The organism is Hymenobacter sp. HDW8 (assembly GCF_011305775.1).
Lineage (GTDB): Bacteria > Bacteroidota > Bacteroidia > Cytophagales > Hymenobacteraceae > Hymenobacter > Hymenobacter radiodurans.
In genome coordinates this window covers 1,038,086-1,153,428 of the sequence record NZ_CP049907.1, presented here as the reverse complement: position 1 = coordinate 1,153,428, position 115,343 = coordinate 1,038,086, and the positions used below count along the sequence as shown (strand labels likewise).

Sequence of the window (115,343 nt, the reverse complement as noted above, 5' to 3'; positions counted from 1 at the left end):
GCGGGGGGCTTTTTGGTGTTGGACTATACACGGCTTAAACAACAGAACAGGCTTTTCGCATGAAGGCACTAGCTTATGCGTTTTTCCGAGGGAGCTTTTTTACGTACGTAAGTACGGCTTTGCGGAAGGCTTCGGGCTGCTCTACAAAAGGCACGTGGCCGGCTTGTAGCTGCGCTACCTGCTGATTAGGAAAGCGGAACATCTTGTAATGCTCCGGCCCAACGCAATAATCTTTGGTGCCCGTGATAACCAGCACGGGCGCTTTAATTTGGGGCGTGAGGGCGGTGAAATCCTTGCGGTAATCCGGCAGGCTAAAGCCGTAACTACCGAACTCGCCCGTGCCGGGGTTACCCTTGTCGGCTTCGGTTACCTTTTGGTGGCCGGCTTCGGTCTGGTACTGAAGCTTGAACCAGATGTTCTGCTCGCTCAGGACGGGCATGATCATGCCGAATCGCTCATCCAGCGGCTTACTTTCGTCGAGGTAGGGAGCTTTGTCGGGCAAGGTCGCGAAGTTCAGCCCGTTTGTCAGCGTACTTTTCATGGCTTCCTGTATGCTGAGCGTGCTATTCACGAGCACCAAGCCGCGCACGTGCTGCGGGTAGCGCGCCGCATATTCCGTCGCGATGGTGCCGCCAAAAGAGTGGGCCATTATCAGCCAAGTTTCCAAGCCCAGTTGCTGACGCAGTTCTTCCATATCCTGCACCATACGGTCAAGGGAGTAGTTCTTATTCGGGTCGTTGGGGGTGCGGCCGCTGCCCCGCTGATCGTACCAAATCATCTGGAGCTTATCTTCCAGACTTGGGCCCGCCAGCGCTTCCGGCATGCCGCTCCAAGCGCCCGGTCCGCCGTGCACAAACACGCAGGGGATGCCCTGCCCTGAAATTTTGGTGTAAAGCTTTATGCCGTCGCTGGTAGTGATGCTGGGGGTACCATTGGTGAGCGGCTGTGTACGGACCCCGGCGAGCAGGAGCGTAGTGGGCAGCAACAGCGCCCAAAGTAGAAGTGCAAAGGAGTAGCCGTGGCGGAAGAAACGGGTCATAGAAGAAAAGGTGGGTTAGGGAGAGAAAAGGAGTGTCAAACGTAGAGTGCGACTACTGGCCGCGTACAGCAACGTAGGCAGGTAAAGGAGAGCCGCAAGAAGCAATTAGCTAGACACGAAAAGTGCCTGGGGGGCAAATCAGGTTACAAAAATATAAAAAGACTCAGTATTTAACGCACGCCTAATTCTGCCCACAGCTAGGGAAGTTGTGCGCGGTTTTCAAGATTCTCAGGTAGCTAAAAAAGCCCCCACCTGTCATCCTTCGGGCCGCAGGATGATGAAGCGTGTGCAGCCAGGAAAGATGCTAATGCATAACGGGCTACGACGTGACCATTCTTCAATGGTCGCGTTGTAGCCCGTTATGCATTAGCCTGTGAAATGCTCTTTTAAAACGTCTCCGGGTGGAAGGTGAGTACTGGTGCTTTGGCCTGCACCGCTACGCTCTCAGCGGTGCTGCCGCCGTGCAGGAAATGCCAGAGGCCCGTGCGGCCGTGGGAAAGCATCACCACCAAGTCGGCGTGCGACTGCTCGGCGTAGCGCGGCACCCCGATGCTCACTTGGGGGGCATTTACCACGTCGGGCTCGAAGTTGAGAATGTGATGGCGGTCGGCGAAGGCATTAATACGGTCGATGGCGTTGGAATAATCTTCCGCGCGGGTTACTACGTCGAGCAGGTGCAGGGTAGCTTCAGGGAAGGCAGCACACACCTGCTTCAAGCTCTTCACGGCGCGGTCGGCTTCCTGAGAAAAATCGGAGGCAAAAACGATGGAGCGCACCTCGAAATGAGGCGCTGGCAGCTTGACTGTGAGCACTGGGCATGGGGCCAGCCGCACCAGCCGCTCGGCGTGCGAATCCAGCTCGAATAAATGCAGGAACGCCGGCGCGTGAACTTGGGCCCCGATTACGACCAGGTCCATGTGCTGCTCGCGGATAACTTCCAGAATGGCCTCGTCTACGTTGCCGGTGGCCACTTGGTCGTGTACCGTTACTTCGGGGGCAATTCGGGCCATTTCGGCAATCAGCTGCCGCATTCGGTGCTTGGTGCGCTGCAGCAGCTCCACCATAAATACGCCGTGCAGCGAGGCTCCGCTCGATACGCCGCCGGTGGTTACCATACCACTGCCAGCCGACGCATCGACTACGTGCAACAACGTGATCTGCCCATGCGTGCGGTGGGCCAGCTGCATGGCTACCTCGAAGGCGTTGTGTGCTTCGGGGGAGAAGTCGGTAGGTACAAGGATGTTTTGCATGGCAGTAAGGGGTGAATGGTAGGCCGAACCAAGTCCTGCACGCTCCTGCAAGGCTGGTGTAATAATTTACATATTAAACTTTAATAAAACAATATAGAAGCTCAACTTTATGCGCTGTTCATTTGCTCCAGTCATTCACTTAACTAACTGATATCGACATACAAACCAATTAATAACAGCGAAGTAATTCCAGGCAAAAGTCTAGTAGCCTCAGTAGCGGCAAAATCCCGAGCGATACTGCAGAAAATGGTGATCAAGCCGCCGCGACTCTATGATCGTGCTGGGGGCTTTTTGGTGTATAAGTTCAAGCAGTGGTACAAAAAAGCCCCAGCTGCATGGCGGCTGGGGCTTCTTGAATGTGGAAAGAGTGTTACCTGCTTCCGGGCAATATCGTCGCTTGCTGCTTATACGCTCCACAGCTGTAGCCCCAGCCACCCATACGACCCTAATACCGTCGCGATTAGGCCCAAGGCGCCATAAGTGAGCAGCAAATACCAGGCTACCACGCGGCTGCGGAACAGGCGGAAGCGTCGCACCGTCAGAACTAGGCCCCAGAGCGTGAGCACGGCGAAGGCCAGCGGCGCTACGAAGAGCAATACACTTTCAAAACTTATGCGTCCGGCCGCCGCCACATTGCCCCCCAAACTGACCAGGGCCAATACAACTATTATCAGCGCCACGGTGGCCAGTAGCGGCAGCAGGCGCGGCAGCAGCTGAAGGCGTGGCAGTTGCTTGCGCAAGGCGTAAATAATCCAGATCAGTCCTGCAATGCTGGAAGTGGTGGCGAGAAGGATGCTGGCCCAGAATAGTGTAGGCGGCAACCACCACCACATGCCCGCTTTAAGCGCGTAACCCTGGGGTGAAATCAATACCAGTTCACCGTCGCGGTCGCGGGTGAGGGCTACGCTCGGCTGGGTCTGGCCGCTGATGCGGAAGGTGAGCGGGCCAGTAGCCAAGAGCGTATCGGGGGCGCCGATAAGAGGCTTGAGCGTAAGTAGTTGCCCACTTTGCTCCAACGAAATGCCCCCTAGCAGGTGAGTACTGAAGCCAGTTAGGGCATTGCGGGGCGCAGCGCTTTGATAGTGACCTAAATAAGGAGCAATGGCTGCCGCATCAAGGGGAAAGGTAGGCGGTGGGGGTGGAGTGGGGTAATCGCGCAGTAGGAAGTCGCGCACCAGAATGCTGATGGTGGTAAGTGGCTTCGCGCCATTATTAGAAAGTGTATAGCCCATGCCTAGCACTCGGTTGTAGGCAAACATGGAGGTAAACCCTTCAATGCCGCCATTATGCCCCGAAACGGGGCCTTGCCTTTCTGGCTGACGATTATGTTGGCGAGGGCGTAGCCGGTTTGCAGGCCGGCGCGGGCTTCGAGGGGGCTATGCACGGTTTCCATTTCGCGTAGACTGGCGGGCTGGAGTAAGGCCGCACCGCCGGGAGTGCGGAAGTCGCGGAGGAAGAACTGCACCCACTGGGCCATGTCGGTGGCGGAGGCACTCACGGAGCCCGCCGGACCCGCATAAATGGGCAGCGCGGATAGTGGCTGATAGCCGCCATCGGCGTAGGTATAGCCGCGCGCCAGCTTCGGATCCGACGCTGGTCGCAGGGTGGCGGTGGCGTCGGGCATACCCAGGGGGCGGAATACGTTTTTAGCGAGATAATGCTCATACGTTTCCCCACTCAGCTTTTCGAGCAGATAGCCCGCCACCAGATACCCAGGGTTGGAGTACGACATGCGCTCGCCGGGCCGCCACCGGCAGCGCAGCTCTTTACGAAAAACCTGAACTATAGCCGTGCCTCTGGGGTCGGTGGGCGTGGTATTGTAGACGTGGTTGAGATGCATGTCGTCGAAGCCGGCGGTGTGTTCCAGCACATGCACCACGCGCACCGGGTCGGTGGCTTCCCAGGGGTTGTCGATGGGTACTTCGGGGGCAATTTTGCGCAGTTCGTCGTTGAGGCTAAGCTTGCCCTGCTCAATCAGTTGCAGCAACCCCACCACGATAAAGGGCTTGGTAACGGAGCCCACCCGAAACAGCGTGTGCGGCGTCACGGGTTTCTTCTGCGCTACATCGGCCAGGCCCAGCCCACCCGCAAAGAGGACCGAGTCGCGGGTGACGAGCGTGAGCAGCAGCCCCGGAATACGCTCCCGCTGCATGATGCGCTCAATCGAATCGGTCAGCTGGGGAATGGTGGTTATTGGTCGGGCTGGGCGCTGGGCCTGAGCGCAGAGAGAAGGTGCCAGCAGCGTCAGAAATAGCAGAAGTCTTTTCACGATAAGCGCAGAAGGAATAAGTAGGTATATGCGGTGGAAGATAGGTGTTCTGCTATTTATTATGATACGAATAGATATTCCGATAGAGTCTTGTGAATGAGAACGACTTGCTGGGGGGCTTTTTTGAATAATGCACCTCTGCATGATAGACGATTTTGGCAGATGCTCGATAAATTTCAAGCTCGAAAAATGCCCACTACGGCCGTAGCAGACGCAGCGTGGTATCGAGGGGCTGGGTGAGCAGTAGTTGCCGGGCCTGCTGGCGCAGCAGTTCCTGCTGCTCGCGTTGTTCGGCTTTCTTGAATAAGCGCACCTTGTAGGGGCTTTTCGCGGCGGGGCGCCGAAGGTTGATATAAGTAGGGCGGCCCCGCGCGCTCCGAATCAGGCGACCTTGCTGAATCCGCTCCACGCGCTTCTGGTTGTTGCCGAAAAGAACCTGCAACGGATTGAGACTTACATATAAGTTGGCCCGTCCGTCCAGATGGTAATAGCCACTCACTTCCAGGTTGCTCAGGTTGCTGTTCAGGCGCAGGCTGGGAATCAGGATGCGTCCGTCATGGAGCAGAAGCTGAGTGCTGACGGGCTCGAAAAACAAGTGACTGGTGCGCTCCGTTTTCATGAACTTCAACGATTCCGTAAAGAAATCAACGTTTAGCAGCTCCAAGTCGCGAATATCCGTTTTGAGGTAGCCCAGCGTGGTATCGAATACAGGCAGGAAAGTAGAGTCGAGGTCGGTGTGCAGGTCGGCGGCGCAGCGCAGGGTGCCGCGCACGTTATGGCCGTCGAGCAGATTGATGTTCATATCGGTGAGCGTGGTGAAGAGCTCGGGAAGAGCAATTCCTTCCAGCTGCGTTTGAACATGCAGAGGGTGGTGGTTTTGACCCGCATTGGTGAGCATGCGTCCGCGCAGCTTAATTTGCCCCCCAAGGGCATTTAGCGAACATTCTTCCAGTAATGCCTCTCCCTCGCGCAGCCGTGAGACCAGCTTAAATTGCGTGCCGCGCACCGCCGTGTACTGCACTTTGTCGGCCTGCACCCGCACTACGGCGCTCAGAATACCGTTGGAAAGTAGCGACTTATCGCGGGGGCTGCCGTTGGCGGTTGCGGCCGGTCTTTTCCTGCGGCTGCCGTTCTGGGCCGACTGGGGGGCATTTTCTTCCTTCACATCTAGGCCGGCCAGCATTTGCAACAATTGCTGCACATCCAGGGTAGCGTAGCGCAGATCGAGGGTGGCTTTGGCGGCCAGCACGCGGGTGCCTGCTACCTGCACGGTAGCCGTGGCTTTGCCGATGCCGCCGCGCGTAGTGGCGAAATTCAGGTAAGGCATCCGTAGAGAACTGCCCGTTTTTTCTAAGCGCAGCCGCAAGTCCCTGATGTTTTCACCAGCCGACAATTGCATGGCATCAATAGTACAGGTAACGTGCCCGTTGGCAGCCAGCAGCAGCTCCCGCAGCGCCGGACTCGCGGGCTCCTTGGCCGAGCGTTGGGGCGGGCGCGCCGCGTGCCGCACCAGGTTCTGATAGTTGAGCTGGTCATATTTTACCGCCAACTCGAAGCGAATGGGGGCCACCTGCTGACTGGTATCGGAGGGCCAGGAGGCACGGCCGCTGACATCGGCGCCCCACACCTGGCCGCGAATGTTGTGGAGCTGTACCCGGCGGCCATCGTGGCGCACGGTTACGGCCAGACGGTTAACGGTATCAGCAGGCAGCAAAAGCCGGTCGCAGCGCAAGCCCACATTCAAGTGCAACCCCGGCGGAAACATGCTCATATCCAGCTTCCCCGACTTAGCAGGCACGGATGCCGCTGTGCGTGCGGCACTGGGCGCTACTGGCCGCAATAGCTCGCGCAAGCGGTCAATACGGACTTCATCGACGGCGAAATTGCCGGTAATATTGGTGGTTGGGTGCCGCTTGGTCAAATAATCTAGCAAATGGTCCGTGGTGGCAGTGGCCCGAAACCGCATGCCATCCAGCACCCCAGTGGCATTGGTTAAGTGCCAGCGACTATCCTGCAAACCAACTCGCACGTTCACGCCCGAGAAATTTGCCCCCCGATCGAGCAGCACGAAGGAAGCATCGCGCAACGTCACGTTGCCGCGCACCGAAAGGCTGTCGGGGTAGATGGGCTTAGTGCCATCTGATTGAGGCGGGAGCGGTCCTCGCAATTGCAAATCGAGCTCGGCCGTGCCGCGCCGCGCCCGCAACAGATCGGGCGCCACTACGGCTGCCAGCTCGGGCAACTCGGTGCGCCCAATTATCTGCCCGGTCAGAAAAGGACGGGTAAAGTCGCGAATAGTGAGGGATATATCGACCCAGCCCGGCGCGGTATGGATGCGACACTGGGGCAGCGTGAGCGTAGTGGTCTGGAGGTTGTGCCCCGGCCCATTGTCGTAGGTGCCGCTTAGGTCCCAGTTTTTGATGTGCCGCGTGGTGTCGGGCCAGGTGAGCTGCGCATCGCGCAGGGCAAAACGCAGGATATTGCGCGGACGGATGGTAGGTCCGCTCAGCCCTCGAATGGTGTAGCGAATGTAGGCTTTGCTGGGACTAGTGGCGCCTTCCACGATGGGGCGCAAACTTTGCGGCAACGCCAAGCGGAGCACATCGGGTAGGGGCTGGGTGCCCACAAACCGGAAGCTAAGCTGCGTGCCCGGCTGGCCGGGCACCACGGTATGCGTGCCGCTGATCTGGACGGTATCACCATTAAGCGTAGCGCGGGTGCGGTAGATATAGCCCTGGCGCTCCCTGAACTTATAGCGGTAATTAACCCAGGCCTGCATGGGCTCGCGCTCAAACAAGGGCTCCGTGGTGGAGCCCAGCCGGCCAAGCTCGCCATCGAGAGTGCCATCTATGCGCAGCACGCCCTGGTGCATATACGCCTTTAGCCGAGCCTGACGCACATGCGCCGCAAACAAGCCGCCGGTAAAGTCATTACGCGTGACGATACGGAAGTTGTTGATGGTCAACGCATCCAGCTTCAGGTTCATCTTGGGTGCCCGGCCCGGCCCTGGTTGGCGTTTGCCTTTGCGCCCCACACTCCAGCTGCGCCCCAGCGAATCGACCCGCTCGTGCAAGACGGCGTCATTGATTACTAAACGCGTGACGTGCACCTGACCTCGCAGCAGCTCGCGCAACGACAGTCGCATATCGGTGCGGGCGATGCTCAACACCGTCATTGGTTGTTGGTAGGCAGTGTCAGTCAGCCGCAAATGCAGGAGGGAAGCCGTAAGGTGCGGAAAGTCGCGCCAGGGCGAAATCTGAACTTCAAACGGGGCCAGCACCAGGGCAGAGTTTTGCCGGTGCTGCTCGCGTACCCATTGCTCCACGCGTCGCTGCCCGACCCGAGTGCCCACCAACGCAGCCACCAGCCCCAGCCCAATGATTACCAGCAATAACCCCGCAACTAATACGCGCCGAAGCCAGCTCAATTTCATAAATAGGACCGCACCAGTTGCGGCTACACGCCTAATTACGAGTAATTAGGGCTTGCCGTCGAGTTAAGGGTAGCTGGGGTAGAAGTGAAACGCAGGTAAGATAGATAGTCCTTTCCTAAGAACCTCAACCTTTACCAGGCAGATGAGGGTTCGAATCAGTAAGTCTTTTTACCTGAACTCTCGTATTCGGCCGTACTTACTCCTGCTGATTTTCCTTGTATGCCTCCAACCGAGACGACCGCTCACCCTGCTAACATTCAGTATCCCTCGGTGCCGCCCGGCCTGAAACTGCTGCAACTGAAGTTTCGGGTACTATCGGCGCTATCTTCCGAGTGGGCTTTTAAGGCCGCCTGGGAGGTATTTACTACTCCGCGCCGTCTACCACTAAAGACTTGGGAGACGAAGGCGCTGGCCCATGCTACCCAGCATTGGGCTCAGGCGGAAAGTGGCCGAATTGCCTACTATGAGTGGAACGGGAGCGGCAGTCGCACGGTGCTGCTGGTGCATGGCTGGGAGCACCGGGCCAGCTTCTGGGGGCACATGGCCGACGGTCTGGCGAAAGCCGGCTTCCGGATCGTGGCTGTGGATGGACCGGCGCATGGCCTGTCGGACGGGAAGCGGGCTACCTTGGTGAGCTTTGCGGGAGCCGTGCAAGCCGTAGCCGATGCTATCGGACCAGTTCATGCCACGGTAGCACATTCCTTTGGGGCCGCGTGCACTGCGGGCGTGCCGGTGCGGTTCAATCAGGCCATTGGGGGGCAATTACCGCGGCTTGTTTTGATGAGTGCGCCCAGCAGTACCCGTAAGGTAGCCGCCCGCTTCGCCCATCTGCTGCATTTGCCCCCCAGCGTAGTGCAGCGCATGGGGCGCTTCATTGAGGAGCAGTACGGCCGCAGTGCCGAAAGCTTCAGCCTACTCGAAACCGGTCGCCAATTGCCCGTGCAGCGCGCCCTGCTTCTCCACGACCACCTCGACCCCAACGTGCCCTTTGCCGAAGCTGAAGAAATTGCCAGTCACTGGCCCGCCTTGGAATTTCGGCCTACTACCGGCTTGGGCCACAACCGCATCATGCGCGACCCCAACGTGATAAAGCAAGTAGTAGATTTTATTGCTTGATAGATGTTAGGAAATAGTACGTGCTGGATTTTGAATTGGTAGCTTAAACTGAATACTCATGAAGGAACTACAGTTTTGAGCTGAACAATACATAGTGTGTTAGACTTGACTACCCATTAGGTTACTCACTTCCATTTACCTCTAACACCCCAAGCGCATGGTCAACGTAGGACTGTTGGTGCGGCTCGAAGCCAAACCCGGAAAAGAACAAGCAGTAGCCGATTTTTTGCGCAGTGGGCTGCCGCTCGTGCAAGACGAGCCCGAAACCATTAACTGGTACGGTATCCAACTAGGGCCGTCAACTTTCGGTATTTTCGACACTTTCCCCGACGAGGCTGGTCGCAAAGCCCATCTTGGCGGCAAAGTTGCCGCCGCTCTCATGGCTAATGCAGGGGAGTTGCTGGCCACTGACCCAGTCATCGAAATGGTTGATATTCTCGCCTCTAAGTAAATTCTGATAGTAGTTCAGGTTAATCAATAAGTAGAAAAGCCCCCAGACATTAACACTGACGTCTGGGGGCTTTTTCTGGCTGTCATGCAGAGCCCAGCGAAGCATCTCGCGTGTTTGATATCAGTAACCCAGCGTCAGCACGCGAGATGCTTCGCTGGGCTCTGCATGACGGTTGTTTAGTTGCTAAGCTCCTTCAATAGTTTAAGCTTCTTAAACCGTTTCCTGGCCTTCAGCTGCGAGTCCACGCAGCACTTCGCGCAAGCCTTCGGGCTCTTGAATTAAGCGAGCTACGTGCTGCACGTATTCAGCTTCAGCGCGTAAGTAGCGCTTCAGTTGGCGCAGTTCGGCTTCCTGCTTCTTGCCAGTCCCGCTAAGCACTTTAGACGGCCCGTATTTCAACTCGTTCAATTGCTGCTTTAGCTCGATTTGCTGCTGGCGGAGCGCCTGGGTGTAGCGCGTAAGAACGTCGTCATCGGCGTGGTCGGTGGGGCGGATTCGGACAGAAGCTGAAGCAGCGTGTACAGGTCGTTAGCCTCGTAGGCTTCCGTGATGCGCTGCATGAGCGCGGTTTTGTGCTGCTGCGCGTCGGGATTGCGCTCTAAGTCGGGGTGATGGGTGCGGGCGAGCTGGCGGTAGAGCGTTTTTGTGTTGGATAACAGTCGTTGCTCCTCCTCGCGAGCGGCTTTTTCGGCCGCTTCTTGGGCTTTCTGGGCTTTGGTTTTACGTCGGGCGCGGGCCTGCTCGGCTGCTTGTTCGTGCGGGGGCAGCGAAGAATCGAAGCTGACGTCGGCGTCGGCGGAATCTGAGGCAGCACTTCGCGCCTTACCTGACTGGCGCTGGGGGGCATATTTCAGCAATATATCCGCCGCATCTTCTCCAAACCGCTCCTGTAAAGCGCGGGCATTTCCCACAATTACGCCCGTAATCTGCTGCTCCTCGGCCCGACTGAAAAAGTGAATCAACAGAGCGTTTTCCAGCGGGGCAAACAACGTCTGCCGCGCCTCCACCACCGCCCGGGCCGCTGGCCCTACCTGTTGCCAATAGCGGCGCCGGGCGTCGGCCTGCTCCGCCTGCAAGTCGCGCAGGCGTTGGCGTAAGCCTTCTACCTGTTGCACTGCCTCCCGAAATGCCTGTTGAGCAGGATTAATAGCTGTATCCGTTGCCGGAATGGGGTAAGAAGTAGCGGCCGGAAGATCGGAGGGGGAGGAAGTATTCATGGGGCAGCAAAGGTAGCGATGACCATTGCGTTATACGTTCGAGCGCAGCTTTACCTACACTTTTGAGTGTCAGGAGTGCGACCCGATGATAGAAAGCCCAGGCTTGACGCAAATCACGAGTAGTTTTATGAGTAGTGTTGACTCATCGCGAGCTGGTGGGTATTTTCGGCTGCCTCCCTTACATTCTTATCCAACTATCCTCTTACTATTCTATCTATGTTTCTGCAAAAAAATCGAGTTTCACTTTGTTGTCTACTAGCCCTTATGCTGCTGGGCTTCCGGCCCTCGCTCCGGGCGCAAGGACAGGCCATCACGGTGAAAACAGACCTTGGAGTAGAGCTGGTGAATACCCTTATGGTGCAGCTTTCCCCGGAATTTATAAAGGACTCGGTCGCCGACCCGCACCTGTTTCGCAGTACCCGGCTGATGCGCGAAAGCTATACCCACTTTGCGCCATTTCGCACTCATGCCGCTGTGCGTCGTACCCAATGGCTGGCCGACAAAATTGGTACCGGCGTGTATTTGCTACCCTTATTCTATCAGGGATTTCCGCGCCCTCGACGGCACACACCCATCTCGACGCCGTTGCTCGAAGCTATTCACCCGAATCCAGACTCGGCAGTACGCATAGCTGATGCTTATATTCGTTTAGTGGGGCGATTTTATCAGGACTCGCACTTCGCGCAATTTCAGCGCGCCAACCAGGCAGTGTACGAGGTGGCCATCTCGGAAGTGAAGCGCAACCTTCCTTCTCCAACCTTTATACCGACCATGGAGCGTTATTATGGCGCCCAAAAGGCAGCGTATTGTATTATCGTCAATCCATTTTTTAAGTCACAGTGGGGCATGGCTTGGGAAGTAGCAGGTGCCAATGGTCCGGTTGCTACCCAAATTGCGGCGCCTTTCGGCGAACAACTGCGCGTACGCGGAAACTTGTTAAAAGCTGGGTTTGACAACGCCGAAGAAGTACGCAAGCTGTCGGTGCATGAGTTCGGCCACACTTTTGTCAATACCTTAACGGCCCAGCCAGCTTTCGCGGCGGGTATTAAAGCGCAAAGCGCCTTGTTTCAACCCATTCCAGGGCATGGACAATACAGCGACTGGGAAACGTCATTCAACGAGCATTTGGTACGAGCCGGTGAGGTTCGCCTGGCGCTGGCACTTGGCCGGGGCGACGTCAGTGAGAAGCTCCGAGCAGACTACGCGGCTTGGATGTATCTGCCGTTTTTTGAGCAGCAGCTCCGGCGCTATGAGGCGGACCGGCAGCGCTATCCTACCCTAGAATCGTTTTTGCCAGACTTAATTAGTGCCTTACCCACGCTCAATCGATAGTGAGTTCAATTGTCACTGCACTGGCCATTATCTACTTATATCTGCGTGCGACGAGGAAGGCGCTCAAAGACTTACCGAGTCACTCCATACTTCATATGCCACCCGAAACGTATTGCAGTGCGCATCCACGATGTCGCTGATCCGCTCGGAGTAGCCGCCGCCCATACTCACGGCCACGGGCAGGTTCTTCTCCCGGCAAAGCCCCAACACGAACTCATCCCGCTGCCGGCAGCCCTTCTTGGTCAGAGCCAGCTTGCCGAGCTTATCCGTCGCCAGTACATCCACGCCCGCTTGAAAAAACACGAAATCAGGCTGCACTTCGGCAAGCAGACGGGGTAACGTAGCGGTTAGCTGCTGAAGGTATTCCGTATCGGAAGTGCCCAGCGCCAACTCCACATCCAGGTCTGACTTCTCCTTGCGCAGCGGATAATTGGCCCCCGCGTGCATGGAAAAGGTGAATACCCGCGGCTCCTGCTGAAATATGCTGGCCGTGCCGTCGCCTTGGTGCACGTCCAGATCCACCACCAATACTTGCTTTGCTAACCCATGATGCAGCAAGTGGGCCGCGGCGATGGCAATGTCATTAAGCACACAAAAACCCTCACCCCGGTCGGCGAAAGCGTGGTGAGTGCCGCCCGCCAAATTAAGCGCCACGCCGTCAGTTAGGGCCCGCCGCGCAGATTGTAGCGTGCCAGCGCTGCTGCTCAAGGAGCGGCGTACGAGCTGTTCACTTTGGGGCAAACCCAGGCGGCGCACCTCAGCAGGGGAGAGGCGTTGATCGCGCACTTTGTGCCAGTACTCTTGGGTGTGCACGCGCAGGATATCCTCCTCGGCGCACAGGCCAGGGTCGTAAAAGTCGGTCTGGGGGGCAATTCCTTGCCACAGCAGCTGCTCCCGAATCAGCTCATATTTGGCAATCGGAAACCGATGACCGGGGGGCAAATCCAGGGTGTAGCGTTCGGAAGTAGCAAGGCAGGGCATGTAGCAGGGAAAGGGCCGAAACGTACGGCTAACTGTTCGTTACAACGCTAGGCAAAAGAGATTGTTCGCATGCTTCGTTTACAAAATCAAGCATAAAATTTATTTATAAATAGTATAAATTATAAAGTCGTGAATAATAAAAAATGCAGTAGCTTGATTTAAACGCTACTTTTAATAATTGTTAAAAAATAATTTAAAAAATATATTTAATAAGTATTGACTTTAATTGAATAACCTTTCTACCTTTGACTCGTTCAAAACACCAAACACAACAACCCACTTCTTTTACCTGTCATGCGCCGCCATATTAATAAGCTAGATATGCCAAGTTTCTCACTGACCCAACGGGATCAGTTCGGGTTCGGCGCGTACGCAGACAGGTGAAATTCTAACGATAGAATTACCCCAAGCAAAACGCCCGAATCCAGCCAGATTCGGGCGTTTTGCTTTCCTATCATATTATAATTTGCTTACTCTCATGTTGTCACCACGCCCAATTCAGCCCAGCTACTTGCCGCTCTTCAGCGTTGTTGCTCCGTGCCGGCGCGACAACAGCTATCGAACAATAAGCACTAGCCATCCAGACCGAAAACGGAGAGGCTAACCCCGAACTACTCCTCACGGTAGATCGATGAGTTTTAATTTAATTAATTGACTTTGATTAGCTGCTTGAAAAAAGCAGCATGAGAAATTATTGTCTATAATTTCAGTGATAAATTAAATACGATAGGTATTTATTTCGAGATAAATAAAATCAGTCTTTAACCTTTTTTGCAAAACATATCATGTACGAAAGCTTCAGAATCCTGCTCAGTGTGCCCGCCTTCGGGCCTACTTCTTCATCTGATTTTTTAATCGGTAAAATCCCTCGTGCAGGGAATCCTCCCCGATGTCCAACCGTAATAAAACCGTATCCCGCCAAGCGCTGGATACCCAACAAGCCCTAGAAGCTTTATCGCGGCACGCTGATCGACGCAAGTGGTCGGCTAGGCAGCAAATAGACTTTCTTTTTTCTTGTGCTACTATCCAGGAGTTGCACGCCCAGGTTTCGGCCGATTCGCCTTTGGCGCTACGCTACCAACACTGGGTAATGGGCCGCAACGCTACGGACCGACACCGCACCCGCCAAGCCTTGCTAACCTTGGCCAATAAGCGCACCGTTCTGCTGGAGCGCTCGGAAATGGTGCCGGCCCTGGGCGTACTATCCACTTACTACTTAAGCCGGCAACGCGACCTGGCCGACTGGCAACCCCGGACGCGCAACGTGTATCGGCAACTGGAAAGCTTGGTGCGCCACCTCTTCGATGGCTACGGCGACGTACCCGGCTGGGTGCTGGAAGCCTGGGCCACGGGCGAGCTAACCTGCGGCGGCGTCAATTTGGCCGAACTGACCATTCATTTAGGCAACGGTCGGTCGTTGCGCAGCTTCTCTGGTCAGCCCCGGCCCATCACCAAAAAGCTGGAGCACGCTATGCGCCAGGCGCCGGCGGGCTGCACCTATATCGAAGCCTTACGCTATGCTCAGTTGGCGTGTCGGGGGGCGCTGGAGTGGATTGGGCCGGTGCTGCAAACCGCCTGGAGCCGCACGGTAGGTCCCGATGACGACTTCTGGCTGGATCTGGTCGACCTTTTTGCCACTACACCCATGGTCGACCCGCAGCAGTTCGGGCCGGTGTGCGACTGGATTCACCATAAGCGCACCGTGGGCATCGGCGACGAGCCGCCCCAGCCGGGGTTTTCCCTAAAGGGGCGCTCTATGGCTAGTCTACTGGCGCAAACGGAGCAGTGGCACCGAAGCCTGGGCTTGCTGCGGCGTCACGCCGGGCACCTGCTCTCGGCTACCTGGAACCCGCTGCCAGTGAGTGACTTCACCAGTGGCGACGACCAGCGGGTGGTCATTACCCAACTGCGCACCTATGGGCAACTAGTGGATGAGGGCAACGCCTTGCGACACTGCGTGGCTTCCTATCTGCAGTCCTGCCAGAAAGGGCGTTGCAGCATCTTTTCGCTGAGGCTAGATGGCGCCCGCGTCATCACGCTGGAAGTGCAGCACAACCGCACTATTGTGCAGGCAAAAGGCCGCTACAACCGCGCTCTGGCCGATAATGAGCGGTTTTGGGTGACGCGCTGGGCTACCGAAGCTCAGCTCACGCTCTCCAAGCATTTGTAACATTAGCCCATCCAGCACTACCGAACACAGAATAAAAAACACCACCCCACCCAAAAAAGCCTCCCACCATGCGCTTCAACCTTACTCTTCGTAAAGCTACTACTACCAACCACGAGGGCGCCGCAGCCTTCGCTCTCACTCCCCAGTTGGAGTTGTACGCTGCCGTAGCCACTGCCGCCCTCAGCGACCAGTTCTACGAAACCGCCGACACTCGTTTGCTCCGCTTGCGCGATTTAGTGGCCCGCAACGACCCTGAGTTTGTGGCCCGTTTGGCGGTGTACGCCCGCGAGCAGCTGTACCTACGCACCGTGCCCTTGGTGCTCACCGTGGAGCTGGCCCGCCTGCACCGCGGCGACAACCTGGTAAGCCGCTTGGTGGCCCGGGTGGTGCAGCGCGCCGACGAAATCACGGAGTTGCTGGCCTTCTACGCCCAAGCTAACGAACGCGACGGGGTAAAAACCCTCAATCGCCTCTCTAAGCAGCTGCAGAAAGGCTTGGCTCTGGCTTTCAACCGCTTCGACGGCTACCAGCTGGCCAAGTACGACCGCGCCGGTCGGGTACGCCTCCGCGACGCCTTGTTTCTGGTGCACCCCACGCCCCGAAATGCGGAGCAGCAAGTCTTGTTCGACCAGCTCGTGCAGGGCACGTTGCCCACGCCTTACACCTGGGAAACCGAGTTGTCGGCCCTTGGGCAGCAGCACTTTGCTTCGGCATCGGAGCGTAAGGATGCCTTCCGCTCGGCTTGGGAAACGTTAGTTGGAAGCGGTAAGCTGGGCTACATGGCCTTGCTCCGCAACCTGCGCAACATTCTCGAAGCCGACGTGTCGGCGGAGGCGGTGGAGCAGGTATGTGCCCGCCTTACCGACCAAGTGGCGGTAGCGCGCTCCAAGCAGTTGCCTTTCCGCTTCCTAGCCGCCTATCGCGAGGTCCTGATCGTACAGTCGGGCTACGTGGCGGTGGTGTTGGAAGCGCTGGAAACGGCCATTGCCCACAGCGTGGCCAACCTGCGCGGCTTCGACGCCGGTACCCGCGTACTGGTGGCCTGCGACGTGTCGGGCTCGATGCAGCAACCCATATCAGCGCGCAGCAAAGTGCTGCTCTACGACGTGGGCCTGGTGCTCGCCATGTTGTTGCAAAGCCAATGCAGCCACGTAACCACCGGCATGTTCGGTGCTACGTGGAAGCGCATCAGCCTGCCCCGCGGCCGGGTGTTGCAAAACGTGCAGGAGTTCTACCGCCGCGAAGGCGAGGTAGGCTACAGCACTAACGGCTACCTGGTCGTCCGGGACTTGGTGCAGCGCCGCGAAGTGGTGGATAAGGTGATGCTTTTCACCGACGCCCAACTCTGGAACAGCACCGGCGACGGTAACACGCTGGCCCGAGCCTGGAGCGACTACCGCCGTACTGTAGCACCCAACGCCCGCCTGTACCTGTTTGACTTGGCCGGCCACGGCACAACTCCCCTGGAGGTGCGCGCCGACCACGGCGTCGCCCTGATTGCGGGTTGGTCGGATAAAGTGTTCGACGTGCTGCAAGCCCTGGAAAACGACGAGTCGGCCTTGGCTGAAATAGAAAAAATTGATTTGTAAACCTGAGTACCGAGAGGGGAGAAGTGCGCTGGCTGCGGCCACAAAGTGCACGCTTGAAATCTCCCTTCTCACTCTCAGTTTAACCTTTAAACCCAACAGTCGGGGGCCTAAATGCACAGCCAAACGGGCTGGGCCTGCTCCCGACTACTTGGAAACCAACCTACAGGCAAGGTGCCGTAGATGGGCGTTACTTCGTCGGTGAATCAGGCGGCCTTCGGGCTACCTGTCAGGGTTCGAATCCCGCTGGGGGGCTTTTTGCCGCCCAGACACGCCTACCGCTGTTGCCCTTGCCGCTGGGTTTGGTTAGATAAATATCCCGCCGGGTGTCGTTGGGTAGCGTTCCTTCGGGTCGCAGGTTCGAATCCTGCCTTTCGCCTACGCTCCAGGCGGCGAAAGTAGCTCAGTTGGTAGAGCAGAACGGCTTTGGCCGCGCTTCCCATTTTTTACCCCGGTTGGTATACATAAAAGTACCTCGTTGGGTGCCGTAGCCTAGCCTTACTTCGATTCAGATTCGCCGGGTCGGGGGTTCGATTCCCTCTCGTCAGCCTTCGGGCTGATGGTAGCTCAGTTGGTTAGAGCAGGACAGTTGGCTGGGCGCCTTGTTGCCCCAATGAGGAGCCGAGCCGGAAGCGGTGTCGTCGGGTAGTATTCCTTCGTTCTGAAAATACGCAATCGGACTGCCCACTTTTTTACCCGTTTCCGTGCCTCGGCAAATTGGCAATTTTATTTAGTCGGATGCCGTACGTCCGCGTTCCTTCGACCTGTCACGTCGGGTGTTACGCAAGTACCCCACAGACGCGGACGGCCTGTTGCTCCGGCTTTGCCAAACCTTTTTCACTCAATAAAAAAACTCTCATGGCTCAACAATTACGCGGCAACGACCTCCGTCAACTCGGCTTTCCCGAGGGCCGCGCCATCGGTCTCGCGTTAGCGCAATTGCAGCGCAAGCATCTCAAACGACTCTCGCTTACCGCTCAGCTCACGCTCTTAGAGCAAATTCTGACTACTCCCATGGACTTTGTTACGCACCTCGATTGGAGCCACGTGGCAGCCGCGTTGCTCCCACCACCTTCGCGCCATATCGAATTGGTGGCGCGCAAACCCTACGCCCTCTACGGGGCTGAACACATTGAAGCCGGCGCCCTGCACCAAATGGACACGGCCATGAAACTGCCCGTGACGGTAGCGGGTGCCCTCATGCCCGACGCCCACCACGGCTACGGCTTGCCCATTGGCGGCGTGCTGGCCACCGACAACGCCGTGATTCCCTACGCCGTGGGCGTGGACATTGGCTGCCGGATGGCGCTGTCGATCTTCAATTTGCCCCCCAAGCACCTCACCCAGCGGGTGCAGGAGTTGCAAAAACTGCTCTTGGACAACACCCGTTTCGGCAACCGAACTGGCTTTCAGCACGGCAAGAAAATGGGCCACGAGGTACTAGACCGGGAGGAGTTTCGCGACATTCCTTTCCTGCGCAACAAGCAGGCAACGGCCGCCGAGCAAATCGGTACGTCGGGTTCCGGCAACCACTTCGTCGAATTTGGCATCGTGGACATCACGGAGCCTAATAACGAGATGGGCGTACCAGTGGGCCAGTATTTGGGCTTGTTGTCGCACTCCGGCTCACGGGGTTTGGGTGCTGGTGTGGCCAACCATTACACGAAGTTGGCCATGGAAAACTGCCAGCTGCCCTCTGAAGCCAAGCACTTAGCCTGGCTTTCCCTCGACGGGGAATTGGGGCAGGAATACTGGGCGGCCATGAACTTGGCGGGCGCGTACGCCTCGGCCTGCCACGAGCACATTCACCAGCGGATGGCGAAAGCCCTGGGCGAGCGGCCCTTGGCGAAAGTGGAAAACCACCACAACTTCGCGTGGCGCGAAAAGCTAGCCGACGGCCGAGAGGTGATTGTGCACCGCAAGGGCGCCACGCCAGCCGGCAAAGGCGTGCTCGGCATTATTCCCGGCTCGATGACTGCCCCCGGCTTTATCGTGCGCGGCCGGGGCGTGGCCGATTCCTTAGGGTCGGCCTCGCACGGGGCTGGCCGCCTCATGTCGCGCACGCGGGCCAAGCAGGAGCTAAGCGAGTCGGCGGTGCGCCAGCACCTCACCGACCACGGCGTGGTGCTGCAAGGCGGCGGCCTCGACGAAGCGCCCATGGCCTACAAGGACATCCACGCCGTGATGCAAAGCCAGCAAGAGCTAGTGGACGTGCTCGGCTCCTTCACCCCGAAAATCGTGCGCATGGATGGTGCGTAGATGATGTAAAAAGCCCCCCAGAAAATAACTGGGGGCTTTTTTTGTGTGAGTAAGAAGCAAACAGACCGTCATGCAGAACGGAGTGAAGCATCTCGCTCAAGCATTTAGATTAGTAATCTTACGACCGCGAGCGAGATGCTTCGCTTTGCTCTGCATGACAGTCTTACGAACACAAAACCTCTTATATCAACCTCACAAATTAAGCTCAACCATAACCTATAAGCACCGATCAGCGCTACAACTGGGAACCACCCACCTCTCGGCATTATGGCCAAAGCGACCAACAAACTCCACAGCAAGGACCTGCGCCAGATCGGCTTTACCAACGACCAGCACATCAGCCTTGCCCTCGATATCCTCGACCAACGTGAGCTACGCCGACTCGATAAGGGCAGCGCGCAAGCCTTGCTACAGGAAATAAAAAACGACCCGTTCAAGTACCTGCGAGACGAAAACTGGCGGCCACTCGCAGAGCAGCTTGTGCCCCAGCCGTCGCGCGATGTGGCCCTCAATCCAGAAATTAAAGACTACCGCCGTTACGGTGAGGCTTTTATTGAAGATGGCGCCCGCAAGCAGATGGATACGGCCATGCAGCTACCCGTAACCATTGACGGGGCACTCATGCCCGATGCGCACCAGGGCTACGGCCTGCCCATCGGCGGCGTGTTGGCGGTCGATAACGCGGTGATTCCCTACGGTGTGGGAATGGATATAGGCTGCCGCATGGCGCTGTCCATCTTCGACATGCCAGCCAGCTACTTGAACAAGCACAGCCAGGATTTGCGCAAGCTGCTGCTGGAGCACACCAAGTTTGGCAACAAAGAAGTGTTCAAGAAACCCTTCACCGACGACCCCATTTTCGAGCGGCCAGAGTTTCGCGAAATCGGGGTGGTGCGGCAAAAGCGCGATTCGGCAATTTCTCAGATGGGTAGCTCGGGCTCGGGCAACCACTTTGTGGAATTTGGGCTAGTAGATATTACCGATCCGAATAATGAAATGGGCGTACCCATTGGGCAGTACGTCGGCTTACTGTCGCACAGCGGCTCGCGAGGCTTAGGAGCAGCCGTGGCCCAGCATTTCACCAAAGTAGCCATGGAAAAATGCCCCCTGCCGCCGCAGGCGCGGCATTTGGCGTGGCTGGGGCTGGACTCGCAGGAAGGGCAGGAGTACTGGCGCGCCATGAACCTAGCGGGTGACTACGCCTCGGCCTGCCACCACGATATTCACCGCCGCCTCAGCAAAGCCTTAGGTAATAAAGCGCTGGCCCAAGTAGAAAATCACCACAATTTTGCCTGGCGCGAAAAGCTGCCTGATGGCCGTGAAGCCATTGTACACCGCAAGGGCGCCACGCCCGCTGGGAAAGGCGTGCTCGGCGTTATTCCCGGCTCGATGACGGCCCCCGGCTTTATCGTACGTGGCCGTGGGGAGCGGGACTCGCTCCAATCGGCTTCCCATGGTGCCGGGCGCCGCCTCAGTCGCACCCAGGCCAAAGCGCAGATAGGAGAGGGCGACATGCGCCGCCAACTGCGCGACCACGGCATAGAGCTAATCGGCGGCGGCCTCGACGAAGCACCTGCCGCCTACAAAGACATCCACCAGGTAATGGCCCACCAGCGCGACTTGGTAGATGTGCTGGGCACGTTCACGCCTAAAGTAGTACGTATGGATGCGGGCGGCGGTAGAGGGAAAGGGCGGGGAGAGTAGCTAGGGGGCTTTTTTTGTCGTATCACCTATGTGTCAGCAGTATTGACACCAAACAGAAGATACTCCCGTCGATTAAGTGCGCCTACTGCCTCGACCACTTCTTCCTGAAGGCGTCTTCTGCCTTTTTCTGTTCGACTTTAAAAATGTCAACCTTATATTTAGCTAGGATGACACTGTCCATAAATTGGTTATAGCAAATCAATGTCATTTCATCTTCATCAAGAGAACACCCTAGTGAGCGAACAAGCATACCATACTTCTTCCTTAGCGTATCCGGATCAACTGTCGCTCCACCAATGCCCCAAAAGTAATAGCCAATTATACCTCCTTTAATATCGGCCTTAGCTCGGGCTATACCCTTATGGCAAGGGCTTTCTTCCTGCGTGGCAGTTACTTTAGTCTCCGTAGTCCTGCCAGCTGGATTGCTTGGATGCTGATCATTACAGGACCACATAAAAGCTACGCTCAAAAGCAGGACTGAATTTCTGTTAATCAGCATAAGGAGAAAACATTTACCACAAGGTAAGCCTATTCAGCACTCATCAGCTCCTCCGTAGCAACCCCCAACCCAAAAATAGAGTACGGCAGAACTTCGCTTTGTGCGGCCAGCTTTGCGCGTAGCCGTATAAGTATCATTTCGCCAAACCTACATACCGCTATGGCTTCAGCTTCTACAAAACGCTTACACAAGCAAATTGCGCTGGTTACGGGAGGAAGTTCAGGAATTGGAACAGGCGTAGCGGTGGCCCTGGCCGAAGCGGGCGCAACCGTGGTGGTCAACTACCATAGTGATGCTGAAGAGGCGGAGCAGGTAGTGGCACACATCAAGGAAAAAGGCGGCAAGGCCATTGCCATGAAGGCCGATGTGAGCAAAGAGGACCAGGTGCAGGCGATGTTTCGGCAGACGATTGAGCAGTTTGGTACGCTACATATTCTGGTGGCCAACTCCGGTATTCAGCAGGATGCAACGCTGGTCGACATGACCTTGGAGCAATGGCAGAGGGTTATTGACGTGAACCTAACGGGTCAGTTTCTGTGCGCCCGCGAAGCGGCGCGGGAGTTTATCCGGCGCGGCGTGAAGGAAGATATATCTAGGGCCGCCGGCAAGATTATCTGCATGAGCTCGGTACACGAAACCATTCCGTGGGCGGGTCATGTGAACTATGCTGCCTCGAAGGGCGGGCTGATGCTGCTCATGAAAAGTATGGCCCAAGAGCTGGCACCGCACAAAATACGGGTGAACAGCATTGCGCCGGGCGCTATTAAAACGCCCATCAACAACGAGGCTTGGGAAACGCCCGAAGCGGCTCGCAAACTGCTGGAGCTGATTCCCTACGGGCGCATTGGGGAGGTGGAGGATATCGGGCGGGTGGCCGCGTGGCTGGCCTCTGACGAGGCCGATTATGTCCACGGTACCACTATCTACGTGGATGGCGGCATGACCTTGTATCCGGGCTTTGCCGATAACGGGTAGGAAGGTAAAACGCGGTAGCTGACCGAAAAAGGCCGACATTGTAGCCGCCAGGTCCTGCGAAAATGAGCCGCTAGAGCTTGCGTTTTGCCATGCCCAACACTACTTTTTAGCCGGGCAAACAGGCCCGTGCTTCAACACACTTATGACGCAAGAACACCTACGCTTAGCTGAATCAAACGCTCAAAATACCGTCTGGAAGAAGTTTGGACCTTACCTCACCGAACGGCAATGGGGTACCGTGCGCGAAGACTACAGCGCCAACGGCAACGCTTGGGAGTATATCACCCACGAGCTGGCTCGCAGCTATGCCTACCGTTGGGGTGAGGAAGGGCTGGGGGGCATTTCTGACCACCGACAGCGCCTGTGCTTCTCGGTGGCGCTCTGGAATGGGGCCGACCGTATTCTAAAAGAGCGCCTGTTTGGCCTAACCAACGGACAGGGCAACCACGGCGAGGACGTAAAGGAGTATTACTACTACCTCGACAGCACGCCCACGCACTCCTACATGAAGATGCTGTATAAGTATCCGCAGCAGAAATTCCCGTATGAGCTGTTGGTAGAAGAAAATGCCAAGCGCACCCGCGACCAGCCTGAGTATGAGCTGGATGAGACCGGTATCTTCGACGACAACCGGTATTTCGATGTGTATGTGGAGTATGCCAAGGCGGGCATCGATGATATTCTGATTCAGATAACGGTGCACAACCGGGGGGCAAATATGGCCCCCATTATGGTGCTGCCGCAGGTGTGGTTTCGCAATACTTGGGCTTGGGGCCACGACGACTATCGGCCGACGATGAGCACGCCCGCGCCCGGCGTGGTGCAGACCGACCACAAGGTGATGGGGCGCTACCAGTTGTATTGCGACCAGAATCCGCCGCTGCTTTTCTGTGATAACGACACCAACGGCGACAAACTGTATGGTCTGTCGGCGGAGGGCTTATTCTTCAAGGATGGCATCAACGATTATGTCGTTAATGGGAAACTGGATGCCATAAACCCGGCTCATACCGGCACCAAAGCCGCTGCTCAGTACACGCTGCACGTACCCGCCGGCGGCTCCCAAACGGTGTGCCTGCGCCTGAGCCAAGCCGAGCTGGAATCTCCGTTCGCTGATTTCGCCGACATTTTTACGGCCCGTCAGCAGGAATCCGATGAATTTTATGCCCGCATTCAGGAGAAGGTAAAAGACCCGGATGCGCGCAATATTCAGCGTCAGGCCTTTGCGGGAATGCTCTGGAGCAAGCAATTCTACTACTACGACATGGCCCAGTGGATCGATGGGGACCCGAACATGCTGGCTCCGCCCAACCAACGCCGCACTGGCCGCAACAGCAACTGGCGCCACCTGTATAACGACGACATCATCTCGATGCCCGACAAGTGGGAGTACCCGTGGTACGCGGCCTGGGACCTCGCTTTTCACTGTTTGCCCTTAGCCATGGTAGATGCGCAGTTTGCCAAGCACCAGCTGCGCCTGCTCACCCGCGACTGGTACATGCACCCCAACGGCCAGCTGCCGGCCTACGAGTGGAACTTGAGCGACGTGAACCCGCCGGTGCACGCCTGGGCCACCTGGCGCGTGTATCAAATGGATAAAGAACAGAATAACGGCAAGGGGGATACGCACTTCCTGGAGTCGGTATTCCATAAGCTCACCCTCAACTTTACCTGGTGGGTAAACCACAAAGACAAAAGCAACCGCAATATCTTCGAGGGGGGCTTTTTGGGGCTTGATAACATTGGGGTGTTTGACCGCTCGGCCCCGCTGCCTACGGGTGGCACCATCGAGCAGTCGGATGGCACCAGCTGGATGGCCATGTACGCGCTTAATCTTATGCGCATTGCCCTGGAGCTGGCCCAAACCAACCCCGTGTACCAGGATATTGCCAGCAAGTTCTTTGAGCATTTCCTCTACATTGTGGAGGCCATGACCCGAAGCGGCGACGGTGCTTTCAACCTGTGGGACGAGGAGGACGAGTTCTACTACGACGTGCTGCACACCCCCGATAATGTACGCACCAAGCTCAAAGTGCGCTCTATTGTGGGCCTGATTCCGTTGTTTGCGGTGGAAGTGCTCGACGACGAGCTGCTGGCGGCCATGCCCGATTTTACCCGTCGCCTGCGCTGGATGCTGGACAATCGGCCCCAGCTGGCGGAGCTGGTGTCACGGTGGCTGGAGCCCGGCAAAGGCGACCGACACTTACTGTCGTTGCTTCGTAGTCATCGGCTCAAATGTCTGCTGCGGCGCATGCTGGATGAGGCCGAATTTCTGTCGGAATTTGGGGTACGAGCCATGTCGCGCTATCACCTCGCAAAGCCGTATGTGTACCCCACTCCGGAAGCGGAGTTTACCGTGGGCTATGTGCCCGGCGAAGCGGAATCGAGCATGTTTGGGGGCAACTCCAACTGGCGCGGGCCAATCTGGTTTCCGATTAACTACTTGATTATTGAGTCGTTGGAGAAGTTTTATACCTATTACGGCGACTCTCTGAAAGTAGAATACCCCACGGGTTCGGGTGAGTTGCGCAACCTCCGCGATATTGCCGCCGCCCTATCGGAGCGCCTGACCAAGCTTTTCCTGAAAGACGAAAATGGCCGCCGCCCTGCTTTCGGCAACTCCGAGCTGCTCCAAACCGACCCGCACTTCAGGGATAATCTGCTTTTCCACGAATATTTCCACGGCGACGACGGCCACGGCCTGGGTGCCAACCACCAAACCGGTTGGACGGGGCTGGTGGTGCGCCTGCTTCAGCCGCAGTCGTAAGGTGTGTAGGGGGTAGTAGCCGCTCATAAGAAGTAAGGCTAGTCTGCTGTTGCGCATTTTATTTCCTAGTATTGAAACCGCATTCCTCTGTTTCACCTGCCCCCTAAGATGCTTCGTTTCAGTACTGCTGCTTTTTGCTTCGCTAGTGTTATTCTGCTGACTGCCCCCACGGCGCAGGCGCAGCAAAATGCCCCCAGGATTCCATCTTCGTGCGTCAGAACTACCGCAAGCTCGACCGCCTTATTCCGATGCGCGATGGAGTGAAATTGTACACGGTCATCTACGTGCCCACCGACGCGACGAAGAAAAATCGGTACCCGTTTCTGCTGGAGCGCACGCCGTATTCGGCCGCACCGTACGGCGAAACAAACTACCCCACTACCGGCCCTGGCACAAGCCGGGCTCTCTCGCAGGAGAAATACATTTTCGTGTATCAGGATGTGCGCGGACGCTACAAAAGCGAGGGTCAGTTTGAGGAGGTGACGCCCAACGTGCCCGGCAACAAAACCAAGCAAACGGACGAAAGCTCTGATACTTACGATACCATTGAGTGGCTGCTTAAGAACGTGCCCAACAACAACGGTAAGGCCGGTATTACGGGCATTTCGTACCCTGGTTTCTACGCCACAGCCGCTCTCCCCGACGCTCATCCGGCCCTGAAAGCCGTGTCGCCCCAGGCCCCGGTGACAGATGAGTTTATCGGCGACGACGCCCGTCACAACGGCGCGTTTTTTCTGCTCGATAACTTCTCATTTACCAATTATTTCGACGCGCAGCGTACCGGTCCGGTAGAGGAATATAAGCCGTTATTCACTTTCCGACCGAAAGATGCATACCAGTTTTTCCTCGATTTAGGACCGATCAAAAACGCCAATGCGCCGCAGTATTTTAACAACAAAGCCAAGATCTGGAATGAGTATCAGGAGTACGATACGTACGATGCGTACTGGCAGGCACGCAACATCCGAACGGCGCTGAAAAATGTAAAGCCCGCCGTTCTGGTTGTGGGGGCTTTTTTGACGCAGAAGATTTGTTTGGCGCGCTCAATACCTACAAAGCCATTGAGCAGCAAAACCCCCGCAATAACAACCGCCTGGTGATGGGCCCTTGGACCCATGGCGCGTGGTCGCGGGCAGATTGGAGCCAGTTTGGGCCGCTGAGTTTTGGCAGCAACACGGCCAAGTATTTTCAGGAGGACATTGAACTGAAGTTTTTCAACTCCTACCTCAAAGACAAAGGCAACTTCACCCAGGCCGAAGCCACTATATTCAATACCGGCACCAACGAGTGGAAGACGTTTGAGCAGTGGCCACCGGCCGCCACCCAGGCCCAAACGCTATACTTTCAGCCCAATGGAGCACTTGCTTTCTCGGCCGCTGCTGCTGCGGAAAGCTTTGCTGAGTACGTAAGCGACCCCGGCAAGCCGGTGCCCTACACCGATGGTATTTTTGCTCGTCGCAACAACGAATACATGATCGAGGATCAGCGCTTTGCGGCCCGCCGCCCCGATGTGCTGGTCTTCCAAACCGCTCCCCTCACCGAGGATCTTACGCTGGCCGGCCCCCTTACTGCCGACCTATTTGTGACCACCACTGGCACCGATGCCGACTTTGTAGTCAAGCTCATCGACGTGCTCCCCGACACGGCCCGCAATCCTTCACCCAATCCCAAAAACCTTCAGATGGCTGGCTATCAGCGCCTAGTGCGCGCGGAGGTAATCAGGGGACGTTTTCGCAATAGCTTTGAAAAGCCGGAGCCGTTTCAACCAGGTCAGGTGGCAGAAGTGAAATATGAGTTGCCCGGTGTGCTGCACACCTTCAAGAAAGGTCATCGCCTGATGGTGCAGGTGCAAAGCTCCTGGTTTCCGCTCGTCGACCGCAACCCGCAGACCTTCGTGGACATTGATAAGGCTGAGGACAAAGACTTTGTGAAAGCTACGCTGCGCTTGTACCACGATGCCCAACACCCATCGGGCCTGCGGGTGATGAAGCAGCCATAACTAAGCGCCGGTAGCGCCGGTCGGCAAGGCCGATTCCAGTACGCGCACCACATCGCCCACCCGAATTTGCCCCCCACGGATGATGCGAGCCGTAAGGCCGCCGTGGCCGCGCATGGCGTTGTAGCCGCCGGGCCCGAGCTCTTCTTCCATGCGGGAGCAGGGGTGGCACTCACCGGTTATTTCCAGAATAACCTCGTCGCCTAGCTGCACTTGCCGGTTTTTCAGCGCCAGCAGATTCAGGCCGCTGACTACCAGGTTGCGCCGCAATCGGCCCGGCTCCACGGGGCCATCGAGCCCCAAAAAGCCCCCACGGCTGCTAAGTGCTCCTGTTGGATAAGCGTAACCTGGCGTTTGCCGCCGGGCTTGGGGCGGGCGTGGTCGCCGCGCAGGTGAGCGTCCGTCAGTACTTCCACTTCGGGCAGCGATACAAGCGGCTCGCGCCGCACCGGCCGAATACCAATCCACTCGATGCGACCGGTTTGGGGCAAGGTGGAGAGCAAGCGGGCAATAGTCGATTTGTCGTCGCCGAAGAAGGGAAAAGCCATATGAGGATAGAGATGGAAGGAGAAAGGAGAACGTGAAGTTGCTGCTTGCCGGTTTCGCAAAAACCAAGTGACCACTGGCTCAGCACCTTTTTCGGGTGAAGAAGGCTGGCTAATGTATTTTACTATTGCAATACTTAATTTAATTATACCCTTATTGTAAGAGCAGCTGATATATACGATGTACGCATGCAGGCACAGCAATTACAGCAAAACGTAGCCCGAATTCTAGCTCCGGCGGGCATACAGGTAAATGGTTCTCAGCCCTGGGATCTGCAAATTCACAACGACCGGTTTTACCAGCGGGTACTTAGTCAGGGTACGTTGGGGCTGGGCGAGTCGTACATGGATGGGTGGTGGGATTGTGAGCAGATAGATGCGTTTGTCTTTCGGGCACTGCGCGCTGATCTGTACAAAACCGCTCGCCTGGGCTGGAAAAGCATCTTGGAAGTGCTGCTCACGCAGATATTCAACAGACAGGCCAAAGGAAAAGCCGCCCGCAACGCGCAGCGCCACTACGATATCGGCAATAATCTGTACGAGTTGATGCTGGACAAGCGCCTAACGTACAGCTGCGGCTATTGGAAGAATGCCGACAACCTCGATCAGGCGCAGGAAAATAAGCTGGACCTGATCTGCCGCAAACTATACCTCCAGCCCGGCCAACGAGTGCTCGACATCGGCTGTGGCTGGGGCAGCTTCGCCAAGTTTGCCGCCGAACGCTACGGGGTGGAGGTGGTAGGGGTGACGGTAGCCCGCGAGCAGGTAAAGCTAGCGCAGGAGCTGTGCAAAGGCCTACCCATCGAAATACGACTCCAAGACTACCGGGACGTGCGCGAGAAGTTCGACCATGTGGTATCGGTAGGCATGGCCGAGCACGTAGGCCACCGCAACTACCGAACCTACATGCGCACGGCAGCCAACTGCCTCAAGGACGATGGCCTGTTTCTGCTGCACACCATTGGTATGGCCTATTCCCGCACTTCCGCCGATCCGTTTACGAATAAGTATATTTTTCCTAACTGCCTGTTGCCTTCCATTAAACAGCTAGGAGGGGCAATGGAGCACCTTTTCGTACTCGAAGACTGCCATAACTTTAGCGTGTATTATGATAATACGCTGATGGCTTGGTTTCAGAATTTTGACCGCAACTGGGAGCAGCTACGGCCTGAATACGGTGACCGGTTCTATCGGATGTGGAAGTATTATTTACTATCCAGCGCCGCGTCTTTTAGGGCGCGCCACAACCAACTCTGGCAAATGGTGCTCTCCAAGCGGGGCTTGCTGGGAGGCTACGAATCAGTGCGGTAAGTCTGACACGCATTAAAAAAGCCCCCCAGACGACTGCCATAAGCACAAAAAACCCGCTGACAATATTGTCAGCGGGTTTTTTGTGCTTATGGTGATGCCGTTTATTAGCGCACCATCAGACGCTTCGTTACTACACCTTCGGGCGTAGAAAGCTGAAGCATGTAGATGCCTTTCGCCACGTTGGTGAGCGAGAGACGCTGTGTAGCGCCGTCGCGGGCGGAAAGAGTGCGACGTAATACAGGCTGGCCCAGAGCATTAACCAATGTAGCCTCTACCGACTGCTTAATCAGAGCGGCTGGCATATTGATGGAAACCTCACCAGTAGCTGGGTTCGGATACACATCTACCTGTGCGCTCACTTTTTCTGAAGCCTTATTGCTGGATAGTACCGTGCCCGAAATCAGCGCGGATACGCCCGTGATAGGCATGCCAGCGCCAATGACTTCTACCAGTGTTGCAGCACCGCTCGTCAGGTTGACGGTGTAAAGACTGGCGTTGGTGGTTGTGCCAGGGCTAGCCACCAAGAAAGCCTTGTTTTGAGAGGCGGCTGGGGCAGCCGGATCGAAATAAATGTCAAAATCAACGCCGGCAGCTGGGTTTACTGTGATGCCAGAACTGCCTACCGATGCGAACGTACCAGAATTTGGCGCGTCCTGGCGCACAAGCTGATTATTGGCCGCATTGTAGTTGTAAAGGATAGTAGCAGCAGGTGCAGTACCTGGGCCACTATTGGTATAAGCCGCCGATGATATAGCGCCACCAGCCGGATTCAGGTTGGTATCGGTGGCAGTTATGGTTCCATCAACAGGGTTGAGGCGGTAATTGGCATTGTTGGAGCTTACTACCCGGATGCGGTCAACGGTAGGGTTGAAGTCGAAGCCGACGCGAGCCGCAGCATCACCAAGCTCTAAGCGTTGGGCAGCACCAACAGCCGTTAGAGCGGCCGTACCTGGATTTACAGTATAAAGCTGGGCGTTTGCGGTAGGCGCAGCAGCCGTGGCATTATAGCCTAATGCGAATAGCTCGCCGGTAGCAGGCCGGAAATCAAGTCCTACCAGAGTTTGCCCAGCAGCTAAGTTGGTAATAGACGTTGAAGTACGGATAATTCGGGGGGCATTTGAGTCAAAAGAAATCAAGTTGCTCCCGGTCAGCGCGAACATCAATTGGCCCGCGAGGGCAATGGGTGGCGACACTGGATCGACGGCGAACGTTGCGAACGTCAGGTTATTGATTGGTAAACCCGTGCCAATAACGCCTTTTGATGTTGCCGCGCCCGAGCCAACGTTTAACTCATACAGCTGCGTGCTCGTACCGGTACCAGGAGCACCAGACATCAGAACATAGTTTTCGCCTGTTCTGATAGAGTTAATATCCATGCTCACCCCAATCGCAGGGTTGAATGTAAGGCCCGTGGCTGGCCCGGCAGCAGTAATTAAACCCGTATTCGGAGAGGTCTGAATGAATAGCTGCCCGAGCGCATCATCAAATACATACAGCGTGGTGCTGCCCGTACCAATAAAGTTGTTGGTGTAAGCCGCCGCGCCAATAGATGGGGTGCCAGGGTTTAGGCTGCCATCAGGCTGGGTGCCAGCCGCAACAGGGTCGCCATCTACAACGGTGCCATTGATAGGGTTGAGGCGATAGTTCGCTCTGTTCGTGCATACTACCCGAATCCGGTCCACCACTGGATTGAAGTCGAACCCGATGCGGTCAGTGGCAGTGCCAAGTGCCAGCGTCATAGCGGCAGTACCAACGGGCGTCGCAACGCCCGTGGTCGGATTGATAACATACAGACGAGCGTTATCGGCTGTGAGGGTAGCATTGTAGCCCAACCCGAACAATTGGCCTGTGCTCGGACGAGCGTCCATACCCACTAATACTTGGCCAGCAGTCATGCCGGTAATGGCAACTGTAGAGCGTAGAACAGTAGGGGCTGCTTCGTCGAAGGATAATAAGTTGGTAGTGGTGCCCACTACCTGCGTGGCATACATAAGCTGCCCGGTCAGGGGAGGGAGCGTTTGGGCCGTTGCCGGCGCCAGAGCGCTAAGGCATAAACCGAGCGTTGCCCCTACTAACCAAGGAGCACGACGAGCAGCTTTACCGAAGGAAGGGGAGAGTATGGGTAATTGCATTCGACTAAGGGGTTTGAAAATGGAAAGTATACTACCGTTTAAGCTATCTGAAACGCGATGAGGGTCTACAAAGCTAAACTTTTATATAGTTTTTGTTACGTGGAAAATATGGGAAATGGATTGATAAATCCACATATATTTTCATTAGACGTATTTTATCGAAAAAATTGTGATTTTAACAACCAGTGGCTGCTTATATCGTAAACGACTTGTTTTGGCGCTCAGCAAAATTCTGGGTCAGGGGGCTTTTTTAGCATTTTGCTGCTATTGGTTGCCTTCTGCATAGGCATCGGTTAAGGTTGCCAGAGCGCACTGCTACGAGCTGGTTGAGTGAGGCATGGGGAGGGAGCGGTATTCGCGCGCTTGTTTTACGTAAAGTCAACAGTAAATTAACAAGATCGCGCTAACCTGCGGGGCAAGCCTGCGTATTGACATCAGGATGGAAATGGACTGCTGAATTAGTGTTCAAGCACTTGCATCTGTTTTCTTTTTGTTTTCAAATCTCACCTCTCTATGGCAACCAAAACCACTGATAAGAAGCCAGCCGCTACTAAAAAAACCGCAGCGGCAGCACCAAAAAAATCGAACGGCACAGCTGTTAATCAGGGCAAGATTCAACCTGGTAATGTGGAGCAGCCAATTGTAAATCAGCGTGCGGCTGCCATCCAAAAATTTGGCGTTGTATCGCCTCGTATGCCGGTAGGGCTGGACGAGAAAGTGCGTCAGCAAAGCGTTGATATGCTTAACCAACTGCTGGTAGATACGATTACCATTCGTGACCTGTACAAAAAACACCACTGGCAGGTAGTAGGCCCTACTTTCTATCAGCTGCACTTGCTTTATGATAAGCATTATGAGGAGCAAAGCGTATTGGTCGACGCCATTGCCGAACGTATTCAGCTTCTGGGGGGCGTAAGTCTAGCCATGGCTGCTGATATTGCTGAAACGACTCATATTCCGCGGCCACCCCGCGACCGGGAAGAAGCACCTGTGCAGGTATCACGCTTGCTTGAAGCCCACGAAATTATTCTGAAAGAGTGCCACGAGTATGCCAAGAAAGCGGACGAATCGGGTGATGACGGTACTAACGATTTGATTGTTAGTCAGCTGATTCGGACCAACGAGTTGCAAACCTGGTTTGTATCCGAACACGTAGTTGATACGCCGCTGGCTCGTTCGTAGTCCGCGTTCCCAAAGAACGTAAGTTGATGATACGGCGGCCTTTCCAAGGGAGAGGTCGCCGTATTTTTTGTTAGAATGAATGCTTGTTGCTTTGAAAAAAGCCCCCCAATAATTCTAGTGCGCCTTCAATAGTGAAAAAATACCGTTGGGCATTTGCGTAGGGCGTTACGAGTGCCTACTTTTGTACCCACTTCGCCGCCTCAGCGAAGCAGGAAACCTAGGTTTTCAGAGTAAAGCGTTTTGTCAGCCTACTGCGCACGTGGTGAAACTGGTAGACACGCCATCTTGAGGGGGTGGTGCCCTCCGGGTGTGGGAGTTCGAATCTCCCCGCGCGCACAAACAAAAAAGCCCGATCGTAAGTGGTCGGGCTTTTTTGTTGCCCAAGTCAGAAGCTAGTAAGGCTATGGGGCAGCGAGTTACCGAACGCGCAACTATTTGCCCCCCACGCGTTCAAAAGGGTTAGCGGGCACCACCAACACTACTTTTTCCCGCTCTACCAGTACCTGGCCGGGCAAAGCGCCTTTGGGCTTGCGCACAAACTTTTTGGGCGTGACGGTAACCGGACAAAGCGAGTCGTGCTGACGGCGCGAATACCAAGCTGCCAGTTGAGCCGCGCGCTCCACTACCGTGGCTGGCACTACATGGCCCGCCCGGTGGCGAATGACCACATGAGAGCCAGTTACGTCCTTTGCGTGCAGCCAAAGGTCTTCTTTGTGCGCATAGCGCTGGGTGAGCAGGTCGTTATTGGCTGCATTGCGTCCTACCAGAATAGTAAAGCCTTCATCCTCAAATACCTTAAACGGCAGCTCAGGAGCGGCCTTGGCTTTGTTTTCGGGGTGTAAGTCGTGCGTCTTGCGCCAGGTGCGCAGCGTGCGCAAGTCCAAAATGCCCCCCAGTTCTTCCAGCCGCTCTAAGCACCAGAAGGCGTCGGACTCCCGGCGCTCTACCCGCTCTTGTAACTGCCGCGTTTCAATTTGCTGGTTTTTGGCTTTGCGGTAAAGGTTCTGGGCCGTACGCTGGGGCGTTTCGGTCGACTTGAGCTTAATGATTCGGGGCTGATTGTCCTGATAAAAATCCACGACTTCTACCTGTGCGGCGCCGGCCGGAATTTGAGTGAGATGAGCCATAATAAGATCGGCGGTCTGGCGGTAGCTGGCACCGTGCTCCAGCGCATGCAGGCGGGCCCTGGCTTGGCTGGCGCTGCTGGTTGCCTCTTCAGCCCGACGCTCCAGTTGCTGCCTTACCTGTCGCGACTCCGTTTCGTATGCCCGCCGACCCAAAAACATGGGGACAAACGCACGCAACGCGGCAACTGGGTCGGGCGGTAAGGTCTGCTCAATCTCGCCTAAGGGTAGCAAGCTCAGGCGGGTGCGGCCTTCCAGATGAATAATATAGAACTGCTGCGGGTTTTCCAGAAGCGCCACAACCTCCTGGACTCTGCGCTCCTTGTCGGGTTCTGATGCTGAATCGTAGCCATGCGCTCGTAAGTAGCGGGGGGCAAATCGCCAAGCGCCGGATAGCTTTTCAATGGGTCAGCTGATGGGCGGGCCGAGTCAGCAGCAGGTGATAGGGGGGCTAAGTCGGCGTCGGTGGTGTAACGTTGGTGAAACAGCTGAGCAGGCGCATCGGGGGCCGAGCGGAAGATGGCGTTTGGCCGCGGGCCGTAGAGCTTGAAAAGTAGGGAAGCGCCATCAGCAAAGCGCAACGTAAGCACCCGGTCGTGGGGGAAAACGTCGGCCTCCGTCACGGTGCGGCCCAGTAAATCCGGTAGCAAATCAACAGAATTGGTACGGGTACGATGAAAGCTGGTTGGCAGCGCTAAAACCGGGAAAGAAGCGGTTAGCTGAGCTTTAAGCCAAAACTCGGCACTGCCATTCGTCAGGCCAATAACCAACTCATCTTTTTCCTGAGAAAAGCAAGCCGCCACCTGGTAGCCCGAAAGCTGCGCAGTAAGAGCAGGAGCGAGTTGGCGCAGGAAATAGTAATTGTTGTGCACAGATGACGATGATGCTCCCGAAAAAGGAGGTGTAAGTAGTAAAGCACCCCGTTCTATGCGGTGGTGCCGGCGATATACAAAGGGCAGAACTGAAACTGCCTGAGGCTACATCTCTATCTTGAGGCCATCGTAAGCCAGCCGGATAAACTCCGGCAATTCGGCTTCTACGTCGCGGTGGCGACCTAACAGGTGGCTAATATGCGTGAGATAACCGCGCTGGGGGGCTAAATCCGTGAGAATGTCAACCGCTTCGGGTAGTGAGAAATGCGAAATGTGTGGCTCCCGCCGCAGGGCATTCAGCACAATTACTCGCGAACCTCGAATCCGTTCCATCGAGGCCGGCGAGATATAATTGGCATCGGTCAGGTACGTGAAATCACCGATTCGGTAGCCTAGCACCGGGAGCTTGTAGTGTAAAGCCCGGATGGGATGCACCTCAATACCTTCTACCAAAAAGCTGTTATGGTCGTCCAGGATGGGAATCGTTTGCACACGGGGTACACCGGGGTATTTGTAATCGGCAAAAATGTAGGCAAACTCCCGTTTCAGCTGGTCAAGCACTCGCTGCTCAGCATACACGGGCATATCGCGCTGTTGCTTAAAGTTGTAGGAGCGGATGTCGTCCATTCCGGCCGTGTGGTCTTTGTGCTCATGGGTGAAAACCAACGCATCCAGGTGGTCAATGCGCTCCCGCAAAACTTGCTGGCGAAAGTCTGGACCCGAGTCAATGACGATACTTTTGCCCCCCACTGCCACGTGCACCGACACGCGCAGGCGCTTATCACGATAATCCAGGGAGCGACAAACGGCGCAGTGACACCCAATGACGGGTACGCCCTGCGAGGTGCCCGAACCGAGAATGGTAATTTGCATGCCAGAGAAAAATCAGCTGTCGGAAGTGCCGACGAGCTCCAATACAACGGCCAAGATACGGCCTACCTGCTACTCACAGCCGCCACCGCTGTTTTGCTCGTTGTAATTCAGAAATGCCTGGGTTTCTTCCTTAATCTGCTTGCGCGGCAGTCCATCTTTCACACCCAGCGAAATTTTGCGCACCAGAACGCCCACAATTGCTTTGCGGAAGCCCAGCTTACAGGCCATATCAACGCAGAACTCCATCTCGTGGTCATCGACCACGCCATCGGCCAGCATCATATCTACCAAATCGAAGATCTGATCGAAGCGCTCCGAGTCATTATCGGGCAGGAGCATGTTTACGCTGCCTGAATTGGCCACCACACTGCGCACATCAGCCGGGCGCATGCCGTTTTTTTTGCCAATGGCCACGATAAAATTCATTTCTCGCTCGTCAATATGACCATCGGCCTTCGCCAGCGCGGCCAAGTTCACGATATGGCTTTTAATCTTCTTGGCTTGCTCATTTTCAAAAAAACCGAACATACAGAGCGTTGCTTAAGTACAGGGTGGGTAGGATGGGAACGGCACTAACAGTCGTAACGCAGGCTCCGACCAAATGGTAAGGTAGGAGGTTGACCCGAAGGTTCCAATAGCGCCCTTTACGCAGATGGCCAAAAAACAGCCAGCCTTGGGGGGCTTTTTAGAACTCGGCAATTGTCTGCTGCAATATTAGCTTGGATTTGCCACCTTTGCCCCGCCGCTTTAGGCAGCTTTCAATTCTGATTAATGATGAAACGTATTGCAGTTTTTACCAGTGGCGGCGATTCGCCCGGCATGAATGCCTGTATCCGTGCCGTAGTGCGCACGGCCGTGTACCACGGTATTGAAGTGTATGGTATCATGCGCGGCTTTAAGGGCATGATTAAAGGGGAAATCGTGAAGCTTGACTCCGCCTCGGTTTCGAACACCGTGCAGAAAGGCGGCACTCTGCTCAAATCAGCCCGCAGCCAGACTTTTATGACGAAAGAAGGGCGTCAGCAGGCCTTCGACCAACTTTGCAATCATAAAATTGACGGCTTGGTAGCCATCGGCGGCAACGGTACGTTTACCGGGGCCATGCTTTTTGAGCAGGAATTCGGCATCCCGACAGTAGGCGCGCCCGGCACGATTGATAACGACCTTTTCGGTACAGATTATACCATTGGCTACGATACGGCGGTGAATACAGCGCTGGAGGCCATTGATAAAATACGCGACACAGCCGATTCGCACGACCGCTGCTTTTTTATTGAGGTAATGGGCCGCGACTCGGGTTACATCGCCATTCCCTGTGCTATTGGCGGCGGGGCCGAAATCGTGATGATTCCGGAAACGCAGATGTCGACGGAAGCCGTTATTGATACCTTACGCTCTGGTTGGAAGCGCTCGAAAACCTCCTTTATTGTTATTGTAGCGGAGGGCGACGAAGAAAACAACGCCACTACCGTAGCTGCCAAGGTAAAAGAAGCCATTCCTGAACTAGATACTCGCGTGACTATCATTGGCCACGTGCAGCGCGGCGGCTCTCCAACTGCTGCCGACCGCCTCTTAGGCTCCCAGATCGGGATTGCTGCCGTGGAAGGTCTGATGAATGGAATGCATAACGTGATGGCTGGTATCGTAGACCGCAAGCTGGTTTATACACCTTTTCACGATACTATTTACAAGAAAAAGCTTATTAACCAGAGCTTTATGCGAATGGTAGAAATTCTGTCGGTATAGAATCTGAATACCTTTCTTCATCAATTAGAAACGCCCGAAAGGGCGTTTTTTGTGCTCTATACTTTACGAGTGCAGTTATGGTATATATTGCTGATTCTTATTATTTCCTTTCAACTTCGTCCAGCTTCAATCCATACTTATGACTTCTTATTTCCGTGTCTTTTTAGTCTTCATGCTCAGTATAGCTGCTGCTTCAGGCAGCGCGCAGTCAACCGACGCTAGGCGCATAGGTACATTACAATTGGGAGTGGGAACGGCCATGATGGGCACCGGCGATTATAAGATGCTAAAAGCGCATTTGGAATACGAAATGCTTTTTGCAAGACACTTCGGCTCAGGTACACGTTTGGCTGTTGCTGGTGGTAGTAGTGAAGAGCGAATTCAAACGGTATATAATCCGCAGAAACCAGGAAGCCCTGGCGTAAATGTGCCCGTATCGCAGAGCTATCAGACAGCGAATCTGGAACAGGAGTTTTATGTATATCCTTTCGGAAATGATCGACAAGCACGTTTTTTTCTGGGTGGCGGCGGCTACGTAGGTCACTCAAACCGGTATGGCTATCCGCAAAATCACATTGACTTTGCCACCAATGAAACTAGCTTAGACCTCGAACACGAAAAAGGTTTTCATGCTGGTTATATGTTTTCCCTCAACCTTGACCTTCGGCTTGGCCAGACACAAAATTGGTTGATAGGTGGTAAAACCTCGTTTCAGAACGATACGTTTGGCAATTCTCTCCTCACCCTGCAAGTCAAAGTCGGCCGACGCTTTTAAGTCGGCCAACTTATTAGGCTCGCTCATGGGTATGAGCAGCCAATAAAGCCATAATTTCTTCTTCGGCCGCATCGGGGTGCAGCCAATGATACGCCGGGTCGCGGCGTAGCCAGGTGAGCTGGCGCTTGGCGTAGCGGCGGGTGTTGCGCTTAAGCAGGCGCACGGTTTCAGGCCAATCTTGCTTGTCATCCAGAAAATCGAATATCTCCTGATATCCCACCGTTTGCAGCGCATTGTGGTGCCTATGCGCAGTCACTGACTCAACTTCCGCGAGCAGGCCCGATGCCAGCATCTCGTCTACACGCTGATCGATGCGGGCGTATAATTCTTCCCGCTCTCGGGTAAGGGCGATTTTTAGTGAGTCAAACGGGCGCTGGGGGGCATTTTTTTGCGCATGAAAGCTTGAAAATGGCTGACCCGTGCCGCGTGTTACTTCGAGGGCGCGTAGTACTCGTTGCGGATTTTGGCGATCGAGGCGGGCATAGGTAATGGGGTCAGTAGCCAGCAACTCGGCTACCAGCGGCTCTAGGCCGTGCGCAGCGAGTTCCTGCTGCAAGCCTGTCCGCACCTCTGGCTCAATGGGTGGCATCACGTCAAAGCCTTCCGTCACTGCCTGCAGATATAAGCCTGAGCCGCCCGTCAGGATTACAATGGCGTGATCCTGAAATAGTTGTTCTAGTAGTGCCAAACAATCTACCTCAAAGCGGCCCGCATTATATTCTTCCGTAATAGAATGCGAATCAATAAAATAGTGCGGTACGTCCTGCATTTCAGCGGGGGTAGGTTTGGCCGTGCCAATACTTAGCTCCCGAAAAAACTGCCGCGAGTCGGCTGATACTACAACGGTTTCTAGGCGTTGGGCCAATCGAACGCATAACGCCGTTTTGCCAACGGCCGTAGGCCCGGTTACTACCAGCAGTAGCGGGCGCTGGGGGGCTTTTTTTAACGAAGAATCAGGCATGGTCAGGCCGGGATAGGTGCCGGTTGGAGTAAGGTAGCGTAAAGCGCCAGCAGGGTTTGTTCCTCATGCTGCCAATTTAACTCAAGGCGGGCCCGACGGCAGTTGGAAGCTAGTTGATGATAGCGCGCCGGCTCATCGCGAAGCAGCCGATTGATGGCCGTGGCTATGGCGTTGGGCGTTAGCTCCACCACCTCTGCTACATCATACAGGTCATTGAGGCGTCGGTATTCGGGAAAGTCCACAATGAGCTGTGGTACGCCGGCGTGCAGATAATCGAAGAACTTGTTGGCCAGCGAATAGTAGTAGCTCATCCCACGATTTTCGAGCAGCATAATACCCAGCAATGCCTGTCGCGTGATTTGGCGTAGCTCAGCCGGCAATACAAACCCCCGAAATTCAACCTGTCCGCTGGCCAGCAGCCCTAATTTCCGGGCTCGCTCCCGCAGCGAAACGGACAAGTCGCCTTCGCCGCAAATGATCAAGCGCGCCGTCACTTGGGGCATGGCATCAAGCAGTGCCTCCAAGCCGCGGCCCTCATTCAGCACGCCCTGATAGAGAATATACCCGTCGGTGGGTGCTGCGGTAGGAGTGGGGGGCAATTCTGCCGTTTCCAGGCAACTCACGTTGCGTACTACCGCGAACGGTTGGCCGTATTGTTGCACAAACCATTGCGCCAGCGCCGGCCCTACTGTGTATGCTAAGGCAGCCCGGGGTACAATAAATTTTTCTACCAGTTGCCAAATGCGTTTTGTAACCGGACGGCCCACAACCTCAGGTACTTCCGTAAACAATTCATGCGCATCATACACAAATGGCTGGCCACTCAACCTAGCGCGCAGCCACATAGGGAGGGCTGTGTCCAAGTCGATGGCACACCAGACGGCCGCTTGCTGCCGAATTAAATACAAAAACAATTTTAAGTTATATTCTAAATAGAATAACTTGCCTTTTTTAAATACACACCGTAATCGATGCTGCTTGTATGGCTTAGGGCTAAGCGGCTGGGAATCGGGCCATTCGCGCCCAATTAACAGCACTGCGTAGCCATGAACAGCCAAGCTACTGCAAATTCGCTGCATGCGCTGATCATAGTTCAAATCGGTGGTGACCGCAAAGAGCAAAGGACGCATACGAAGGCAGGCACAATACGCTATTTACCAACAAGCGAAATCAGATGGTAAAGCGCGGTTTTTGATATATTTTTGACAAATTTAGAAAGTTAAACCGCGTACTGGCCGGTGGTTTAATTTGAGTTGACCCGCCGGTGCTACCTCTTGCAATGCCTATTCGCGCCTCATCATCGCTTCCCCCTTCCGCGCTTGGAGCCCTTCCGGCTCAGCCGGACTTCTACCGCACCCTATTCGACGACGCGTATGATGGATTATTACTTTACGATGAGCAGGGCCGACTGGTAGACTGCAACCAGACAGCTCTACGCATGCTGGGCACCACGCGGCCGATGTTGTTAGCTTCGGGCCTGATGGCTTTTGCCATGCCTCCCGCCGACGAGCGCCAGGATCATTGGCTTTCGGAGCTGATGCTTCGCGAAGCCGTGTTGCTTACTGCCCGTACCGGTGAAAGGTTCTCAAAGTGGTGGCATGGACGGCGCACCGATCACGTCATGGTGGATGGTTGGGTAACGCTTCATCGCGTGCAGATGCCCGTAGGCCTGCGCGTACAGCTCACCCTACGCGATGTAACCAAAGGGCGCCGCCGCCACGAGGCGGGCGAGCAGCGTCAGCAGGCAGATCGGACTCAACAGCAGTTGCGCGATGTACTCAGCCGAACTGACCTGTCGTATGTGCTGGTGAATCGTGAAGGCGTAATACAGGATGTAAACGACTTCTTTCTCAACTTCACCGAATACTCGCGGGCCGAACTGCTAGGAAAAAACTATTTCGATCTGTTCCCACCTGCCTCCGATCAGGAGTTAAGTCGACAGTCATTCCTGCAAAATATTAAAGAGGAGAGCGTTGCAGATGCCTGCGAGTTTCCGCTGGTAACCAAACTGGGCCAGACGCGACTGGTGCACTGGCATGTGGAGTTTGCCCGCGACTTTGATCAAAACGTTACAGGAGCATTTTTTGTGGGTCGGGACCATACCGACCGCCAAGTTGCTGCCCGCGCCCTGACCGACAACCGCAATCGTCTCCAGGATTTCCTCGACAATGCGCACGATCTGATTCAGAACCTGAGCATTGACAACCGCTTCCTGTTCGTGAATAAGGCCTGGAAAGAAAAACTAGGCTACACCGATGATGATCTTACGCAGCTGACTCTCAATGAGGTAGTGCATCCCTACTACAAAGCGAAGCTGCTCTATCAGTTGCGTAATCTGTATAAGGGTGAGAAGGTGAATAAGCTCGAAACCGTTTTTCTGACCAAAACAGGTAAGCCAGTTCACCTGATTGGGAGCATCTCCTGCTCCTGGCAGGATAATGAGCCGGTTTCGACCCGCGCTATTCTGCATGATATTACGGATCGTATCAAAGCAGAGCGACTCCAGAAAGTATATTATAGTATTGCTAACCTGGCGATTAGCTCTAAAGATTTGAACTCGCTCTATGGGGCGATTCATCGGGAGCTAAGCAAGATTATCGAAACCAATAATTTTTATATTGCCCTCTGCGACGATGCCCGCACCACGCTGCAGTTTGCGTATTTCGTTGATCAGAACTCGCAGGGAAGCAGAGGAATGGGCGCGCGTCCCTTCTCCACGGGCGTCTCGGAATATATTATTCAAACGGGACGGCCGCAGTTTCTGCTGAAGCATGAGCTACACGAGCTGATTGCAGACGGTACCATCACTGCCTTTGGCCTGATGCCGGAGGTAATGCTTTGTTCCCCGCTGAGTATTGGGGAGCGCATCATCGGCGTAATTGCCGTCCAGGATTATCACAAAGCCGACGCCTACGCCACCACCGATATTGAGATTCTGCACTTCATTTCCAACCAGGTAGCCCTGGCCATTGAGCGCAAGCGCAATGAGGAGATGATCAATAAGCAGAACGCGCGTCTGAACGCCATTTTCGAAAGCGGCTCCCACCTGATGTGGTCCGTGGATATGCATTCGCGCCTCACGTCATTCAACCGTAACTACGCCGCTTATTTCCTGCGGCGCAACGGCGTATATCCCGCTCTGAATGTGAACCTCTGGCAGGCTGATATGGCCATGATGGATGAGGAAGCGCACGATATTTTTCAGGAGAACTACAAGAAAGCATTCCAAGGCTTGGCGCAACGATTTGAAGTGCGCCTGCGCGACGCTCGGGGTCAGGATACGTGGCGGGAAATCTACCTCAATCCCATTTACCTCGACGACGGCTCCTTCGAGGAGATTTCGGGCATGGCCCACGATATCACGGCGACGAAGAGCTCGCAGCTGGAGCTGGCGGCTCAGGAAGAGAAATTCCGGGCCATCTTCGAGTCTTTCCAAGACATTTATTATCGTACCGACGACCAAGGGATTATCACGATTGTGAGTCCTTCGGTATACGAGGTATTGGGATATAAGCCGGAGGAAGTGCTGGGTAAGCGCATCGTGGACTATTACGTCAACCCCGTTGACCGTGACCGACTTCTAACGGAAGTGGCTACGAATGGGTCCCTGCGCAACTTTCCTGCTACCCTACGCCATAAAGATGGCCATGGCGTGCCGCTGCTCATTAATGCTCGCGCTGTATCAGGAGCACTTAGTGGGACCGAAGGCATTGCCCGTGACATTACGGAGCTGAAGCAAACCCAGGACAAACTCAGTCACGCCAAGGAGGAAGCTGAAAGTGCGCTGGAGGCTAAAACTCAGTTCCTGGCCAATATGAGCCATGAGCTGCGGACGCCTATGAACGGCATCATCGGTATGATTGATTTGCTGCACCAGACGGTGTCAAGCGAGGAGCAGGAAGACTATGTAGATACACTCCGCAAATCGTCGGATGCACTACTGGCTATCCTAAACGACATCCTAGACCTGTCGAAGATTCAGGCTGGTAAGCTTCAGCTGAGCGAGTCAGGTATTGATCTGCACTACACGCTTGATAAGCTGCATTCGCTGTTCTCCAATCGAGCGGCTCAGAAAGACTTGCAATTTAGCTACCATATAACGCCCCACACGCCGCGCTTCATCCACACCGATGAAACGCGTCTGCTGCAAGTGCTTTCCAACCTGACTTCCAATGCCATTAAGTTTACCTCCCAAGGCTTAGTGAATATTCAAGTATCATCAGTTTCAACTGATGGGGATAATCACACCTTGCGCTTTGCGGTGCAGGACTCGGGCATCGGTATTTCGGCTGAAAATGAGAAACTGCTCTTTACCAACTTCACACAGCTTGATACCACGCCGACTAAGTCATTTGGCGGTACGGGCTTGGGCCTAGCCATCAGCAAGCAACTTGCTGAGCTGCTGGGGGGCGAAATTGGCGTTATTTCCAATGAAGGCGTCGGTAGTACTTTCTGGTTTACGATTCAGTGCAGCGTGGCGCGCAACGAGGACGAGATTCTGCAGGAGCGCATTACGGCCCGCGAGCGAACCCAGGAAGTTTCGCACTTCGAAAATGCCCCCCAAGTGCTACTAGTTGATGATAATCCCATCAACCAGAAGGTAGCCGTGCGCCTGCTCGACCGGTTGGGCTGCAAGATTGACGTGGCAAGCGACGGATTCGAAGCCATCAGCAAAGCCACCGATCCGAAGGCCACTTACGATGTCATCTTCATGGACATTCAGATGCCGGAGATGGATGGCGTGACGGCTATGAACGAAATTCGGCGGCGCCTAGGCAAAAAAACGCCCCCGGTAGTAGCCATGACAGCATATTCCATGAAGGAAGATGCTGAGCGCTTTGTGCAGGAAGGCATGGATGATTACGTGTCGAAGCCTGTCAAGACCCAGGATCTCTATGCGGTGTTGCGGCGCTGGACTACCATCACAATGGAGCCTGCCACCACTCCGCGCCTTATGGGAACTGACACTCCTGTGCAAGAACCCGAACCAGTGCCAGTGCCTGAGCCAGTTGCGGAACCTCTGCCCGAGGAAACCGCTAACAGCATTGATACTGCTGTGCTGGAGCAACTTCGGCAGCTGGGAGGAAGTGAATTTGCTGCACAACTATACAACGACTTTGAGCGCGAGGTGAGCCAACTATTGGAAGAGGCCACGGCATTGGTTAAGGCAAAAGAATACACTTTGATCCTGCCTCATTTACATCAACTCAAAGGCACAGGCTTTACACTAGGCATTAATCAGTTGGCCGAATGCGCTAAGAGTCTGGAACATACCATTAAAGAAGGTAAGTTTACTGGCATTGAGAAGCGTTTTTCCTCCTTGTTGCGTTACTTTAGGGAGTTCGTTGCCACTTACCCTGAATTCACCCAAGCAGTATAAGTCAATCTATATTTCATACTTTCTGTACTTTTCTCTCCACCTCATCTGAACCTAAATCTATTCCATCATGGCCGAGTCCAAAACGATTCTGATTGCGGAGGATAGCTCCGTTATTCTGAACCTGACAAAAAAAATTCTGGAACTGCAGAAATACCACATCCTTTCGGCCAAAAATGGGAATGAGGTCATCAAGCAGATGGAAAGCCAGCCCATCGACTGCGTATTGATGGACATCAACATTCCGGTGAAAGATGGTATGGAATGCACCCGCGAAATTCGCCGCAGCTCGAACCCGCAAGTTGCTCAGGTGCCTATTATTGCCATCACTGGTAATGCAAACAACTACTCTATGGAGCAGTTTCGCGAAGCTGGCATTACCGACTATCTGCCTAAGCCTCTTGACTTTGATGCCTTGGTGCGCGTCGTAAAGCAGTACGTAGGATAAGACCTTACAAGCGTCTATCATCCATACAAAAAAGGACCTTCTTTTGGTAGAACAACTGGCTTTACACGGCTCGTTCTACCGAAAGAAGGTCCTTCCTTTATATGGGTATTCCGCTGAGTCTTAGTGACCGGTTACGTAGTTTATGGCTCGCAAAAGAGCCGCGCAGGCTTCATCAATTTCACCGTCAGTAATGGTGAGTGGTGGAGCGAGGCGAAGAGAGTTGTCACAGAATAAAAACCAGTCAGTCAGTATTCCCTCATGTTCCAGGGCACGGTCGATGATGGGCTTGAGAACATCGTAAGAGTCGAACTCGACGGCCATGAGCAAGCCCTGCCCACGTACATCCCTGATAGCTGGGTGCACAAGCTGATGGCGGAACCGAGCCGCTTTTTCGGCTACACCTGCTAACAGATTTTCTTCCAAAATAACGCGCAACGTAGCCAAAGAAGCCGCGCAGGACACTGGGTGCCCTCCAAAGGTAGTGCAATGACCTAGCACTGGATTGCTGCGAAGGCCTGCCATAATAGACTGGGGGGCAATAAATGCCCCGATAGGCATGCCACCGCCCATCCCTTTGGCGCAAAGCAGAATATCAGGCCATATCCCGAACTGCTCGAATGCCCAAAATGAGCCGGTGCGTCCAAAACCGCACTGAATCTCGTCTAGAATAAGAAGTGTGCCGGTATAGAGGCAGCGCTTCCGTAGGGCTTGTAGATAATTGTTCTCTGGCACTCGTACGCCCGCCTCACCCTGCACTGTCTCGATAATAACGGCTGCCGTACGCTCCGTAATATGCTGCAAGTCAGAGAAATCGTTGAACTCGATGTGGCGGACATCAGGCAGCAGAGGGCGGTAGCTGCGCTTAAATCCTTCGGAGCCGGTGACGGACAATGCGCCGTGAGTGGAGCCGTGGTAAGCACGATGGCAGGAAATAAGCTCCATGCGGCCGGTGTGGCGCTTTGCTAGCTTGAGTGCACCTTCGACCGCTTCGGTGCCCGAATTAGTAAAATAAACAGCATCGAGGTGAGCAGGCAGGGTTTGGGTCAGGGCGTGCGCCAACTCGGCCGGTGGGGCCTGCACCAATTCGCCGTATACCATCAGATGCAAGTATTTATCAAGCTGATGTTGAATAGCCTGAATAACCTTTGGGTGACGATGGCCCACGTTGCTTACGCCAATACCCGAAATCAAATCTAGATAGCGCCGACCATCAGGCCCGTACATGTACACGCCTTCGGCCCGCTCTATTTCCAGCAGTAATGGAGAGTCGGATGTTTGGGCTTGATGCCGCAGAAAGAGTTGGCGAGGGGTAAGCATGCGAGTGAACAAAAGATTCTGGGGGGCAAAAGTAAGCACCTCGGGGTCGGTAGCTAAAGTATTGTCAGCTCTGATGAGCATTTGAACCTCGACGCTTGCAATTTGCCCCCCAGTTCATAACCTATACTCAACAAAAAAGAGGCTGAATGCTCAGCCTCTTTTTTCACTAGTTGCTTGGCGTATGCTTAATTGGAGGTGCCTGGGGTGGTTGCCGGCCTGCCCGACCGCCCGCGAGGGCCGCTGGCCTGACGCTCGGTTTTCATTTCCTTCATCATCACGCGGCCAAACTCGCGCTCGGCCTTGTACAGTTGCGCTACCTGCCGGGCCGAAATCACCTTCTGAAATTTGGCGAAATAATCCTCTGTCATGTTCAGCTCGTTTTTCGACACCGCAATGATCTGCTTGAGGTTGTCGCGGGCCTGATCGTCCGTCATGGTGGGCGTGGCACTGCGGCGGAGCTGATCGTGGGTGCGGCGCAGGTCGCGGCGCTTGGTGCTGTATTCGTTATACAAGGGCCAGAAACGCTGGCCTTGTTCGGGGGTAAGCGCTACTTCGCGGGTGATGTAGGCAATGCGCGCATTTTCAATGCGGGCCTCAATATCGGCGGAGCGGGTGTTTTGGGCACGCAGGGTTGGTAGGGCAATTAGCAGAAATACCAAAGCCAAACCTAAGCGAGATAAGAGGGAATTATTCATAGTGAAGAGAGAGCAAAAGGGAGAAAGGAACGGCTAGTAGTAAGCTTCATCAAGCGTAGGAGGCCCCAGCGCAGCTTCTAATTCTTGTGGCGAGGCTTGCAGAAAATAAGCCATTAGGTTGTCATCAGGTAAAGGCAAGCTGGCCAGGTCCTCGGTTTCCAACTGATTGTTGACGGCCAGATATTCAATTAGGGCGGCATCGGGCACGGCTGCCAACTCAACCGTGGGGGACAAATTTGAGGTTTGCGTAGCGGGCTGGCTTAGGTAGAAGGCCGTCGAAAAGCCCCCAGAACCAGCGCTGAGGCTAAAGCCGTGCGTAGCGGTCGGGAGAGGGTTATCAGCCAGCCCCACGTCACCGACTCAGTGGTGGCTTCGGGCTGCACGCGCGCCATTATTTGGCGCGGCAACTGGTCGAAGTAACCGGCTGGGGGCGAGGCTAGTGGTGGTTGCGGCCGGCGTGGGTGGTCATCGAGCCGAAAAGGAGTTTTCATATGCATTGGATGCGGCTGGGGCCGCGAGGTTTAATCGGCGGAAGATTCTTCGGTAACGTATTGCTCAATCTTTTTCACAGCGTGGTGATAGGAGGCCTTCAGCGCCCCTACCGACGTGCCCGTGACGTCGGCCATCTGCTCGTAGGTCATCTCATCGTAATACTTGAGGTTGAACACCAGCCGTTGTTTGTCGGGGAGGCGAAGGATGGCTTTTTGCAGCTTGCGCTCTATCTCGTCGCCAGCCAGCAGCGGATCGGCTTCAATTTTGGCCGCTAGTTCGGCTCCCACGTCATTCAATGGCAGGAAAAACTTGCGGCGCTTACTTTGCAGAAAGCTCAGGCATTCATTGGTCGCAATCCGGTAAATCCAAGTGTAAAGGGAGGCATCCTGGCGAAAGTTGCCCAGGTGCTTCCACACTTTCACGAAGGTGTCCTGCGTGAGGTCGTCGGCATCATTGTGGTCTACCACCATCTTGCGCACATGCCAGTACACCTTCTGCTGATACTTGCGCACCAACTGATTGAAAGCCAGGTTGCGGCTGGCAGGATCTTGGAATTTGAGGAGGATTTCTTGATCTTCCAAGTAGGAGGGGAGGGATTAGGATCGGCGGTATTTGGCTGGTTAGATAATAGCGATGAAGCAAGGTTTAATTAGGCTATGAAAATTAGACGAATAGCTGGTATATTGGTGATGAAATAATGTTGTACAAAATTTAAAAAAATGGTAGACTATACTCAGATTATAGAATTTTTTATTTCAGTATCATTTATTACAGGTGCAATCATTTTTTTAGCGAAAAAGATTACAGAAAAATATTTAGAATCTAGAATTGAAAAATATAAAAATTCTCTTCAATTAGATACTGAAGCCTTTAAAAATGAGCTGAATTTCAAAACAGAAGCATTCAAGCATGAATTGCAAATATCTTCGACAGAGCATCAAATTAGGTATTCAAAGCTGTACGAAGAAAGGGGAGAGATAATAAAATTAATATATAATTTGCTTTTAGAATTAGAAAACTCTTTATCAGATCTTACAAGTATGTTTCAGGGTCCGGAGTGGAAAGATGATACGGAAAAAGATGATAAAGCAACTGAAAGTATCAAGAAAACGAGAAACGCATTAGAAGTAAACAGAATATTCTTTTCAATTGATTTATGTAGTAAAATAGAATTTCTGTTATCGGATAGTCAAAAGGTTATCCATGAAATGTTTATAGCGAAAAGGCTTGAGCAAAGAAACGAGAGATTCAATAAGAATAGAATGAGCTTGACCGAGGAAGAGTTACTGAAGCCAAGTAAAAAATGGATTGAGTTAAATGAAAAGGTGCAAAGTGAAACAAAGAATGCAAGAATGGATTTAGCTCAAGAATTTAGAAATCTCATAGGTGTATCATGAATTTTAATATTCGACTAAATAAATTTCGAAGCATTGTGGGCTTAATATATTGTTTTTTAGCAAATACTAATGAATGTATCTTTACTAATTATTATTTATAAAAAAAGCCTTTGTTATTTTATATGATTATATTGATTATTGAGTTGCAAGTGAAATAATATTATTTATGACAAATTATTCTATTGTATAGATATTACTTATTCGTAGCGTAAGAAAGCCCTAGTGTCACGTTCGTATTATCATTAAAGCGGCCTTCAATCACTCGGCTTTCATGGGTGTAATTATAGGTGAGGTTCGCAGCTAAGCGACGCGAAAGCTTGAGCGCAATAGTCGTTAAGTTGCTGAAGCGATAATCACCAAAATCGCTGAGGGAAGGCTGATAATAAGTGAGCGCGCTCAGGGTAATGATGCTGCGTGAGTAAGCTACCTTCAGCCGGGCAGAATTGCGGGTCGTAATGCGCTCCGTGCCATCCTGAAAATTGGTCGACTCGCGGATAATAAGATTGCTCACCGATATTTCACGTCCCAGCGAATCGGAGTAAAAGGCCCAGCCCGGCCCAGCTCCCAGTTGCACCCGACGGTCGATGCCGCGTAGGTTGCTGCTCTCGAAGCCACCGATGCCATAAAAGCGGAACCGTCCAAAGCGGTAGTAAGGCGTCGCGTTTAGGAGAAACTCCCTTTCCTTAAGCAGGCGGTCCTGCTTACCATAAATAAAGCTTCCACTCAAGGGCAGCCCTATATGCTCGCCGCGGGTGAAGGTGGCGGTGTGGGCTGTGGAGAGCAAGGTGCGGTTCACGCCCCCCGCGCTGTAAGCACCCGTTAGCTGGCCGGTATATACGATAAGCGTGGTGTCGGGGGCAAATCCTGGGCCTGGACGGAACAAGCGAGCAACACGAAAAGAAGGGTCAAAAAGCGCATAGGATGACAGAAAAATCAATGGCCGGCATTGAGGATGCCCCTTGGTTGGAGGTAAACAAAACAGTCCGACGCCATAGGGACGCCGGACTGTTTCAGTAATTTTTGGTTGAACTCTATTTTTTGCGGGCCATAACCCGTTCTACCGCCGCCACGATGTCATTCTCCATCAGACCGTATTTTTCCATTAGCTGATCGGGAGTGCCGCTCTCGCCAAAGGAGTCGTCGACGGCCACCATCTCCAGGGGAAGCGGCTCTTCACGGGCCAGCAGTTGGGCGATGCTGTCGCCAAGGCCACCGTTCATCTGGTGCTCTTCAGCCGACACTACGCACCGCGTTTTGCGCGCCGATTGCAGAATTGCAGCTGCATCCAGAGGCTTTATAGTGTGAATGTTAATGATTTCGGCATCAATACCTTTTTCGGCCAGAAGCTTACCCGCGAGGATAGCTTTCCAAACCAAGTGACCGGTAGCAAAAATGCTTACATCAGTTCCCTCGTTGAGCATCACGGCTTTACCGATTTCAAACTGCTGGTCGGCGGGGGTAAAGTTGGGCACTACGGGCCGACCGAAGCGTAAATACACCGGGCCTTCATGATCGGCAATGGCGATGGTGGCCGCCTTGGTCTGGTTGAAGTCGCAGGGGTTAATGACGGTCATGTGAGGCAGCATGCGCATCATGCCCAAGTCCTCCAGAATCTGGTGGGTCGCGCCGTCTTCACCGAGCGTAACGCCCGCGTGGGAAGCACAGATTTTTACGTTTTTGCCCGAATAGGCAATGCTCTGCCGAATCTGGTCGTAGACGCGGCCGGTACTGAAGTTTGCGAAGGTGCCCGTAAACGGAATTTTGCCCCCTATAGTCATGCCAGCGGCCATGCTCATCATGTTAGCCTCGGCAATCCCTACCTGGAAAAAGCGCTCGGGAAAATCTTTCTTAAACGCATCCATTTTGAGCGAACCCGTGAGGTCAGCGCACAAGGCTACTACGTTTTCGTTCGTTTTGCCAAGCTCATGCAGGCCGGCGCCAAAGCCTGAGCGCGTGTCTTTGGATTCGGAGTAGGGGAATTCTTTCATTATGAAGTAAGAGGTTGTAGTAACAGAACGAGCAATTCCCTTCCTTTTCAAGAAGGATACTTTTATTTCCCAAACATACTCACCGAAGTCGTCTGTCCGCTGCGGATGGTAAAATTCCGCACATCCGTAAACTGACTGCCGGTGGAGTTTTTGGTACGAAATACCAGGCGGTAGGCACCTGGCTGCATTGTCAGGTTGATTTTGCTGGTGGATTCAGGCAGGTTATAAATCCAGGTTTGCGACTCGTCGTCGTTGAGTTGATAAATACTTCCGTAGCCCGCCAGATCCGTGACAATGTTCAGCGTGCCGGGCGCCGGGTACGTCACCATTGTTTCCTGACCTTGTTTGATCGTGACGCGCCGGATAATGCGCGGCAGCGTAAGCACTTCCACTTCATAATTGCCCCCCAGCAGCTTTTGCCTGCTTCCAAAAGGCAGCGCCACCACTGTGGCCTCCTGGCCCTGCGCCCGCACCACCGCCTGAACCGTGCCGTAGGGATTAGGCGTCATGTTTGGCCCCTGCAAGCGGAGCGTGCCCTGCGGCGTTTTGTAAGTCAGTAAGTTGGCTTGGCCCGGCTTTATTTTCAGGTCGGCTTGGCGCACGGGTGGCACCGTATTAATAATGAGGTCGTAGGACTGAAGCGCATCGATGTCGAGCACATCGGGCTGGCCTTTGGCGTCGCGGTAATGCACGTAGTTGTATTCGGGCTGACCAGTGGCGCTGTTGATGAAGGTCATGTTCACGTTGCTTTCCACGGGCTTGCCATCGGCATCGGTGAGATTTACCCGAACGGTCGTTTTTTGTAGAGTCTGGGTAATAACATTGTCAAGTACTGAGCGAAAGGTCTTTACATCGGCCGCATTATAATACTGGCCGAGACATTCGAGCTGCTTGCCAAACTCTTTTTCGGCCCCGATGCCAATGACAAAGGGCTTCAAAAAGATATGCTTGCGCTGCAAGGCCAATGACGTAGCACACGGGTCGCCCTGGCAGGATTCGAGGCCGTCGGTAATGAGAATGAGCACGTTACGGGCTGTTTTATCAGCCGGAAAGTCGTTGGCCGATTGCAGCAGCGAATACGTGATGGGCGTATTGCCGCGCGGTTGCAGGGTCTGCAACTTGGCTTTAATGGCCTGCGCATTTTTGGAAGCGAAGGCTACTTCTAGGCGGGAATCCTGACAATTATTTTCCTCCCGACTGTACTGATGGCCGTACACGCGCAAACCCAATTCCAGGTTTGGGTAGGTGTTCAGTGAGTCTACCATCTTGGCCAGCAGGCTCTTGGCAACTTCCATGCGCGGCCGGCCTTCCCACACTGCCCCCATGCTACCCGAGGCATCGAGCAAAAACAGGATGCGGGTAGTGCGAGGCTTTGCGGGGGGCAAATTCTGCGCGCACAATGGAGTTGTGAGCAACAAAATGCCCCCCAGCAGTATTCCGCACATGCACCGGAGTTGGCTCATAAGCAGGCGGCTAAGTTGAACGTCATGCAGCACAGCACGAAGCATCTCGGGTGCCTAGTAAGCGTAGTAGCCTCACATCAGCACGCGAGATGCTTCGTGCTGTGCTGCATGACGTTCAATTTTATAAAGCCCAGACTGCAGCTCGGATTTAATAATCTGATGCTTCTTCTACCAAGAGCTGCTGCAAAGCTTTCTCCAATTGTTCATCGTTGGGAGCTACGCCGTGCCACTTGTGCGAGCCCATCATGAAGTCGACCCCTGCGCCCATCTGCGTATCCATCAGCACCATAATGGGTTGTTCCTGACCGAGTAGTTGGCGCGCTTCTTCCAGCGTAGCAATAAGCTTTTCGAGGTCGTTGCCGTCGGTTTCGAGTACGCGCCAGCCAAAAGCTTCAAACTTGGCGCGCAGGCTACCCAGGTTCATAATTTCTTTGGTAGATCCGTCGATCTGCTGACCGTTACGGTCCACGATGGCAACCAGGTTGTCTACCTTGCGGTGCGGCGCGTACAGGGCCGCTTCCCATACTTGGCCTTCGTTCAGTTCGCCGTCGCCCATGAGCACATATACCGTGCGATTGTCTTTATTGAGCTTTTTGGCTTGAGCCGCCCCAACGGCAACGCTCAGTCCTTGGCCCAATGAACCTGAGGCGATGCGCACGCCGGGCAGGCCTTCTTCCGTGGCAGGGTGGCCTTGCAGGCGCGAATTGAGCTTCCGAAACGTAGCTAGCTCACTGACCGGAAAGTAACCCGAACGCGCCAGAACAGAGTAGAATACCGGCGAAATGTGCCCATTTGATAGAAAAAACAAATCCTCATCGTGGCCTTCCATCGAGAAGTCTGGGTTGTGCTTCATGATGCGGAAGTACAGCGCCACCAGCAGATCGGTGCAGCCCAGCGAGCCGCCGGGATGGCCCGAATTCACGGCGTGAACCATGCGTACTATGTCGCGGCGTACCTGCGCGGCAATCTGTTTTAGCTCAGCAATGCTTTTTTCGCGCTGAGCGGGCTGAGTTTCGGTCTGTATGTTGGCGGAACTGGACTGCGACATATAATAGGTTTTGAGAGGAGGTTTGGAGCGAAGATAAGGGGTGAAATTATGCGCCAAGCAGCTGAGCCGCGTGATTATTGGTGTCTACTTTCGTTATTATCTTTTCGATGTTGCCCTGCTCATCTATCAGAAATGTGTGGCGCATGGTGCCCATATACTTGCGGCCGTACATCGATTTCTCCTGCCATACACCGTAGGCTTCCACTATTTTCTTGTCTTCATCTACCAATAGCGGGAAGGGTAGGTCGTATTTGGTGGCAAATTTCTGGTGCGACTTCTCTCCGTCGATGCTTACGCCTAATACCTGAATGCCAGCGGCGCGTAACTCAGCCTGGTTGTCGCGCAGATTGCAGGCTTGGGCCGTGCAGCCTGAGGTGTCGTCCTTAGGGTAGAAGTAAAGCGCGACTTTCTGCCCGCGCAGGTCTTGCAGGCGAATAAGGTTACCGTTTTGGTCGATGGCTTCGAAATCGGGGGCGGGTTCGCCAGGCTGAAGAGACATGGGGGGCAAATATTAGGTTAAGCTGGTTGCGGGTTGGGGTGTGAAGATGAGCTTTTCTGTCGGAAAGCCGGCAGCTTGCGCCACTGCAATTAGTTGCTCACGCACGGGCTGAGCCAGTTGGGGTGTGCGGCTCAGCAGCCACAGATTCTCGCGGCCGGGCTCCCCTACCAGCACGTATTGGTATTCAGGGTCGAGATCTAGAATCCAATAATCGCCTTCGAAGGGCCAGAAAAAGCTAACCTTGAGCTTGGCGTTCGTGGCAGAATCCACTACGCGGGCCACGCCACGCACTATCTCCAGCGAGCCGGTTGGGCTGCCTTTGCGGCAGCTGTTCACCACAGTTACTTTTCCGTCCGGCCGCAGCGCATATTCAGCTGTCACGTGCTGGCAGCCTTTTTCAAAACGAGTAGGAAGGCGGGCGATTTCGTACCAGACCCCCATGTAACGCGCCAAGTCGACGTGCTCAACTACAGCCAGCGGTGCCCGACGACGGTTCCGCGAATACACCAGGCCGGCCGCGGCTACGGTAACAGTGGCGGCGGCAGCAAAAAGAATAGGTCGACGGGTTTTCATAGGTTCGTGTTTGATGAAAAATGTGCTTGGGCATGGCTACTTTTTGCCCCCCAGCGCACGTTTAAATCTTGAATTGCAGAACTTTCTCATTGCCGGCCTGATCGGTTAGGCGTAGCTCAGCTTCGCCGGCCAGAGGTACCGTTTTGTCTTTCGGATCGGTGAATAAGGTAGCGTTTTTGTATTCGTAGCGCAGCATGCGCCACTGCCCGTTCACCAGCAAGCGGTAGCTACTCAGCCCCGAAAGATTATCTCCTACTATGAACGTGAGGCCTGCCGGCGACTTGCGCACCAAGCGCGCCGTAGGAGCAAGCGTATCGGTCAGTATGCGGAAGGAGCCGAACGTTTTCACCGGGAATGTAATCTGTTCACCATCCCATTTGCCCCCCTGATAGATGCGAGCGCCTTTGTAGTTGATCATGTACACGGCCGAGCGGGTTTTGTCGGCCACGGCCACGGGCGGCTTCAGGGTAGCTTGCAGCGGCTTAAATAAAGGCGTGCGCGCATTATGTATTGTCCAGAGTCCTTCTTTGTAACCGTTTTGCAGATACAGGGTATCAAACAGCGTAAGGGGAGAGAAAACCAGATTCTGGACTCCGTTGGCAAAGGACTGCTCCGACGCGGCCGGAATAAGAGCTTTCGGCTCGAAGGCCTTCGTCAGTTGCCCGAAGCGAATAGAATCGGGCAGGCCGGCCCGCAGATCGTAGAGGTATACATTCTCACTTTGCACCGTGTAGCTCGGCACGACCTCGAGGCGGCGGTTGCCGCGCATCAGCGTAATATTTGCCCCCTGGCGGCTGGTATCCGGATCGGTGGCCACTACCTTGAGAATATTGCGGTTGATATCGTAGCGCAAGGCCGGCTTGCGTACGCTGGCATTGCGGGTTTTAAAGTAAGCCGGCTTCTGGCCGCGCAGCACAAACGAGAAGGGCGTGGTATTTCCATACGAGTCGCTCATTCGCACTTCAACCGTGTACAGCGCCCCATCTTCTACCCGCAATTTGCCCTTGTTGCCGTTGGTATTATAGATTGGCAGCGTATTGCCATCATCCACGAAGAGCTTTTCGAAAGTGCGGCCGTTTGTCTGTTGCCACTGATAATCAATGTGCTGCGAAATTTGGCGGGAGTCGCTAAAAGGGACAGCGTCGATAACATGACGATAGTGAGGCTGTCCATTTACACGCACTTCCACCCGTTGCAGGCCATTGCGGTTAGTAGCGAAATCGAAGCGGTCGAAGCCTTGGACAAACAAGCCCACGGTGCCAAAAGCTGTGATGGTATCGGGGTGGGCGTAAGGCGTGCCGGGAGTTGAAGGCGTGGGGGGCTTTTTAGGCGTAAAAACTGCCTTTTCGAAACGTCCTTGCACGCGGGCCTCAATACCGAGGGGCTCTACGGCAAAGGCCTGCAACGTAGGTTCTATGTGGTCCTGAATCTCCGCAAAACCCCCGAAGCGCAACGGATTTAGCTGTCGATCTTCCGCGTCGCGCACCTCCCAGTGCAAGTGCGGGCCACCCGAGCCACCCGTGTTGCCCGACATGGCTACAATATCGCCGCGCTTTACCACGAACTGGTTTGGCGTTGGAAACAGCTCCAGCTCAAATGTTTGTTTGGCGTACTGCTGCTGGCGAAGGAAATCTGCCACCGGCCCTTCGAAAGTGTTGAGGTGACCGTATACCGTCGTTAGCCCGTTGGGGTGAGTGATATACAGCACATTGCCATAACCGAATGCCGATTGCTTTAGCCGCGATATGTAGCCATCGGCGGCGGCGTACACTGGCAAACCAATGCGACCATCGGTTTTAATATCCAAGCCACCATGAAAGTGGTTGGCCCGAATCTCTCCCATGCTGCCCGTCAAAAAGTTAGGCTTGCCTGGCTTAATGGGAAACATGAAATAGTCGGCCGGTACGCTGTCCAGCGGCGTGATGGGCCGGGTGGCCTTGACTTCGGGCGCTGCTTTCGCCGCGCTGCGCGCCGCAACCGGCCCATTGAACGGGGCCGGCCGCAGACTCATAGCCGCCAAGGCGGCCACTCCGGCTACTACAGCTACCCCACTCAGCTTTACTATTTTATTACTGCCTCGAACTTGGTACTGCACAATTTTAAACGCTTTACTTAACAGCAACATCCAACAACTTTTCGTTCTCTATATACCCCTCCAGCCGGTCGCCAATATGCACAGGACCCACGCCGCTGGGCGTGCCAGTAAAAATCAAATCCCCCATTTTTAACGTAATAAAGCGGGATATGTATGCAATCTGGGCGGCAAAATCGTGTAGCATCATGCCGGAGTTCCCCTGCTGCCGAACTTCACCATTAACTTCCAGTCGGAAGTTGATATTGCCCAAATCAGCAAATTCAGTCACGGGCTTAAAGGTGGTAGAAAGCGGCGCTGAGCCATCGAAGCCCTTCGCTAACTCCCACGGCAGGCCTTTCGCTTTGGCTTTGCTTTGCAGGTCGCGGGCCGTGAAATCAATACCTAGCCCGATAGCATCGAAGTAGTTGGAGGCAAACTGAGGCTCGATGTTCTTTCCGTTCTTACAGATGCGCATCACCAACTCAATTTCGTGGTGAATATCCTGCGAGAAATCGGGGTAAAAGAAGGGCTGATTTCGTTGCAATAAAGCTGTATCGGGCTTGGCGAAGATGACAGGCTCGTCGGGCGTTTCATTTTTAAGCTCAGCTATGTGTTCGGCATAATTACGACCGATGCAGAGTATTTTCATTTCTGTATGATGCTTAGTGACTTGAGCTTAGCCTGCCAGCCTGAAGTTTGCCCTCAGTAAAGGCTACTCCCGCAGCCGTAGGCGTGTGCAGCCAAAATTAGGGCTATTTCTGTGGCGTAGGAAATAAATAAGGCTTCACTCACCATTGGAACTACTAAGGCCAAGCGGTTAGCACTAAACATTTACCCTAGGCGCTATCGTATAGGCTGAAGCTACTAAAGCTGGGCTGTAAGGCGGTTTGGCCTTATAAATGCTAAGCTTTGGGAGTTAAGTGCCATTTTATTCCAAAGCAATCTCACTGTCATGTTTAAAAAGTTTCTTGTAGCCAGCTGTCTGTTTGTGGCAGTAGGCTGCTCTACCGTTCCAATTACGGGTCGTCGCCAGCTTAGCTTGGTGTCTGATGCCGAGATAAATACCCTGGCCGCCCAGCAATACCGCGAGGTTATCAGCCAAAGCAAGCTTTCATCTAATTCTACCCAAACGGCCATGGTACGGCGGGTAGGACAGCGCATACAGCAGGCCGTAGAAACATATTTTCGTCAGCAGAATGCGCAGGATCAGCTATCTGGCTATGCTTGGGAGTTTAATCTCATTCAGGACGATGCGCAGCAGAATGCCTGGGCAATGCCGGGGGGCAAAACGGCCGTGTATACCGGTATACTGCCTATTACGCAAGACGAAAATGGCCTTGCCGTAGTAATGGCTCACGAAATAGCGCACGCCGTAGCCAAGCACGGCAGTGAGCGGATGAGTCAGGGTTTGGTGCAGCAGCTCGGCGGTCAGGCCTTGGGTGCTGCCCTTTCAACCAACTCCGCCACCACCCAGCAAGTAGCTTTGCAAGCCTTTGGCGTAGGCTCGCAGTTGGGCCTGCTTCGTTACGGCCGCAACCAAGAGTCGGAAGCTGATCGATTGGGCCTTATATTTATGGCTATGGCGGGCTACAACCCCGATGGAGCCGTTGGTTTCTGGCAGCGCATGGCTGCCCGTGACAATGGAGCGTCGCCGCCTGAGTTCCTCTCCACGCACCCTTCCAACGAAACGCGCATCAGCGATATTCAAAGCCTGTTACCAGAGGCGCGTAAGTATTACAAAGCGCGCTAATCCGCCGCTACTGTCTGTATCAAATGAAATTTGCCCCCCAGTCTTTCGTGCGTCGAGTGTTGCCCTTACTTGTTATGCTGCTGGCTTCGCTGGCAGCCTGTGAAACCAGTAAGCGCGGTATTCCAGAAGTCAATGCTGCGGACGGCACTGATCTAGAACGGCGGCAGTTGGAAGTGAGCAGTAAGCTGGTAGGGCGAGTAATTGAGGGCCAAATAGAGTACGTGGTGCCCCGCGCACAGCTCGCAAATGGCTTCATCCGGCAGTTCAACGACGGTACCGTTGTTGACAAAACCACCATCCGCAAGGTGCAGGGCAGCCCCAAGGACAAGGCTATTTATTATCTGGTGGGCATGGGACTGCGCAATGGTATGTACCGCGCTATGGCTATTCCGCTGGAAACCTCCACCGACAATAGCCTGTACCTGCGCTCCAATGCCGAACGCTATATCGTGACGAGTGTGGGGTGTACGTTCTGTTATTTCTCTTTTGAGAAAAGCCGCATAACCGGTACCGAATGCGAAGAAAACACCGGTGGCAGCCGCTGCGACCTGGAGGTGGAAAGCAACAACAATTTCTTTCCCCGCTAATGAGCCGCAAGTGGATAATTCGTCTCACCCTGACCGCGTTGGCTCTGCTGCTAACCACTGATAAGCGTCCGGAAAAGAAACCCACCAACGACAAATAGAAAAGGGCCGCTACGTAGCGGCCCTTTTTTAGTAACTGGTATTTACTGGCCTCGGGTTACTTGGTCACGGCCTCGGCAAGCATATTCAAATCCAAGCCGTCAAATGTGCCCGACGACATCATCAACAGGTTGGCATCGGTCCAATTCTGCTCGTGCAGGAAAGCGGCGAGGGCCCGGCTGTCGGTAAATACGCGCAGATCAGGGCGCTCAAAGGCGGCTGTTACCTGCTCGGGGGGCAAATCGGGAAGACGCTTATGGGCTAGCACCTGCGGATTGAAGTACACGATGGCCACATCGGGCGCGTCAAAAGTATGGGCGTATTGGGGCAAGAAGGCTGGATTGAGGCTACTGAAGGTATGTAGCTCCAAGCAGGCCACCAACCGCCGGTTCGGAAACTGCTTTTTTAGTGCTGCCGCGGTGGCTTTGAGCTTGGAAGGCGCGTGCGCGAAGTCCTTATAAACTACCGAATCGTGGCCAGCGCGCACTAGTTCCAGGCGGCGCGCGGCGCCTTTAAAGGTGGCCAGCGCCTCAAAAAAATCTTTGCCCTTAATGCCTAGCTGCTTACAGACCTCTTTCGCGGCCGAGATGTTGCGCAGGTTGTGGTCGCCAAATATCTGGATTGGAATCTCGTCGTCTTTCTTGGTAAGCAGAAAAGTCTTGCCGTCGCGCACGACATGCTCGTGCGGTCCGTAGCCGATGTACTTCACGTCTGGGTCAGTGGGCACGCTCACCAGCTGCACCTGCTCGTCGTCGCGGTCGTAAATGAGCACGCCGGCTTTGGGCGTCATTTCGGCGAAAATGCGGAACTGCTCGCGGTAGTCTTCCTCGGTCGGAAAAACGTTGATATGGTCCCAGCTGATACCCGAAATAACCCCGATGTGGTGCTGGTACAAGTGGAACTTCGGCCGCCGGTCAATGGGAGAAGAGAGGTATTCGTCGCCTTCAATTATGATAATTGGCGCGTCGTCCGTTAGCTGCACCATCAAATCAAATCCTTCCAGCTGAGCGCCCACGGCATAGTCAAACTTGCGGCCGTGATGGCGCAACACGTGCAGAATCAGCGAGGTAATACTTGTTTTTCCATGACTGCCCCCAATTACTACCCGCTGTTTATCGCGGGAAGCTTCATAGATGAACTCCGGGAATGAGTAGATCCGAAGCCCAAGCTCCTGAGCGCGCAGCAATTCGGGGTTGTCGGCCCGGGCGTGCATGCCCACAATCACGGCATCGAGGTCAGTGGTTATCTTTTCCGGAAACCAACCCTCGCTGGGGGGCAAAATTCCGGCGGTAGCCAAGCGACCATGAGCGGGCTCAAAAATTTCGTCGTCAGAACCGGTTACCTGAGCGCCGCGACGATGCAGGGCCAGCGCCAGATTATGCATAATGCTTCCCCCGATGGCAATCAGGTGAAGACGGTGGAGCGCGGTGGGCATGGGGGGCATTTCTGAGATATAGAAGCAATGATAAATCGGCGAAAAGCCGGCCGGCAAAGGTACTAGCCCAACTCAGAAGTTGATGCTCAGTGGGTATAGTACTTGGTTCGGGCCGGGATGAACGAGCATCTCAACTGTTACAAAGGCAAATGCCATAATTTTTATCAACATCAGATAGCGAAAAGAAACCGTTTTTCCGTCTGCTAATTATGAAAATCTGCCCCTAGATTTGCACCCCTTTGAGCGTAAAAAACAGCCAGCATCGGGAGCGCAAGCAACAATAAATCCTTCGCGTTGCGAACCAAATCCTTCCAAAGCTGACTACCTTGTACAACACCCAGTGATGAACGACCAGATGAATGAGCGCGTAAAGTTGCAGGCCTCTCGAGGCATCGCCGCCCTGAATGGCCGTCCTGCCGCTTTATCCATGACCGGCCCGGCGGGCAAATTGCCCCCCCAGGCCCGTGAGCTAGAGGCGGCAGTGCTCGGCGCTCTGATGCTCGAAAAAGATGCCCTTACAACGGTTATCGATATCCTGAAGCCTGTAAGCTTCTACGACGATAAACACCAGCGCATTTTTAAGGCTATCCTGAATCTGTTTGATAAGTCGGAGCCCATTGACATCCTCACTGTGGTGCATGAGCTGCGGGAAATGGGGGAGTTGGAACCCGCTGGCGGCCATCACTATGTGGCCAACCTCACCTTCAAGGTTAACTCGGCCGCGAACATTGAGTACCACGCCCGTATCATCACTGAGAATGCCATCAAGCGGGAGCTGATCAATATTGCATCGACCATTCACCGCGACGCTTTCGAAGATACTACCGACGTATTCAACCTACTCGATCAAACTGAGCAAGCCCTGTTTGAGGTTTCGGAATCGAACATCCGCAAGAACTTTGATGATATGCGTAGCCTCATGGGCAAGGCGATCAAAGAACTGGAAGAGAAAAAGAATCAGAAAGACGGCCTAACCGGCGTGCCCAGTGGTTTTGCGGCCCTAGACCGTGTAACCAGCGGTTGGCAACCCTCTGACCTAGTGATTATTGCGGCCCGGCCTGGTATGGGTAAAACGGCGTTTGTGGTTTCCGCTATGCGTAACGCAGCCGTCGATTTTAAGAAGCCAGTTGCTATTTTCTCACTGGAAATGTCGTCTCTGCAGCTCGTTAATCGTCTGATTTCGGCTGAGGCGGAACTGGATTCTGAAAAAATCAAGAAAGGCAACTTGGCGGATTACGAGTGGGCTCAGCTCAACCACAAGATCTCCTCGCTGTCGAGCGCGCCCATTTTTATTGATGACACGCCCGCGCTTAGCATCCGGGAGCTGCGCACTAAATGCCGCCGCCTGAAGGCCCACCACGACATTCAGATGATCATCATCGACTATCTACAGTTGATGAGCGGTAACACCGATGGCGGCAAAGGTGCTGGCAACCGCGAACAGGAAATTGCTTCTATCTCACGGGCACTAAAAGGAATTGCCAAAGAACTGAACGTACCTGTGCTGGCGCTGTCGCAGCTCTCCCGATCAGTAGAAACGCGCGGCGGCGACAAAAAACCGCAGCTCAGCGACCTTCGTGAATCGGGTTCCATCGAGCAGGATGCTGATATGGTTGTCTTCCTCTACCGGCCTGAATACTACAAAATTACGGAGGACGAAATGGGTAATCCCACCCAAGGTACTGGTGAGGTTATTATTGCCAAGCACCGTAACGGCTCCCTCGAAACGGTTCAACTCAAGTTTATCGGCCGTTTCACCAAGTTTGCCGACTTGGATGGCGTAGGCTTTGGTGATGAGGCAGGTAGTTTTAATACCGGCGCTTTCCCTGCCAGTACCTTTGATGAAGATCCTAGCAGCTTTGCACCCAATACCATACGGCTAGGCAGTAAGATTAACGACGGTGCCAGCCCGAAGCCATTCCCAAAAAGCAATTTTGGGAATGACGATCCACCGTTTTAAGTAACGGAGTGCTAAATAAAGCAGCGTCCCCATACCTAGCCTATAGTAGGTTAGGTATGGGGGATGCTGCTTTATGCCTTTGAGTCGAGTTATAACTACATAAAAGAGGCTGCCCCTGAACAGGAACAGCCTCTTTTTAAAAAGTATGCAGGCTGGTGTTAGCGTGTGTACTCAAGTTCAGTGTAAGGCTTGCCGACTTCGGCTACGCTACGCAACTTAAGCGAAGAAGCGGACAGCGAAGTAACCTGGTATTCCTTGGCTTCGCCTAAGTTAAGCGTGAGGCCTTTCTTATCAGCGCTGAGCGCCCAAGTGCCAGGTTTAGCCTCTTTTTTAGACTCCTTATCGCAGATGTTTGCGCCTTCTAACTCCGTCAATTCACCTGTAGCCTCAAAGTGTAGCTTGTTATCCTTGCTGCACTCATCGAGCATCATGAAGATATTGGTGGTCCTAACATCGTTTGGGGTCGGTACGATGCCTTTGTAGGCTACTAGCTGCCAATCGCCGGCCAAGGAAGCATCCGTCGAAGACTGAGCAGTAGCGCGAGGAGTTGGAGATTCTTCTAGCTGCTTTTCGCAAGAGGCAAACAGCATGGTGCCCAACGAGAGGGCTGTAAGCAGACGTACTTTGGTCATGAAAAGATAGAAAGGTGAATAAAAAAGAACGCGTAAAAATAGACCGTATAGCTATGAATTTTAGAGGATGCGCCTAGACGCTAAAAGAGTTGAAAGCAGTTGAATTACCTTGAAGAAGTGTAATTACTGATGTGTCCTGACTACAAATATAGATACCCCTTTTGTATACACCATCAAAAGCAGTCCAAAACGCACCTATAAAATTATGTCAATTGTATTTTGTTAATATTTATTTTGGCTTAGCAGCTTGATAAATAAGAAAGCCCAAAAGAGCTTCACATGCGTGAAGCTCTTTTGGGCTTATATTTACTATATAATAATATTATGATTTAGTCTTGGCCTCAAGTAGCGGGACTACATCTTTATTACCACTAGCCTTCGCGCTGGCCAAAGCTGTGTTTCCGTCTTCATCTTTAGCTTGTAAGTCGGCACCACTGACTAACATCAACTCAATGAGCTCTTTGCTGCCTTTTCCAGCCGCATAATGAAGAGCGGTAGCTTGAAAAGCATCGCGCCAGTTGATTTTTGCTTTGTACTGGAGCAGCGATTTTACAATAGCTACATTATTATTTGTGGCCGCCGCAATCAGATAACTAGTCGGAAAACCAGGAACAATTTCGATAACATGATTGGGATCAGCACCTGCTTTTAACAGGGTTTCAACGGCTGCGGCATTGTTCTTTAAAACCGCTGTATATAACTCCTTGCTTTTATCCTGCGCTGCTGAAACATAAGCTAAGCTCAAAAATAATAAGCAAAAGAAGGTAATCTTTTTCATGCGAAGGGGTGGTAAAGTGAGGTTGATATTGCGTAAAAGTACAATATCAACTTCTTTCTTTCACCACCCCGTAACAACAAATTATAAGAGACAATAATTGTAAATATTACCTCTTACAACAGCCGGTTGTTAAGCAATTGCAGCTAACTGTTTCTGCTTCTTCTTTTTCTCTTTTTTCAATCTGTTGAGCCACAGAATAACGCCGGTAATAGGGAATGTGAACCCCAGCACACACACGATCAAGGCAATTATTTTGGAGGGTAATCCGTAAATGGATCCTGTGTGAACTGGCTTAAAGGTGCGTCGTACCCGCTGTCCAAGGTTACGATCTTCAAAGGCAAGCTTTCCTAAGACCTGACCATTGTACTGATCTAGGTATAGTTCATCATTAGCTGACTCGTGGGGGGCATTTTTCGGCAGCATGGCCACGCGTACCGACTCGGCAGAATCCTTGGGCAACTGAATGCTGAAGTTTTGGGCCGTAGGCATTTGCTGTCTCGCTACGTCGTAGGCCGCGTCATAGGTCAGGCGCGAACCAGCGGCAGCCACTACAGACTTTGGTGGCTCCGGACCCTTCATCTCCGAGTTAGTGAGCGTGAAGATGCCCTTGTTGAACCACTCGAACGACCAAGCCAAACCTGTAAAAGCAAAGACAAATAGGAATAGGGCGCTATAGAAACCAAGTACAATGTGTAGATCATGGTTGAGGCGCTTCCAGCTAGCATCCCACTTGACGGAGAGACGCTGTCGTAGCACCTTGCCTGTAGCGGGCCACCACAACACTACCCCAGTCCCGATAATAAATAGAAAAAATAAGGTGCTTACACCAACAACAAATTTGCCCACCGCGCCGGCTACCATGCCCCGGTGCAGGGCAAACATGGTGTAGAAAAAGGTGTCGCGGTAGACGTATGGGCCGATTACCTGCCCCGAATACGGATTGACAAAGTACTTGGGGCCGCCACCGCCTTCCCCGCCGCCTTTAGGCTTTTCGCCTGCCTTGGCTCCTCCGGCATTACCAGCTGGGCCCGCTTGCGCCGTTGCACCTTCCTTGCCGGGCTTGCCACCCGCCAGGCTTACCTCCACCGTGCGCAGAGGGTCGGCATATACCTTCATGCCCGTTACCTTGGCGTCAGGCACCGAGGCTTGTACCGCCTGGGTTATCTGCTGAAGAGAAAGACGAGGCTGGGTAGCAGGTGCCTCCACAAAATAGCGCTCCGAGTGCCAAGCTTGCTCCAGTTCTTTTTCAAAAACCAGTACGGCCCCAGTGAGGCACAGTATGGCAATGACCAGCCCCGAAGCCAGACTTAAATAGAGGTGAATCGTGCGAAAAAAGACCTTCATGGCAGTAATAAGCTGAAATCCGTTAGCAGGGGGCAAATTTGCAATAATGCCCCGAACAGTGGCTGCTCGGGGCGTAGAATGCCGGCAGTGCTACCTAACTACAATTGGTAAGAAAGGGTGCCAGAGAATTGACGCGGGTTAATAGGGTTGATGCTGTTGTCGTCGTGGGCGTTGTAATTGTAGGCGTCCAGCAGGTTGGAAGCTTTCAGGCGCAGACTTACCCGGTCGAGCGTGTACCCAACAGAGAGGTCAAATAGGGTGTAGGCTTCCAGCGGAATCAGACGGAAGGCATCGTTCTCCACGGTGCGACGGGTGGAGCGCCCCGCCTGCCGCTCCCCAATATAGGTAGCTACGAAGCCTGCGTTCAAGCCTTTCAGGGCCGACTCATTGTCGAAAGTGTAGAACACGCTCGCGTTGGCCGTATGATTCGGGTTGTAGCGCAGCAGGCTGCCAACCTCATAAATGGTGCTCTTGGTGTACTTCGTTTGGTTGTAGCTGTAGCCGGCAATGAAAGACCAGCCTTGGTACGGCTTGCTCAGGATATCCACTTCCACGCCTCGGCTGGTCACTTCACCGGCTAGCTCCTGCGCCGCAGGATAATCCTTGTTGAAGTTGGGCGCGTCGGGCAGCACCGTCTGGGCCAGGTTGCTATTCACAATTTGATAAGCCGTTACGTTGGCCGACAGCAGGCCCTGAAACAGGTCGTTCTTGATACCAACCTCATACTGGTCCAGGGTAGAGGGCTTAAGGGCCGTACCCGTGACATCGAGCCCACTGTTGATGGTGAAGGAGTTGGAGTAGGAGGAGAACAGCGACATCGTCTGGATGGGCTGGTATACGATGCCCAAGCGCGGCGACCACGCCTCGTCGAAGCGACGGGTCTTGGTTGTCACGTCCGTACGATAGGTCAACACGTCGCTAGGCGTTTCCTGGTAGGTCCAACGCAAACCGGCCAACACCTTCAGCTTCTCACTGATGCTCAGCAAGTCCTGGGCATACACGCCGCCGCGCCGGGTGCCGCCGGTGGTGCGCTGGTTGCGGGTCAGGTTGGTAATGTCGGCTCGTACCCGGGGTTGGGCCACCACCCGGTTCGGATCGAAAATGTTGATGGAGTCGTAAGCCGCCGTCACGTACGACACGTTGCGGCTGTTATACTGGTCGCCATCGACGCCCACCAGTAGCGTATGGTTTAGGGAGCCCGTCGCAAATTTGCCTATCAGATCCACCTGACCGAGCATGTAGCCCTCGGTGGCGCTGGTGCGCTGCACGTTACGTAACAGATTACCATTGGCCCGAATACCCGTGGGGCGCGAGGCACTCAGCAAGGCATTGTCATAGTGCTGATAACCAGCGGTGGTGCGCACCTGCCATGCCGAGTTCAAACGGTGGTTAAGAGTGAGGGTAGCGCTTTTTTGGGTCGTCTCGTTGTTGGCCCAGTCCGTGTTCAGGAAGCGGCTGCGTGGCACGTCGGCTATATCATAGTTGATAGCGCCAATGCCGTAATCGGGCGTGCGGTTGTCGTTCAGGTAATCACCCTCAACCAGGATATCCGTTTTCTCGCCCAGCTTTACCAACACCGAAGGATTCACGTAAAAACGCTCGCCTTTCACGCCGTCGCGAAAGCTCTGGGCGTTTTCGTAGCTGGAATTCAGGCGGAAGGCCACATGCTCGCTGTTGTTGATGGCGCCGTACACGTCGAGCGAGGGCTTGTAGAAGTTGTAGCTGCCCACGCGCATCCCAATTTGCCCCCCAGACTGAAATTGGGGCTTTTTGGTTACCAGGTTGATCACGCCACCCGCGGCCACGTTGCCATAAAGGATGGCGGCGCTGCCTTTCAGCACCTCGAACCGCTCCAAGCCACTTATTTCGGGCATCACGCCGTTGTTGTAGCGCACGCCGTTTTTGAAGGTGTTATTGCTGTTGAAGGCGAATCCACGACCGGCAATTTCTTCTTGTGTGCCGCCCGTGGCGCCCATGACGTACACGCCGCTCACGTTTTGCAGCACCTCGCTTACGCGGAGTACCTGCTGCTGTTCCAGCACTTCCTTGTTAATCGTGACAACGCTCTGGGGCAAATCAAGCGGGCGAACGGGCATCTTGCCTACGGTCACGGGCTGCTCGTTCATGGTGCGAGTAGCCGTCACCTTTACTTCCGAAAGCTGCTGGGCGCTCTGGGAAAGCGTGATGGGGGGCAAATTCAGCGTCTGATCCGCTGCCAGGCTCACCTCAATTTCCTGCCGGCCTACGCCCAAGTAGCTGACCACCAAGGTATAGCTGCCCGATGGGAGCGGTAGCCGAAACCGGCCATGGGCGTTGGTGCTGGCGCCCATGGTCGAGTTCTTTACCAGAATTCCCGCCTGCTCTACCGGTTGCCCATCCGCCGTCAGCACCTTGCCGGTTACATAGCTCCGATTCTTCTCCGGTCCGTCCGTGTTGGTTGTTGATACGGGCATGATGGAAGCGGTAAGATCTTGCTGGCTATAACCTGCTAATGGAGCCAGTAGCGTGGTTATCAGGATGATTGGTAGGGAAGAGCAGCGCATATGCTTATTTAGAATGCTTAAAAACAATGCAAAGAAATAGCCTATCTAGAATCGATCCAAACAAATCAGATAAAGTTTTCGATATATTTTTAAGACACTGATTGTCAGGGAACTTATAAAGCCGCCTTCCCAGGAATGAAAAAAGCCTCTGGCTAAACGGCCAGAGGCTTTTCAATTTCTTCGCCTGAAATGGCACTACGCGAGCGTCTGAGCTACGGGGGCCAACTCAAATACTTCAGCCAGCAATTCATACGAGCGGAGTCTATCAGCGAAATCGTACGTAATGGTCACCGCTGTGATTTCCTCTACTCCATACGATGTGGCCAGAGCAGTGAGTTGGGCATGTACTTGGTCAGGGGTGCCACTTACCATGCGTTGCCGGTGATAGGTGAGGCGAGCACGCAACTCAGAAGTGAGCGGATAGTTGCGCACGGTATCGTACGAACCAATGGAGGTCCGGTCGCCGGTTTCGAGCTTCAGCATTTGCAGGGCCAGTGTTTCCGCTAGTTCGGTTGCCTTCGCTTCCGTATCGGCGCACAGTACAAAAAGGGCCACCGTAGCGCGTGGAGCGGCCAGCTCCTCCGACGGCCGGAACCGCTCCTTGTACAGCCGTACCATATCAGGCCCCCGACGGGATTTATGAAATGGGCAAACGAAAAAGAAGCCCCCAGATGAGCCGCGAACAGACCGCTTTGCCCGCTGGAGCTGAGCAGCCACAGCTCCGGCATAGTGGTAGCGAAGGGCGCCGCCTTCACCTTTTCGTGGACGGTATTAGGAACAACCTCATCGCGCAGGAAACCCCGCAGATCCATGAGCTGGTCGACAAAGTCCTCGTCGCGGAAAGTATTCTGAGGGTTAAGCACATGGGCTGTGAGGCGGTCGGTGCCGGGCGCGCGGCCGATGCCTAAGTCAATGCGGCCGGGGTAAAGCGTTTCGAGCAGGCGGAAGTTTTCGGCCACCTTCAGGGCGCTATAATGGGGCAGCATTACGCCACCCGAGCCCAGACGGATGTGCTGCGTTTCGGCCCCTAAGCGTCCAAGAAGTACCTCAGGCGCCGAGCCGGCCAACGTACCGGTGTTATGATGCTCTGACACCCAAAAGCGCGTGTAGCCCAATTGGTCGGTGAGGCGGGCCAGTTGTATCGTTTCTTCAAGCGCCTGGCGTGCCGTGCCGCCCTGCCGAACGGGAGACTGGTCGAGGACGCTGAGACGAAGTGTATTGGTCATGATGTAGAGATGAATAGCAGTTGAATAGTTGCTATAACCCCGCGGCCGTCCCTCGTGTTCAGTTCGCTCCACTGATTGCCTAGCGAGCGGCTACTCGGCGGCCACGGCCACGGGTTGGCTGATGGCGTTGCTCTTGCGCAACGGCAGCTCCGGAATAAATAAAGTCACTACCCAGCCCGCCATTACCAGTAATAAGGTGCAGAGATAAATACGCGAAATAGCATGGGTAAATGCTACCCGAATGGCGGGAGTAGGGCTGCCCGCAACTTGCGCCAAGCCGGGGGGCAAATTAGGGCCTTCCGTGACGCTAACTTCTGTGGCAGCAACTGGCGCAGTAACCGTAGCGGGCAGTGCTTGCGCCAAACTTATGCTGAGTACCGCGCCAAGTCCGGCCGCGGCTACAGCCCCGCCAATCTGCCGGAAAAACTGGCTGGCTGAAGTGGCCTGACCCAACAAACGGGGCTCAATGGCATTCTGTACAGCCAGTGTGTAAAGAGGCATGCTCGGCCCGAGGCCCAGGCCACAGAGCACTACGTAAAACAATACCTCATAATAGGTTACATCAGCAGACATAGTGGCCAGCAGGCTAAGCCCGATCATTAGCACTACGCCGCCGCCCAGCATCCAGCGCTTATAGTGACCAAAGCGCGACACCATTTGGCCCGCCAGCATAGAGCCAGTTACTACCCCCAACGAAAGCGGAATAAGGCTTACGCCGGCCTGCGTAGCAGTGGTGCCCAGCACATTCACCATAAACAGGGGCTCAAAAATAATGATGCTCAAAAAAGCCCCCCCGAGAAGAAACAGCGCCAGATTGGCCGTCCGAAACACTTTATTATCGAAGAGTGAGAAGTCAAGAATGGGGTTGGCGGCGCGGCGGGAACGGACCACGAACAGCGTAAGAGCCGCCAAGGCCAAGGCGAAAAGGCCCAGCGTGGTAAGTGAAGTCCAGCCGTACACGGCTTTATTTAGCTGCAAAGCGATGACCAGTGGGCCCAGGGCCAGCATCAGCAGGATGGCGGCCAGATAGTCGAGGGGTTGCTGCTCACCCCGGGGGCGCAAGGCGGGCATTCGGGATAAAATGAACCATAAGGCCAGCGCGCCCAGCGGGATGTTTACATAAAAAACCAAGCGCCAGCCTTCTACGCCCGGCAGCAATCCGTCGCCGTGGTCGGTTAAAAGGCCCCCCAGAAAGGGCCCCAGCACCGACGATACGCCGAAAGTGGCTCCCACAAAGCCTTGGTATTTGCCGCGCTCGGCGGGCGGAAACAGGTCGGCGATGATAATGAATGCCATAGCAAACAGCCCGGCACCGCCAAGGCCCTGAATAGCTCGGAAGATGATCAGCTGACTCATGCCATCGCCGAGCAGGGGCAGGGTGCCAAATTCGCCAGCCAGCCCGCACAGCGCCGAGCCAAATAAGAACACCAAAATGGCTGTGACCTCAATAGTACGCCGCGAGTACATGTCAGCCAGCTTCCCATATATAGGCACCAGCGCCGTGCTGGCCACCAAATAAGCCGTAGCAACCCACGTGAAACGGTCTAGGCCGTGCAGGTCGCCCACGATGCGCGGCAGGGCCGTGGCCACAATGGTTTGGTCGAGGGAGCCCAGAAAAAGGGCCAGCAGCACACCTGCCAAAGTCAGCACTTTGGTGCGTTGGGTAAGCGAGTCAGTCATATTGCAATAGGTCGGACTGAGTTACGCGGTATTCGTCGCTTAGTTGGAATCAGGAAGAACCCGCTAGCTGATAAGACCAGAATGTAAGTCTTAAAGCGGCCACTGTGCTTACCTGAGAGCGCATTTGGTCGACAAATGTTTGGGAGGAATAAGGAACACCCCTGCGAGCAAACTACCTTCGCCGGCATTACTCAAAAAAGCCCCCAGATGACCCTCACCCTGGCCTTGTTATGTTTATTTGCCTTTCTGGCTGGTTTCGTGGATTCGATGGTGGGCGGCGGCGGCCTGATTCAGCTGCCAGCTATGTTGCTGCTGCTCAAAGGTATACCCGTGCCCGTTATACTTGGAACGGGCAAAGTGTCGTCGTTGGCGGGCACGGCCACGGCTTTGTGGCGCTACTCGGGGCGAGTGCCGATGCCGTGGCGCAGCGTGGGGGCGGCGGCAATTATGGCCGGCTTGTTTTCCTTCGCCGGCGCGCGGGTGGTAAGCCTGCTGCCCAGCGAGTTGCTGCGGCCATTGGTGCTGGGCCTGCTGGTCGTGATTGCCGCGTACACGTTCTGGCGCAAAGATTTTGGGGCCATTCACGCCCCCCGGCTCACGCCCAGCCGCGAAATGATTTATGGCGTGCTGGTAGGCGCGATCTTAGGGTTTTACGACGGCTTTTTTGGGCCGGGCACAGGCAGCTTGCTGCTCTTTGCCTTCGTGGGGTTGTTTGGCTACGACTTTCTTACCGCTTCGGCGTCGGCCAAACTCGTCAATGTGGCCACCAACCTCACCAGCCTGCTGTACTTCGCCTTCACCGACCAGATTCTCTATCATATTGCCCTGCCCATGGCCGCCTGCAATATGCTGGGCTCTACGCTCGGCGCCCGCATGGCGTTAAAAAAAGGTACCGGCTTTGTACGCGTGCTGTTTCTGGTAGTGGTCTGCGGGATAATTCTGAAGCTGGCGTACGATACGTTTGGCTAAACAGCTTAAGTGGTAAAAGGTAGTGGCCCAACTAGTGCCCGAGACGCTGGTTTTAAGCCGGAAATGAAATAGACTTAATCCTAAAAAGCCCCCAGACATATTTCTGGGGGGCTTTTTTGCTTCTCAACAGCTACTTAATCTTGGTTGCTAGGCAGGCCAGGTACCGGGTTGCCTTGGGCGGCACTTGTATTTGGAACGCCCATTTTCTCTTCCCGCTTGCGCTGATAGCGGTTAAACTGGTCTGGTGACAACACCTCTTTCAGCGCTGCCAGTCGCGATTGGCCAATGTCTTCTACAATGCCGTTTAGCTTGCGCAAATCGGTGCGGTAGCGCAGTCGGGCAGTTTCCACGTTGCGCACGCTGGTCAGGTTTATCTGATTCACTTTTACGACCTGCGGGGGCGTAAGACCTAAGGCCTGGCGCATATTATCGGTGAGGGCTTTGGCGCGGGCTTCTACTTTATCGGCAGGAGGCGTAGGGGCCGGCGCGCTCGTTTTCGCGGGCGTGGCCGCTTTGGGTTTGGTAGCGGCTGCGGCGGCTTTGGGCTTGGCGGCGGTTTGAGCCTGCGCAAAGCCAGGAGCCACAATTAGCAGAAGGAAGGCAGCAAAAAAGGAAATCTTCATGTCAAAATAGGTAGGGTGGAGCCAAAAAAGCATCCAGTGCAAAGATGGATCAGAAAGTGAGAGCCTGAAACAAGGTTTTCAGCACGTAAATATGGTGCCAGAAAGGAATAATGGGGTTGTAACGCAGATAGTCATCAATTCATGCCTACAGCAATGAAAAAAAGCCCCCCAGACAGCGCAACCTTTCTTCTGGCATTCCATACTAGAAAGTATGAAGCAGAAAAATCAACCTAAATGGCTGGCGTTGGCTGGCATGGGCGCCGTGGTAGCCGCTGCGGCGCTGTGGTCTAACCGCCGCGGCTCTTACGATTTGGCGGGCCGCGTGGTCCTGATTACGGGGGGCTCGCGCGGGCTGGGTTTGGTGCTGGCCCGTCAGGCCGTAGCCGAAGGCGCCAAAGTGGCTATCTGCGCCCGCGACGCTGAAGAGTTGGAGCGCGCACGCCAGGAGCTGGCCGCTGCCGGCACCGAAGTAGTAGCCTTGCAGCGCGACCTCACCGATCCGGCCGCCGTGCGCTCCCTCATAGCCGAGGTGCAAGAGCAGTTAGGCTTCATTGATGTGCTCATCAACAACGCCGGCATCATCACCGCTGGCCCCCTCGACCACATGGAACTGCGTGAGTACCAGGATTCGATGGATACGCACTTTTGGGCGCCGCTGCACGCTATGCAGGCTGTATTGCCGGCCATGCGCCGTCGGGGAGAGGGACGCATTATTAACATAGCCTCCGTAGGGGGCAAAGTTCCGATTCCGCATTTAGCGCCGTACTGCGCCAGCAAATTTGCGCTGGTGGGCCTCTCCGAAAGCTTCCGGATTGAGCTAAAGCAGCACGGCATTCTGGTAACTACCATTTGCCCCAATTTGCTGCGTACGGGTAGCGCTCGTCATGCCATTGTGAAAGGCAAGCACAAGGAAGAATACGCCACCTTCGTCGTTGCTGACTCTCTGCCGGTGCTGACGCTGGATGCCGAAGCCGCTGCCCGCCGCATCTGGAACGCCTGCCGCCGTGGCGATGCTGAGGTGATTGTAGGGACGCCCGCTAAACTATTGGCTGGCTTGCACGGCCTTATTCCCGGCACCACCACCGACCTTTTGAGCTTAGTCAATCGTGCTTTGCCGGGCGAAAATGGTGAGTTAGGCGACGAGCGGCGTCACGGCTACGAAAGCGAATCGGCAGTGAGCCGCTCCTGGGTAACAACGCTCACGCGCAAGGCTGAAAAGGAGAATAATGAGCTCACAAGCGACAAGTAAAACCTGACTTGCTCACGCTGATTTACTGATAATGCGCCGTTGATAATGATGCTGGGCATCGCTATCAACGGCGCATTATTACTTGGCAAAAGCTTGATCTAGTAGCAGATACCGGGCGCGGTTCTGCTCGGGCTCGGCTCGCGTCGTAACATCAATGCGTAGAATCTGCGTGTTACCGCCCGCTTTAGCCGCTGGCCAGGCAGGCAAGCCACCACCATTCGGGTTGCCCGTTTTGATGAAATTGGCAAAGTAGCTCTGCATCGTTTCCGATACTTTGTAGTCGTCGGGCGTCCAGGCGTACACTTTATTGGTGGCTAGGTTACCGAGGGCGTACTCAATCTCGGCTGAGTGTGAGGCACCGCGCGCGGCGGGCTCGTTCCCCATGGCCGGATTCATGGCTGGGCGGGGGCGGGCATAGAGGTAGCGATACACGGGCTGTCCGCCGGTTTGACCGTGCAAATCGGCCCATTTCCAAGTGCTGTAAGCAATAAAACGGTCGCCGGCTAGGTCGGTGGCTGCTTGCTCTGCTTCCTGCGCGGTGGTGGCCGGATAGAGCTTTAGTACTTCATTAGCGCGCTCACCGTAGATTTTTTGCACCACATTCCGAAAGTTTTCGGGTGTAGCGGGTTCTTTCCCAAGTAGAAAAGGAGCGCTCATTTCCTGCGAATTCCACCCCACGAGCAGCGGCACGCGCGCTTGCTGTCCGGCAGCAAACGTAGCAGTAGGCAGCTGCTTGAAAAAGTAGCCATCGAGGGTAGGAGCGAAGCGCGGCACGCCGGGCTTGCTGGCTGCTTCAAGAAGCTGTTGGGCCGGCAGTGCTCGCAAAGCCGCCAGCGAAGTTGCCCCAAGGCTGGTGGCAAAGGCCACCCCGTTTTTCTCCGCTTCGGCCAAGGGCAACGGCCCAAAGCTGGTGTTCAGCATGGAGCCGCTTTCGCCAATGGCCCTCGCAAACAGACTTTTGGACAACGGTGACGCCATCTGCGCGCTCACCGACATGGAGCCCGCCGACTCGCCGGCAATCGTTACTTTTTTAGGGTCGCCGCCGAAGGCCGCAATATTCTGCTGTACCCAGCGCAGCGCGGCATTCTGGTCCAGAAAGCCATAGTTGCCCGATGCCTTATTAGGTGATTCTTGGGTTAGTTCAGGATGAGCTAAGAAGCCAAAAATGCCCAATCGATAATTCACCGTGACGGTAACTATGCCGCGAAGTGCCATGCTCTCGCCATCGTAGCGCGGTTCTGACCCATCGCCCGCAATAAAGCCGCCGCCGTAGAAATACACTAGCACAGGCAGTTTCACCTGCGCTGATTTGGCCGGCGTCCACACATTCAGATAAAGACAATCTTCACTCACCCCATCGGAGCGAAAATTCATGTCGCTGTAAATGGGCAGTTGCATTGCCTGGGGGCCAAAGTTCTTGGCTTGTCGCGTCCCCGTCCAGTTTTTGACTGGCTGAGGCTCCCGCCACCGCAAGTCGCCGACGGGGGGCGCGGCAAACGGTACCCCCTTGAACTCGCGAATGCCACTCGCTGCCGTAGCTCCTTCCAGCAAGCCATTGGCGGTCTGCACACGGGTGGTAGTAGAGGCTGTGGGGGGCTTTTTTGCCTGACCAAAAGCTATAGGCAAACCGAGAATCATAAAGCACAAAAGGAGCAGTACAGTTTTCATAGATAGCTAGGAGCGTAATGCTTAATTCACAACGAAAGTCATGATGGAATGCGGCTGACTCACGGCCGCCGTAGCCTGGTTCTGTACCCACAGCTGAAAATCCTGCTTTTTGTCGCTGTCATTCATCACCACTACGGCCACCTTACCATCCGGATTCAGGAAAGCTGTTGTGCTCAAATGGTCGCGGTTAGAGGAGCTGGTGATACGTTTCGCGCCGGGGCGAATAAACTTGGAGAAGTGGCCGATGTAGTAGTAGCTATTGGTATACAGGAGCTTACCGCTGCGCGTGTCGCCGATTATGGGGGCGTAGCAGAAGTTCTGCACGTGGTTGGGGCCGCCGGTTTCGTCTAGCAGTACGTTCCAATCTGTCCAGCCAACGGTGCCGTTGTTGAAGTCGTTGATCATGGAATGGCCGTAGCGCTCGCCAAGCGCCCAGTCGCCTACTTTGTCGAAGTTGAATTTCTCAATGCAGCCCTCCGTGAATATCAGGTTCGTGTTCGGATAGGCCTCATGCACATTTTTTAGGTTGTCGAAAAGCATGCCGCTGCCGGTCCAGGTTTCATACCAATGATAGCCAATTCCCCAAACATATTGTGCGGCCTTAGGGTCGTCGAGAATGGTGCTGGCCCGCTGGAAAATCTGGTCACGGTTGTGGTCCCAAGCAATGAGCTTACGGTCGCCGAGGCCGTTTTTCTTCAACGTTGGACCGAGGTAATCACGAACAAAGTCGCGCTCCTCTTCGGCTGTGAAAATGCACGACTCCCACTTCTGCTTAGCCATTGGCTCGTTCTGCACGCTCAGGCCCCAGATCGGAATACCCAGCTGCTCATACGTTTTGATAAACTTAACATAGTAGTCAGCCCAGTTCTGCCGGTACTGAGGAAGCAATTTGCCCCCCTGTAGCATACTGTTGTTGTCCTTCATCCAGGCGGGCGGGCTCCACGGGGTCACGTACATAGTCAATTTGCCCCCCGCCGCTGCTTGCGCCTGCTTGATGAAGGGAATGCGAAACTGCTCGTCGTGCTTTACGCTGAAGGACTTCAGGCTTTCGTCTTTGTCGGCCACATAATTATAAGGTCCGCTGGAAAAATCGGTGCTGTGAATGCTGGTGCGGGCCAGCGTGTAGCCGATGCCCTTTGTTGGGCTGTAATAGGCCTGCAAAAACTCTTGTTGGGCCGCTTTGGGCAACTTAGCGAACGTTTCGGCCGCGGCGTCGGTAAGCGCCCCTCCAATGCCGAGCATCGTCTGAAACGTTTTTGTAGGATCAACAAAGATGCATACCTGGGTTTCCAGGGGCTGCGATTCCGACTTGAATGCTAACGCCTCGCCCGCCGCCATGCGCAGCGGCGTATTCGCTGCCGTGGTAAACACCTGGGCCTTTTTGCCCGCTACAGAATAAGGCTGCGGCTTACCGGTTGCTTTTTGGGCGGTGGCGTTGCTGCCGATAGCTAAGGCAGCCAGCAGCAGACCAGAGAATAATTTGGGGAGCATAATATGAATAAAGATTAGAGTAGATGGCTACGAATGCCAGCCTAAGCCAAAGCGCAGGCTGCCGCAGGTGGGGAAGTTACGGGTAACAATGAGTTTAAAGCGACAATAGGTTTGTGCCAGCTTTTATAAAGCAAATAAAAGCTGGTTATACACTGAGCAAGCAGGAACACAAATTCAGCCTGTGACAGAATAATAAGGCAGTAGGTCAACTAATAACATCCATAAAAAAGGCCCGCCTATATAGGCGGGCCTTTTTTGGGATCAAGACCTAAGTGCTTATCTCGCAATGAGGAAACGGTTGGTCTTGGTTTTGCCATCGGTACTCACCCGATAGAAGTACGTGCCGGAAGGCAGCGTAGCTCCTTTCATGGTTACCGACTGCATCTGTCCAGCAACTGCTTCGCCATCGTACAGGGTCGCAACTTTGGCTCCGATTGCGTTGTACACGTCAACCCGTGCGTGTCCGGTTTTCGCTACCGAGAACGTGATGGTAGCGTCGGACGTGGTTGGGTTTGGATAAACGCCGGTCGTTAGCTCGTCTGCGGAAAAAGCCCCCCGCAGTGCGGTTGCCGTCGTATTGACCGCTAAAGGAGCGCAGGCGAGGTTGTTGTTGTAGGCATCCAGTATTTTGGCATAGCTGAGGGCAGTAGTACGATCGGCACTCGCTGCTTTCAAATAGTCCTTTGTACCATTGAAGCAGTACTTAGCCAGCAAAGCTTCCGCCTTTATTGCCGCATCGGCGGCCGACGCGCAAGGAGCCGTTCCTGACTTAATGTTCAACTGATAAGACATTAAGTGCTTGGCCAGGTTGTAGGCCGCATCACTAGCTTTCTGCTTACCGGTTGCGTCCTGCGTGCTCAGGATTTTCACGGCAGCAGTGCAGTCAGTAAGGGTGAAGCTAGTACACTTCGTGCTACCGGGATTTGACCAGAGCGTGTGGGGCAAATGGTCATCTAGAATGTAGAAGCCGGCCGCTTTACCACCGTTCTTGATGGCGGTCTGTACCTGCTTGCCACCCGTGCATGTGCTCCAGTTTTTCCAGTAGCCGGGTGTGCGGGCAGTGCCTTGTGGGAAGGTGTTATTCACTAGGAATCTGAGCCGCACCATCGCCGTCTCACCATACTTGTTGGTCGGTAACTGGATGTCAGTGTCAGGCCCAAACTCCATGCACAAATTACCCACTGCTTCTCCCTGGTTGTAGTCACCACCAGTGCCATTTGGGTCGTACAATGTCACTGTTTTGAACGTCCCATCTCCGTTGTCAATTTGCCATACTACAGAGAAACCGGACGGCACATTGAGTTCGCACAAGGTGTAGTTCTTATTGGCACTCAACGTTACTCCTGTAAACAACTCGCTGGAGTTGGTAAGGCTGGTTGTTTCAGACTTGATGGGTGCAGTACCAAAACCCTTAGGTCCATTATAGATTTCGAAGGTGTAGCTTTTTGAGCTATTGATCGCTCCGTTCGTTTGTTTGAGCAGCGTAAGTCCACTGCACTCAGCTACATTAACGGTGAGAGTAGCCTCCGTGTCGCAACTCTTGCTATCAGTATCAGCATAAGGGCGCGAAACTGTAGCGGTGAAGATATGGCCGCCGGCTTTCACTAATAAGTTATCGAAAACTGTAATAGCATTCCCACCTGCGTCTCTCCACGTTACGACATCGCCCGCCTGAGCTCCAATGGCTGTATTGTAGCTACTTAGTGCTACCCCCACCATTTCCTTCTCACAGAAATTTGCGCTCGCATTTGTGAGAACAGGAGCACCCAAAATCTTAATGGTGAGAGTAGTAGAGTTGCTGCAGGAGGTGCTGCCCCGAGTAAGGGTAGCTGTGTAGACGTGAGTACCTACTGCTAAGTCGCCAGTAGTTGTGACGACATCAGCGCCTTTTTTCCAGACGACAGCATCACCAGTTACAGCTCCAATGGCACCATTGTAGTCGCTTAGTGTAGTATTGGTTTGCATATCGTTGCAGAAATCCACGCTTTTGGCGGTCAATTCAGGCAACGGTTTGACTGTCAGGGTTCCCTCAGCCTCAGCCGAGCAACCAGTAGTCTTATTGGTTACAACTGCTTTGTATTTATCGCCATCGGCGGCATCAGCTTTGGCAACGAGGTAGCTGCTATTGGTTGCGCCTGTGATGATGTTGCCATTCTTATACCATTGGTAGCTGTACACGCTCGCATCATTCGGCGTGGCCTGGAACGTGGCATCTTCAGCTACACACTTCGCGACATCAGCAACGGCCGCATTTGGTAAGGCGTTTACCTTCAGCGTGCCACTGCTTTCTGCTGAACACGAGGTTAGTATGTTCGTGACAACGCTTTTGTAGACGTCGTTATGCATGGCCGCCGTTACTGCCATCACAGTATAACTGCTGCTGGTCGCTCCTCCGATGATAGTGCCGTTCTTATACCACTGGTAGCTATAGACAGCAGCGTCGTTGGGGGTAGCCTGGAACGTGGCATCCTCACCTACGCACTTCGTTACGTCCGCAACCGAGGCTAGAGGTAAGGCGTTTACCTTCAATGTCCCTTCAGCTTCTGCCGAACAGCCAGTCGTTTTGTTTGTCACGATGGCTTTGTACTTGTCCCCATCTACAGCAGTAGCTTTAGCAACGAGATAACTGCTGCTGGTCGCACCCGTGATAATGCTGCCGTTCTTGTACCACTGATAACTGTAGACTCCAGCGTCATTTGGAGTAGCCTGGAAAGTTGCGTCTTCACCCGCGCAATTAGCTACATCAGCTACTGCTACATTTGGAAGTGAATTTACCTTTAGCGTTCCCTCAGCCTCAGCGGCGCAACCAGTGGTCTTGTTAGTGATTACAGCTTTATACTTGTCGCCATCGGCGGCATCAGCTTTGGCAACGAGGTAGCTGCTATTGGTTGCGCCTGTGATGATGTTGCCATTCTTATACCATTGGTAGCTGTACACGCTCGCATCATTCGGCGTGGCCTGGAACGTGGCATCTTCACCTACACACTTGGCGACATCGGCTACTGCTGCCGCTGGTAGAGAATTCACATTCAGAGTGCCACTGCTTTCTGCTGAACACGAGGTTAGTATGTTCGTGACAACGCTTTTGTAGACGTCGTTATGCATGGCCGCCGTTACTGCCATCACAGTATAACTGCTGCTGGTCGCTCCTCCGATGATAGTGCCGTTCTTATACCACTGGTAGCTATAGACAGCAGCGTCGTTGGGGGTAGCCTGGAACGTGGCATCCTCACCTACGCACTTCGTTACGTCCGCGACTGCGGCCGCTGGCAATGCGTTTACCGACACCGTTATAGGGCAGGTACGACTGCTGAAGCCAGGTTTGCTGATAACTACTGTTAATGTATATGCGCCTGGACCAGTAGCTCTGACATTAACGCTTGAAGTAGTCCCAGCGGAAGTAGTAGTGACGGACGTGACATCTGAGCCATTAACTACTATTACTCCATTACCCGTGATAGACCAGGCATAGCTAGCATCGGTATTATCACTGGTAGCCATGTGCGTAGTTGTAGTGCCAACGCAGACTGGACCTGCTTCTGGTAAGCTGCAGGTAACTGGGCTGATAGCTTCAAGTTTTTGAAATGGTACAGTTTGATTACCAGCACTAATATTACCAACAGCACTACCCGGAGCTATAACGTCGGCGTCCGTGATACTGGCTTGCAGATTGCCAGTCGGGGTGGTTAATGGGTCACTATCGCAACTAATGCGAACATCTATCCTTATAATAACCCTTTCACCCGCCTCCAGATCATTGACCGTAATACTGCCCAGTAACTCACTGCCTTTAGAGTAAATGGGTTTTGTAAAGGTCTCACTTCCGGGAACGAGAGTCGCAGTGCTACCACCGTCATCTTGAATGCCTGCATCTGTACCGCCTGCGCCGTCACCTAGAACATTGCCATAGTTAACTTTGACACCAACAATATCGGAGTGGGCTACACCAGGCGAACCTGTAGCATCAGCTAGAAAAGAGTAGTCTAGCTCAATGGTTTGGGACCCTGTCGCGCCATCAGCAACAACTATTTCTGTAAAGTAGGTGACGATATCCTCGCATTTAAAATCACCACCTTCCAGCGATTCAACGATATCCTTGTCTACACCTACTGTGCGGTCGTCAAAAGAACCGCCACCAGTAAAATGATTGTAGGTTTTTGGGGCTGCTGCTACAAAGTCCAAATTAAAATCTCCGCCGACCCACCACACACCAGCTGGTGTGGAGGCGGTTACCGATGCAGGTAACTTATTAGCTCTTGCAACTGACTTAGGGTTAGAAGCAAATGTATTTGTGGCAAGAAAAAGACTACACAACAGCATAAGTGAAGTCACTACCCTAGCGCAGAGCAAACTGCACGTGTAAGCTAACACAGGCGAATAACACTTCGATATATCGGAGATGTTATACGGTGTGTACTGAAAGGAAAACTTTCCCATAATAGTAAGGTGTGTGAAAAAGAGTAAACCGAACAAAACATCAGGCTCGTTGCTGAGCAACTCACCGAGGCACACCCCTACAGGCGTTGGCCCCGGACACAAGAGCGAATGCACCACTAGCAATCAATAGGGCTAATGGCTAGCACAACGGCGCGCCAGATACTACACCAGATTTGGTGGGCCAGACGCGGGTTTCTCGAATGAATTGCTACTTATAAAGCGAGGGCTAAAAGGCAGAGATGCCTCCAGCACGAAATGTCTCCTAGGACGTGAGTAAGCGTTGGAGGAGACTGACTGAAAGGTGGCTGATACTATCTGTTTAGAATAGTAGCTCACCTTGTTGCGCCTTTTGCTGCTTTACAGGAGTGTAAAAGAGCCTTTCGGAGTTGGCCCTAGTAAAGCTGACCTGCTTATTGTTTTGAGCCTGGTCAGTTACGCGTAATAAAGCAAAAACAAAGGGTGCCTAAAAACCTTACCATTGCCGTCGCAGTAGTAAGAAACTACACTGATAAAATAGCCCTGAATAAAACTAGTGCTTAATAATTAATGAATGTTTTTTTCGATTATTGATCTGGTCAGTACTTGAACTTTATTAATACTCAAGTAATAATCGAAGGCGAGGTGCCGCAAAAAAAACACAACAGTGATCCACATAAAGAAATCACCATACCAGCAAGGGTTAGCTGTTTCGGGAGGTCTTTGCTGATAGAATAATCTAAATTAAACAAATAATAATCTTATACAATAGCAAATCAATTAATAATTAATGATAGAATATTCTTTATATAATGTTCAAAAAATATATAACGATAGTAAGTAAAAACATCTTCGTAATCGATTGATTAAATGCGTTTGCTGTAATCTCCGTTGGTAGCACCATTCAATTACCTTATCCTATTCCTGAGCCTAACGGAGTGACGCTTCCTGATTCAACCATAGTAGGCCTATAATTCAATTTTATTCTGGACTAATACGGCAATCATGTAATAGTTTTTGTGCATAATGGTTGGAACAATAGGTAGAAATTCAGGCGGCCTTATTGAAGATAATATAACAGTACAGTATGTGTTCATACTGTAAGCACGAAAAGCCAGACATAAACGGACTCTAACCGAGAAAAGCCCCCCAGAACCAGTTCTGGGGGGCTTTTCTCGGTTATAATACTTGGCAGAGCGGACATATATACGTCGCTCGCCCGCCCACGTAGCTCTTGTCAATAAGTGTTTTAGGGTGGCGGGGACAAAACTTGTGTTGCTCCGAGGCGGGCGTAGCAGATTCATCCCACTCGCGGGCGTGGATGAGGAAGGAAGCTGGGAAGTGCCGATACGTAGCCTCTTGCTGAATGGCAGTTTGCAGCACTAGCTGAATGGCTGTACTCAGGGCCTTGAATTCCTTGTCAGCTAGCGAGTTGGCGACTCGTTCGGGATGAATCTTGGCCTGAAACAATACCTCATCCACAATCCAGTTGCCTAGTCCCGCCGTGATACGCTGATCGAGTAAGAGGGGCTTGAGAATGGTCTTTTTGCTCCCCATTGCTTGCTTCAGATAGTCAGCACTGACGTCGAGGGCATCTGGGCCGAGCTTCTTTGCTTTCTGGTAAGCCTCCACGCTATCGGCCAGACGAATGCGCCCAAACTTGCGGGGGTCGATGAAGGCCACGCGCAGGCCGTCGGCCAGGTGCAGAGCCACGCGAGTGAAGCGGGGCGCGTCGTGGTCGTCGCGGTAGGCGCCTACATCGCCAGTCATGCCAAAGTGCAGGGCTAGCACGGCGCCATCATTCAGCTCCAGAAAACAGTTTTTGCCAATGCGGCGGGTGGACGTTACCTGCCGGCCGACCACGCGCTGGCGGAGCGTGTCCTCGTCCGTGCCCAGCACATGAGCGTCACGCACTTCGAAGGCAGTAATCGGTTGATGAAGAATAATATCGTCGAGAAACCGGCGGTAGGTTTCTACTTCGGGTAGTTCGGGCAATGAGGTAAGAAGCTTAGGTGGGGTAAAAACCAAAAAATGCCCTTGGGGGCATTTTTCAAAGAATCAGCATCTTATTAACCAACTTTCCCACCGGAAGTTCCGATCAGTAAAGACCAGTTTGGTACTTGCTCTAAATCCGCATGGTGCCTACGGCGACCACTACGGCGGTGCCACCAATCTGTACCATTTCAATCGACTCGTGCGAGCCCCGCACGCTCACTTGCACCGTGCCAGGGCGGTCGAGCCAATGGCCCTGCTCGGCCACAAAGTTGAGCGTATCGAGGTAGCGATAATGCCAAAGATAAGCGGCCATGCCGCCCGTTGCCGAGCCCGTAACGGGGTCTTCGATAGTATCGGGCGGTACACCGAAGTGGCGGGCGAAGGTGTGCCCAGCCTTGGTAGCGCCGCCCAGACAGAAAAGATGAGGACTAAAGAAGTCGCTGGAGGCGCGGTACTTACGGAAAGCCACTGGCTCAGGAGGAGTAGCGCGGCGCAGGGCATCGTGGTTGCGGAGCAGCACCATTAGCTGTGGAGTGCCGGTGCTTACTGTCTGGATGAGGGCGCCGGGATACAGGTCGTCGGGGGTGAGACCAAAGAAGGGCATCACCACTTCTGGCTCGTGCACCGCACCGAAGACCGGGCGGCGCTGAGTCATGACAACGTGCGTCGGCTTTTGCCCCCCAGGCGCCAATACATCAATCTGAATAGGGCCTTCCTGCAATTCCAACTGCAAGGTGGTATGGATGCCGGCCAGCGGCAGACGGCCAGCATAAATCAGAGCCGTGATAGCCGCAATAGTAGGGTGGCCGGCCAGCGGCAATTCCTCCGCAGGCGTGAAATAGCGCAGCCCAAAATCAGCAGTGGCCGAACGACGGACGAATACGGTTTCGGATTGGTTGAACTCGCGAGCAACCTTCTGCATGGTTTCCGGCGAAAGTTCATCCGCATCAAACACCACCGCACACGGGTTGCCGCTCAGCGCTGTTTGGGTAAAGGCATCGACAAGCAAAAAGGGGTAGGAAACGGGCATAGGCGCGGCAGGAACGGAACCTCTAAGGTAGGAAGAGTCGGGGAGTTAGATATAAAAAAAAGCTAATTCCTCGAGAGAGGAATTAGCTTTAGACAAAAACTCAACCAAGACTTAGGAAGGATCGGAAAGGCGGCCTACCTGCTCACCATCGGTATCATAAACGCCACCGTTAGCGCTGACATACAGGCGGCGCTGCTGCCCATCGGTAAGTACATACGGAAACGTGCGGCTGCCGGAGCGCGTCAGGCGGCCCACCACCTGCGCCGAGCGACTGTTGCGCCCCAGGCGCACTACGCTAAGACGGTCAGTTAGATAGTATTGCTCATCGGGGTAGTCGCGGAAGGTAATTTTACCAATTACGCTTACCATGGAGCTAGTCGTTTGCACGGGAGTAGCAGGCGGATTGCGTTGGGTTAGCACCGCCGGCGCAGCAGAGGGCGCAGAAGCATTACGGCTAGCTACAATCTGTCCGTTGGCACGCTGCCAGCCCTCCCCAATAGCCTTGAGGCGGGTAGGACGGCCAGGGTGCGTAGCTGATGCTTGATCATCGGCAATGACGGCCATAGCGGCCTGCGCCTGGGCTAAGCTAGCGCCCATCTTGCGCAGCACAAATCCCGAAAACTCGTCGGCCTCCAGCTCGTCGGTAGGGTTGCTGCCGCCGGCGCGCAAGGTATGACCATTGAGGTGATGACCCATCTCGTGGGCCAGAATGCTGATACCTGCCCAGTCAGTGCGGCCGGCCTGGTTCACAGCCCCCACAAACTGCGGGTTATAGAGCAAATAGCGCTGGCCGTTGTACACCACTGCCGCCGCATTTTGCACTTCGGTAGTGGAGCGCAGCTCAAAGCGCGGCTTCAAACCTACCACATCCGTGATTTCGCGCAGCACATCGCGCTGACCACCGGTACTCGATTGGGCCGTAGCTACGGTACCCGATAAAAAAAGCCCCCAGCAAGCAACAGGCCTGCAAAACGGCGGAAGATGCGGTTGGTTTTCATAGATAAGGCTTGATAAAGTTGACGCTTCACAAAGGCAACTTTCCGGCCAGAGGCACAAAGCAGTCAGCTTGTCAGCGGTTCGAAATCATAACGTTATCTGGGGGCTTTTCGTTTGAAAAACGTAGAAAAAGTAAAATTTAGTTGTCGAGCTATAGAGTAATTAGGTGGAGGTAAACTATAGCACTATAATGAGCCCGTCATGCAGAGGCGGAGCCGAAGCATCTCACTAAACTCGAGAGATGCTTCAGCTCCGCCTCTGCATGACGCGTTAGATTTAGGGACGGGGCGTTACGCTAAAGCTGGTACGCCTTCGGTGGGGGCATTGGTCGTGCGTTCGCCAATTTGCTGGCGCCACATGGCGTAATACAACCCTTTGGTAGCCAGTAGCTCAGCGTGGCGACCTTGCTCGGCAATGCGGCCGCGCTCCAATACATAGATGCGGTCGGCGTGGAGCACAGTGCTGAGGCGGTGGGCAATGAGAATAGTGATGTGCTGGCGCGAACCGGATAACTCCCGCACCGTCTGGCTGATTTCCTCCTCCGTAAGCGAGTCAAGAGAAGAGGTGGCTTCGTCGAAAACCAGTAACGTTGGACGGCGCAACAAAGCCCTGGCAATACTCAAACGCTGCTTTTCGCCCCCCGAGACCTTCACTCCCCCTTCCCCGATGACAGTGTCCAAGCCCTGCGGGGCGCGGGCCAGCAATGAGTCGGCGGCGGCTTGATGTAGTGCGCGGAGACACTCTTCGTCGGTGGCTTGGGGCGCAACAAATAGGAGGTTTTCGCGGATGGTGCCAGCGAATAACTGGGTATCCTGCGTCACAAAACCAATCTGTTCGCGCAACTGGTCGAGGTCGAGCTCATTGCCGGGCAAATCGTTATAAAGAATCTGGCCGCTGGCTGGTGGATACAGACCCACGAGCAGCTTTACTAAAGTCGTTTTGCCCGAACCAGAAGGCCCCACGAACGCAATGGTTTCGCCGAGCTTGGTGTCAAAAGAAATACCATCCAGCGCCGCGTTATTGGCCGACAAATGCTGGAAGCGGACATTGTCAAAACGAAGCGTTTGGATTTGCTCAATGCGCTTCGGATTGCTGGGTTTTACCTCCTTCGGCGTATCCAGAATCTGCTGGTAATTAGCTAATGAAGCCTCGGTTTCGCGGTAGATATTGATGATGTTGCCTAGCTCCTGCAAAGGGCCAAAAATGAAGAAGGAGTAGATGAAGAGCGAGAAGAATTCGCCCACCGTAATGCGCCCGTTGACCACCAGAAACAGCATGAGCAGCAGTATGCCATTGCGCAGCAAATTCACGAACGTACCCTGAATAAATGACAGAGAGCGGATGTAGCGCACCTTCTTCAGCTCCAGCTTCAGAATCTTGTCGGTGGTGGCATTGAGGCGCAAGGTTTCTTGTTGGCCCAGGCCGAGGCTTTTCACCAGTTCAATGTTGCGCAAGCTCTCTGTAGTAGCACCAGCCAAGGCGGTGGTTTCGGCCACAATTGTCTTCTGTAATACCTTGATTTTCTTGCTTAATACGGAGCTGAGAATACCCAGCAACGGTATGGTAAGGAAGTACACCGGCGCGATAACCCAGTACACCGTAATGGCATACACGACCACGAAAATAATGCCTACCAACGAGGTAAAAAGCACATTTACAAAGCTTTGAATAAGCTTCTCCACGTCGGAGCGTACCTTTTGCAGCTTGCCTAGGGTTTCGCCGGAGCGCTGATCTTCGAATACCTGATAAGGCAATTCGAGCGAGTGACGCAGACCGTCGGAATACAGCTGGGCGCCCAAGCGCTGAGTGATGACGTTGACGTAGTAATCCTGGAAGTTTTTGGCAATCCGAGACACCATGGCCACACCCATGGCAGCCAGAATCAGCGTGCCGGCGCCGCGGATGAAGGTGCCCGCGTTGATGTCGTGTAGCTCGCCGCCGGGCTGCACCACGTACTGGTCAATAATTTTGCGAAAAATCCAGGGGTCGAGGAGCGAGAAAATCTGGTTGACGGCTGCCAGAGCCAACGCCAACGCCAACAGGCCTCGGTATTGGCGCAGATAAGAATAAAGTAGGCGCATGGAGGGGGAGAGTTATGGCTGAAAAGCTGCGAGCCTGAGTAGAAGTTTAAGAAAAGCTCGAGCAATACCCAATTTACTCCCAACTTCCTCCCAAAGCCCGCACCAATTGTACCGTATAGCGCAGCTGATTGGCTTGAATTTGAACGCGCTGACGCGCCGCATTCAGCGTAATCCGGTCGGCATCAACTACCTGAAAATAATCGGCGAGGCCGCGGCGGTAGCGTTCCAAGGTGAGGCGCCCGGCTTGTCGGGCGGCGGTGAGGGCGCGCTGCTGAGCGGCGAGCTGAGCAGTGGTTTGCTGCACATCGGCGAGGGCCGTTTCTACTTCCTGAAAAGCCACCAGGGCCGTTTGGCGGTACTCGGCTGCCTGGGCGTCATAACGCGCCTGCGCAATCTGTTGGTTGGCCCGCAAGCGGCCGCCGTTGAACACCGGAATTGATATGCCGCCGCCCAAATAGTAGGTGTAGTTATCCGAAATCTTCGGCAAATCGCGAAGCTCGGCGGCTTGAGGACCGATGAAGCCATTGAGTAGAAGCGTTGGCAGACGGGCTAGGCGGGCAGCATCTACGCGGGCGTCAGTGGCCGCCAGCAGACGCTCGGCCTGAAGCAAGTCGGGACGAGTGGTGAGCAGGGCGGCGGGCACGGAGGCAGGCACCTGGGGGGCATTTAGCGTCCCACGCCGCGGCATTACACTAAACGTGCTGGCCGACTGCCCCGTGATGGTTGCCAAAGCCGCTTCGAGGCCTTTGCGCTGGCGTTGGGCATCGAAAAAGCTGGCCTCGACGGTGGCCAATTCGGTTTCGGCGCGGCGCACGGCTATTTCGTTATCAACGCCGGCCGTGAAGCGGGCATTGGTAAGCGCTAAGCTTTGCCGGCGAGCCAATAAGGTGCTGTCGAGCACGGCCAATTCGGCGTCGAGGCCACGAATACCGAAGTAATACGTGGCGGCATCGGCAGTCAGGCTGAGTTGTACGGTGCGCAACTCGGCTTCGCTGGCTTCCGATTCAGCTTTGGCCGCTTGCACACCCCGGCGCAAACGGCCCCACACATCTACCTCGTAGCTCACATTGAGCGGCACATAGTATTGTGTTTGGGTAATGCCGTTGGCTGTGGGAGCACCCCCAGTTTCGCCCCCCGCAGCAAATGGCAACGGCCGCAAACCCGATAGACGAGTGAGGTAAGCCTGCGGATCAATAGTGACCTCCGGCTGCCGTGTGGACGTAGCGACGCGAATGGCGGCGCGGGCTTCATCCACGCGAGCTACGGCGGCTTTCACGCTAAAATTGCCCCCAGCGTTTGTTCGGCTAGCTTGGTGAGCTCAGGGTCGTTGAACACCGTCCACCAAGCCGGTATGGCGGGCTGCTGCTTTGCGCTCAGTGATGCAGGTGCAGGGGGGGCGGTTGGGGCCGTCGTGCTGGAGCCGTTTTTCCACGCAGGCGGCGCCGACACTTCGGGAGCTTGGTAGCGCGGCGACCGGGCACAGCCCATCAGGCCACTAAGTAGCAACAGCGGTAGGAATAGATAGGGAAAAAGCCTCATGCAGGGTGACGAACGGTGAATCCCAGGCGGGAGGTTACTTTTCTGATTTCTTATCGGCGGGCGTTTCGACGCGGGGCTTATCGGGGTCGTAGGGGCGCTCGGGCGCTTTGGGCTTCGACTGACTTCCCGGTTTTTCGTCCTCTTTCTTGGGCTTACGCGCTTCCACTTGCTGGCCGTCGCGCAGGCTTTCAATGGGATTGACGACTAGCATCTCGCCGCCTTTCAAGCCTTTTATCACTTCAATCTGGTCGCCAAAGTCCCGGCCGGGCACGATGATTTGGTAGCGAATCTTATTGTTTGCCACCACTACCACGCGCGGCTCAATACCACTCGGGACCAGCGCATTGGCGGAGATAACCACGCTGGGCTGGGTGCGCGGCAATTGAAACCGTACTTGGGCAAACATGCCGGGCCGTAGCAGCTTGTCGGTGTTAGGCACCTGTACCTGAGTGAGCAGGGTGCGTGTTTCCTCGTTCAACGCGCCTGCATCGCGAGCCACGCGGCCCGCGAAAGTGCGGTTGGGGTACTCAGGTATCAGAATATCGGTTGTCATGCCCGGCTCAATGCTGGGTACAAAATTCTGCGGAATGTTGACGAAGGCTCGCAGCGTATCCGTCTGCTCAATCTTAAAGAGCTGCGTTCCCTCCGCGTTGCTAGCCGACACCAACGACCCGACTTCCACATTGCGTTGAGTAACGATGCCCCCAAACGGCGCCGTAACCCGCCGAAAACCTTGTTGGGCCAGCAGCCCGTTGAGCACGGCTTGCTGGGCTTCGTATTGAGCGCGGCCTTCATCTAGCTCTTGCTGCGAAATGGCCCCCGGCAGCTCGATGCTGCGCAAGCGCTCGAAGCTAGTACGCGCCAGGTTGAGGCTGGCACGGGCCTGCGCTACTTGTTGGTCCAGCTCAGGCGTGGAGAGCAACGCCAAGAGTTGGCCGCGCTTTACGCGGGCGCCAATGTCTGTGTACCACGTTTTTACGAAGCCATTGGCCCGGGCAAACACGAAAGTCTCACGGTTAGAGCGCGTGTCGGCGGGCAGTTCTACTCGGGTTGTGTCGGGAGCAGCGGCGGCGGGCTCCACAGTCACGATCGTGAGGGCGTTGGCGTCTTTTTCAGCTTCTTCTTTCCGCTTTTTGTCTTTGCTCAAGCGGGGTAGCAAGCCAATCAGCAACAAGGCCGCAAACACAACTCCGATACCCAGCATAATCAGCCAAATACGGCGCTTTTTCTTGCTGGGGGGCTTTTTTTCGTGGTCTTCGTCGGCAGCAGCCTGTGCTTCCTCTTGCTTATCGTTCTTCGACTTGGCTTCCTCTTTTTTGTCCGCTTCCGCGTCAGGGCTTGGTGGCGACGACCTCCTCCAATCCGCGTCGGGCGCGGGCTGGGGGGCTTTTTCATGCGCAAACGTGTCTCCTAGCTCAGCCCGTTGATTGGCATTTTCGGGGCGAGTGTCTTGGTCAGAGTCGGCGGCAGGCTCCTCGGGGCGCGGGTCGTCCTTGGGCGGGTCTTTGTAGTCGTCGGAGCTAGTAGCCATAAGGTGAGTAACGTAGGGTGAAGCGCGGGCTTCGGGTATCGCAAAATGAGTTGAAGTAGCTATGCTTAGGCAGCTACGCGGTCTTGTTCGGCTTCCTTTTCCTCGGCCACTAACTGCTTCTTTTTGAAGTAGCTAAACACCACTGGCACGAAAAACAGCGTGGTGAAGGTGGCCAGGATCAGGCCGCCAATAACGGCCCGGCCCAGGGGGGCATTTTGCTCGCCCCCTTCGCCCAGCGCCAACGACAACGGCAGCAAACCAATGATGGCAGCCAGAGCGGTCATCAGCACCGGGCGCAGACGGGTAACACCCGCATCAATAGCCGCGTCGCGCGGACTCAGGTCAGGTTGGGCCTCGCGCCGTTCGTTGGCAAATGACACCACCAGAATACTGTTGGCCGTGGCAATACCGATACACATAATGGCGCCCATAAGTGAAGGCACGCTGAAGGTAGTTTGGGTCACAAACAGCATCCAGAGCATACCCGAAATAGCGCCTGGCAGGGCCGTAATGATGATAAATGGATCGAGCCAGCTTTGAAAGTTGACCACCATCAGCAAATACAACAGCACAATAGCGCCCGCCAGACCAATGCCCAGACCAGTGAAGGAAGTTTTCATGCTTTCCACCTGACCGCGCAGCTCGATGGTGGTGCCTTTCGGTAGGTTTTTGCTCGTTTCCTCAATGATTTTGCGGATTTCCTTGGCCACGCCACCCAGGTCGCGGCCCTCCACGCTGGCGTAGATATCGACTACGCGCTGAATGTCATAGTCGCTTACCACCGCGTCGGTTTGGTCGCGGCGGGTTTGGGCAAAGCTGCTCAGAAGCTGGGCTTGAGTTTGGGTAAGACTAGTGATGCCGATGGTGCGCACATCATCCAGCGTAGTAAGCTCCCTGGGGGGCGTTTGCACGGCCACCGTGTAGTTCACACCACTCTCCGGATTCAGCCACTGATTGGGGTCGGTTTGGGTGCTGGAACTGAGGTTTACCAGCACGTTGTCGGCAATGTCGGCTTGGCTGAGGCCCGCTCGCTGAGCACGCACCCGATCGACGTCGAGGCGAATCTGGGGGGCTTTTATCTGGAAAATAAATGCATCCACGACGCCCGGAATAGCCGCTATTTTCTGCTGAAGCTGCTTGGCTACTTTCTCGTTAATTTCCATGTCGCGGCCCGTCACCTGCACATCAATGGGAGAGGGCAGGCCGAAGTTCAAGGTCTGATTAACGATGTCGGCGGGCTGAAAAAAGATGGTTAGGTCGGGGTGCTCGCGCTGCACCCGCCGCCTGATTTCGGTGATATAATCCTGCGTTGGTTCGTGGCCTTTTTTCAGCGAAGCCAGGATCTCGCCATCGGCGGAGCTGATAACGGGGTTGTCACTGAGCAGCAGGTTCACCGGAATGCTCGGCAAGCCAATATTAGACAGCACCAATTCCAGCTCTTCGGCCGGAATCACCTCTCGGATGATACCTTCCACCTCCCGAAACCGCCGCTCTGTTTCCTCCAACCGAGTGCCAGTAGGAGCGCGCACATGCATGCGCATCTGGCCAGCATCTACTTTGGGAAAGAAATCTTGCCCAATAAACGGATACAAGCACCCAGACCCAATAAAAAGAACTGTGAAGCCAATTACCACGGTTTTGCGGTGGTCGAGCGCCCAGTTAAGCGCACTCTGGTAAGCTTCACGCACCTTGTCAAACCGCTTTTCGAAGGCCATGTGCACCCGCCAAATCCAGCCTTTCTGCATGGCTTTGGCGCCTTCCTTTTCCTCGGCCGTGAGGGGCTTTTCCTCATCCTCCCCAGCAAGATTAGCGGCTTGTTCCTCATCCACTTGCTGGCGGCGCAGTTGAGCTAATTCCTTCTCGTGCTCACTTACTTTTTTGCCGTTACGCGTAAGGTCGCTGGGTACTTCCTCGGGGCCCTGCTCGTGGTAAATGGGCAATTCCTTGCGCAGCAGCACGCGGGCCAGCGTAGGCAACAGCGTCCGCGACAAGAAGTAGGACACGAACAGGACGAAAATAACCGTCAGCGCTAGCGGCGTGAAAATGTCGGCCGATACGCCTGAAAGGAAGAAAATCGGGACAAACACGATGGCTAATCCAAGAGTAGATACCAAAGCTGGTAGCGCTACTTGCGAGGCGCTATCCAGAATGGATTTTTTCACCCCTTTGCCCATGCCCATATTGCGGTGAATATTCTCAATTTCCACCGTTGCGTCGTCTACCAGGTTGCCAATGGAGAGAGCAATGCCGCTCAACGTCATGATGTTAAGCGTCTGCCCAAAGGCGCGGAGCAACATGATGGTGACCAAGACCGAGAGCGGAATCGAGATGGTAATGATGAGCGTCGACCGCCATGAGCCCAGAAACAGCAGAATCATCAGGCCCGTGAGGGCCGCCGCTACGCAGCCTTCCACGGCCACCCCCGAAATGGACGAGCGCACAAAAAAGGATTGATCAAACAACAGCTTCACATCCAGCCCTTTCGGCGAGGTAGCCACTACATTGGGTAGCTCTTCTTTAATCCCATCGATAACATCGAGCGTGCTGGCCAGTCCGCTTTTAAGAATGGGAATAACTGCCGTGCGCAGCCCGTCTTGGCGCACAATATTGGTTTGGACAGCCGCGCCCTCGTGCACAAATGCCACGTCGCGGATATATATCGTGACGCCGTTTACCTCCTTTACTGGCAAGTCGTTGAGGGTGGCAATCAACTCAGGGCTGCTGTTGAGGCGTACGTCATACTCCCGGTCGCCAATTTTAGCGGTACCGGCGGGCAGAATCACGTTTTGCGTCGTCAATGCATTGACCACATCGTTGCCAGAGAGACCTTTGCCCGCCAAAGCATCCGGCTTCAGATCAACCATGATTTGCTTTGACCGACCACCGTTGGGCACCAGCAAAGACGCCCCTTTTACGACCGCCAAGCCCGGTCGCACAAAGGAGCGGCTGGCGTCGTAGAGGTCGGCTTCGCCCAGGGTTTGGGAGGAAAGACTAGCCTGAGAAATGGGCACGTTGGCCGCCGAGTAGCGAATAATGAGTGGTGGGCCAATACCCTGGGGTAAGCCCCGAATGAGCGTGGCCGTAATAGCCGTGAGCTGGGCCACGCCCGCATCGGGGTCGGTGCCGGGCTGGAAGAACACTTTAATAATGCCAACGCCCTTAATGGCGCGCGACTCCAAGTGCTCGATGTTGTTGACGGTGGTGGTGTACACGCGCTGGTTGACGTTGAGCACGCGCTGGTTCATTTCCTCGGCGCTCATCCCCGAATAGCTCCACACCACTCCTACCACCGGGATGTTGACCTCGGGAAAAATATCCACCGCCATGGTGAAGATGGTCAAAATGCCCCCCGCTAGAATTACCAGGGCCATGACAATAAAGGTGTACGGACGCGAAAGCGCCAAGCGAACCATCCACATAGGCTAAAATAGAGATAAGAATAAGCGCCGACTCAAAAAAAGCGAGCTGGTGGCGGGCATTACTGTTGAGGTACGTATGCGTAGCGGTTTTGGCGAATAGAAATCGATTTTGGGGGCTAATTCAGAGTACCAACCACTTACAAAGCGGAAGGTTAGGCTAAAGCCTGATAGGTAAGTGTTCCTAGTGTCCGCTTTTATGTGATAAAGCGCCAATTCACATCTGAGAAGCAGCCCTGTGTAGACCCTATTAGTTGGCGCTCACCCATGCTTTCTGATCCGCAGCTATGCTTAGGCTGACATAAACTCATACGCATCAGTGAGTAAGCTTTAAGTCAAACTGTAAGAGGCGCTAACTGTAAATAGTTAAATATTAGTTAGTTATAATATAATAAAAATAATATCTATGAAAGTTGATCTATAGTTCTTATCTATCGGAAAAATTATAAAATATTGAAATTAATTATAATTATGAAAAGAATACATTCCCTCGATTTCTTCAGAGGTATAATGCTGATTTTGATCACAGTAGATCATTTTCTATCTGAAAAAGACATCGTCAGACACTTTACATATGAGTTCATTGGCTGGGTGACTGCTGCTGAAGGCTTCGTATTCTTATCGGGGCTGACAGCAGGCATTATATATACTCATAAGCTGATCAAAAAAGGCGAGCGTTATACAAATGAAGCAGCAAAAAAGAGAGCTTGGTTAATTTACAGGAATCATATAGCTATTTTGCTCTTTGCTTTAATAGCTGTACTGTTTGGTTACGGATTGAATGAATATTGGGTTAATCATTACAGCTTGTTTGCTGAAAATCCATTCTTATCAATATTCTTAGGTGCTACATTGTTATATCAGCCTATATATTTAGATATATTACCAATGTACGCAGTCTTTATTTTATTTGTGCCAGTGATAATTAAATACTTTCAAAAAGGAATTGTTTGGCAATTATTTGCTTGTTCAATTGGATTGTATATGTTTCCAATTTTTATGGGATCTAACATATTAAATGACATAACGCAGATTAGGGATATAAATACTGGCTTCTTCAATCTACTTTCTTGGCAATTTCTGTTCTTTCTAGGCTTATTTTCAGGCTTCAGCTACTACTATGGAAAGACCAATCGGTGGCTGAACAATAAATATCTACTACTATTTTCATTGATTTTGTTCTCTGGGCTCTTCTTAATAAAGAACTTGCATGTTAATTTGGATGGGCTTGACCTTTTATTTTCTAAAAATATATTAGGTCCAGTAAGACTTATAAATTGTTTGTCAATTGTTTTTATTATAGCGTTTGTATCTACTAAAACGCCGCGTTGGTTTTCATCTAAACCTATGTGTTATTTGGGTCGATACTCATTAGAGGTGTATTCATTTCATGTGTTGCTGATAATTTTATTAAAACCTTTGAAGGAAGCATTCAGTGATTTTTATTCAATTCAAATAACACACTATTTCTTTGCGTATCCATTAGCCTTATTAATGATTTTATTATTAATAGTGCCTGCTTTATTTCTGGCTCCGACGCTATTAAGGAAAAAAACATATGTACTTCGTAAAAAGGAAGCTATACCTCCATATGAAGATGCGGAGTTGGCAAACGCTAGCCTTCTATTAGAAGAGAACAAATAGCTAGTCTAAAAGCCAGCACATTGCTTCTGCTTGCATTTGCGATAGGGTAAGCTTATTTAGTGGAACAGGCAGACCATCTTACTAAGCCGAGGTTTCGCCGGCAGTGCTGGCAATATGGCGGGTGCTGCCCGGAACCATTACGCGGGGCGGTTGAATTGGCTCGGCATGGAGGGCTAGGAGCCGGGCCACCACGGGCATTTCAGGGCCAATGTGAAGCTCTCGGGCGCGAACTTTTACATCGGCTTCTTCCCGACTTACGCCCCGGTCGTGGAGCTGTTCGTACTCTTCCCACGATTCTACCATAAAATACTCCACCATACGGATCGGGTCAGCCAAATCGACGTAGAGCCCAACACGGATGGCGCCTTCGCGGCGGCGGATGCGGCTCAACTCCTCCATGAGTGCCGCAAAGGCGGCGCGGTTGGCGGGGGCGATGCGGTAGGTAGTAGTGATGATGATAGGCCCGGCATCCGGCGCTGGCTCTTCCTCGGCCAGCACGGGCGTAGGCCGTGGGCGGGCGGGCGTAAAGTCGAGGCTTTCGGGGGCATTAATAAGCGAGTAGCGGAATACCAATAGCGTACTCAGTCCCAGCCAGATAGCCGCACCCGACAACGCCACCGGTAAGCTCCAACGGGTAGCCACCGTTCCCCAAACTACGCTACCTAGAGCCATACCGCCCTGAATAGTAAGCAGATACAAGCTGATGGTGCGAGCCTGCACCCAGCGTGGCACCACCGTTTGTACGCCCACGCTGAAGGAGTTGAGCACCAGCATCCAGGCCAGGCCCACCAGCACCAGCAAGCCATAAAGCAGCCAGTGGTTGTCAGCAAAAGCCAGCCCCAGCAGGCCCATGGAAAAGGCAATAGTAGAGAGCGTTACGCGGTGGTCGATGGTGAGGCCGCGGTTGAGGCGAGGGAGTACCACCGCCCCAATAACGGCTCCCAGCCCCATGCACGAAAGCAGGGTAGAGTAAAAGGAAGTGGGCAATTGTAACCGCTGGGAAACCACGGCCGGCATCAACGCCAGCAGGGCGCTGGCTCCGAATGTAAAGCTGACGCCTCGTACCAGAATCCGCTGCACTGGCGGGGCAAATCGGGCATACCGAATGCCGCCCCGGATAGCGGCCACCACCCGCTCGGTGGCCAGGGTAGAGGTAGCTTGATGCTCGCGCTTCCAGCGCCACACCATGTAAATAGTAGCCAGAAATGACAGCCCGTTGATCAAAAAAGCCCCCCCGGCCGAGTAGTAGCCAATAACAATGCCCCCCAAGGCTGGCCCAAAAGCCCGCGCCAGGTTAAAGCTCACGCTGTTCAGGGCAATGGCCTGAGGCAATTCGGCGCGGGGGACCAGCTCAGGTGTTACGGTTTGCCACACCGGGTTATTAAGCGCGCCGCCCAGGCCCAGCATAAACGTGAGCAGGAGCAGCAGCCAGGGGGTGGTGAGGCCCATGAAGGTTAGCAAGGCCAGCAGCAGCCCTACTGAAGCCATCCAGGTTTGGGTGAAAAGCAGCATCCGGCGCCTATCTACCAAGTCAGCCAGAGCGCCGGCGGGTAAGCTGAGTAGAAAAACCGGTAGGGCCGAGGCCGTCTGGAGTAAGGCTACCAGCACGGGCGAAGGCGTCAACTCAGTCATCAGGCCCACGGCGCCCACGTTCTGCATCCACGTGCCGATGTTGGACACAAACGACGCAATCCAGAGCATCCGGAAAAACGGAATTTTGAGTGGGGCGAAGGGAGAAGTGGGGGTAGGCTGGGTAAGCGTAGTAGAAGCAGGCATGGGGGGCAAATCTGAAGCTAAGCCGTGCGCGGGCGAACCGTTTAGCCTACGTACGGCCCCCGAAAACTGCCGGTCTCATTTTCATTCTAAAAAAGCCCCCCGCCCGGTGGCGCACCCCTAGGCGGGAGCTTTTTTATTTGCGTATGTTGACCCCCATGCGACGAACCACTCTTGCCTTGCTGGCCGCCTTGCTGATCGTGCGCAGCGCAACCGCGCAGCAGCTTTCGCTGGATTGGCAGGGCCATCGGGGCTGCCGGGGTCTGATGCCCGAAAACACCATTCCGGCCATGCGCAAGGCCCTGGACCTGGGCGTGACCACCCTGGAAATGGACGTGGCCATCAGCCAGGACCGGCAGGTGCTGCTCTCCCACGACTCCTACCTGAACGCCGATTTCGTGCGCACGCCCGAGGGGCAGCCCCTTCCCAAAGCCCAGGAAAAAAGCTTCCGCCTGTACGCCATGCCCTACGCTGACATTCGGCGCTACGACGTGGGCAGCCAGGGCAACGCGAAGTTTCCACGTCAGCAAAAGCTGCGCACCTACAAGCCGCTGCTCGCTGAGGTAATCGACTCGGCGGAGGCGTATGCGCAGGGAAAAGGCCGCCCCGCCCCGCGCTATAACATCGAAACGAAAATGACTCCGGCCGGCGACGGTACCCTGCACCCGGCGCCCGCCGCGTTTGTAGCGCTGCTACTGGCCGTGGTGCAGGCTAAAGGCATTCAGGACCGGGTTATTATTCAGTCCTTCGACCCTCGGGCCCTAGAGGAAGTGCACCGGCTACGACCCGAACTGCCTACTGCTTTCCTAGTGGACAACACGCAGGGGCTGGCGGCGAACCTACGGCGCCTGAGTTTCCGGCCCACGCACTATAGTCCGCATTACCGGCTGGTGAGTAAAGCATTGGTGCAGCGCTGCCACCAGCAGGGCATGAAGATCATTCCCTGGACAGTGAATATGGCGGCCGACGTGAAGAAAATGCTTCAGCTAAAAGTAGATGGTATCATCACGGATTACCCCGATTTGCGCCTTGGCCACTAAACGAGCTAGGCTTGCGGACAGCGTAGCGGTCAAAACCCTTACGGTCGCTAAGCAGTAGCTGTCCGGTGACTGGCTTCGTCGCTGTGCTTGCCGGAAGCCTGAAGTACTTCAAAAACGGTATCCAGGCGGAGCAGGTGTAGGGTGCGGAATAGGGTGGGGCTAACGTTGTAGAGCCGCACTCTGGCTCCGCCATGGTGCAGTAGAAGCAGCTGGGAAGCAAGGTGCCCCACGCCGTGCGTTCGCAGGCAATCCAAGTGCTCACAATTGACAAACAGACGAGGCTCGCGCATGGTAGCAACGCGTACTAAGGTGTTGCCAAACTGAGCCGAGTTACTCGGATCAACCCTCAGCTTTACCGCGCGGGGAATCCAAGTCATGTGCCGAGAGGAGTGCGCTTGCATGGGGATTGGAATAAAGGGAGAGAATACGTAAATATTAGGTTCAGAGGGCGATGCAGCAGGATGGCACTAGACAAATCTAAACAGAAGTGCAGCCCTTTATTTGCGTAAAATCACCTATTTTCAAAACCCGTATTTCTACCTGCTCGCTAAGTAAGTGTGTACAGTATCCTCCCCAACTGCTGGCCCTTACTAATACACGGGTCAATCTGTGCTACAGAATGCCCCACACTAAATCGCCAGATGTGACTATCGGGACTGCGTCGGGCCAGGGTAAAAGCGCCTGTCAGGTTGCGGCCGCGTAGGTGGAGAAGCAAATGCCCCGCCTCAATACACTGCTGTAGGGCCGCGGGGAGGTTTTCTTGCTTTGCTTCAGCTATCCTGCATTCGCCCCTGTCTACCTCCACATGGGGGAGGGGCACCGACGTGGGCGACTCACACAACAAGTAGTAGGGGAGCCCGTCGAGCAATTGCTGAGCCCGTCCTGGCAACACCCAGTGCATGAGTTGGCTGGTAGGCGAGCACAACGCCAGGTGTTGAAAAACAGCATCTTTTGATGTTTGCCGCAAGACAAACCAAAGCGAAGAATTCATTACGTATAGCTCGGAGCAAATAGGGCCTTATAAAGTTGAACAGATGAGCTACAGACCAAGTCGCCAGCGGCGACTCGGCGGAACGTAGGGTGGGGCTGATTATACTGCCTACTGTTGGATAGCGGCAGAGAGCAGAGGTAGCGCGAAGGCCACGTAGTGGCATTGCCCGGCAGAGTCAGATAGAGTTACTCTCGGCCGCAGTCTTCCCATTCCGGGCAACCCACTCACTTACTTTAACGCTGATTAGGCCCAAAAATTCACCTGTTTACTACGGAAAACGACTGGCACGAACACGTAATTTGACCAGCGTATTTCACGCTTATTCCGGGATAATACGGAGTGCGGGACCTGCAAAAAAGCCCCCCGGACTAGTCCGGGGGGCTTTTTTTGAAACGGGGTTGTTGGGAAGTGCCTGCCGTTATTGCTGCTACTCTTCCGGAGTCGTTACCACGGTGCTGCCGCTTACGCCATTGAGCAAAAACTCGCGCAGACGGTTGATGTGGTTCTTTATTTCCTCAATGCGCTCCTCCTGCTGCACCGAATAATGACCCTCGCCGCGGCTCGCTATACTGGTCAGCAGATTTTTGCGTTCCTCCATCATGCGCAGGGCCACCCACAAGGTTTCTTCAAGGCTGTGCTGCGTACTTTTAAGGAGCGCATTGGCAGTGAAGGCATGGCCTGTGTGGCAGCGGTAGCGTAGCAGCTTGCCGTGCTTGAGCTCAAAAAGCGCCCCGCCACAGTCGGGGCAGGTCATGGAACTGACTTGGCCCAAGCGTTCAACTTCGTTGGTAGTTCCCACGACTCTTTCCGCAATAGCGGCCTCCAGTTTAATGTCTTCAGGTACGTTGCTATTGCCAGAGGAAGGTATCCGTACCAGTCTGGCCAGTAGTTCACCCATCTGCGAGATGGGCAATACATAATCGATGGGCACGTTGCTGAGCGCACTTTCAGGCATACTCGGATACTCTGCCTCCTGAGGGTCCTGCACCACGGCGAGGCCACCAGCGCGCTTAATCAGCTCCAGGCCCGCAGTGCCATCGTGGAGCATACCCGTAAGCACCACCCCGATAACGGCGGTTCCGTAGTGAGCCGCGGCGGAGCGAAAAAGGGCGTCAGCCGCCGGGCGGTAGTGGTTTTCGCGGGGACCTTTAGTCACCAGCATATGACCATCCTTCACCAGCAAGTGACGGTCGGGGGGCGCTAGGTACACGCAGCCAGCCTCAATTCGGTCGCCGTCGCTGGGCAGCAGGCATGTAAGCGAGGTATGGCGCGCCAGGCGCTCTACCAAGTGCCAGCCCGAGGAATCGGGAGCAAAATGCTGTACGATAAGCACGGCCGCCGACAGTGCAGTCGGCAGTTGCTCAGCCAGTCGACACAAAGCAGGCATTCCGCCTGCTGAAGCACCAACCACGATAAGATGGGAGGGGTTTTTCACAGATGCGAACAAAGAAGGTGGGACGTGCGCGCTGAGTAGTTTCCTTAAACTACGAGGAAGGCCGTTTGGGGGCTATGGTTGAGCTCGGAAGAAGCGCCGATAAGCGGAATAAAATCGCGCTCCTGTATACGCAGAATTTGCGCGGCAAATCACAAACCGCTACCCCAAGTAGGATGAGGAGCCGGGTTTTACCGAAAGCTCGACACGCTTTTTCAGACTTGGGAAAGGAGTAACTTTACATATTCCCACCGTTTGGGACGCATCCCAAACACGCTTCGTTTCCTTGGAGCCCAGTTTTCTTGCTTATGCTTCCTCCCCCGACGATCATACTGACGAGCCCGGCATCACTGTCAACTTTCACGACCCCAGCCAGATTCCGGCCAGCGTGACGTCCCCCCAACTGCGGCTGGCCAACCATCAGGATAACGTACAGGACAAGTTTACGATTGTGGGCCTGGGCGGCTCGGCAGGCTCCCTGCATGCCTTCGAAGATTTTTTTGAGACTATGCCCGTGGATAGCGGGATGGCCTTCGTGATTGTGACCCACCTTGCCCCGGAGCAGGATGCCACGCTGGCGGGCGTGTTGCAACAATTCACGCGCATGCCCGTACGCGAGGCCGAAGACGGCATGAGAATACGCCCCAATGAGGTGTATGTGATTCCGCCCAACAAAGACATGAGCCTGCTACACGGCACGCTGCTGCTGTTTGCGCCCACGCAGCCGCGGGGCAAGCGCATGCCTATCGACTTCTTTTTTCAAAGTCTGGCCAAAGATGCTCGCGAGCGGGCCGTGTGCATTATCTGCTCTGGCATGGGCACCGATGGTACCATTGGGCTGAAGATGGTGATGGAGAACTTTGGGATGGTAATGGTGCAAGCGCCCGATACGGCCGAGTACGACTCCATGCCCCGCTCAGCCATTGCCACCGAGTTTGTAGACTACGTGCTGCCTGTGGATCAGCTGCCCGGCAAGCTGCTGGAATACATTAATAAGCCCCCACAAGCCGCCCGCACCGCGAAACGGCCGAGTCGGCGTCGAAGCCGGCCCACGCTCTCCAGAAAATCTTCCTGCTCATCCGTTCCCATACGGGCCACGATTTTTCCTTTTATAAGCGCAACACGGTGATGCGCCGCATTGAGCGGCGCATGAATTCTCACCAGATCAAGGACTTCACCCACTACGTGCGCTACCTGCAGGAAAACGTGCCGGAGGTAGAAGCCCTGTTTAAGGAGCTGCTCATCGGGGTAACCAAGTTTTTCCGGGACAACGAAGCGTTCGACTCGTTTAAAAAGCACTTGCTGCCAATGCTTCGCCAGAAGCCTGACGGCAGCCTGGTGCGGGTCTGGACCCCCGGCTGCTCCACCGGCGAAGAAGCGTATTCGGTCGCCATTACCTTGCTCGAATGCCTCGACGCACTAGCGCCAGAGCGCTATCTGAAGGTTCAGATTTTTGCCACTGACATCAACGCGGAAGGCATCGACTTTGCCCGCGCCGGCTTTTACCCCGAAAACATAGCCGCCGATGTGACCCCGGAGCGGCTGCGGCGCTACTTTACCAAGGTGGAGGGCGGCTACCAGATTCGGAAAGAGCTGCGCGACTTGGTGGTTTTTGCCCCCCACAACCTCAACAAGGATGCTCCCTTCACTCGCCTCGATGTGCTGGTGTGCCGCAACCTGCTCATCTATCTGTCGGCGGAGCTGCAGCGCAATCTGCTGCCCGTGTTTCACTACGCCCTCAACCCTAACGGGCTGCTGTTTCTGGGACCGAGCGAGAACCTGACGGGCTTCCAGGATTTATTTGCCCCCCTGGATGTCAAGTGGAAGATTTCGCGGCGCATGGAGGGCGCGGCGTCCCTGCCCCGTCTGCTTAATTTCCCCTCGGGCTTGTCGCGGCTGCCATCTATTCCTACCGTAGCAGCCACCAGTTCTGGCCTCGGAGGCACCCGCAAAGATGGCCCCTTCGCTATCCTGGTGCAGAAAGCATTGCTACGCTACTTTGCCCCGCCGGCCGTGGTTGTCAATCCGAAGGGCGAAATCCTGTTTGTGAATGGGCGCACGGGCCGCTACCTGGAGCCGGCCCCTGGCCTCAGCAACCTGAACATCTTTGAGATGGTGCGCGACGACATGCGCTTCGAGCTGAGCGGCGCCATTCATCAGGCCAGCACCACCCACGCCGATGTGGTAGTGGACGGCATGAAGCTGGCCACGGATACCGGCTTTCAGCTGGTGCGCCTCAGCGTGAAATACATGACCGACCCAGAACACTTGCAGGGCCTGATGCTGGTAGCGTTTGAGGAGCAAGCCCCACCCCGCAAGGTGCGCCCAGGTAAAGTCAATTTGCTGAGTGCTGACCTGAGTCGCGACGCGGCGGTGGCAGCCATGGAAAAGGAGCTGCACTACACCAAGCAGCGCCTGCAAATGACCATTGAGGAGATGGAAAGCAGCCTGGAGGAACTGAAAAGTACCAACGAAGAGCTGCAAAGCGCCAACGAGGAGCTGCAAAGCACCAACGAGGAGGCCATGACCAATAAGGAGGAAATGCAGAGCATGAACGAGGAGCTGCTCACGCTGAACCTACAGTACGCGAGCAAAACGGAGGAGCTGAGTCAGGCGGCCAACGACATGAAAAACCTGCTCGATGCCACCGAAATTGCTACCATCTTTCTCAATAATGATTTGCTCATCAAACGGTTCACCCCATCCATCGGGCGCATATTCAAGCTGGTGGCTTCGGATGTGGGGCGGTCCATAACGGACTTTGCCAACAACCTGCGCTACGATAATTTGGCCGGCGACGTGCAGCACGTAATTGACCGGCTGGTAACAATAGAAACCAACATTCAGACGACCACCGGCGAGTGGTACGCCATGCGCATTCTGCCCTACCGCACCCTCGATAACTACATCAACGGGGCCGTTATCACCTTCAATGATATCACTCAGCTCAAGGACCTAGAAGGTAGTCTGCAAGCCAGCACCAGCTTTGCTGAAAGTATCGTCGAAACTGTGCGCGAGCCTATGATCGTGCTCAACCAAGACCTGCAGGTGGTCATGATCAGCGGAGCCTTTGCCGAGCACTACCGCTTGAGCGTGGCGGAAGCGAAAGGCCAGTCGCTGACGGAACTGAACAATGGCGCCTGGAACCTGCCCCCTCTGCGCCGCCTGCTCACCAACCTGCTGAGCGATAAAAGCGAAGAGTTCGACAACGTGCCGTTGCAGGTAAAGCTGCCTGAGTTGGGCCCGCGCCAGGTGCTGGTATATGGCCGCCGCCTGCTCAGCCACGGCTCGCAAATGACGTCTGTACTGCTGGGCGTAAGTGATGCACCTGCGCAAGCCCCGACCTAGGCAGCTGGTTTGCAAGCAGTGCGCATGAGAGGTAGGCATCAAAAAAGCCCCCCCAGTAGGCCGCTCTACTCGCCTGCGTTGCGTATGCATTATTACCTTGGCGCAGGGGCGCTGATCTTGCGCTGGGGGGCTTTTTTTAAGGTCAGATTCTGATTTGCAGTAGATTGCTTACGCTCTTTTCATTCATCTACTCCGAGCGCCATGGACTACGACCAGCAGCTTTCCGCACATGAGGCTTTACAGCAGCTACGCGACCATGCTGAAAAGCGTCGCCACCTAGTTACCCAGAACGTGGATGCATCGGCGCCGCAGGATACCCAACGACTAGTGCAGGAGCTGCAAGTGTACCAGATAGAGCTGGAAATGCAGTACGAGCAGCTGCTGTTGTCGCAGGCAGAGGCCGAAACTGCGCACGCCCAGTACGTCGATTTGTACGACTTTGCGCCAATAGGCTACTTTACGGTCGATGAGGCGGGGCTTATTAAGCTGCTGAATCTGCGGGCGGCCCAAATGCTGGGCACCGTACGCCAGCGTCTCACAAACCGTCGTCTTGCCCTGTTTGTAACCCTGGACTGCCGTCCCAGATTCAGCGATTTTCTAACCCAAACCCTGCTCTCCGACACGCGCCAGACCTGCGAGCTGGAGATGATGCGGGAGGATGGTACTCGCATGTTTGTCAGGCTGGAGGGCCTAGCGATGCTCTCAGAGGAAGGCGCGAAGTGCTGCCGCCTGGCTGTCATCGATATCACTGATTCAAAAGCGGCTACGCGGGCCCTCGAAGCCAGTGAGGCTCGTTTTCGGTTGCTGTTTGAGCAAAGCCGCGATGCCACGCTGCTCATTCAGGATAGCCACGTTATCGATTGTAACAGCACTGCTCTTCAATTATTTAATCTTCGCAGCAAGAGTGAACTGCTGGGCAAGCACGTTTCAATTTTTGCCCCCCTACGCAGCCTACTGGAATGCCGTCGGTAGAAGCCGCCAACGCCCACACCGCAGAGGCACTGCAGAAAGGCTGGAATCGGTTTGAGTGGTTGTTGATAGGGCCGGATGAGGAGGAAATGTGGGTAGAAATCTCCTTGACCGCCTTCTCACTGGATGGCCAGGCGGTATTGCATTCCGTGGTGCGCGATATTACGGCTCAGCGGAAAGCGCGGGAGCAGCTACGCCGGGAAAAGGAGTTCTCCGAAAGTCTGCTCAATAATAGCGTCGATGGTGTTATGGCTTTCGATGCCCAGCACCGCATCACGGCCTGGAACAAGGTGATGGGACTCAATACCCGTAAGCCGAAAGCAGAAGTGCTGGGTAAGGATGTATTTGACCTGTTTCCGCAACACCGCGACGGCCCCGAGGGAGAAGCCGTATGCAAGGTCTTGGCGGGGCATCGCGTCACAAACTACAATCTGAAGCTCTACGAACGCGCCGGCCACTTCGAGTCCTTCTTTGTGCCCTTGCTGAATGATGAGGGTGCAGTGGAAGGGGGCCTCGTACTGATCCGCGACGTGACGGAGCGCGTCCGGTTGGCCGAAGAAGCCACCCAACTGAAGCTGCGGCAGCAACAGGAGGTGCACTCGGCCATCCTTACTACCCAGGAAGAGGAGCGCAAGCGCATTGCCGAAGCCTTGCACAACGGCGTCGGGCAATTGCTTTACGCCACCAAGCTAAATCTGGAAAACCGTGCGGGGGGCAATTCTTCCCGCGATTCGGCGCTGGCCCTACTGGAAGAGGCCATCAAAGCCACCCGCACCATCTCGTTTGAGCTGACGCCCGGTATTCTCCAGGATTTTGGCTTGAAATCGGCACTGGAAGAACTGGTAAAGCGCATTCCGCACGCGGGACTGCACGTGCACCTCTACATGCAGGGAGATTTCGATGGGCTTCCGCAGCAGCTCGAAGTATCGGTGTATCGTATTGTGCAGGAGTTACTTAATAATATTATCAAGCACGCCAAAGCCCGCGAAGCCTTTGTGCATGTAGTGCAGGAAGATGGCCACGTAATCATCTCCGTTGAAGACGACGGCCAGGGCTTCGACCCAGCCCAGGCTAAGGCTGAGTATTCCGGTATTGGCCTCACCAGTATCCGCAACCGTGTCGATCTGCTAGCCGGTACGCTCTCCATCGACTCCCGCCCCGGCCGAGGTACTATAGTAAGTATTGAGCTACGAATAAAGTAAGAAGTAATAATGCATCAATAGCGCCAGCTGCCAGGCTAAAAGCCTAGTGGCTGGCGCTATTGCTATTAATGACTTTGGGCTAAGCAGTTAGGCGCCTGCGCAAGTGCACTGTCTAAGCACACTTTTATCGCAAGTAATGTGGGTAGAGTGCAAAACATTGCTAATGTTTTGGCTACATCAATTTAGCTGATTGAAGTAATTCTCTTTGGTATAAATAATACAAGTAAAATTAGCCACATAATAAAAATTTGTTTAAATTTTTATAAATTAGTTCCTAATAATACGTCCTACACTCCCACCTTCTAAACCCTTGTAACCATGAAAATTCAACCTTTACAGCACAGGCTTTCTTGGCTATTTTCAGCCATAGCTCTGATGTTGACGATTCAAAGTTGTTCGGATAAGGAAAATATTGCTTCGCCTCGCACAAGCACGCAATCGAGCACGCAGGATATTGTTGTCCCTCCAGCCTGTCAGTCCGTTTGCTTGGTAGCAGGCCAGCATAACCAAGTGGGAACGGTAGACGTGGCGCTGGACGGTGGCGACGTGCTGGTGACGTATAATGTGACGAAAACGGGTATCACTCTGAAGGAGATTCACCTTGATGTCTTTACTAGTCTGCAGGAGTTGAAGGATGCAAAGAAGCTGAGCAATGGCGGACCTGCACCCGGAAAGTTTACTTATAAACAAACATTTAATCCTGGCATAACATCGTATACCGTAAGAATTCCTGCCGCGCAGGTTCCAGACATCAACTGCTTTTTCATCGCATCACATGCGGCGCTTTCCAATGGCGAAACTGCTTGGGGTGGTGTATGCGACAACACAAGCAAAGGTGTGTCTTTAGAGAATGCCAACCAGTTTCCCGGCAATAACTGGGCGGTTTATTTCGAGTTCTGCAAGAGCAGATGCAGCCAAGCTATTGACTTCACCTATGCCTGGGAGGATATTAACAACGTTGGTCCTTTCCAAAACGACAGAGACTACAATGACTTAGTAGTGCAGTCAGATATCGTTAAGACTCCTAGCCAACTGATAATCAACTTCCTGGTAACTGCTAGAGGAGCTGCTTACGATCATAAGTTCCGTTTCCGGATTCCGAAGCTGGGAATAACCAGCATCTCAGGGGCGGCCAGTTACACGAGTGATGCCACGTACTACTACGTCACCGTTTTCGAGAGCACAAAAACCGCACTGCTTGGATCAGGACCAGAAAGATTCGCTAATACGGTGTCGGGTGAGCCATGCGTTCCTTACGCAACAGCCCAAGTAACGCTCAACATCAATGGCGACTTCTCCTACAATCCGAGCGAGCCCTACGAGCCCTACATTTCGGTGTATACCTCCGGCCCCGCCACAGGCACACCCTCTTATGATTTGTACGTGTGGGAGGTTTCAAACAGAGATACCTATACCGTTGGAGGAAAGGAATATCCAAACGGCATCCTGATTTCTGATGACTGGAAGTGGCCCTTAGAATACATGTCAATCAATGAGCCTTATCCAAGCTTCACTAGCATAACCGATGGGTTCACGTACGGCTGGTTTAACTCGCCAGCTCCTGGCTATGAATCTAAAACGTTCGGGCCAGAGGATTGCCTATAATCCCTGCGGTTACAATTGAGAGCCAAAAAAGCCCCCCAGAGGTGACTCTGGGGGCTTTTTTGTGGGCTAAGCTTTACAACCGGATACCAATGCCCGGCCCGAGCAGAAAGAACAGCTTGCCGCCATTAAGCAAATAGCCGCCCCCCAGATAAAGCGGGAAAGTTAGCTTAGCATCGCTGCGCGTCGGATACACGGAGCCCAAAATCACGATGCCCAGGTTGCGGGCGCTGTTGGCGTCGGGGTTCAGGTTGAAGGCATTCAGCGCCACGAAGCCCGCCCCGACTTTGTACGGGCGCAACTTGTTGATTTTATTTGGGTTATAGAAGCTGAACTGCGCTAGCGTAGCCAGGCTGATACCGTTGAACGTGCCCACGCCCTGCACGTCGCTGTTGACTTGCTTGGTCAGCAAACCGGCTGGGAAGCTCACGTCGATATCAAACTTCACGCGGCGCTGGAGTACGAGATCAAGCTTCTGCTGAAAGCCAGGTTCGGAATACTTATCCGTGGCGTGCTTAACCGTAATCTGAATGCGAGCCCAATCGTCGAGGTCGTAGGTTTTGCGGGTACTCAGGTGCGCATTCAGACTCAAATTGCCTACCTGACACTGTTTGTCCTGGTAAAAAGCCCCCCGGATGGAGTTTTCGCCCGGACAGATAACGATGTTGTCGAGGGTGCGCATCTCAATTAGCTCGCCCTTACTGTTCAGGGTCCGAATCTCGAAGCTCAGGTATTGCTTGCCGTACAGTTGAGCATCAGTGTCGATGGCATCGGCGTTGAAGCTGAACACCACGTCGCGAATGGACTTGTCGTAGAGTACGGGGCCGTTGAGGCGGGTGATGGGGCGGGGCGCTTCGCCGAACGTCACGCTCACAAAATCGAGCGGGTGGGGGCGCTGAAACTCCCGCACGTTGAGCACGTGGCCCGTAGGCTGGCCCGCGTTAAAAATGGTCAGCCGCTTTTTGTCGATGTTCAACGGCACCTGTACGCGGTATACCACCGCCTGCTCGGAGCGCACCGATGAGTCGGAGGGTACCACCAGCACATCCTCAAAGTGGAAGCGGGCTTTCTGCAACGATTCGCCTTCCAGGCGCACGTCCACCGTTTCGCCGGGGTTTACGGTTTGGTTGGCCGTCCAATCGCCGCCGCGGTGCCGCACCTGCACGCCAGTAATGCTGGTTTTGGGCGACACGTTGAAGTTGGTGAGGTACTTAGGCTGGTCGTTTTCCTTGATATAGAGGTAGCTGTCGGTTTGACGGTGGGTGTTGTACACGCGCAGCCAGCATAGCACCCGGTCGTTGGAAAGGTAGCTGCGAGTCACCAACTCAGCAATCAGCGGGCCGCCCTGTTCCTCCTGATCCTCAATGCGATAAGTGCGCTTTAGATCGAAGCTGCGGCCGTTATCGAGAATAATTTCCACGCCCTGCCGCCGCGACGCTTCATTGAGGGTAATTTCCTTTTTATCGACGCTCAGAAACCGCAGACGGCTGGACTTCACCGTAAATTCCTGGCGTAATGGAGCCAGACTGTAGCTAAGGCGGCGGTTATTTTCGATCAGAAACGGCCGTTCCGTTTGGGGGCGCACCATCAGCGTGCGGTTGCCGGGCACGTTGGGCAGCACGTGCAGGCGCAACGTGCCATTCTGCTGGCTGAGGCGGTAGTCAATGTCCTGCCCACGCGTCCAGTCGGTGCTCACGCGCACGTTTTTGGGGTTGTTGCTGGTCAAGTCAAACACCTTTTCCTCGCCCACATACAGCTCTGTATCATTGGGCCGGAAGGCCAGCGTGGTGCGCGTAACGGGCAACAAATTCACCGTTTGGGTCTGCAAATTGCCCCCCGCCTGATTTGGGTCTTGTGTAAAGGTGAGGCGCAGGAAGCGGGTAGCCGTCAGGTCGCGAAAGCGTATTTTGGCCCGATAGAACGCGTTGTCAACGGCCGTGAGCGAGTCCAGGAGCTGAAAATCGGCGGAGCGCTGGAGGCGTAGGGGCCGCTGGGGGGCAAATTGGCTGGGGTAAACCAGCAGCTCCGCCGTCTCGTCGTCCTGGCGGTAATAGAAGTACAGGTGCGGCTCATTTTCGACCGTTACAACTTGGCGACTCAGGTGGTAGCGGGCCGTATCGACGTGCAGCACTACTTCTCGCAGCAGCGGAGTCTGAGCAAAAGCTGCGGGGCTAATTGCCAGCAAAACCAACAGTAAAAGCGAGGTGCCGACAGTGCGGCTGAGGTCTGGAAGAAGGCGCACGGGGCGGTTCAGGTCAGAGAGTGAGTAGCCAGAAGCCAGAAGCGCGAACTACTCAAGCAGTCCACAATAGGACAAAGGTAGAACGGTAGGACTTTGGCCGAAAGCAAAAAACCGTTTTTTGCCTCTGCCTGCTGGCATCCCCAAGGGGGAGCCCGGCAGTAAAAAATCTCCTACAATGACTGTGCTATTTTGCCCCCCGCACGGTTATTTATGCCTTTTGCCGACGCTTATCCCACCACACATACGCTCCAAACAGCACCAAGCTTATCCCTGACACCCACAGTAAGCCGCTTTTGAGCCGGTCGCTGTTCTCACCCAGATACGCCAGCAGCGCGATGAGCGGCAAGATGCCCCCGCGGTGGCAATCAGGAACTTGAGGTAGCCCATGCGTGCCAAGCCCGCCACGAAACTGACCGCGTCGTTGGATATGATAGGAGAGATGCGGGCAATAACCACGGCCCACACGCCGTAGCGCTGCACTTGATCAACTACTTTTTTCTGGCTTTTCTCACCCAATAAGCGCCCCACAAACCCTTCTCCCAGCAGGTGACCCAGCCCGTAACCCACCGACGACGCTACCACTATCCCCACAAAGGCCCACAACGAACCCCACCACCGCCCATACGCCAGAATAGCTACCAGAATCAAGAGCACCACATTAATTACCACTAAAAACATCTGGATAATAAACGCCAGTATCAGCCAAACCGGCCCCCACGCACCAAATTGCTGCACCCACTTGGCAATGCGCGGCCGATCTCCGCTGGTCAGAATATCAAAGGCTTCACGCACGGCGCTTTGGAAGGCCGGCCACAAAAAATAACAGCCCACGAGCAGCACTATCACGGCCGCCGAAACATACAATGGCAGATGATTGGAGGTCCCCTTCGCTGAGGCGCTATCTGTCACTGATGGAGATTGATCTTCAAGTTGATGCATAGATGCTAACGCTTCGTGTATCAGTTCGTTAGGATGCTCTTAATGATTTAAAGAAGGCGTATTAGCGCCCTTGTCAGAACCGCCTACCTAGCACTACGCAAAATCACTCACACTCGGTTGGTGGCAACCTGAGCGGCATCAATGAGGTACACTACTGCTGAGCGGCATTCCACTAAGCATACTGCGCTGCTTTCATCATCTGTTCTCCCTCTCATGACGACAAAGCACACCTACGATATGGGCGTGATTGGCAACTGTGCCTTTCTGGCCTTGGTAAAACAAGACACTTCTATTTCCTGGCTTTGCTGGCCGCGCTTCGATAGCAGCTTCGTGTTTGGTAGCCTGCTCGATACGCGCAAGGGCGGCGAGTTTAGCATCAAGCCGGCCACGGAGGAGTTTACCTCGCGCCAGTTTTATCAAGAGAACACCAACGTGCTCTGCACCGAAATCGAGAACGAGGACGGGCGCTATCGGGTCACGGATTTTGCCCCCCGCTTCCCGCAGTACGACCGCTATTACAAGCCCCTGATGCTGATCCGGAAGATAGAGCCACTGTCGGGTACGCCCCGCGTGAAGGTGGTTTGCTCGCCGGTGGGCAACTATGGCGAACTGCCGCTGAGCCGTCGGCGCAGCTCCAACCACATTGCCTTTCTGGGGCTGGAAGAGGAAATCCGCTTAACCACCAACATTCCCCTAACCTATATTCTGGACGAGGAACTGTTCGTGCTCAACGAGCCTAAATACTTGGTGCTCACCTATGGAGCGCCTTTGGAAGCACCCTTGGAAAGCACCGCTGAGCGTTTCTTGCGCAGCACGGTGCAGTATTGGCAGAAATGGGTAAAAAGTACCAGTATCAGCAGCTTCTATCAGGAAGCCGTTATTCGGTCGGCCTTGGCGCTCAAAATTCACCAGTACGAGGACACGGGGGCCATTATTGCGGCCAGCACCACCAGCTTGCCCGAAGCTCCCGGCAGCACCCGCAACTGGGACTACCGCTTCTGCTGGATGCGCGATACCTACTACATCCTCACGGCCTTCAACAACATTGGCCACTTTGAGGAGATGGAGCAGTATTTCCACTACATCGCCAACATCTCTACGAAGGTTAAGGAAAAATATCAGCCGCTGTACAGCATTAGCGGCGGCACGGAACTGATTGAGCGTGAGCTGGATCTGGAAGGCTACCTCGGTAATAAGCCCGTGCGTATCGGCAACGACGCTTATACCCACATTCAGAACGATGTGTATGGGCAGGTGCTGGTGGCTTTGCTACCGCTTTATGTCGACCGTCGCTTTATCGATGGTGAGCGGACTGATTCGCAGAAGCTGATTTACGATGCACTGCGCATGATTGAGAAGACCATGAACATGCCCGACGCTGGTTTGTGGGAATTCAGAACGCTGGCGCAGTATCATAGCTACACGTACCTCTTCCACTGGGCTGGCGCCCACGCGGCTCGCCACGTAGCCCGCCGATTGAAGAACCCGGAAATGGAAGCCCTAGCCACGCGCTTAGTGGATGAGGCTGCGAAGAAAATTGAAGAGTGCTTTGATGCCAAGCGCGGCGTGTACACCAACGCCATCGGCTCGCCCCACCTCGACGCCAGCACCATGCAGCTCATCATGATGGGCTACCTCGACCCAGCGTCGGAAGTGGCAAAAACCCATCTTGTAGAGCTAGAAAAGGAGTTGAAAACGCCCGAGGGCCTGTTCTACCGCTACCGCCACGCCGACGACTTCGGCACGCCCGAAACCACCTTCCTCATCTGCTCTTTCTGGTACGTGGAAGCGTTGGCCTGCGTGGGTCGCGTAGAGGATGCCATTCGCGAGTTCGAGTCACTGCTGACGTACACCAACCATCTGGGCTTGCTTTCGGAAGATGTGGACGCCCGCACCGGCTCGCAGTGGGGCAATTTCCCGCAGGCCTACAGCCACGTAGGTCTGGTGAATGCGGCCTATCGCATTGCCAAAAAGCTAGACCAGCCAAACTTTGTATAACGCTCCGAGAAGTCTCTGACTTGGTTCTTAAACTAAAAAGCCCCCGGAATACATCCGGGGGCTTTTTTGCAATCAGATAGGATTGGCTACGCTTCTACCAAAGCTCGCAATACGCGTCGCACATCGTGGTGGGTATCGAGGTGAAAGCGCGCTAGGGAGCGGTGAGTGCTGCCAACTTTCACGGTGTAGGCGTGCGACGGCATCGCACCAAAGGTATCTTCATCGGTACGGTCGTCGCCGATGGCAATGATAAAGTCGGCGGGATAGAAGCTGAGCCAGCGCGCGGCACCGGCGCCTTTGTTTACGCCGGCGCTCTTTACTTCCACTACCTTATTGCCCTCCATCACTTGCAGGTCGCTGTTGGAAGCCAAAAAGTGCAGATGGCTGGTCAGCTCGCGCGCCCTTACCTCGCCAAGCTCTATATCGGCGCGGCGGTAGTGCCACACCAGCGAGTATTCTTTTTCTTCCACGAAGGAGCCCGCCGTGCGGCTTACATGTAGGTCAAGAATAGGCCTGATTTCGTGCATCCAGTCGTTGGTAAGCGGCCGCAGCATGGTCCACTCTTCGCCCAAGGCCCGTAGCCACACGCCATGTTCTACAATAAAATCAAGGGGCAAATGGCCAAGCCACTTCTCCAAGGTCGCCCGGTCGCGCCCACTCACGATTATCACGCGGTTGCGCTTGTCGGCGCTCAGGTCGGCTAGCAGCGTGAGCAACTCCTGGTCGGGGCCGGCAAGTTGAGGGTTGGAGTTAAATCCGGCTAGCGTGCCATCATAATCCAGGAATAAAAGCCGCTGGGGGCATTTTTATATTCGCTGGTCATGCGTTGCAGCTCATCAGTGTTCAGAGTGGTAGTGGCCAAGGTTTCTTGCTTTAACTTGCTGTAGGTGAGGCGATCCATGAATAAATTTACCCAGTGGTGAATGTTGTATTTCTTTACCAATGCCTGCATGGCGCCCATGCGCTGCCGCTGTTCGTCCTCGGGCATTATTAGCGCCTCGTGCATGGCCTCGGCCAGCTGGTTGGTATCCGTGGGGTTGATGATAATGGCATCCGATAGCTCACGGGCGGCCCCGGCACGCTCGCTCAGAATCAGAACCCCAGGGGTATCAATCTTGCTGGCAATGAATTCCTTAGCCACCAAATTCATGCCGTCCCGCATCGGGGTAACCAGCGCTACTTCCGCCATCCGATACAAAGCCGCCAATTCCTCAATCGGGAAGGAGCGGTAGAAATACTGAATCGGGTTCCAGGAGATGGTGCGGTAGGTGCTATTAATGCGGCCAACCAGCTCGTCAATTTCCTCTTTTAGCTCCTTGTATTGATCCACCTGGTCGCGAGAGGGGACTACCACCATGAGCAGGGTAGCTCGCTCGCGCCACTCGGGATAGGTTTGCAGCAACAGCTCGTAGGCTCGCAGGCGCTGGGCTATGCCTTTCGTATAGTCGAGGCGGTCGATGGACAGGATTATCCGCTCGTTGCGGAGGGCATCGCGGTACGTTTGCTCGTGCGCGCGGGCCTGTTCCGACTGTGCTACTTCCGCGTATTTAGCTTGGTCGATGCCCATCGGGAAGGCGTCGACCAGCACACTGCGCGTGTTCACTTCCACCAGGCCATTCTGGCTCTGATACCCCAGCAGCTGCGACACGGAGCTCAAAAAGTGGCGCATGTAGCCGTAGGTATGGAAGCCAATCAGATCGGCTCCCAGCATGCCTTCTAGCAATTGGCGCCGCCACGGCAGCACCCGAATCAGCTCGTAGGAGGGGAAGGGAATATGCAAAAAGAAGCCAATGCTGCTTTTTGGTCGCGCGGCGCGCAGCATCTGCGGTAAGAGCAGCAGCTGATAATCGTGCACCCAGATGGTATCATCGGGGCCGGCTAGCTCCAGCACGGCCCGGCAGAATTTTTCATTCACCGCCACGTAGGCTTCCCAGTGCGACTGGTCGTAGATGGCGTACTGCGCGAAATAATGGAAGGTTGGCCAGAGCGTTTCGTTGCTGAAGCCCTCGTAAAAATCTCGGATTTCACTTTCCGTCAGGAACACGGGCCGCATACTGTCGGCACGGAGCTTTTCGCGCACTTCCTGTTCTTCCTCAGCATCGACAGAGATACCGGGCCAGCCCACCCAGACATTATTAGCAGCCCGATAAATAGAGCCCAAACCGGTGGCTAAGCCCCCTTCGCTGGGGGAAAAAGAAAGGCCCTCTTCACTGCGTTGTACTTTGGTTGGTAGGCGATTAGAAACGATAATCGTACGGGACATAGGGTATTAACTTCGTACACAAATAGCTTTTCTTACGGTAAAAAGAACCGTTTCGGCGAAAGTGTTTGTGATCAAACCGTGAAGCAACGGACCCAAATCTGCTCCCTAACTAGCGAGAATGCCATAAAAGCCCCCCAGTTAGACTCTGGTGTTGGGGAAGTGAAAAGGAGGGCTACCACTTAGCTTTAGCCTAATAAAATGCGGCGCTGCTAGTAGATGACGGAATAAGTCCTCTGGGAAAGGCGACGCAACAGCTGAACTGTACTCATTCTTTCCTCAGGTATCTGCATCTTTGATTACTTACACCACCCAGCCCACCCGCACGAATGATTAGTAGCACCGCAAAACGATGGAACGAGCGTTTGGTCTCTTGCCTGCATGGTGGGATACTCTGGCTCTTCATGCTCGTTTTGCTGAGCAGCTGTTCCGAACCAGCCTCAGATAAGCGGGTGAAGATTGGGTTTTCGCAGTGTACCAACGGCGACGCGTGGCGGCAGGCCATGCTGGCTGGGATGAAGAAGGAGCTGAGCTTTCATCCGGAAGTGGTGTTCGAGATGAAGGATGCCCACGACAACAGTATCCTCCAACGCCAGCAGATTCAGGAGTTTATGCGCGAAGGCATCGACCTGCTCATTGTGTCGGCTAACGAAGCGGAACCTATTACTCCTATTGTGGAGGAGGTGTTCAATCGGGGTATTCCGGTGGTTATCCTCGACCGCCGCACCACTTCCAAGCTCTACACTGCCTACGTGGGGGGCAATAATGTGGAGGTAGGTCAAACAGCCGCTAACTATATCAGTACGCTGCTGCGCCATCGTGGCAATGTGTTGGAAATCATGGGGGCGCCGGGTGCATCGCCTGCCCTCGACCGCCACAGAGGTTTCGCCGAAACGCTGCAAGCGTACCCCGGAATGCGGCTTGTAGCGCAGATG

Annotated in this window: 88 protein-coding genes, 1 tRNA gene and 1 pseudogene (1 of these 90 cut by a window edge); 32 read left to right on the top strand and 58 right to left on the bottom strand. The window is 54.4% G+C overall.

Annotation, left to right across the window (positions count from 1 at the left end; translation table 11 throughout):
- Positions 1-73: 73 nt before the first annotated feature.
- From G7064_RS04725 to G7064_RS04705, 5 genes are all read right to left on the bottom strand, one after another.
- A complete protein-coding gene (locus G7064_RS04725; RefSeq protein WP_166072670.1) occupies positions 74-1,039 on the bottom strand; it encodes an alpha/beta fold hydrolase in 966 nt (321 codons plus the stop codon).
- 386 nt (positions 1,040-1,425) lie between these two features.
- Positions 1,426-2,289 (bottom strand): universal stress protein, encoded by an 864-nt coding sequence (locus G7064_RS04720; RefSeq protein ID WP_166072669.1) that lies wholly within the window; start codon positions 2,287-2,289, stop codon positions 1,426-1,428.
- Positions 2,290-2,693: 404 nt separating this feature from the next.
- On the bottom strand, positions 2,694-3,548 hold the full coding sequence (locus G7064_RS04715) for a hypothetical protein (protein ID WP_166072668.1): 855 nt from the start codon (positions 3,546-3,548) through the stop codon (positions 2,694-2,696).
- Positions 3,524-4,558, bottom strand: coding sequence for a serine hydrolase domain-containing protein (locus G7064_RS04710; protein WP_166072667.1), 1,035 nt, complete (start codon positions 4,556-4,558; stop codon positions 3,524-3,526). The genes G7064_RS04715 and G7064_RS04710 overlap by 25 nt, the downstream gene beginning before the upstream one ends.
- A gap of 196 nt (positions 4,559-4,754) precedes the next feature.
- Positions 4,755-7,991, bottom strand: coding sequence for an AsmA-like C-terminal region-containing protein (locus G7064_RS04705; RefSeq protein WP_166072666.1), 3,237 nt, complete (start codon positions 7,989-7,991; stop codon positions 4,755-4,757).
- 219 nt (positions 7,992-8,210) lie between these two features.
- Here G7064_RS04705 and G7064_RS04700 point away from each other — a divergent pair, with 219 nt between their 5' ends.
- Together G7064_RS04700 and G7064_RS04695 are read left to right on the top strand one after the other, a co-directional pair.
- Positions 8,211-9,107, top strand: a complete 897-nt coding sequence (locus G7064_RS04700; protein WP_166072665.1) for an alpha/beta fold hydrolase — start codon at positions 8,211-8,213, stop codon at positions 9,105-9,107.
- A gap of 157 nt (positions 9,108-9,264) precedes the next feature.
- Entirely contained in the window at positions 9,265-9,558 is a 294-nt protein-coding gene (locus G7064_RS04695) for a putative quinol monooxygenase (RefSeq protein ID WP_166072664.1), read from the top strand.
- 210 nt (positions 9,559-9,768) lie between these two features.
- Here G7064_RS04695 and G7064_RS04690 read toward each other — a convergent pair whose 3' ends face one another.
- Together G7064_RS04690 and G7064_RS04685 are read right to left on the bottom strand one after the other, a co-directional pair.
- Positions 9,769-9,966, bottom strand: coding sequence for a hypothetical protein (locus G7064_RS04690; RefSeq protein ID WP_166072663.1), 198 nt, complete (start codon positions 9,964-9,966; stop codon positions 9,769-9,771).
- 8 nt (positions 9,967-9,974) lie between these two features.
- Positions 9,975-10,775 carry a J domain-containing protein gene (locus G7064_RS04685; protein ID WP_166072662.1) on the bottom strand — a complete coding sequence of 267 codons (801 nt, stop codon included), beginning with the start codon at positions 10,773-10,775 and terminating at the stop codon, positions 9,975-9,977.
- 264 nt (positions 10,776-11,039) lie between these two features.
- Here G7064_RS04685 and G7064_RS04680 point away from each other — a divergent pair, with 264 nt between their 5' ends.
- The gene (locus tag G7064_RS04680; protein ID WP_166072661.1) at positions 11,040-12,107 is read left to right on the top strand and encodes a DUF4932 domain-containing protein; all 1,068 of its coding nucleotides are present in this window, start codon (positions 11,040-11,042) and stop codon (positions 12,105-12,107) included.
- A gap of 63 nt (positions 12,108-12,170) precedes the next feature.
- On the opposite strand, the gene G7064_RS04675 is transcribed toward G7064_RS04680, so the two are convergent.
- Positions 12,171-13,088 carry a histone deacetylase gene (locus G7064_RS04675; RefSeq protein ID WP_166072660.1) on the bottom strand — a complete coding sequence of 306 codons (918 nt, stop codon included), beginning with the start codon at positions 13,086-13,088 and terminating at the stop codon, positions 12,171-12,173.
- 889 nt (positions 13,089-13,977) lie between these two features.
- On the opposite strand from G7064_RS04675, the gene G7064_RS04670 reads away from it, so the two are divergent.
- The 7 genes and pseudogenes from G7064_RS04670 to G7064_RS23190 all read left to right on the top strand — a co-directional run bounded on the left by G7064_RS04670 (position 13,978) and on the right by G7064_RS23190 (position 27,047).
- Entirely contained in the window at positions 13,978-15,258 is a 1,281-nt protein-coding gene (locus G7064_RS04670) for a PcfJ domain-containing protein (RefSeq protein WP_166072659.1), read from the top strand.
- 68 nt (positions 15,259-15,326) lie between these two features.
- A complete protein-coding gene (locus G7064_RS04665) occupies positions 15,327-16,847 on the top strand; it encodes a TROVE domain-containing protein (protein WP_166072658.1) in 1,521 nt (506 codons plus the stop codon).
- An 855-nt stretch (positions 16,848-17,702) separates the two neighbouring features.
- Positions 17,703-19,103, top strand: a complete 1,401-nt coding sequence (locus tag G7064_RS04660) for an RtcB family protein (protein WP_166072657.1) — start codon at positions 17,703-17,705, stop codon at positions 19,101-19,103.
- Between the two features lie 267 nt (positions 19,104-19,370).
- Positions 19,371-20,807, top strand: a complete 1,437-nt coding sequence (locus G7064_RS04655; protein ID WP_166072656.1) for an RtcB family protein — start codon at positions 19,371-19,373, stop codon at positions 20,805-20,807.
- 658 nt (positions 20,808-21,465) lie between these two features.
- On the top strand, positions 21,466-22,281 hold the full coding sequence (locus tag G7064_RS04650; RefSeq protein WP_166072655.1) for an SDR family oxidoreductase: 816 nt from the start codon (positions 21,466-21,468) through the stop codon (positions 22,279-22,281).
- A gap of 142 nt (positions 22,282-22,423) precedes the next feature.
- Entirely contained in the window at positions 22,424-25,048 is a 2,625-nt protein-coding gene (locus G7064_RS04645; protein WP_166072654.1) for an MGH1-like glycoside hydrolase domain-containing protein, read from the top strand.
- Positions 25,049-25,296: 248 nt separating this feature from the next.
- A pseudogene (locus G7064_RS23190) lies at positions 25,297-27,047 on the top strand (CocE/NonD family hydrolase).
- Here the strand turns inward: G7064_RS23190 and G7064_RS22985 are convergent.
- Both G7064_RS22985 and G7064_RS22980 read right to left on the bottom strand, forming a co-directional pair.
- A complete protein-coding gene (locus G7064_RS22985; protein ID WP_317172822.1) occupies positions 27,048-27,347 on the bottom strand; it encodes an MOSC domain-containing protein in 300 nt (99 codons plus the stop codon).
- Complete coding sequence (locus G7064_RS22980) at positions 27,296-27,592, bottom strand: hypothetical protein (RefSeq protein ID WP_317172821.1); 297 nt, start codon at positions 27,590-27,592, stop codon at positions 27,296-27,298. Before G7064_RS22980 ends, G7064_RS22985 begins: the two co-directional genes overlap by 52 nt.
- Before the next feature lie 186 nt (positions 27,593-27,778).
- Here G7064_RS22980 and cfa point away from each other — a divergent pair, with 186 nt between their 5' ends.
- A complete protein-coding gene (gene cfa, locus G7064_RS04630; protein WP_166072653.1) occupies positions 27,779-28,900 on the top strand; it encodes a cyclopropane fatty acyl phospholipid synthase in 1,122 nt (373 codons plus the stop codon).
- Between the two features lie 104 nt (positions 28,901-29,004).
- On the opposite strand, the gene G7064_RS04625 is transcribed toward cfa, so the two are convergent.
- Entirely contained in the window at positions 29,005-31,032 is a 2,028-nt protein-coding gene (locus G7064_RS04625; RefSeq protein WP_166072652.1) for a DUF4394 domain-containing protein, read from the bottom strand.
- A 513-nt stretch (positions 31,033-31,545) separates the two neighbouring features.
- On the opposite strand from G7064_RS04625, the gene G7064_RS04620 reads away from it, so the two are divergent.
- Together G7064_RS04620 and G7064_RS04615 are read left to right on the top strand one after the other, a co-directional pair.
- Entirely contained in the window at positions 31,546-32,214 is a 669-nt protein-coding gene (locus G7064_RS04620; protein WP_133272364.1) for a Dps family protein, read from the top strand.
- A gap of 253 nt (positions 32,215-32,467) precedes the next feature.
- Positions 32,468-32,550: transfer RNA gene (locus G7064_RS04615), tRNA-Leu, on the top strand.
- A gap of 95 nt (positions 32,551-32,645) precedes the next feature.
- Here G7064_RS04615 and G7064_RS04610 read toward each other — a convergent pair.
- The 4 genes from G7064_RS04610 to G7064_RS04595 form a co-directional block, all read right to left on the bottom strand.
- The gene (locus tag G7064_RS04610; protein ID WP_166072651.1) at positions 32,646-33,638 is read right to left on the bottom strand and encodes an NFACT RNA binding domain-containing protein; all 993 of its coding nucleotides are present in this window, start codon (positions 33,636-33,638) and stop codon (positions 32,646-32,648) included.
- Complete coding sequence (locus G7064_RS04605; protein ID WP_166072650.1) at positions 33,575-34,210, bottom strand: hypothetical protein; 636 nt, start codon at positions 34,208-34,210, stop codon at positions 33,575-33,577. The genes G7064_RS04610 and G7064_RS04605 overlap by 64 nt, the downstream gene beginning before the upstream one ends.
- A 105-nt stretch (positions 34,211-34,315) precedes the next feature.
- A complete protein-coding gene (locus G7064_RS04600; protein ID WP_166072649.1) occupies positions 34,316-35,083 on the bottom strand; it encodes an MBL fold metallo-hydrolase in 768 nt (255 codons plus the stop codon).
- Between the two features lie 69 nt (positions 35,084-35,152).
- Positions 35,153-35,611, bottom strand: a complete 459-nt coding sequence (locus G7064_RS04595; protein WP_166072648.1) for a TerB family tellurite resistance protein — start codon at positions 35,609-35,611, stop codon at positions 35,153-35,155.
- A gap of 246 nt (positions 35,612-35,857) precedes the next feature.
- On the opposite strand from G7064_RS04595, the gene pfkA reads away from it, so the two are divergent.
- Together pfkA and G7064_RS04585 are read left to right on the top strand one after the other, a co-directional pair.
- Complete coding sequence (pfkA, locus tag G7064_RS04590; RefSeq protein WP_166075042.1) at positions 35,858-36,829, top strand: 6-phosphofructokinase; 972 nt, start codon at positions 35,858-35,860, stop codon at positions 36,827-36,829.
- A gap of 139 nt (positions 36,830-36,968) precedes the next feature.
- The gene (locus tag G7064_RS04585) at positions 36,969-37,604 is read left to right on the top strand and encodes a hypothetical protein (RefSeq protein WP_166072647.1); all 636 of its coding nucleotides are present in this window, start codon (positions 36,969-36,971) and stop codon (positions 37,602-37,604) included.
- A 13-nt stretch (positions 37,605-37,617) separates the two neighbouring features.
- On the opposite strand, the gene miaA is transcribed toward G7064_RS04585, so the two are convergent.
- Complete coding sequence (miaA, locus tag G7064_RS04580) at positions 37,618-38,565, bottom strand: tRNA (adenosine(37)-N6)-dimethylallyltransferase MiaA (protein WP_166072646.1); 948 nt, start codon at positions 38,563-38,565, stop codon at positions 37,618-37,620.
- 2 nt (positions 38,566-38,567) lie between these two features.
- Entirely contained in the window at positions 38,568-39,695 is a 1,128-nt protein-coding gene (locus tag G7064_RS04575; protein WP_166072645.1) for a glycosyltransferase, read from the bottom strand.
- A gap of 149 nt (positions 39,696-39,844) precedes the next feature.
- On the opposite strand from G7064_RS04575, the gene G7064_RS04570 reads away from it, so the two are divergent.
- On the top strand, positions 39,845-43,945 hold the full coding sequence (locus tag G7064_RS04570; RefSeq protein WP_166072644.1) for a PAS domain S-box protein: 4,101 nt from the start codon (positions 39,845-39,847) through the stop codon (positions 43,943-43,945).
- 67 nt (positions 43,946-44,012) lie between these two features.
- Positions 44,013-44,390 carry a response regulator gene (locus G7064_RS04565; protein WP_133272372.1) on the top strand — a complete coding sequence of 126 codons (378 nt, stop codon included), beginning with the start codon at positions 44,013-44,015 and terminating at the stop codon, positions 44,388-44,390.
- A gap of 120 nt (positions 44,391-44,510) precedes the next feature.
- On the opposite strand, the gene G7064_RS04560 is transcribed toward G7064_RS04565, so the two are convergent.
- The 5 genes from G7064_RS04560 to G7064_RS04540 all read right to left on the bottom strand — a co-directional run bounded on the left by G7064_RS04560 (position 44,511) and on the right by G7064_RS04540 (position 47,475).
- Entirely contained in the window at positions 44,511-45,707 is a 1,197-nt protein-coding gene (locus G7064_RS04560; protein WP_166075041.1) for an aspartate aminotransferase family protein, read from the bottom strand.
- 185 nt (positions 45,708-45,892) lie between these two features.
- A complete protein-coding gene (locus tag G7064_RS04555; protein WP_166072643.1) occupies positions 45,893-46,402 on the bottom strand; it encodes a hypothetical protein in 510 nt (169 codons plus the stop codon).
- A 33-nt stretch (positions 46,403-46,435) separates the two neighbouring features.
- Positions 46,436-46,636: a hypothetical protein gene (locus tag G7064_RS04550; RefSeq protein ID WP_166072642.1), complete on the bottom strand. Its 201-nt coding sequence runs from the start codon at positions 46,634-46,636 to the stop codon at positions 46,436-46,438.
- Between the two features lie 26 nt (positions 46,637-46,662).
- Positions 46,663-46,893, bottom strand: a complete 231-nt coding sequence (locus G7064_RS04545; protein ID WP_166072641.1) for a hypothetical protein — start codon at positions 46,891-46,893, stop codon at positions 46,663-46,665.
- Between the two features lie 30 nt (positions 46,894-46,923).
- A complete protein-coding gene (locus G7064_RS04540; protein WP_133272375.1) occupies positions 46,924-47,475 on the bottom strand; it encodes an RNA polymerase sigma factor in 552 nt (183 codons plus the stop codon).
- A 138-nt stretch (positions 47,476-47,613) separates the two neighbouring features.
- Between G7064_RS04540 and G7064_RS04535 the strand changes: the two genes are divergently transcribed.
- Positions 47,614-48,291 carry a hypothetical protein gene (locus G7064_RS04535; protein WP_166072640.1) on the top strand — a complete coding sequence of 226 codons (678 nt, stop codon included), beginning with the start codon at positions 47,614-47,616 and terminating at the stop codon, positions 48,289-48,291.
- A 193-nt stretch (positions 48,292-48,484) separates the two neighbouring features.
- Here G7064_RS04535 and G7064_RS04530 read toward each other — a convergent pair whose 3' ends face one another.
- The 8 genes from G7064_RS04530 to G7064_RS04495 all read right to left on the bottom strand — a co-directional run bounded on the left by G7064_RS04530 (position 48,485) and on the right by G7064_RS04495 (position 56,585).
- Positions 48,485-49,174, bottom strand: coding sequence for a DUF481 domain-containing protein (locus G7064_RS04530; RefSeq protein ID WP_166072639.1), 690 nt, complete (start codon positions 49,172-49,174; stop codon positions 48,485-48,487).
- A 148-nt stretch (positions 49,175-49,322) separates the two neighbouring features.
- Positions 49,323-50,279, bottom strand: coding sequence for a transketolase family protein (locus G7064_RS04525; protein WP_166072638.1), 957 nt, complete (start codon positions 50,277-50,279; stop codon positions 49,323-49,325).
- Positions 50,280-50,341: 62 nt separating this feature from the next.
- Positions 50,342-51,742, bottom strand: coding sequence for a vWA domain-containing protein (locus tag G7064_RS04520; protein WP_240935735.1), 1,401 nt, complete (start codon positions 51,740-51,742; stop codon positions 50,342-50,344).
- A gap of 148 nt (positions 51,743-51,890) precedes the next feature.
- Positions 51,891-52,790: a transketolase gene (locus G7064_RS04515; protein WP_166072637.1), complete on the bottom strand. Its 900-nt coding sequence runs from the start codon at positions 52,788-52,790 to the stop codon at positions 51,891-51,893.
- Between the two features lie 46 nt (positions 52,791-52,836).
- Complete coding sequence (gene bcp / locus G7064_RS04510) at positions 52,837-53,289, bottom strand: thioredoxin-dependent thiol peroxidase (RefSeq protein WP_166072636.1); 453 nt, start codon at positions 53,287-53,289, stop codon at positions 52,837-52,839.
- A 12-nt stretch (positions 53,290-53,301) separates the two neighbouring features.
- On the bottom strand, positions 53,302-53,862 hold the full coding sequence (locus G7064_RS04505) for a lipocalin family protein (RefSeq protein ID WP_166072635.1): 561 nt from the start codon (positions 53,860-53,862) through the stop codon (positions 53,302-53,304).
- A 61-nt stretch (positions 53,863-53,923) separates the two neighbouring features.
- Entirely contained in the window at positions 53,924-55,957 is a 2,034-nt protein-coding gene (locus G7064_RS04500) for a M23 family metallopeptidase (protein WP_166072634.1), read from the bottom strand.
- 13 nt (positions 55,958-55,970) lie between these two features.
- A complete protein-coding gene (locus G7064_RS04495) occupies positions 55,971-56,585 on the bottom strand; it encodes a fumarylacetoacetate hydrolase family protein (RefSeq protein WP_133272383.1) in 615 nt (204 codons plus the stop codon).
- Between the two features lie 303 nt (positions 56,586-56,888).
- Here G7064_RS04495 and G7064_RS04490 point away from each other — a divergent pair, with 303 nt between their 5' ends.
- Both G7064_RS04490 and G7064_RS04485 read left to right on the top strand, forming a co-directional pair.
- The gene (locus G7064_RS04490; RefSeq protein WP_166072633.1) at positions 56,889-57,686 is read left to right on the top strand and encodes a M48 family metallopeptidase; all 798 of its coding nucleotides are present in this window, start codon (positions 56,889-56,891) and stop codon (positions 57,684-57,686) included.
- 23 nt (positions 57,687-57,709) lie between these two features.
- On the top strand, positions 57,710-58,273 hold the full coding sequence (locus G7064_RS04485; RefSeq protein ID WP_166072632.1) for a hypothetical protein: 564 nt from the start codon (positions 57,710-57,712) through the stop codon (positions 58,271-58,273).
- A gap of 154 nt (positions 58,274-58,427) precedes the next feature.
- Here G7064_RS04485 and G7064_RS04480 read toward each other — a convergent pair whose 3' ends face one another.
- Complete coding sequence (locus G7064_RS04480; RefSeq protein WP_166072631.1) at positions 58,428-59,804, bottom strand: UDP-N-acetylmuramate--L-alanine ligase; 1,377 nt, start codon at positions 59,802-59,804, stop codon at positions 58,428-58,430.
- Between the two features lie 427 nt (positions 59,805-60,231).
- On the opposite strand from G7064_RS04480, the gene dnaB reads away from it, so the two are divergent.
- On the top strand, positions 60,232-61,764 hold the full coding sequence (gene dnaB / locus G7064_RS04475; protein ID WP_240935859.1) for a replicative DNA helicase: 1,533 nt from the start codon (positions 60,232-60,234) through the stop codon (positions 61,762-61,764).
- Positions 61,765-61,922: 158 nt separating this feature from the next.
- Here the strand turns inward: dnaB and G7064_RS04470 are convergent, their stop codons facing one another.
- From G7064_RS04470 to G7064_RS04445, 7 genes are all read right to left on the bottom strand, one after another.
- Positions 61,923-62,396, bottom strand: coding sequence for a lipocalin family protein (locus G7064_RS04470; protein WP_166072629.1), 474 nt, complete (start codon positions 62,394-62,396; stop codon positions 61,923-61,925).
- A gap of 322 nt (positions 62,397-62,718) precedes the next feature.
- On the bottom strand, positions 62,719-63,174 hold the full coding sequence (locus G7064_RS04465; protein ID WP_166072628.1) for an ankyrin repeat domain-containing protein: 456 nt from the start codon (positions 63,172-63,174) through the stop codon (positions 62,719-62,721).
- A gap of 129 nt (positions 63,175-63,303) precedes the next feature.
- Entirely contained in the window at positions 63,304-64,518 is a 1,215-nt protein-coding gene (locus G7064_RS04460; RefSeq protein WP_166072627.1) for a PepSY-associated TM helix domain-containing protein, read from the bottom strand.
- 98 nt (positions 64,519-64,616) lie between these two features.
- On the bottom strand, positions 64,617-66,971 hold the full coding sequence (locus G7064_RS04455) for a TonB-dependent receptor (protein ID WP_166072626.1): 2,355 nt from the start codon (positions 66,969-66,971) through the stop codon (positions 64,617-64,619).
- A 285-nt stretch (positions 66,972-67,256) separates the two neighbouring features.
- Entirely contained in the window at positions 67,257-67,544 is a 288-nt protein-coding gene (locus G7064_RS21875) for a hypothetical protein (RefSeq protein WP_205711174.1), read from the bottom strand.
- 20 nt (positions 67,545-67,564) lie between these two features.
- Positions 67,565-68,287: an MsnO8 family LLM class oxidoreductase gene (locus G7064_RS04450; RefSeq protein ID WP_205711173.1), complete on the bottom strand. Its 723-nt coding sequence runs from the start codon at positions 68,285-68,287 to the stop codon at positions 67,565-67,567.
- 90 nt (positions 68,288-68,377) lie between these two features.
- A complete protein-coding gene (locus G7064_RS04445) occupies positions 68,378-69,967 on the bottom strand; it encodes an MDR family MFS transporter (RefSeq protein WP_166072625.1) in 1,590 nt (529 codons plus the stop codon).
- Positions 69,968-70,174: 207 nt separating this feature from the next.
- On the opposite strand from G7064_RS04445, the gene G7064_RS04440 reads away from it, so the two are divergent.
- Entirely contained in the window at positions 70,175-70,936 is a 762-nt protein-coding gene (locus G7064_RS04440) for a sulfite exporter TauE/SafE family protein (protein ID WP_166072624.1), read from the top strand.
- Positions 70,937-71,070: 134 nt separating this feature from the next.
- Here G7064_RS04440 and G7064_RS04435 read toward each other — a convergent pair whose 3' ends face one another.
- Complete coding sequence (locus G7064_RS04435; protein WP_166072623.1) at positions 71,071-71,559, bottom strand: hypothetical protein; 489 nt, start codon at positions 71,557-71,559, stop codon at positions 71,071-71,073.
- Between the two features lie 211 nt (positions 71,560-71,770).
- On the opposite strand from G7064_RS04435, the gene G7064_RS04430 reads away from it, so the two are divergent.
- Positions 71,771-72,808 carry an SDR family NAD(P)-dependent oxidoreductase gene (locus G7064_RS04430; protein ID WP_166072622.1) on the top strand — a complete coding sequence of 346 codons (1,038 nt, stop codon included), beginning with the start codon at positions 71,771-71,773 and terminating at the stop codon, positions 72,806-72,808.
- A gap of 78 nt (positions 72,809-72,886) precedes the next feature.
- On the opposite strand, the gene G7064_RS04425 is transcribed toward G7064_RS04430, so the two are convergent.
- From G7064_RS04425 to G7064_RS04375, 11 genes are all read right to left on the bottom strand, one after another.
- Entirely contained in the window at positions 72,887-74,476 is a 1,590-nt protein-coding gene (locus G7064_RS04425; RefSeq protein ID WP_166072621.1) for a carboxylesterase/lipase family protein, read from the bottom strand.
- A 21-nt stretch (positions 74,477-74,497) separates the two neighbouring features.
- On the bottom strand, positions 74,498-75,967 hold the full coding sequence (locus G7064_RS04420) for a glycoside hydrolase family 30 protein (protein ID WP_166072620.1): 1,470 nt from the start codon (positions 75,965-75,967) through the stop codon (positions 74,498-74,500).
- Positions 75,968-76,243: 276 nt separating this feature from the next.
- Positions 76,244-79,468, bottom strand: a complete 3,225-nt coding sequence (locus G7064_RS04415) for a T9SS type A sorting domain-containing protein (protein WP_166072619.1) — start codon at positions 79,466-79,468, stop codon at positions 76,244-76,246.
- A 2,091-nt stretch (positions 79,469-81,559) separates the two neighbouring features.
- Positions 81,560-82,375 (bottom strand): DNA-formamidopyrimidine glycosylase, encoded by an 816-nt coding sequence (mutM, locus tag G7064_RS04410; RefSeq protein WP_166072618.1) that lies wholly within the window; start codon positions 82,373-82,375, stop codon positions 81,560-81,562.
- A gap of 130 nt (positions 82,376-82,505) precedes the next feature.
- Positions 82,506-83,405 carry a PhzF family phenazine biosynthesis protein gene (locus G7064_RS04405; protein WP_166072617.1) on the bottom strand — a complete coding sequence of 300 codons (900 nt, stop codon included), beginning with the start codon at positions 83,403-83,405 and terminating at the stop codon, positions 82,506-82,508.
- A 111-nt stretch (positions 83,406-83,516) separates the two neighbouring features.
- Complete coding sequence (locus tag G7064_RS04400; protein ID WP_166072616.1) at positions 83,517-84,293, bottom strand: membrane-binding protein; 777 nt, start codon at positions 84,291-84,293, stop codon at positions 83,517-83,519.
- A gap of 398 nt (positions 84,294-84,691) precedes the next feature.
- The gene (locus G7064_RS04395) at positions 84,692-86,482 is read right to left on the bottom strand and encodes an ABC transporter ATP-binding protein (RefSeq protein ID WP_166072615.1); all 1,791 of its coding nucleotides are present in this window, start codon (positions 86,480-86,482) and stop codon (positions 84,692-84,694) included.
- Positions 86,483-86,555: 73 nt separating this feature from the next.
- A complete protein-coding gene (locus G7064_RS04390) occupies positions 86,556-87,758 on the bottom strand; it encodes an efflux transporter outer membrane subunit (protein WP_166072614.1) in 1,203 nt (400 codons plus the stop codon).
- Positions 87,755-88,021 carry a hypothetical protein gene (locus tag G7064_RS04385; protein WP_166072613.1) on the bottom strand — a complete coding sequence of 89 codons (267 nt, stop codon included), beginning with the start codon at positions 88,019-88,021 and terminating at the stop codon, positions 87,755-87,757. Before G7064_RS04385 ends, G7064_RS04390 begins: the two co-directional genes overlap by 4 nt.
- A 34-nt stretch (positions 88,022-88,055) precedes the next feature.
- Positions 88,056-89,552, bottom strand: a complete 1,497-nt coding sequence (locus tag G7064_RS04380) for an efflux RND transporter periplasmic adaptor subunit (protein WP_166072612.1) — start codon at positions 89,550-89,552, stop codon at positions 88,056-88,058.
- A 65-nt stretch (positions 89,553-89,617) separates the two neighbouring features.
- A complete protein-coding gene (locus G7064_RS04375; RefSeq protein WP_240935732.1) occupies positions 89,618-92,923 on the bottom strand; it encodes an efflux RND transporter permease subunit in 3,306 nt (1,101 codons plus the stop codon).
- A gap of 516 nt (positions 92,924-93,439) precedes the next feature.
- On the opposite strand from G7064_RS04375, the gene opgC reads away from it, so the two are divergent.
- A complete protein-coding gene (gene opgC, locus G7064_RS04370) occupies positions 93,440-94,612 on the top strand; it encodes an OpgC domain-containing protein (RefSeq protein WP_166072610.1) in 1,173 nt (390 codons plus the stop codon).
- An 81-nt stretch (positions 94,613-94,693) separates the two neighbouring features.
- On the opposite strand, the gene G7064_RS04365 is transcribed toward opgC, so the two are convergent.
- The gene (locus G7064_RS04365; protein ID WP_166072608.1) at positions 94,694-96,388 is read right to left on the bottom strand and encodes an MFS transporter; all 1,695 of its coding nucleotides are present in this window, start codon (positions 96,386-96,388) and stop codon (positions 94,694-94,696) included.
- A gap of 155 nt (positions 96,389-96,543) precedes the next feature.
- Here G7064_RS04365 and G7064_RS04360 point away from each other — a divergent pair, with 155 nt between their 5' ends.
- Positions 96,544-97,425, top strand: coding sequence for a glycerophosphodiester phosphodiesterase family protein (locus tag G7064_RS04360; protein WP_166072607.1), 882 nt, complete (start codon positions 96,544-96,546; stop codon positions 97,423-97,425).
- Positions 97,426-97,472: 47 nt separating this feature from the next.
- Here the strand turns inward: G7064_RS04360 and G7064_RS04355 are convergent, their stop codons facing one another.
- The 3 genes from G7064_RS04355 to G7064_RS04345 all read right to left on the bottom strand — a co-directional run bounded on the left by G7064_RS04355 (position 97,473) and on the right by G7064_RS04345 (position 99,851).
- The gene (locus G7064_RS04355; RefSeq protein WP_166072606.1) at positions 97,473-97,802 is read right to left on the bottom strand and encodes a hypothetical protein; all 330 of its coding nucleotides are present in this window, start codon (positions 97,800-97,802) and stop codon (positions 97,473-97,475) included.
- Positions 97,803-97,972: 170 nt separating this feature from the next.
- Entirely contained in the window at positions 97,973-98,416 is a 444-nt protein-coding gene (locus tag G7064_RS04350; RefSeq protein ID WP_166072605.1) for a hypothetical protein, read from the bottom strand.
- Positions 98,417-98,843: 427 nt separating this feature from the next.
- Complete coding sequence (locus tag G7064_RS04345; protein WP_166072604.1) at positions 98,844-99,851, bottom strand: chemotaxis protein CheB; 1,008 nt, start codon at positions 99,849-99,851, stop codon at positions 98,844-98,846.
- Positions 99,852-100,134: 283 nt separating this feature from the next.
- Here G7064_RS04345 and G7064_RS04340 point away from each other — a divergent pair, with 283 nt between their 5' ends.
- From G7064_RS04340 to G7064_RS04320, 5 genes are all read left to right on the top strand, one after another.
- Positions 100,135-100,977, top strand: coding sequence for a chemotaxis protein CheB (locus tag G7064_RS04340; RefSeq protein WP_166072603.1), 843 nt, complete (start codon positions 100,135-100,137; stop codon positions 100,975-100,977).
- Positions 100,914-103,196: a CheR family methyltransferase gene (locus tag G7064_RS04335; protein WP_317172855.1), complete on the top strand. Its 2,283-nt coding sequence runs from the start codon at positions 100,914-100,916 to the stop codon at positions 103,194-103,196. Before G7064_RS04340 ends, G7064_RS04335 begins: the two co-directional genes overlap by 64 nt.
- A gap of 201 nt (positions 103,197-103,397) precedes the next feature.
- Positions 103,398-104,168: a PAS domain-containing protein gene (locus G7064_RS04330; RefSeq protein WP_166072601.1), complete on the top strand. Its 771-nt coding sequence runs from the start codon at positions 103,398-103,400 to the stop codon at positions 104,166-104,168.
- Positions 104,156-105,367, top strand: a complete 1,212-nt coding sequence (locus G7064_RS04325; protein WP_166072600.1) for an ATP-binding protein — start codon at positions 104,156-104,158, stop codon at positions 105,365-105,367. Before G7064_RS04330 ends, G7064_RS04325 begins: the two co-directional genes overlap by 13 nt.
- A 318-nt stretch (positions 105,368-105,685) precedes the next feature.
- Positions 105,686-106,972: an LruC domain-containing protein gene (locus tag G7064_RS04320; protein ID WP_166072599.1), complete on the top strand. Its 1,287-nt coding sequence runs from the start codon at positions 105,686-105,688 to the stop codon at positions 106,970-106,972.
- Positions 106,973-107,045: 73 nt separating this feature from the next.
- Here G7064_RS04320 and G7064_RS04315 read toward each other — a convergent pair whose 3' ends face one another.
- Entirely contained in the window at positions 107,046-109,211 is a 2,166-nt protein-coding gene (locus tag G7064_RS04315; RefSeq protein ID WP_166072598.1) for a hypothetical protein, read from the bottom strand.
- 264 nt (positions 109,212-109,475) lie between these two features.
- Positions 109,476-110,150, bottom strand: coding sequence for a TVP38/TMEM64 family protein (locus G7064_RS04310; RefSeq protein WP_240935731.1), 675 nt, complete (start codon positions 110,148-110,150; stop codon positions 109,476-109,478).
- Between the two features lie 213 nt (positions 110,151-110,363).
- On the opposite strand from G7064_RS04310, the gene G7064_RS04305 reads away from it, so the two are divergent.
- Positions 110,364-112,148 carry a glycoside hydrolase family 15 protein gene (locus G7064_RS04305; protein WP_166072597.1) on the top strand — a complete coding sequence of 595 codons (1,785 nt, stop codon included), beginning with the start codon at positions 110,364-110,366 and terminating at the stop codon, positions 112,146-112,148.
- Between the two features lie 86 nt (positions 112,149-112,234).
- Here G7064_RS04305 and otsB read toward each other — a convergent pair whose 3' ends face one another.
- Positions 112,235-112,930, bottom strand: coding sequence for a trehalose-phosphatase (otsB, locus tag G7064_RS22975; protein ID WP_317172854.1), 696 nt, complete (start codon positions 112,928-112,930; stop codon positions 112,235-112,237).
- A complete protein-coding gene (locus tag G7064_RS04300) occupies positions 112,909-114,411 on the bottom strand; it encodes a bifunctional alpha,alpha-trehalose-phosphate synthase (UDP-forming)/trehalose-phosphatase (RefSeq protein WP_317172820.1) in 1,503 nt (500 codons plus the stop codon). The genes otsB and G7064_RS04300 overlap by 22 nt, the downstream gene beginning before the upstream one ends.
- A gap of 401 nt (positions 114,412-114,812) precedes the next feature.
- Between G7064_RS04300 and G7064_RS04295 the strand changes: the two genes are divergently transcribed.
- Positions 114,813-115,343 carry the 5' portion of a substrate-binding domain-containing protein gene (locus tag G7064_RS04295; protein WP_240935730.1) on the top strand. Its footprint extends 2,190 nt past the window's final position, so the window shows 531 of its 2,721 coding nt (coding positions 1-531); the start codon lies at positions 114,813-114,815; the stop codon falls past the right edge of the window.

What these genes read in the sequence shown, in the direction of transcription:
- cfa (WP_166072653.1), top strand. Translation starts at nt 27,779, where the DNA reads ATGCAGGCACAGCAATTACAGCAAAACGTAGCCCGAATTCTAGCTCCG.
- G7064_RS22980 (WP_317172821.1), bottom strand. Translation starts at nt 27,592, where the DNA reads ATGGCTTTTCCCTTCTTCGGCGACGACAAATCGACTATTGCCCGCTTG.
- G7064_RS04355 (WP_166072606.1), bottom strand. Translation starts at nt 97,802, where the DNA reads ATGACTTGGATTCCCCGCGCGGTAAAGCTGAGGGTTGATCCGAGTAAC.
- G7064_RS04395 (WP_166072615.1), bottom strand. Translation starts at nt 86,482, where the DNA reads ATGCGCCTACTTTATTCTTATCTGCGCCAATACCGAGGCCTGTTGGCG.
- G7064_RS04450 (WP_205711173.1), bottom strand. Translation starts at nt 68,287, where the DNA reads ATGACCAATACACTTCGTCTCAGCGTCCTCGACCAGTCTCCCGTTCGG.
- G7064_RS04585 (WP_166072647.1), top strand. Translation starts at nt 36,969, where the DNA reads ATGACTTCTTATTTCCGTGTCTTTTTAGTCTTCATGCTCAGTATAGCT.
- G7064_RS04715 (WP_166072668.1), bottom strand. Translation starts at nt 3,548, where the DNA reads ATGTTTGCCTACAACCGAGTGCTAGGCATGGGCTATACACTTTCTAAT.
- G7064_RS04515 (WP_166072637.1), bottom strand. Translation starts at nt 52,790, where the DNA reads ATGTCGCAGTCCAGTTCCGCCAACATACAGACCGAAACTCAGCCCGCT.
- G7064_RS04695 (WP_166072664.1), top strand. Translation starts at nt 9,265, where the DNA reads ATGGTCAACGTAGGACTGTTGGTGCGGCTCGAAGCCAAACCCGGAAAA.
- G7064_RS04600 (WP_166072649.1), bottom strand. Translation starts at nt 35,083, where the DNA reads ATGCAAATTACCATTCTCGGTTCGGGCACCTCGCAGGGCGTACCCGTC.
- G7064_RS04565 (WP_133272372.1), top strand. Translation starts at nt 44,013, where the DNA reads ATGGCCGAGTCCAAAACGATTCTGATTGCGGAGGATAGCTCCGTTATT.
- G7064_RS04420 (WP_166072620.1), bottom strand. Translation starts at nt 75,967, where the DNA reads ATGCTCCCCAAATTATTCTCTGGTCTGCTGCTGGCTGCCTTAGCTATC.
- G7064_RS04455 (WP_166072626.1), bottom strand. Translation starts at nt 66,971, where the DNA reads ATGCCCGTATCAACAACCAACACGGACGGACCGGAGAAGAATCGGAGC.
- G7064_RS21875 (WP_205711174.1), bottom strand. Translation starts at nt 67,544, where the DNA reads ATGCTGAAGCTCGAAACCGGCGACCGGACCTCCATTGGTTCGTACGAT.
- opgC (WP_166072610.1), top strand. Translation starts at nt 93,440, where the DNA reads ATGAAAAGAATACATTCCCTCGATTTCTTCAGAGGTATAATGCTGATT.
- G7064_RS04435 (WP_166072623.1), bottom strand. Translation starts at nt 71,559, where the DNA reads ATGAAGATTTCCTTTTTTGCTGCCTTCCTTCTGCTAATTGTGGCTCCT.
- G7064_RS04625 (WP_166072652.1), bottom strand. Translation starts at nt 31,032, where the DNA reads ATGCAATTACCCATACTCTCCCCTTCCTTCGGTAAAGCTGCTCGTCGT.
- G7064_RS04505 (WP_166072635.1), bottom strand. Translation starts at nt 53,862, where the DNA reads ATGAAAACCCGTCGACCTATTCTTTTTGCTGCCGCCGCCACTGTTACC.
- G7064_RS04655 (WP_166072656.1), top strand. Translation starts at nt 19,371, where the DNA reads ATGGCCAAAGCGACCAACAAACTCCACAGCAAGGACCTGCGCCAGATC.
- G7064_RS04380 (WP_166072612.1), bottom strand. Translation starts at nt 89,552, where the DNA reads ATGGCTACTAGCTCCGACGACTACAAAGACCCGCCCAAGGACGACCCG.
- G7064_RS04495 (WP_133272383.1), bottom strand. Translation starts at nt 56,585, where the DNA reads ATGAAAATACTCTGCATCGGTCGTAATTATGCCGAACACATAGCTGAG.
- G7064_RS04570 (WP_166072644.1), top strand. Translation starts at nt 39,845, where the DNA reads ATGCCTATTCGCGCCTCATCATCGCTTCCCCCTTCCGCGCTTGGAGCC.
- G7064_RS04685 (WP_166072662.1), bottom strand. Translation starts at nt 10,775, where the DNA reads ATGAATACTTCCTCCCCCTCCGATCTTCCGGCCGCTACTTCTTACCCC.
- G7064_RS04310 (WP_240935731.1), bottom strand. Translation starts at nt 110,150, where the DNA reads ATGCATCAACTTGAAGATCAATCTCCATCAGTGACAGATAGCGCCTCA.
- G7064_RS04575 (WP_166072645.1), bottom strand. Translation starts at nt 39,695, where the DNA reads ATGCGTCCTTTGCTCTTTGCGGTCACCACCGATTTGAACTATGATCAG.
- G7064_RS04485 (WP_166072632.1), top strand. Translation starts at nt 57,710, where the DNA reads ATGAAATTTGCCCCCCAGTCTTTCGTGCGTCGAGTGTTGCCCTTACTT.
- G7064_RS04350 (WP_166072605.1), bottom strand. Translation starts at nt 98,416, where the DNA reads ATGAATTCTTCGCTTTGGTTTGTCTTGCGGCAAACATCAAAAGATGCT.
- G7064_RS04660 (WP_166072657.1), top strand. Translation starts at nt 17,703, where the DNA reads ATGGCTCAACAATTACGCGGCAACGACCTCCGTCAACTCGGCTTTCCC.
- G7064_RS04375 (WP_240935732.1), bottom strand. Translation starts at nt 92,923, where the DNA reads ATGGCCCTGGTAATTCTAGCGGGGGGCATTTTGACCATCTTCACCATG.
- G7064_RS04305 (WP_166072597.1), top strand. Translation starts at nt 110,364, where the DNA reads ATGACGACAAAGCACACCTACGATATGGGCGTGATTGGCAACTGTGCC.
- G7064_RS04470 (WP_166072629.1), bottom strand. Translation starts at nt 62,396, where the DNA reads ATGACCAAAGTACGTCTGCTTACAGCCCTCTCGTTGGGCACCATGCTG.
- G7064_RS04680 (WP_166072661.1), top strand. Translation starts at nt 11,040, where the DNA reads ATGCTGCTGGGCTTCCGGCCCTCGCTCCGGGCGCAAGGACAGGCCATC.
- G7064_RS04520 (WP_240935735.1), bottom strand. Translation starts at nt 51,742, where the DNA reads ATGAGCCAACTCCGGTGCATGTGCGGAATACTGCTGGGGGGCATTTTG.
- pfkA (WP_166075042.1), top strand. Translation starts at nt 35,858, where the DNA reads ATGAAACGTATTGCAGTTTTTACCAGTGGCGGCGATTCGCCCGGCATG.
- G7064_RS04560 (WP_166075041.1), bottom strand. Translation starts at nt 45,707, where the DNA reads ATGCTTACCCCTCGCCAACTCTTTCTGCGGCATCAAGCCCAAACATCC.
- G7064_RS04480 (WP_166072631.1), bottom strand. Translation starts at nt 59,804, where the DNA reads ATGCCCACCGCGCTCCACCGTCTTCACCTGATTGCCATCGGGGGAAGC.
- G7064_RS04385 (WP_166072613.1), bottom strand. Translation starts at nt 88,021, where the DNA reads ATGAGGCTTTTTCCCTATCTATTCCTACCGCTGTTGCTACTTAGTGGC.
- G7064_RS04675 (WP_166072660.1), bottom strand. Translation starts at nt 13,088, where the DNA reads ATGCCCTGCCTTGCTACTTCCGAACGCTACACCCTGGATTTGCCCCCC.
- G7064_RS04430 (WP_166072622.1), top strand. Translation starts at nt 71,771, where the DNA reads ATGAAGCAGAAAAATCAACCTAAATGGCTGGCGTTGGCTGGCATGGGC.
- G7064_RS04445 (WP_166072625.1), bottom strand. Translation starts at nt 69,967, where the DNA reads ATGACTGACTCGCTTACCCAACGCACCAAAGTGCTGACTTTGGCAGGT.
- G7064_RS04320 (WP_166072599.1), top strand. Translation starts at nt 105,686, where the DNA reads ATGAAAATTCAACCTTTACAGCACAGGCTTTCTTGGCTATTTTCAGCC.
- G7064_RS04525 (WP_166072638.1), bottom strand. Translation starts at nt 50,279, where the DNA reads ATGAAAGAATTCCCCTACTCCGAATCCAAAGACACGCGCTCAGGCTTT.
- G7064_RS04415 (WP_166072619.1), bottom strand. Translation starts at nt 79,468, where the DNA reads ATGGCTACCAGTGATAATACCGATGCTAGCTATGCCTGGTCTATCACG.
- G7064_RS04460 (WP_166072627.1), bottom strand. Translation starts at nt 64,518, where the DNA reads ATGAAGGTCTTTTTTCGCACGATTCACCTCTATTTAAGTCTGGCTTCG.
- G7064_RS04405 (WP_166072617.1), bottom strand. Translation starts at nt 83,405, where the DNA reads ATGCCCGTTTCCTACCCCTTTTTGCTTGTCGATGCCTTTACCCAAACA.
- G7064_RS04325 (WP_166072600.1), top strand. Translation starts at nt 104,156, where the DNA reads ATGCCGTCGGTAGAAGCCGCCAACGCCCACACCGCAGAGGCACTGCAG.
- G7064_RS04645 (WP_166072654.1), top strand. Translation starts at nt 22,424, where the DNA reads ATGACGCAAGAACACCTACGCTTAGCTGAATCAAACGCTCAAAATACC.
- miaA (WP_166072646.1), bottom strand. Translation starts at nt 38,565, where the DNA reads ATGCCTGATTCTTCGTTAAAAAAAGCCCCCCAGCGCCCGCTACTGCTG.
- G7064_RS04620 (WP_133272364.1), top strand. Translation starts at nt 31,546, where the DNA reads ATGGCAACCAAAACCACTGATAAGAAGCCAGCCGCTACTAAAAAAACC.
- G7064_RS04330 (WP_166072601.1), top strand. Translation starts at nt 103,398, where the DNA reads ATGGACTACGACCAGCAGCTTTCCGCACATGAGGCTTTACAGCAGCTA.
- G7064_RS04535 (WP_166072640.1), top strand. Translation starts at nt 47,614, where the DNA reads ATGGTAGACTATACTCAGATTATAGAATTTTTTATTTCAGTATCATTT.
- G7064_RS04665 (WP_166072658.1), top strand. Translation starts at nt 15,327, where the DNA reads ATGCGCTTCAACCTTACTCTTCGTAAAGCTACTACTACCAACCACGAG.
- G7064_RS04725 (WP_166072670.1), bottom strand. Translation starts at nt 1,039, where the DNA reads ATGACCCGTTTCTTCCGCCACGGCTACTCCTTTGCACTTCTACTTTGG.
- G7064_RS04425 (WP_166072621.1), bottom strand. Translation starts at nt 74,476, where the DNA reads ATGAAAACTGTACTGCTCCTTTTGTGCTTTATGATTCTCGGTTTGCCT.
- G7064_RS04465 (WP_166072628.1), bottom strand. Translation starts at nt 63,174, where the DNA reads ATGAAAAAGATTACCTTCTTTTGCTTATTATTTTTGAGCTTAGCTTAT.
- G7064_RS04300 (WP_317172820.1), bottom strand. Translation starts at nt 114,411, where the DNA reads ATGTCCCGTACGATTATCGTTTCTAATCGCCTACCAACCAAAGTACAA.
- G7064_RS04545 (WP_166072641.1), bottom strand. Translation starts at nt 46,893, where the DNA reads ATGAAAACTCCTTTTCGGCTCGATGACCACCCACGCCGGCCGCAACCA.
- G7064_RS04670 (WP_166072659.1), top strand. Translation starts at nt 13,978, where the DNA reads ATGTCCAACCGTAATAAAACCGTATCCCGCCAAGCGCTGGATACCCAA.
- G7064_RS04360 (WP_166072607.1), top strand. Translation starts at nt 96,544, where the DNA reads ATGCGACGAACCACTCTTGCCTTGCTGGCCGCCTTGCTGATCGTGCGC.
- bcp (WP_166072636.1), bottom strand. Translation starts at nt 53,289, where the DNA reads ATGTCTCTTCAGCCTGGCGAACCCGCCCCCGATTTCGAAGCCATCGAC.
- G7064_RS04650 (WP_166072655.1), top strand. Translation starts at nt 21,466, where the DNA reads ATGGCTTCAGCTTCTACAAAACGCTTACACAAGCAAATTGCGCTGGTT.
- G7064_RS04720 (WP_166072669.1), bottom strand. Translation starts at nt 2,289, where the DNA reads ATGCAAAACATCCTTGTACCTACCGACTTCTCCCCCGAAGCACACAAC.
- G7064_RS04700 (WP_166072665.1), top strand. Translation starts at nt 8,211, where the DNA reads ATGCCTCCAACCGAGACGACCGCTCACCCTGCTAACATTCAGTATCCC.
- G7064_RS04595 (WP_166072648.1), bottom strand. Translation starts at nt 35,611, where the DNA reads ATGTTCGGTTTTTTTGAAAATGAGCAAGCCAAGAAGATTAAAAGCCAT.
- G7064_RS04365 (WP_166072608.1), bottom strand. Translation starts at nt 96,388, where the DNA reads ATGCCTGCTTCTACTACGCTTACCCAGCCTACCCCCACTTCTCCCTTC.
- G7064_RS04490 (WP_166072633.1), top strand. Translation starts at nt 56,889, where the DNA reads ATGTTTAAAAAGTTTCTTGTAGCCAGCTGTCTGTTTGTGGCAGTAGGC.
- dnaB (WP_240935859.1), top strand. Translation starts at nt 60,232, where the DNA reads ATGACCGGCCCGGCGGGCAAATTGCCCCCCCAGGCCCGTGAGCTAGAG.
- G7064_RS04440 (WP_166072624.1), top strand. Translation starts at nt 70,175, where the DNA reads ATGACCCTCACCCTGGCCTTGTTATGTTTATTTGCCTTTCTGGCTGGT.
- G7064_RS04705 (WP_166072666.1), bottom strand. Translation starts at nt 7,991, where the DNA reads ATGAAATTGAGCTGGCTTCGGCGCGTATTAGTTGCGGGGTTATTGCTG.
- G7064_RS04555 (WP_166072643.1), bottom strand. Translation starts at nt 46,402, where the DNA reads ATGAATAATTCCCTCTTATCTCGCTTAGGTTTGGCTTTGGTATTTCTG.